This window comes from Rhizobium sp. P28RR-XV, assembly GCF_012641385.1.
GTDB lineage: Bacteria > Pseudomonadota > Alphaproteobacteria > Rhizobiales > Rhizobiaceae > Rhizobium.
Genome location: NZ_JABAIG010000004.1, coordinates 1 through 114,620 on the forward strand (window position 1 = coordinate 1; position 114,620 = coordinate 114,620).

Below are 114,620 nucleotides of genomic sequence, written 5' to 3' on the forward strand. Positions count from 1 at the left end.
GCATGTGTTAAGCCTGCCGCCAGCGTTCGTTCTGAGCCAGGATCAAACTCTCATGTTGAGAATTCAATCTCGACTAAATCACGTCATTCTGAATCGACGAGAACTCACACCCATCATCATCCGCATCACTGCGATAATAATGAGGTGTATTCTCTTGTTCAAAACGTAACCGTCGAAGTCTATTCCAAGGACCCAGATCGCTCCAGGTCCCGCAAGCTTCGCCGCCCACGTTTCTCTTTCTTCTCATCTTCAATTGTCAAATAACCGACCAGTCAAACCAGTCAAAAACCTTATTCCCGCAATCCCAGGACATAACCCAGAACCACCAATCAGCATCGCAGCCAATCAAGGAAACACTAGAGCGAAAGTCGTCGTCGCCAGCAGCGCCGCCGCCCTCGTTCAGTGATCGGGCTTATAGACCCTACCTCCGAACCAAGTCAACTATCGATTTTGAAAAAAATCAAAAAACAAATAACCGATTGATTCTTATGAGAGATTTATGAACATCCCTGTGGGCGCCGTGATTGCGCTGCAAAACGCCCGCAGATATCCCCACGGAAGCGCAAGGTCCGGTGCCGAAATCACGAAACAGGCTATGAACCGGCAGCTTTGCGCATCGGACCGGGCCGGCGCCCCTGGTATTTTATAGGGAAACAGGGTCCCGAGCGCTGCGAAAAACGGCCGCTCGATTTGACACTCCTGTCATAAATATGCACATCTTCGCCCCCAAGCCTGCGGCTCGCATAAAGGAAGCGGATCTCGATTGGCATGATGACGGACAAGATGATGCTCCGATCGCTCGGTAACGAGCCGCCAATCCTGGCCGATGGCAGGCGGGCGCCGGACCGGCGCGAAGTCTCGCTGCGATGGCTTTCCGGCACCTTCCTGACGGGCCTCACCTCAAGCATCCTGATGGGCGTCGCGCTGTTTGCCGCACTTGACGGCCGTCAGCAGCTGGCCATTCCGGCGGAAGCCTATGCGACAACGGACAGCCACGACGCTTCCGACGATCAGGTCATCCGCGGCGCCCGCCTGATTTCCACCGCGATCGCCTCGAAGCCGTCCGACCGCAACATTCTCGAAGTATCGACGGTCGTGCGCGACGGCGACAAGGAGGTAGTGCGTCGCCAACCCTTCGCCCATGTGAAGATCGCGCTCGCCACCAACCGCATCGCCAGCGAAAACTACCCGCCCTTCGATCCGCTGGCGATCTTTGCCGCCGATGAGAACATACCGCCGCCGGCCAACAAGACCGGCGCCATCTACGGATCGGACGTGGAATCCGAGGTCAGCCTGAAGACGGTGCCCTTTCCCGCCAAGGATATTCCCTTCCAGCTCGCCGGTTCCATGTCGCTTGAAGAGGTGGAGGAGAATGTCCGCTCCAACGGCTCGGTTCTGGCCGATGGCAATACCCAGCTTTCAGCACTCTATTATGTCGACCCTCGCCGTTTCGCCAATGACGATTCCGATGTCGATCTGACGGCGGGTCTTGCCGCGCGCATCGTCGAGGAAAACATGTCCGTCTCGGCGCCGGAAGCGGTCACCGCGCAGACGGAAGAATTCGCCGACGATATCATACCGGTTCGCGAAAATATGCCGATCGCCACGGCGCTGACCAATGCCGGCTACCTCAAGGCCGACGCGGACGACATCACGGCAAAGATCCAGCCGCTCTTCGGCTCGGCCAATGTTTCCACGGGCGACGTATTGCGCATCGGCATCCTTCAGAAGGGTGAGCAGGCCAAGATCATCCGCGCCAGCCTCTATCGCGGCACGAAACATCTTCTCACCATCGCCCAGAACGATCGTGGCGAATTCGTCGCCGGCAGCGCGCCGCCGATGCTGGATGCCATCGCCACCGCTTTCGACAATGATGCGCCCACGCTCACAGCCGGACGCGATCTGCCGAGCGTCTACGACGGCATCTATCGCGCGGCCCTCTCCTACGGCATGACCAAGGAGATGGTGGCGCAGGTCGTCAAGCTGCTTGCCAGCAATGTCGATTTCCAGGCACAGCTGAAGCCGACGGATTCCCTGGAAGCCTTCTTCTCGGTCACCGACGACAAGGGGCAGGCGACGGCCGATTCCGAGCTGCTCTATGTCAATGCCAAGTTCGGCGATACGGTCACGCGCTTCTATCGCTTCGAGGATCCGGCCGATCATTCGATCGACTATTTCGACGAAAACGGCAAGAGCATCCGGCAATTCCTGCTGCGCAACCCCGTTCCGACAGGTGTCTTCAAATCAGGCTTCGGCATGCGCCGCCACCCGATCCTCGGCTTCGCGCGCATGCATACCGGTGTCGATTGGGCCGCACCCCGCGGCACGCCGATCATCGCGGCCGGCAACGGCGTCGTCGAAAAGGCGAGCTGGGATTCCAGCGGCTTCGGCAATCAGACCCTTATTCGCCATGCGAATGGCTACGTCTCCTCCTACAATCACCAGAGCGCCATCGCCAAGGGTATCGTGCCGGGCGCGAAAGTGGTGCAGGGCCAGGTGATCGGCTTTATCGGCTCGACGGGTCTCGCGACCGGGCCTCACCTCCACTACGAGCTGATCGTCAACGGCACGAAGGTCGATCCGCTGCGCATTCGCCTGCCCGGCGGCAAGTCGCTGGAAGGCGATGCGCTCGCCAAATTCCAGGAAGAACGCAAGCGCATCGATACGCTGCTCAGCGACGACAAGTCGAAGCAGATCGCCAGCAAGTAACCGAGCGGCTACCCTCTCCCATTTGCGGTTGGGGCCGATAGCAAAATGGCGGCCCGAAGACCGCCATCTGCATTTTTCTTCAACCAGTGCCGCTTAAGCCGCTTCATTCACGGCCTGGCGCGGACGGAATAACAGCCGGTCCGAACCGCTGGTGACCTTGACGAGCGAACCATCCGGAATCTGACCGGACAAGATCTGTTCGGCGAGCGGATCCTGAACATATTTCTGGATCACCCGCTTCAGCGGCCTTGCGCCATAGACCGGATCGTAACCCTTGTTGGCAAGCCAGTGACGGGCGTCGTCGTCGAGCTCGAGGGTGATCTTGCGCTCCGACAATAGCTTCAACAGCCGCTCCAGCTGGATATCGACGATGGCACCCATCTCATCGCGCTTGAGGCGATGGAACAGGATGATCTCGTCGATACGGTTCAGGAATTCGGGCCGGAAATGCGACCGGACCACATCCATCACCTGTTCGCGCACCAGATCGCTGTCATCGCCTTCTTTCAACTGGGTCAGATATTCGGCACCCAGATTGGAAGTCATGATGATCATCGTGTTGCGGAAGTCGACCGTGCGGCCCTGCCCGTCCGTCAAGCGTCCATCATCCAGAACCTGGAGCAGGATGTTGAAGACATCGGGATGCGCCTTCTCGATCTCGTCGAACAGCACGACCTGATAGGGCCGCCGGCGGACGGCTTCGGTGAGCGCCCCACCTTCCTCGTAACCGACATAGCCGGGAGGAGCGCCGATCAGCCGGGCAACGGAGTGCTTCTCCATGTATTCCGACATATCCATGCGCACCATCGCCGTCTCGTCATCGAAAAGGAAGCGGGCGAGCGCCTTGGTGAGTTCGGTCTTGCCGACGCCGGTCGGGCCGAGGAAGATGAACGAGCCGATCGGGCGGTTCGGATCCTGCAAGCCGGCACGCGAACGGCGAACGGCGCGCGACACTGCCTGAACGGCATCGCCCTGTCCGACGACCCACTTGGCAAGTTCGTCTTCCATCCGAAGCAGCTTGTCCCGTTCGCCTTCGAGCATCTTGTCCACGGGAATCCCGGTCCAACGGGAGACGATATGGGCGATATTGTCGGCGGTGACGACTTCCTGCACCATGGAATCGCGACCGCCATCCTGCTCCTCGGCAGCCTGGAGATCCTTCTCCAGGTTCGGGATCACGCCATAGGCAAGCTCGCCGGCGCGCTGGAATTCACCCTTGCGCTGGGCGATCGCCAGTTCGTTACGGGCTTCGTCGAGCTTTTTCTTCAGATCGGCGGCAAGACCGAGCTTCTGCTTTTCGGCCTGCCACCGCGCGGTCAGCGCATCGGCTTCCTCTTCCAGAGAAGCAAGATCCGTTTCCAGCCGTTTCAGCCGGTCAGCCGAGGCCTGGTCGGTCTCCTTCTTCAACGCTTCGCGTTCGATCTTCAGCTGGATGATGCGGCGATCAAGCTCGTCGAGCTCTTCCGGCTTGGAATCCACCTGCATGCGCAGACGCGCCGCAGCCTCGTCCATCAGGTCGATGGCCTTGTCGGGCAGGAAGCGGTCGGTGATGTAGCGGTTCGACAAGGTCGCGGCGGCCACCAGGGCGGCATCGGCGATGCGGACCTTGTGATGCTGCTCGTATTTTTCCTTCAAGCCGCGCAGGATCGAGATCGTGTCCTCGACCGTCGGCTCTTCGACCATGACGGGCTGGAAGCGGCGGGCAAGAGCCGGATCCTTCTCGACGTGCTTGCGATATTCATCGAGCGTGGTCGCACCGACGCAATGCAGCTCGCCGCGCGCAAGCGCCGGCTTCAAGAGGTTGGACGCATCCATGGCACCATCGGCCTTGCCGGCACCGACCAGCGTGTGCATTTCGTCGATGAACAGGATGATCTCGCCGTTTTCCGACTGCACTTCGTTGAGCACGGCCTTCAGCCGCTCTTCGAACTCGCCGCGAAACTTCGCGCCTGCAATCAGCGCGCCCATGTCGAGCGCCATCAGCTTCTTGTCCTTCAGCGATTCCGGCACGTCGCCATTGACGATGCGCAGCGCCAGGCCTTCGACGATGGCCGTCTTGCCGACGCCGGGCTCGCCGATGAGCACGGGATTGTTTTTGGTGCGGCGGGACAGGACCTGGATCGTGCGGCGGATTTCGTCGTCGCGGCCGATCACCGGATCGAGCTTGCCTTCGCGCGCCTCGGAGGTGAGGTCACGGGCATATTTCTTCAAGGAATCGAAGCCTTGCTCCGCATTAGCGGAGTCGGCGGTGCGGCCCTTGCGGATATCGTTGATGACCTGATTGAGCGCGACAGGCGTGATGCCAGCCTTCTTCAAGCTTTCCGACGTCGAGGCCGTCGGCTCGATCGCCAGGGCCTGCAGCAGACGCTCGACGGTAACGAAACTGTCGCCGGCCTTCTTCGCGGCTTCCTCGGCGGCTGCAAAGACCTTGGCGAGCGGCTGCGAGAGATAGATCTGGCCATCGCCGCCGGAAACCTTCGGCAGCTTGGCAAGAACCGCATCATTGGCAAGGCGCGCGGCCTTGGCGTCGCCGCCGGCGCGCTCGATCAACGAGGCAGCCATGCCCTGATCGTCGTCCAGAAGCACCTTCAACACATGTTCGGGAGCAAACTGCTGGTTACCCTGCGCAAGCGCATAGGTCTGGGCGGATTGCAGGAAACCACGCACCCGCTCGGAGTATTTTTCAATATTCATATGAGACCTCCATGAATCGCTCTGCCCTGACCGGCGCAGACCGATGATTGAGATTGAGCCCCCTTAAGAGGCGGGCCCCGCCTTTCCGCCATTGAGATTTGCGGCAAGGCAACTGAGGAGAATATGGGAGGATATTTGAAGAGTTTAAAGGGTCGCGGAATGGAAAAACCGCCCGGAGTTGTTCCATACGCTTCTGCAATTGAAGAAGCGCCGATCGCCCCCGAAAGAGAGCTCTCCGCCCGTACAAAAGGAAATGGCGGCTTCCGCCGCCATTCCCGCTTCATTCATCTAGTTCGCTCCAGGGAGCGACTTATTCCGAGGTAGCATCCGCCATAGCCGGAGCTTCGCCCGACCCGGCTTCACCCTGGTCATCGCCCTCGGCTGCAGCACCGCGGCGCGGCTGGCGGCGCGGACGATTGCCGCCCGTACTGCGGCGGCGCGGCTGGCGCTCGGTGGCGGCCACCGCCGGAGTTTCCTCCTCGATCGCCACTTCGGCCGGGATGCCTTCGATTACCGGCTGCGGACCAGTGCCGTTGATGGCTTCCGGCTCGGGAGCCGGAGCTGCGGCAGCCGGAGCAGCCTGGTGCTGACGAGCCGGAGGCGGCGCCATCTGCGGCTGGTCATCGATCTCGTTTGCATCGATATCATCGATGTCACGGTCGGCTGCATCGCGGTCATTGTAATTGTGCTGATCGTCGCGCTGATAGCGCTCCTGCATCTGCGCCTGGGCGCTGGCAATGATCCGATTGTAGTGTTCGGCATGCTGCAGGTAGTTTTCAGCCATAACGCGGTCGCCGGAGCTCTGGGCATCGCGAGCCAAGGCCGAGTATTTCTCGGCGATATGCTGTGCGGTTCCGCGGATCTTCACATCGGGACCGGAGCTGTCGTAAGTTCTGGTCAGCGGGTTCGAGCCCTTGCGGTTGAAATTGTTGTTGTTATTTCCGCCGCCACCGTTGTTGTTGTTACCACGCCCCCGACCGCGCTTGTTCTGCTGTCCTGGCCTCATAGATCCTTCACCTGAATTCTCTTCGTTGGGATAAAATCATACACGACACCTGCCGCCGCGGTTCGGACATTCCCGAACCAGGGCCTGCGTGCCGCAAGCAAACTGCGCTTTAGCGCCGGTCTGCCGCTCGACTACGTCAGATTAAACTGATCACGCATTGGGTTATCTTCAACCTTTGACACTCTTACCAAAGAGCGGATCCCCGAGGCTGTCCAAGATAAGCGAATCGTCTCGCTTATTCCCAGCCGCCCAACGCGTGAGCGCAACCTATATTGCTTCCTCAGGAAATCCAAGCTTTTTCTTTGCGATAGCAATAGCGGTTCCACAAATCCGCTGCAAAACGTTGCGTTAATGTTGAAATTCAAACACAAGAACCCGGTCGTTCTGGCCGTAGTCACGAGCCGCTTCGACAAGGGAAAATCCTGCTCCTTCAAAAATTGAAGTCACCGTTTCACGCTGATCGTAACCGATCTCTACCCCAATCATGCCATCCGGGAGTAGAAACCGCGCCGCATCCTTTGCGATCGCCCTATATGCATCCAGCCCATCAAGGCCCCCGTCAAGGGCCGCAGGAGGATCGAAATCCTTTACTTCTGGAGCGAGAGTGGAAATGACACTGGACGCAATATAGGGCGGATTTGAGACAATCACGTGAAAACATTCGTGGATGGCGTCAAACCAGCTTCCATGCACGGTTTCAAACCGCGCCGCCAGGCCATTCTGCTCAGCGTTCCCGCGAGCGGTTTCCAGCGCCTCGCTGGAAATATCGGAACCAACACCCGTCGCTTTGGGGCATTCGTGAAGCAGAGCCAGACAGATGGCTCCCGTCCCCGTTCCGATATCCAATATATGGACATTGCCGACCTTGAATTCAAGACGCCGCACATATGGCAGCATCGTATCGACGAGAATTTCGGTATCGGGCCGCGGTTCGAGCGTTGCCGCCGAGAGCCGCAGGGAGAGGCCATAGAATTCCCGTTCCCCAAGAATTCGATGGACCGGCTCGTGGTTGAGCCGGCGGGCAATCGCCGCCCGCACCGCCGCCGCATCCTTCGCAGGTATGGCCTCGGAGCCGCGCGTCACCAGTTCAGTGGCGGCAAGATGAAGAAGGCCGCCGACAAGGATGCGCGCTTCCGTGGCGGGATCATCGAGATCGGCCTCCGCAAAGCGGGCACGCACCTCCTGCAGGAGTCCGGAAACGGTCGGCCCCTGCCCGCTGCTCATGCCTGTTCACCGAGCTGGGCGAGCTGGCTCGCCTGGTAGTCCGCCAGCAGCGCGTCGACCACCTCGTCGATCTCGCCGACCATCATCCGGTCGAGCTTGTAGAGCGTCAGGTTGATGCGATGATCGGTGACGCGTCCCTGCGGGAAATTGTAGGTGCGGATGCGTTCGGATCGGTCGCCGGAACCGACCTGGCTCTTGCGGTCGGCGGAACGCTCGCTGTCGGCGCGCTGGCGCTCCATGTCGAACAGGCGCGACCGCAGCACCTGCATCGCCTTGGCGCGGTTCTGGTGCTGCGACTTTTCCGAGCTCGTGACGACGATGCCCGAGGGAAGATGTGTGATGCGCACGGCCGAGTCGGTCGTATTGACGTGCTGCCCGCCGGCGCCCGACGAGCGCATGGTGTCGATACGGATATCCTCGGGCCGGATTTCGATATCGACTTCCTCGGCTTCCGGCAGCACGGCGACGGTCGCCGCCGAGGTATGAATGCGGCCGCTGGCTTCTGTTTCCGGCACGCGCTGGACGCGATGGACGCCGGATTCGAACTTTAGCCGCGAGAACACACCCTTGCCGCTGATCGTGGCGATGATTTCCTTGTAGCCGCCTGCTTCGCCATCGCTCGAGGAAAGAATTTCCACCTTCCAGCCATTGGTAGCAGCAAAGCGCTCATACATACGGAAGAGATCGCCGGCGAAAAGAGCTGCTTCTGAGCCGCCGGTACCGGCGCGGATTTCCAGAATGGCGCTCTTCTCGTCGGCGGCATCCTTCGGCAACAGCAGAACCTGGATTTCCTTCTCCAGCGCCTCGATCCGCTCCTTGACCTCGGGCAGCTCCGTTTCGGCAAGGTCGCGCATCTCGCGATCGACTGATTTGTCGGAGAGCATGGCCTCGAGATCGGCAACCTCGGCGATAGCGCGCTCATAATCGCGGGTCTTTGTGACGACCGGCTGCAGTTCGGAATATTCGGAAGCAAGCTTCACATAGACATCCGCGGCCGGGCCGGCGGACATGCGCGCCTCGATCTCACCGAAACGGCGTTCCAATTCGCGCATTTTTTCAACGGGGAGCTTCGCCACCCTCTACTCCAATTCTTCTTATTATCTCTGCTTTGATGTGGTGTGCATGATCCTGCCTGGAAACCGCTTCGTGTCTTTCAGGATCACGCGCTAAAGCGGAATATTGTGGCTCTCGGCGAAGCGCGCAAGGATATCCCGCATGGAACTTGTCGGCTGCCTGTCATCGAGCGCGGTCTCCATGACATCAGACAAAGCCTTGAGGTCGAGCCCAAGCAGCATCGCCTTGACCGGGCCGATCGAGGCAGGCGACATCGAAACCGAGCGGAGGCCGAGGCCGAGCAGGGCCATCGCCGAAATCGTCTTGCCGGCCAACTCGCCGCACAGCGTCACAGGCGTCTTGTTGCGCTCACCGGCGCGCACGATATCGCGCAGGATACGCAGGAACGGCCGCTCGAGCGGGTCGAAGCGGTCCGACACGCGCGCATTGCCGCGATCCACGGCCATCGCGAACTGGAACAGATCGTTGGAGCCGATCGAGACGAAATCGACTTCCGCCATCAGCTCATCCAACTGCCACAGCAGCGCCGGCACTTCCAGCATGGCGCCGAACTGCAGCTTGCGCGGCAGGCTGTGGCCGAAGCGCGAGAGGTGCTGCACTTCCTTCTGCAGGAGCTCGCGCACCGCCCTGATCTCGGAGACTTCCGTGACCATAGGCACCATCATCTTCAGCTCGTTGTCGGCCGCGGCCTTCAGCATGGCTCTGAGCTGCGTGCGCAGCAGGCCGGGGCGGTCGAGCGAGAGACGGATGGCGCGCCAGCCGAGCGCCGGGTTTTCCTCCTCATGCGCCCGGAAATAGGGAACGACCTTGTCGCCGCCGATATCAAGCGTCCGGAACGTCACGACGTGACCGCCCGCCTGCTTCATCACATTGCGATAGAAGGCTTCCTGCTCCTCCGCTTTCGGCATGGTCGAGGCGATCATGAACTGCAGCTCGGTGCGGAACAGGCCGATGCCCTCGGCGCCGGATTCGGCAAGCTGCGGCAGATCGACCAGCAGGCCGGCATTCATCAGCAGCGAAATGCGCTGCCCGTCCTTGGTGACCGGCTCGACGGAACGCAGGGCACGGAACTGCTCCTGCCGGCGGGCACGGAACCGCACCTTCTCTTCATAGGAACGCTGATGATCCGCCATCGGACGCAGATGGACATGACCGCCATCGCCATCGATGATGACCGGATCGCCGTTTTCCGCCAGCGCGACGACACCGGCCGCCTGCCCGACGACAGGAATGCCCATGGCGCGCGCGACGATGACGACATGGCTCGTCACCGCGCCCTCTTCCAGCACCAGGCCGCGAATGTTGGCGCGGGGATAATCGAGCAGTTCCGCCGCACCCATGGCGCGCGCGAAAATGATCGCGTCGTTTGGAAAGCCCTCGGCACTGGTACGGCCCGAATGGCCGATGAGCTGCCGGAGCAACCGGTTCGCCAGATCCTCGAAATCGTGCATGCGCTCGCGAAGATAGGGATCGGTCAGGCGCATCATGCGCGCCTTCGTATCGCTCTGCACCTTTTCGACCGCGGCTTCGGCGGTCAGGCCGTTGCGGACGGCTTCCTCGAGTTTGCGCACCCAGCCCTGGTCGTGTGCGAACATGCGGTAGGTTTCAAGCACCTCGCGATGCTCGCCCTCCATCGAGACGTCGCGGCGCGACAGCATGTCGTCGATCGAGATGCGCAGCGAGCCGAGCGCTTCGGCCAGGCGGCCGATTTCCTTGTCAGCATCGTCGTTCAGCAGGTTGGTGACGACGATACGCGGCTCGTGCAGGACGACATAGCCGAGGCCGATGCCTTCATTGTAGCTGTCGCCGTCGATAGTGACCGAACGCGTAAGATCGAGTTCAAGGCCGGGCTTGGTGATCTTCTTCAGCTCGCCGGTCGCGATCATCTCGGCCAGCACCATGGCCGTCGTTTCGAGCGCCTCCAGCTCTTCCTCACGATAGGTGCGGCTCGCCTTGTTCTGAACGACAAGAACGCCGAGCGATCGCCCGGTGCGCAGGATCGGCACGCCGAGGAAGGAGTGGTAGATCTCTTCGCCGGTTTCCGGCAGGTAGCGGTAGGCCGGATGCGATTGCGCGTCCGAAAGGTTCAGCGGCTGGGCGGAGGCGGCAATCGTACCGACAAGGCCCTGCCCCATCTTCAGTTGTGAAAGGTGGACGGCCTCTTTGTTCAGACCCTCGGTGGCATAGAGCTCGAGCACGCCATCCGCGCGCAGCACATAGACCGAGCAGACCTCGGCGACCATGTTGCTGGCAATCTGGCTGACGATCCGGTCAAGGCGCTCCTGCGGCTCCAGCGGCTCCGCCATCAACTCGCGTAGCCGCTTGAGCAGAACGCGTGGACCGCCGGAAAGGTCTCTCATTGCGCCACTAGCTCCCGAATCAAGATGTCATGCCTGTGTTGCCCACATCAGGGCCGGCCGAAACTCGCCTCCGTCACGGTCCGTTGTCAGCAATCCTGAATCAACTCTTATCCAGACCGTAGCAGGAATGCAAAGTCCTGACTGCGAGTTCTGCGTAAGGACCATCAATCAGGATGGAAATCTTGATTTCTGACGTCGTAATGGCCTTGATGTTGATACCTTTTTCGGCAAGTGCCCGGAAAGCGGTCGCGGCAACGCCAGCATGCGAGCGCATGCCGATGCCGATGACCGATACCTTGACCAGACCTGATTCGCTCTGGACGACGTCGTAGCCGATCTTTTCCTTGTTTTCGCCAAGGACGCGAAGCGCCTTGTCGACATCGCCGGAGGGGACGGTGAAGGTCATGTCGGTCTTGGAGCCGTCCTCGGAAATATTCTGGACGATCATGTCGACATTGATGTGGTTTTCGGCCAGCGGCCCGAAGATCGCGGCGGAAACGCCCGGCCGGTCGGCAAGACGGCGCAGCGAGATCTGAGCCTCATCCTTGGCATAGGCAATGCCGGTGACTACTTCCTGTTCCACGATTTCATCCTCGTCACAAATCAGCGTTCCGGGCGGGTTGAGCAGATCGCCCATGCCCGGAGCATCGGGATCCTCGAAAGAAGAGCGCACGAAGGTGCGGACCTTAAAGACCATGGCCAGTTCGACCGAGCGCACCTGCAGCACCTTGGCGCCGAGAGAGGCCATTTCGAGCATTTCCTCGAAGGCGATCTTCTTCAGGCGGCGGGCCTTCGGCTCGATACGCGGATCGGTCGTATAAACGCCGTCGACGTCGGTATAGATGTCGCAGCGGTCGGCCTTGACCGCAGCGGCGATCGCCACCGCCGACGTATCGGAACCACCGCGACCGAGCGTCGACAGGCGGTTGTCCGGGCCAAGACCCTGGAAGCCGGCAACGACAGCCACCTGGCCTTCCCCCATGCGGCGGATCATCTCACCGCCGTCGATTTCGAGAATGCGGGCCGCACCGTGGGCATTGTCGGTGCGGATCGGTATCTGCCAGCCCTGCCAGGAGCGGGCGTTGATGCCCATGGCCTGCAGCGCAATCGCCAAAAGGCCCGATGTCACCTGCTCGCCAGACGCCACGATCGCATCATATTCGCGCGCATCGTAGATGGAATGATCGGCGCCGGCGACCTTCGGCATGTTCTGGACCCAGCCGACCAGCTCGTTGGTCTTGCCGGACATGGCGGAAACGACGACAGCCACCTCATGGCCGGCATCGACCTCGCGTTTCACATGGCGCGCGACGTTCTTGATACGGTCCAGATCCGCGACGGAGGTTCCGCCGAATTTCATCACGATGCGTGCCATGTGCCTCTACCAGTACCCTGCGCCGGGCGGCCGAATGCGAGGAGCCCGACATGCAAAATCGCCCCTCCGGTTCGGTAGCCGGAAAAGCGTGATCTCAATGGGGCCGTCTCTTAGCGAGTTTGTCGGGCGCGTGCAATAGCGTGGCGCACCCGGCGCGACAAAAACTATACTTTAATAATCAACTTTTAAAGTCGACCAGAGCTTGTCGAGAATTCCACCTTCCTTGTCGATATTATCCTTGTTGAGGAAGGTGGCGACGAGTATGCCGCCTTCCGGCCGGCCCGTCGCGACGATCTCATATTCCATGACATCGTCATCCGTGATGGTTTCTGCCTTCACGCCCTTCAGCACGCTACCGTTCGGGAGCGTGCGTTGCGTGCCCTGCTTGCTTATCTTTGCGCCGCCGTTGAGGCTCTCCTGCACCATCTGCTGCAGCACGACATCGGTATTGCCCGACGGATCGAGGCCTTTGTACAGCTGCACGATGATGCCGGTGCCGATCGGCGTCATCAGCGCATATTGCTGCACGCCATCGCCGAGATCCGTCTTTGCTACGGTGAGCTTGCCATCGTGATCGAAGGAGAACTTGCCGCCCGTGAACGTCACCGTATCGCTGCGCTGCAGCTCCACCGGGACCTTGCGGCCATCCTTCATGGTGACTTCGAACGTATCACCGGGATTGATGCCCACCACGACACCATCGATCGTCAGGCGAAACCCCTTGCTGTCCCCGGCATTTGCGTGGCCGACAGCAAGGCAACCCATGGCGATAGCCGTCGCGAGACGGAATGGTCTCATGAGGAACTCCTCTATAAGCCAGTCGATCGGAATCGATCCCAGTTCTGAAAGTCCATTTCACAGCCCGGCGATTGATCGGCCATAAGATACCTCCATGTCAACCTCGGGACCGCAATTCGCTGCCGCCGATCGACACACCCCACAGGCGATCGACGGCCGCAGCCCTTGACATCGCGCATCGATCGTCCGACTTCACACGGGGAAATATTGTTGCTTGCGTTCGCCCGGAACATGGGCACGGCGCAGATCACGGAGTGAACCATGAGCGAAACGGCAAAGAGCACGATCGACCAGAGCGAAGTGGACCGTTTCTCCGCCATGGCGGCCGAGTGGTGGAGCCCCACCGGCAAGTTCAAGCCATTGCACAAGTTCAATCCGGTGCGCCTGGCCTACATTCGCGATCGCGCCTGCGAGAGTTTCGGCCGGGATCCGAAGAGCAGCCGGCCGCTGGAAGGTTTGCGCGTTCTCGACATCGGCTGCGGCGGCGGCCTGCTGTCCGAACCCATGGCGCGCATGGGTGCCGCGGTCATCGGCGCCGACCCCTCGGAAAAGAACATCGGCATTGCCTCGACGCATGCAAAAGCCTCGGGCGTTCCGGTCGATTATCGCGCCGTCACCGCCGAGCAGCTGGCCGAGGCCGGCGAGACCTTCGATATCGTGCTCAACATGGAAGTGGTCGAGCATGTCGCAGACGTCGAATTCTTCCTGTCGACCTGCGCGAAAATGGTCCGCCCCGGCGGCCTGATGTTCGTGGCGACCATCAACCGCACCATGAAGGCGGCTGCCCTTGCCATTTTCGCGGCGGAAAACCTGCTGCGCTGGCTGCCGCGCGGCACCCATCAATATGAGAAGCTTGTGCGTCCGGAAGAAATCGAAAAGCCGCTGGTCGCCGATGGATTGGAAATCATCGCCCGCACCGGCGTCTTCTATTCGCCGCTGCAGGACCGTTGGAACCTCTCGAAGGATATGGACGTCAACTACATGCTGCTGGCAAAGCGGGCGAACTTGCGCTGATCGCCGGCCGGCGAACCGGCTTCAAACCTTCAATGTCATGACATGCGTCAGCAGCTCGCTTTGCGTGGCGGCGTTGAGCGCAACGATGTCCTTGACGCAAAGACGGTTGATTTCACCAGGCTGACCATCGGCTCCATAGGGCTGCTTGAATGAGAAAGCCGCTGGACTCGCCCCATGATCGTGAAGATATTCCAGCCGCTCGACGCCGTCTTTCCACTCCGGAACAACCCCGGCATCCACCCACCAAAGAACAAGCGGCGGCCAGCTCTGCCTGACATTCCAATGCCGCGCGTGCTTCAAGGCGTCGGCATGCACGCCGCTGTAGGTAAATGCCATCAGCGACTCGATATCGGCCCAGAGCGATAGCGATGAGGGCGCCGTGGTAAAACCGCTGCCTTCGATGAAACGCGGAAAGGCCTGCTCGCCCCAGCAGGACGGGTCTTGTTCACCAGGATAGCCGGACCGGCCGATGAAGCCGCTCGCGCGGGTGGCGGCCTCGAAATTTGCCGCTTCACGCAGGCGAAATCCTTCGACGGCAGGGCTTTCATAGGCCGAGACATGCAGTCCGAAATTATACATGGCAAGATGTTTGTCGCCGGCCGCCGGCATCAATTGACGTCGTCGGGCAGTACGGGGATGGCGGCGATCTCGATGCCTTCCTCGACAAGAGCCTGCGCCTCGTCCGGCGTCGCCTTGCCGATGATCCCGCGCGCATCCGCCTCGCCATAGTGAATCTTGCGGGCTTCTTCCGGGAATTTTGTGCCGACGTCCTCGGCATTCGCCTTGATGGCGTCGACCGCTTCCTTCAGCTTGACCATCGCCTGCTTGCGGGCAGCATCCATGGCAAGCGTCTGCATCTCGTCTTTCTTGCGCGCCGTCGAAACCGAAGGCGCCATCAAAAGCTTGGAGATCGCAGCCGAATTGCAGACAGGACAGGTGAGGAACCCGCTTGCGAGCTGACGCTCGAAATCGGCACTTTCGGAAAACCAGCCCTCGAACTCGTGGGCTTTATCACAGCTGAGCGAATAACGGATCAAGCAGCGACGCCTCCAGCCGCCGGCGTCGCGATCTTCTCCAACGAAAATTCGCGCGCATTCTTCAGGTTCGGTATCTTGTCGCGGGCCGATTTCACCGCACTGACATCGATCTCGGCGATGACGACGGCCTCGCCGGTACCGCCGGCAGACGCCAGCACCTTGCCCCAGGGATCGATGATCATCGAATGGCCAAAGGTTTCCCGGCCGTCCTCATGCTTGCCGGCCTGGGCGGCGGCAATGACGAACATGCCGTTTTCGATAGCGCGGGCGCGCAGCAGGATTTCCCAATGCGCCTTGCCCGTCTGCCTGGTGAAGGCGGCAGGCACTGTCATCACCTCGGCGCCGGCAACGGCCTGGGCGCGGAAGAGCTGCGGAAAGCGCACGTCGTAGCAGATGGAAAAGCCGAGCTCGGCGAAGGGCAGCGATGCGATGCGCGCTTCCGATCCGGGACGGTAGACGGCACTTTCGCGCCAGCTCTCGCCATTGTCCAGATCGACATCGAACATGTGGATCTTGTCGTAACGGTTGATGAGCTTGCCGTCGGGACCGAAGAGGAAGCCGCGATTGGCGATCTTGTCGTCATCGAGCGCAATCGCCGTGGAGCCGATATGCAGGTGGATGCCAAGCTCCTTCGCCAGCTCGGACGCCGTCTTGACGATGATATCGTTCGGCTCGTCGCGCAGCACGGCTCGCATGGCCGGCCGATCCTTCTGCACCGCGCCGGTCATCTCCGGCGTCTGCACGTAGATCGCGCCCTGCGAGGCGGCTTCACGCACGAGACGCGCCATGTCGGCCGCGTTCTTCACCGGATCGACGCCGGAACACATCTGAATGGCAGCGGCCTTGAAGCTCATCGTTTTCTCCCTCGTCGGAACAGGTCAGGCAGCCAGCATCGGGTCGAGCTTGCCGGCTTGGTCAAGCGCGTGAATATCATCGCAGCCGCCGACATGCTCGCCATTGATGAAGATCTGCGGGAAGGTCGATCGGCCGTTTGCCTTGCCGATCATCTCCTGCCGCATCTCGGGCGAATAGGTGGCGTTGTGCTCGACATAGTCGACGCCCTTGGATTCGAGCAGCGATTTCGCACGGGCGCAATAGCCGCAAAACTCACGCGTATAAATAACGACGGATGCCATGATCCACTCCGGAAAAGCTTAGCTTGACTGTCATATAAGATGGCCGACGACCCTTGCAAAGGTCAAAACCGTGACATCGGCCGCGCCTGCTTTCTTCAGGGCGCGCGTCGCCGCCGCCACCGTCGCGCCGGTGGTGTAGACGTCGTCGACGAGAACGATGCGCCGCCCGAATATATCGGCGGCCCGGTGCTCGGACACGGCGAAAGCGCCACGCACATTGTCCTGCCGTGCCTTGGCCCCGAGGCCGACCTGCTGGCTCGTGCGCTTGACGCGCAGAAGTGTCGTGGCGAGCAGCGGCTTGCCCGAAAGGCGGGCAATGTGACGGGCGAGTTCGGCGGCCTAGTTATACTTGCGGGCAAACAGCCGCGCCCGGTGCAGCGGCACTGGAATGATCGCATCGCAGGCGGCAACCGATCCGTCGCTGGCGCGCAGCATCCAGCTCGCCATCAACGGCGCCAGATCGGTGCGATCGCGATATTTCAAACTGAGAATGAGATCGCGCACGATGCCGTCATGGACGGCGGCGGACCGCAGGCGATCGAAGACGGGCGGATCGGCAATCGCCTCGGCGCTGAGAATGCCGGCACCGAGATCATGGGAAAACGGGCTGCCCAGAACCTCGCAATAAGGGCGCTCGATGAAGCGAATATCCGACCAGCATGCCGGGCAGAGGCCTCGATGCGCCCCGACCGAGACGCCACAGCCCGGACAGGCAGGCGGATAGACGAGATCGGCGAGTGCCACCCAGGGCTTTTTCAGCCCGGCACCCAGCATAGAAAAGGTGATTTCGCGTCCCATCATCCCCATATGATCGAGACTAGCAATTCCAGGAAAAGTGTATAGCGGTTTTCTATCCGGAATTGCTTGAGCGCAAAGGACTGGAGAATAGTTCAGCGATTCCGTGAAGCGTCGAACTCGTCTCTAGCTTTTTCCCGCGGGCTTTGCGAAGGGAAACCGCGCGTGCCCGCCACGCCCTACCGAATTGATGATATTGCAGGAAACCGCCATGGAAATCGTGTTCGACCAATCGCTGCTTTCGGCCCGCAAACGCCGGGCGCTGAGACAAGGCGACCCGAAAGCGGCCTTCCTGCTTGATATCGCCGCCGGCGAACTGGCGGAGCGGCTTGGTGTCACGGAGCGCCATTTCGACGAGGCGGTCGAGCTGCACGGTGCGACCGGCATTGCCGCGCGCCTGGCTCTGGCGACCGGCAAGATCGGACATCTGAAAAGGATCGAAAACGAGGTGGGCTTTGCCGCCCCCGGCGAGACCCTTGTCGAAGCACCGCTGGAAGAACCGGCGCTAGAGGCGGAATCGGTCAATCTCGTGCTTTCGCCGCTCAGCCTGCACGTCACCAACGACACGCCCGGCGTCTTCATCCAGATACGCCGGGCTCTCAAGGCCGACGGCCTTTTCCTGGCGGCGATCCCCGGTTCCGGCACTCTGCAGGAACTGCGCGACGTGCTGCTCGCCACCGAGATCGAGCTTACGGGCGGCGCGAGCCCGCGCGTCATTCCCTTTGCCGATGTCCGCGATGTCGGCGGTCTCTTGCAGCGTGCCGGCTTTACCCTGCCCGTCATCGATGCCGAGACCTATACGGTGCGCTACGACAACCTGTTTGCCCTGATGCGCGACCTGCGGGCCATGGGCATGACCAATCCGCTTGTCGATCGCAGCCGCAAGCCGCTGACGCGCGCCTTCTTCCTGCGCGCGGCCGAACTTTATGCCGAACGCTATTCTGATCCGGACGGCCGGATCAGGGCGACATTCTCGATCATCTATGTCTCAGGCTGGACGCCGCACGAAAGCCAGCAGAAGCCGCTGCGGCCGGGTTCCGCCAAGGCGCGCTTGGCGGATGCGCTCAAGGTCGAAGAGCACAAGCTGAAGCAATAGCCAACGGGCCAAGGCTGCCCTGGTCGCAAATCAATGTCGCAAACCGACTCAGTTTTGTGAGGCGATCGAATTCTGCAACGTATTGGAGAGCGTGTTGAACACGCCCGAGAGGCTGCCGCCGAACGCACCGACGCCGCTGATGATCGCCGCCGACATCAGTGCGGCAATCAGACCGTATTCGATGACCGTCGCACCGGTCTTGTCGTTGAAAATACGCCGTACGGAACGCATAAGCTCGGGACTCCCAGCATTGGACAATAGATGAATCCGATGCTCGTCATGGCATCCGGCAGGCTATGCTCATGCTCTATAGCATTTCCGCTTTTCTTCGATGCGCGAAAACGCTCTATCTTTTGTGTCCTTACGCATTCCGGACGGAAAACCGCTGCGCACTTTTCCTGGAAATGCTCTACTGGCAGCCGCCGTCGGCGCCATAACCCTGGACGATGCAGACCGAACCCGGCTCCTGCTGCAGAACGCTGCGACGGATCGTATAACGCTTGCCGTTTTCTGTCTGCGGGATCGAACCCGTGGTAACATTGTCAATATCCGGCGCGCTTGCAAGCACGCGTGACTTCGATTTGTCGGAGAGCATCGGCGTAAGGATGAGCGAAAGCGCAACCGCCGCCGTTCCGAACAGCAGAGCGATATTCAACGCGCCCGTCTTGCGCGACGTGGAATAGGACTGCTCTTTTTCCTGAACAGCTTTCCAGAAATCGTCGTCCATTATGTCAAGCCTTCTTTAACGCACCCAACAACCGCTTGATTGAGAGAATTCAATGCCAGAAGGTCATAAACGATCCCTTAATATCCACATGCAAATTAAAGAGACGTAAAATTCCGGGACAGTGCCTGATTCGGCCTAGAAGGCTGATATTGCATGGCTAATTTTCGTTAACCATATTTGCGATGCGCCGTCCTCTGACGCGTCGAAGGGCTTCGGAAACAGTTAAAAAATCCTTTTCTCCGGCTGCGTCATCGAAAACCGCGCCCGGAACACAGCCCCAAGTAAAGACAGCCGGATTTACAATTATAAATTGCATCCACAATAGACACAGATCAGCGTGACCGGATGGGAGAGCGTCAGAGGCGAACAGCCTCGATGAACTCACCAAGTCGAACTTTCGATTCAAGCATATCTGAGACCGGCGGAGCTCCCTCAAAGAGCGGAACTGTTCCCAACCGGAATTGCCAAAACCCTAAAGCAGGTCCTGCAGGAAGGGGATCAGGGGCTCATCGGCCGGCGGCATCGGGTAATCGCGCAGGGCCATCGGCCGCACCCATTTGATCGCCTGCCCTTCCCGGCCATGCGGGATACCCTCGTAACGCCGGCAAATATAAAGCGGCATTAGCAGATGGAAGGTTTCATAAGTATGGCTGGCGAAGGTCAGCGGCGCGAGGCAGGCGATTTTCGTCTGGATGCCGAGCTCTTCCTCAAGCTCACGCACCAGCGTCTCCTCCGGCGTTTCACCGGCCTCGACCTTACCGCCGGGAAATTCCCAGAGACCGGCGAGCGATTTGCCTTCGGGACGTTGCGCCAGCAGAATGCGGCCATCGGTATCGATGAGCGCACAAGCGGCAACGAGAACGATCTTGCGGCCTGCTTCGCTCATGCGTCCACCGGCGGCTGCCAATAGTAATAACGATAGGCCTCGCGGAAGCCGAAACGGGCATAGAGCGTCAAGGCCGGCGCGTTGTCGGCGCTGACCTGGAGCCAGGCAGTCTTGGCGCTGCGCATCCGCGCCCAACGCAATGCAGACGTCAGGATCTCGGCTCCCAGCCCCTTGCGCCGGTGCTGTGGCGCGACGGCAACCGACATGATGCCGGCAAGGTCATTGTCCTGCACGCAGAGCGTTGTCGCCACCGGCCCGGCATCGTCATTCTCGATGACGAAAAGACCGGAGGGCGGCTTGATGCTGCTCACCACCTCCGCCAGCGCGGGCTTCAGGGCAGGATCAGCCCCATCAACCAGCAGGCTGGCATCGACATAGCGGCCGACATCGTGGCTCGGCAGATGATCGAGCATGTCAGGCAGTTCGAGATCGACGAGATCGGCGATCATCACGATCGTCTCGTCGAACCGTGTCCAACCGCGCTTACGCAGGAGATCGATGAGCTGTGGCGAGGCAAGCGGCGTTTCGCGCACAACCATCGGCCGGCCATAGGCCTCGAACTTGCGCTGCGCCTTCGCCAGGCGGATCTCGAGATCGCGGTGATCGGAGGGATCGAGCGGCACGACCGAATTCAACCGCTTCGACGGATGACCCGCCGTCAGCCGGACCTGCCAGCTGCCGTCATACTGCACCGACGACGCAGGCCAGGCCCGGAAGCCGACGGCTTCGAGCCTGCGCACCAAAGGCAGCTTGTTTATCGTGGACTGCGCATGCATCAGCGAAATATCAGCTCCGGTAGTCGCCATTGATGGCAACATATTCCTTCGTCAGGTCACAGGTCCAGACCGTTGCGCGACCATTGCCGAGACCGAGATCGACCTTCACGGGAATATCCTGCTGCTTCATGACGTTCGAGGCGGCTTCCTCGGAATAGGAAGCATCACGCTCGCCGTTGACGGCGACGCGGACATCGCCGAACCAGATAGCAAGCTTGTCGCGATCCGCCATTTCGCCGGCCTTGCCGACGGCCATGACGACACGGCCCCAATTGGCGTCCTCGCCCGCCGCCGCGGTCTTGACCAGTGGCGAGTTGGCGATCGAAAGCGCGATGCGCTTGGCGGCAGCGTCATTTTCAGCGCCGGTCACGGTGATTTCGAGCATCTTGGTTGCGCCTTCGCCGTCGCGAACGACCTGAATGGCGAGATCCTTGAGCAGCTCGTTGAGTGCCGCGCGGAAAGCGGAAAGCTTGGGATCGTCGGCGCGATCGATATGCGGCTGCCCGTCAGCCGCGGCGGCACCCGTCGCAAACAGCATCAGCGTGTCCGAGGTCGAGGTGTCGCTATCAACGGTCATGGAATTGAAGCTCGGGCCGACACCGTCGGAAAGCAGCGTCTGCAGCGCGGCGGAGGAAATGTCGGCGTCGGTGGCGACGAAGGACAGCATGGTCGCCATGTCGGGCGCAATCATGCCGGCACCCTTGGCGATGCCGTTGATGGTAACCTTGACGCCACCGATCTCCGCGGTACGGGTCGCGACCTTCGGATAGGTATCCGTGGTCATGATCGCCTTGGCGGCTTCGAACCAGAAATCGCTGACGGCATCCTTCGCCATCGTGTCGAGCACGCCGGCGAACTTGGTGGCGTCAAGCGGTTCGCCGATGACGCCGGTGGAGGCAAGATAGACTTCGTTTTCACCGCAGCCGACAGCCGCGGCTGCGGACTTGGCGGTCAGCTCCGTCGCCTGACGGCCCTTCAGGCCGGTGAAGGCATTGGCATTGCCGGAATTGACGACGACGGCGCGGGCGCTGCCATGCGCGAGGTTCTGACGGCAGAAATCGACCGGAGCCGATGGGCACTTCGAACGGGTGAAGACACCGGCGACGGCCGCCGGCTTGTCGAAGACCATCAGCAGGACGTCAGTCCGGTTCTTGTACTTGATACCGGCGGACGCCGTGGTCATGCGCACGCCGCGAAGGGCCGGCATGGCGGTGAAGGCTTTGGGAGCGAGCGGAGAGACGGAACCGGACATGAGAGCCACCTGAACGAGCATGATGCCGAAAAGTGTAGGCGGTTTTCGGATGCTCTGCTTCTTCGATTCTGGAGCGGATTCAGATTTTAGGTCGATACGACCTAGAATCATCCGGCTCCACTGAAAGGCCCGGAAAATCCGGGCCCTGATTGTTTGACTGCTGCGACTTACTGCTGCGGCTGGGCGTCGGGCGCTGCCGCACCATCGGCAGGAGCGACGGCGTCATCGGCCGGTGCTGCGTCCTGCTGCTTCTGTGCATCGTCATAGGCCTTGCTGAGCGCCGGATCGTTGATGACGACCTTGGTGTCCGTCTTGGCCTTGTTCAGAAGTTCAAGATACTTGTCGCGCATGACCAGCTGACGAACCTGGTCCTTGACCTGGTCGAACGGCGGAGGAGGAGCATTGCGCTTGTCTTCGACCTTGATGACGTGCCAGCCGAAATCGGACTTGACCGGCGTCTTCGTGTAGGTGCCGACCGGGAGGGCGAAAGCCGCCTCCTCGAATTCCTTGACCATGCGGCCATGGCCGAAATAGCCGAGATCGCCGCCGTCGGCCTTGTTCGGGTCGGTCGACTTTTCCTTGGCAAGCGCGGCGAAATCCTTGCCGGCGTCGAGTTCCTTGATGATTGCCTTGGCCTCGTCCTCGGTCTTTACGAGGATATGGCGGGCATGAACTTCTTCCTGCTTCGGCAGGGCTGCGACTTCCTTGTCGTAGCGGGCCTTGACTTCGTCATCGGTGATCTTGTCGGCGACATGGGCCTTGAAGAAGGCATTGTGCAGCTCGCGGTCGCGCAGATAGGCCATGTGGGCCTGGAAGTCCGGCGTCTGATCGAGCTTTTCGGCAGCGGCCTGCTGCGACAGCAGCTTCACGTCGATCGAAGCCGAGAGCGCGGCGACCTTCTTCTGGTCGTCCGGAAGCTGGCCGAGCTGCGGATCGAGGTTGGCGATCGCCAGATTGAGTTCGGACTGATGGATCTCGACATCGCCGACCTTGGCAACAACGGGGTCCTTGGCGTCAGCAGCGAAGGCCGGAGCCTGGAAGGTAACGATTGTTGCGAAAGCAACCGCAGCAAGCTTGTTATACTTCAACATAAAATAACCCTTCGGTGATCTCGACCGGCTCGACAGATGTGGATCCGGCGTGAAAAAGCCTTCAGCAGGAGAATGTGGCCTTTCTGTATCGGCCAAATCCCGTTGACATCAATCGACCCCCCTCTTATCTGTCACGCAACCTCGCGTCCAGAACAGTTTCCGGCCGTTTTGTGCTATACTCCCGTTTTTTTCGGGATTGGAGAAAGCAGGAAACGGCGGGATGAAATTTCAGAAAGGACCAGTCACATGGTCAGCCTAGGTGGAATTGCCCGCAAGTTGTTCGGCTCGTCCAACGACCGCAGGGTCAAATCGTTCCAGCCGCAAGTAGCCGCAATCAATGAGCTCGAGCAACAGATGCGCGCGCTGTCCGATGAAGCTCTGGCCGCCAAGACGGTTGAGTTCCGCCAGCAGCTCGCAGACGGCAAGAAGCTCGACGATCTTCTTGTGCCCGCCTTCGCCGTTGCCCGCGAAGCGTCGCGCCGCGTTCTCGGCATGCGACCTTTTGACGTGCAGCTGGTCGGCGGCATGATCCTTCATTCCAACGCCATCGCCGAAATGAAGACCGGTGAAGGCAAAACCCTCGTCGCGACATTGCCGGTCTATCTGAACGCGCTGGCTGGCAAGGGCGTGCACGTCGTCACGGTCAACGACTATCTGGCGCAGCGCGACAGCGGCACCATGGGTCGTCTCTACAGCTTCCTCGGCCTGACCACGGGTGTCATCATCCACGGCCTGTCGGACGAAGAGCGCCATAATGCCTATGCCTGCGACATCACCTACGCCACCAACAACGAGCTCGGCTTCGACTATCTGCGCGACAATATGAAGTATGAACGCGCCCAGATGGTGCAGCGCGGCCATAGCTTCGCGATCGTCGACGAAGTGGACTCGATCCTCGTCGACGAAGCGCGCACGCCGCTGATCATTTCAGGCCCGCTCGACGACCGCTCCGATCTTTACATAACGATCGACGCCTTCATCCCGCGCCTTTCGAAGGACGATTACGAGATCGATGAAAAGCAGCGCTCGGCCAACTTCTCCGAAGAGGGCACCGAGAAGCTGGAAAACATGCTGCGCGAAGCCGGCCTGTTGAAGGGCGAATCGCTCTACGACATCGAAAACGTCGCGATCGTCCACCACATCAACAACGCGCTCAAGGCGCACAAGCTGTTCCAGCGCGACAAGGACTATATCGTCCGCAACGGCGAAGTCGTCATCATCGACGAATTCACCGGCCGCATGATGCCGGGCCGCCGCTATTCCGACGGCCAGCATCAGGCCCTGGAAGCCAAGGAACACGTACAGATCCAGCCGGAAAACCAGACCCTGGCGCAGATTACCTTCCAGAACTATTTCCGCATGTACGATAAGCTTGCCGGCATGACCGGTACGGCGGCGACGGAAGCGGAAGAATTCGGAAACATCTACGGCCTCGACGTGATCGAAGTGCCGACCAACCTGCCGATTCAGCGTATCGACGAGGACGATGAGGTCTATCGTACGCATGAAGAGAAATACAAGGCAATCATCGCTGAGATTCTCGAGGCTCATAAGCGCGACCAGCCGGTGCTGGTCGGCACGACCTCCATCGAGAAATCGGAACTCCTTGCCGATCTCATGCGCAAGCAGGGCTTCAACAACTTCCAGGTTCTGAACGCCCGCTACCATGAGCAGGAAGCCTATATCGTCGCGCAGGCCGGCGTTCCCGGCGCGGTGACGATCGCCACGAATATGGCCGGCCGCGGCACCGACATTCAGCTTGGCGGCAACCTCGAAATGCGGGTGGAGCGCGACCTGCACGAAATGGAACACGGCCCGGAGCGCGACGCCGCCATTGCCCGCATCGCCGAGGAGATCAAGGAACTGAAGCAGCGATCCATCGCTGCCGGCGGTCTCTACGTCATTGCATCCGAGCGCCATGAAAGCCGCCGTATCGACAATCAGCTTCGCGGCCGTTCCGGCCGTCAGGGCGACCCCGGCCGCTCGAAATTCTACCTGTCGCTTCAGGACGATCTGATGCGCATCTTCGGCTCCGACCGCATGGACGGCATGCTGCAGAAACTGGGTCTCAAGGAAGGCGAAGCTATCGTCCATCCCTGGATCAACAAGGCAGTGGAACGGGCGCAGAAGAAGGTCGAAGCCCGCAACTTCGACATCCGTAAGAACGTTCTGAAATATGACGACGTGCTGAATGATCAGCGCAAGGTGATCTTTGACCAGCGCGTCGAGCTGATGGAATCAAACGACCTCTCCGAATTCGTCGGCGATATGCGCCATGACGTCATCGAGGACCTCGTTTCAAGACATATCCCCGAGCGCGCCTACGCGGAACGGTGGGATGCCGACGGCCTGAAGACGGCTGTCGCCAACTTCTTCGACCTCGACATGCCGATCCATGACTGGGTCAAGGAAGAGGGCATTGCCGAAGACGATATCCGCGCCCGCCTGACGGAAGCGGTCGAAAAGGCCGCGGCCGAAAAAGCCGAGCGCTTCGGCCCCGAAATCACGACCTATGTCGAGCGCTCCATCGTACTGCAGACGCTGGACAATCTCTGGCGCGAGCACATCGTCAATCTCGACCACCTGCGTTCGGTCATCGGTTTCCGCGGCTACGCCCAGCGCGATCCGCTGCAGGAATACAAGGCCGAGGCTTTCGAGCTGTTCCAGGCACTGTTGAACAATCTGCGCCAAGCCGTGACAGCCCAGCTCTCTCGCGTCGAACTCGTGCAGCAGCCGGCCGAGCTGGAAACGCCGCCGATGCAGGCCCGTCATATCGACGCGACGACCGGCGAGGACGAATTCTCGCCGTTCGCTCTCGCAAGCGAAAGCTCCGTAGCGCCGGAAAATCGCGATCCGCGCAATCCGGCGACCTGGGGCCGCGTCGGCCGCAACGAGGCATGCCCCTGCGGCTCCGGCAAGAAGTACAAGCACTGCCACGGCGCCTTCGAAAGCAGCGAAGTAGTCTGAACCTCATCGGCTGACAACAACGACAAAATGCCGCCCGTTTGGCGGCATTTTTGTTTTGCAACGATCACGGATCGCGCGCCAAGCCGATGGGCGACCTGACGACTGGAAGCGGCGAGGCAGGCCATCGTGCTCAGATGGCGGAATGCGGATCTTCATCGTAGAGATGGATCGGATAACCGGGGCCGATCACATCAAGTACCCGATCGAGCCAAGCGGTGAACGCGGGATAATCGGCAAGATCGAAGCCACAATCCGCGGCCCGATGGGCATAGGCATAGACCGCTATATCCGCGATCGAAAACTCCTCGCCGGTGAGAAATGGCGTGGTCTTCAGTCCGCGCTCCAGCGCCGCAAGCGCACGAAGGCTGCCGGCGCGTTTGGCTTCCGCCATGACGGCATTGAGCTCGAGCCGCCCCGTCAAGGTCCAGAAGCGCAGCGTGCCGATGACCGGCTCGACGTGATATTGCTCGAAGAACAGCCACTGCATGACCTTGGCGCGCTGATAGCGGTCCGCCGGAAGAAATCGCGTGCCTTCGGCGACATAGGTGAGGATCGCGTTCGATTCCGCGATCGTGCGCCCATCCTCCAGTTCGAGAACGGGAATGCCGCCTGCGGGATTGAGAGCGAGAAAGGCATTCGTACGCCCCTCGCCTTCGAAAATCGACACCAGTCGGGTCTGGTACGGGATATCAAGCAGCCCGAACAGTACCCTGGCCTTCCAGCCATTCTGCGACGGCAGATAATCGTAGAGCGTGAGCATGGGATCCTCCATTGGCACGCGATCGATTCTACATGTCGCCCGAATGTCCGCCACCCGTTTCCCGCAGCGGGAGTGCGGTATCACGACCATGAGGCCTGCCGCACCCCAAGGTTGCCTCGAATTCCCTGAGCGGACAATTCTTCGCAGCCTACGGATGATTTTTGCATGCCGAAAGAACCGTTTCTTAATCCTCCTCTGCCAAGACTGCCGCGAGGTTGGGATCATACTTAAAGTATTGCGTATCGATCATGGCGGTCTTTCAAACAGCGGAGAGAATGTTGCCGTCCGCATTGCGGACCGCGCTATCGCCGTATCTGCGCAAACTCGCTGCTCTGTTTGCCGGTCAGGACGAAAAGGCCGTTTCTCAGCGCATGGCGCTGATCGCCTTCACGATCCGCATCGCGGGTGCCGCCCTCGCCTTCCTGTCGCAGATCATCCTTGCCCGCCTGATGGGCCGGTTTGAATACGGCGTCTTCGTCTTCGTCTGGGTGCTGATGATCCTTTTCGGCAATCTTGCCTGTCTCGGCTTCCCCACCGCCATCATCCGCTTCCTGCCGCAGTACGATGCCGGCGGCAACCACGATGCCGTTCGCGGCCTGAACACCGCGGCGCGCCTGTTCGTGGTCGCCGTCTCGGGCACGCTGGCGCTGATCGGCGCATTGCTGATCTATGCCTTCCGCGGCATGATCGAACATTATTACGTCCTGCCGATCTTCCTCGGGCTCATCGCCGTGCCGATGATCGCGCTGGGCGATGTTCTCGACGGGACGGCGCGTGCCAAGCACTGGCCGATCATGGCTCTGAGCCCGACCTTCCTGATCCGTCCGACGCTGATATTGCTTTTCATGGTCGGCGCCGTCCTTGCCGGAGCGCCGCGCGATGCGGTCACGGCCATGACGGCAGCCCTGGCCGGCGCCTTTACCAGCGTCCTGCTGCAATATCTGGTCGTGACCCTCCGTCTGCGCCGCCATTATCCCGGCGGGCCGAAAGCCATGGAATTCAACGCGTGGTTCGCCGTCGCCTTTCCGATCTTTCTTGTCGAAGGCGTAGGTTACCTCCTCACCAATTCCGACGTCGTGGTGGTCGGGATCTTCCTCGATCCGGATCAGGTCGCCGTCTATTTTGCCGCCGCCAAAACCATGGCGCTGGTTCACTTCGTCTATTTCGCCGTCAAGGCCGCGATCGGCCCGCGCTTTGCCGCCATCCTGGCGGAAGGTGACCGAAGCAAGCTTGCCGCCTTCGCCGCCGATGCAACGCGTTGGACCTTCTTTCCCGCGCTTGCCGTCGGTCTTGTGGTCCTGGCCGCGGGCCAATTCCTGCTGTCACTCTTCGGCGCCGCCTTCACCGACGGTCAGATCGTCATGGCGATCCTGCTTGCCGGCATCCTCGCGAGGGCATTGGTCGGTCCAGCCGAAGTGCTCCTGACCATGGCGGACAAGCAGATGCTCTGCGTCTACCTCTACGCAGCCGCGCTCGTTGCCAATATCGGCCTGAACGTCATTCTCATCCCGCATCTCGGCATCGAAGGGGCAGCCATTGCCGGCACCGCGGCCATGGCGATCGAGGCCCTGCTTCTGCACATCGCGGTCCGCCACGCGCTCGGCATCACCCTGTTCGCCCTTATCCGGCGCCCCGCAACGCCACCGGCAACGAGGGCTCTCTGATCATGGCACGTCCTCCCTATACCCAAAGCACCGACAGCCAAGTGAATGCCCTGACGCACACGCTCGCGGCACTGCACTTCGAAACGCCGAAGGCGGAAGCCCGGGTCGAGATCGGTCGCGCCGGCCGCGAACTCTGCCTCTACCCCGGCAAGCTCGGCTATGAGCTGCAGGACGAGCTGGACTTCCTGTCCAACCGCGCCATGGAGCCGAACATCTTCTTTTCCGGCCGCTTCCTGGCACCCGCCATGCCGCGGCTGGAGGACCGGCAGGTGCGCCTGGCGCTGATGCGCGACAACAGCAGCACGCGCAGCCGCATCCGCCTGCTGATGCCTTTTACCGTGGACAAGCCGGGCTTTGCGATCGGCCCCTCCATCATCCGCGTCTGGTCGAATTCCTTCGGCCCGCTCGGCACGCCGCTGCTCGATGCCGAGGATGCCGGCGAGACGCTCGATAATCTTTTCGAAGCGTTCTCTCGGCAGGAACTGCGTCTGCCGACGACGCTCGTGCTGCCGGATGTGCGCCTGAACGGCCGCTTGGTTCAGATGGCGAAAGTCATCGCTATCGGCCGCAACCTGCCGATAGCGGTTGCCAATCCTTTCCAGCGCCCAATGCTTGAGAGCAACGACGATGCGCTCGCCTATCTCAAGCGGACGATCTCCAACGCGCATTTGCGCGAAATGCGCCGGCAATGGCGGCTATTGGAAAATCAGGGCGAGGTCAGCTACAACGTCGCGCGCCAGCCGGCAGACGTGCACGTGCGCATGGAAGAATTCCTGGCGATCGAAGCGAGCGGCTGGAAGGGCAAGAAGCGGTCGGCTCTCGTCACCGATCGCCATCATGCCGCCTTCGCCCGCGAAGCGATCTCCAATCTCGCAGCCATCGACGCGGTGCGCATCCACACCATCGACCTCGACGGCAAGGCCATCGCCTCGATGATCGTGCTGATGATGGGTGGCGAAGCCTACACGTGGAAAACCGCCTATGACGAGGCCTATGCCCGCTTTTCGCCGGGCAAGCTGCTGATGGGCGAACTGACGGAATGGCATCTCGACGACGCCAACGTCGTGCGCTCCGATTCCTGCGCCGTGTCAGACCATCCGGTCATGAGCCGCTTCTGGCACGAGCGCGAAGACATGGGCACGCTGATCGTCGGCCTGACGCCGAATGGCGACCGCGATGTCCGCCAGGTGACCGCGCAACTGCATATGTACCGCAGCACCCGCAACATGGCGAAGCTGCTGCGCGAAAAGATCCTGTCGCTTACGAAGCGCTAACTTCAGCCATCGCCCGATCGCGCAGCAGGCGGCGGATCACCTTGCCTGACGTCGTCAGTGGCAGCGCATCGACGAATTCGATCTCGCGCGGATATTCATGCATGGAAAGCCGGGTCTTCACCCATTCGCGGATTTCAGCCGCCAATGCTTCGCTCGGCTCGCGGCCGGGCACAAGAACGACGTAGGCCTTGACGATTTCCGTCCTGACCGCATCCGGCTTTCCCACCGCCGCGGCAAGCTGCACGGCCGGATGGCCGCCGAGGCAGTCCTCGATCTCGCTCGGGCCGATACGATAACCCGACGAGGTGATGACGTCATCGTCGCGCCCGACGAAGGAAATATAGCCATCCGCATCCCGCCGGCCGATATCGCCGGTCAGCAGCCAGTCATTGGCGAATTTCGCCTCCGTCGCCTTGTCGTTCTGCCAGTAGCCGAGAAACATCACCGGATCGGGCCGCCTGATCGCGATCTGCCCGCTCTCCCCGACCGGAACTTCGATGCCGTCGGCATCGACGATCGCGACACGATGGCCGGGCACGGGCTTGCCGGTCGCTCCGGCCTGGCTGACACCGAAGGCCTCGCTAGAAGAGAGCACGAAATTGCACTCCGTCTGGCCGAAGAATTCATTGACGCTGACACCAAGCGCGGAGCGCGCCCATTCGAAGGTTTCGCGGCCGAGCGCCTCGCCCGCCGAGCCGATGGTGCGCAGCTTGAGATCATACCGCGCCCGCGGATTTTCGACGGCTTTCAAAAGCCGCAGCGCCGTCGGCGGAATGAAGGCATTGCGCACATCCATTTCGGCCATGATGCGGAAGGCCATGTGCGGATCGAACTTCTGCGCCGGCGAGGAAACGACGGGAACGCCGAGCATCAGGCTCGGCAGCAACGCATTCAGAAGGCCGCCGGCCCAAGCCCAGTCCGATGGTGTCCACAGCCGATCACCGGCTTTTGGAAAGCCCTCATGGGCGAACTGCATGCCTGGGATATGCCCCGGCAACACGCGGTGGCCATGCAACGCACCCTTGGGCGGCCCGGTCGTGCCCGAGGTGAAGATCATCAAGGCCGGATCATCCGGGCCGGTTCCCGCCACCTCGAACAAAGGCGGATGCGCCGCGACCACTTCGGCAAAGCCGGCAACGCCCTCCTCGGCGCCGTCGATACTGATCACTTGCGCGAGTTCGGGCAGCCGGTCCCTGATCGGACGCAGCCGCTCGAGGCCGAACCGGTTGGTCACGATTGCCGATGCACCCGACGCCTTCAGCCGGTATTCCAGCGCCTCGGCACCGAACAGCAAAGCCAGCGGCAGGGCGATCGCACCTATCTTGTAGATTGCCACATGCGCCACGACCGTCTCGAAGCTCTGCGGCAACAGCAGCGCCACCCGATCTCCCCGCTGCACGCCAAGCGCGGCAAGCGCATTGGCGAAGGAGGCGGACCGATCGCGCAACTCACCATAGGTCATGGAAAAGTGATTGCCGTCAGGATTGAAATGCTGGAGGCAGACCCGATCGGGCTCGCGCTCGGCCAATGCATCGCAAACAGCATGTCCTATGTTGAATTTCGCCGGAATCTCCCAACGAAAGTCACAATAGAGGGCATCATAAGTATCACGCGGGGGCAATTTCATGCAGAATTCCAAAAATGGTGCGGTGCAGCTAACACCTGTCGCCCGCAGGGTTCAAGGAAACATTTGAGATTGCCGTCTTCCCTGCCAAACGATTTGCCTTATTTATTGAAGAATACTTCGAAGCTCTTCACGAACTGACCCACCGATCGGCGGCAACCTGGCCGCCGGATTAATTTGGTGACGCACGCTTTCCGCCGCCCACGGGGCGGCGGGCCTTTTTGCGCCGGATAATCGAATGGACGGAGAATATCGATGGAATACGTAAAGCTTGGCAGGACTGGTCTGGAGGTTTCACGCATCTGCCTGGGTTGCATGACCTATGGCGATCCCAACAAGGGTACGCATGCCTGGTCGTTGAAGGAGGAGGATAGTCGCCCGCTGCTGCGCCAGGCGATCGAGGCCGGCGTCAACTTCCTCGATACGGCCAATACCTATTCCAACGGCTCCTCGGAGGAGATCGTCGGCCGCGCCATCAAGGATTTCTCTCATCGAGAGGACATCGTGCTCGCCACCAAGGTCTTCAACCGCATGCGCCCCGGCCCGAATGGCGCCGGCCTGTCGCGGAAGGCGATCTTCGACGAGATCGACAACAGCCTGCGTCGCCTCGGCACCGATTATGTGGATCTCTACCAGATCCATCGCTGGGACTATACGACGCCGATCGAGGAGACGCTGGAGGCGCTGCATGATGTCGTCAAAGCCGGCAAGGCCCGCTACATCGGCGCCTCCTCCATGTATGCCTGGCAATTCGCCAAGGCGATCTACACGTCCCGCCTCAACGGCTGGACCGAGTTCGTCAGCATGCAGGACCATCTGAACCTGCTCTACCGCGAGGAGGAGCGCGAGATGCTGCCCTTCTGCGAAGACCAGAAGATCGCCGTCATCCCGTGGAGCCCGCTCGCCCGCGGCCGCCTGACCCGCGATTGGGATGAAGCGACGGCCCGCACGCAATCCGACGAATTCGGCAAGACGCTCTACACGCAGGCGCTCGAAGCCGACCGCAAGATCGTCGACGCCGTCGGCACTGTCGCCAAGGCACGCGGCATCCCGCGCGCGCAGGTGGCGACCGCCTGGATCCTACAAAAGAGCGCCGTCACCGCGCCGATCGTCGGCGCCTCCAAGCCCGGCCACATCACCGATGCCGTCGCGGCCCTGGAGGTCAAATTGACGCCGGAGGAAATCGAGGCGCTGGAGAGCCCCTACGTCCCGCACGGGGTTGCCGGGTTCAAGTGATCGAGGATTCGGGACTGGTCAGACGAGGCCAATGATGCCCCACGTGGCTGCCTGGCCCCTCACCCCAACCCTCTCCCCGCATATGCGGGGCGAGGGGTTCGACAGTGCCGCAAGCTCCTTCTCCCCTCGGGAAGGTGGCCCGCCCTTCGACAAACTCAGGGGATCGAATGAGGGGGCTTACAAATTTGAATGTGGGGATTTTCGTGCTCTTGAGCCCCCCTCATCCGCCTGTCGGCACCTTCTCCCCGAGGGGAGAAGGGGTTCGTGGCGAAGTTCACGAACCCGTCACAGTTGAGGCTTAACAGGTCGTGGTTCCTTACCCCCGAGGATAGCAATCCATGATCACAGTTCCCTTCGAAGCGCGGCGCTTTCAATCGACCGCGGCTTATTACCTGCGTTATCGCATCCCCTATCCGGACAGGCTGATTGAACGCGTTGCCGAGCGCAGCGGCCTGGAGCCCGGCGATCATGTGCTGGATCTCGGCTGCGGCCCCGGCCAGCTCGGCATCGCGTTTGCGCGGCTGCAGGGCGCGGCCGTCACCGCCATGGATCCGGAGCCGGAAATGCTCGTCGAAGTCGAGGCCGGCGCGAGGAAGGCCGGCGTCGATGTTGCCATCCGTCAGGGCTCCTCCTATGATCTCGGCGACGACATCGGTAAGCTGCACCTCTGCATCATGGGCCGCTCCTTCCACTGGATGGACAGGCGCGCAACCCTCGAAGCGCTCGATAAGCTGATCGAGCCCGGCGGCGCCGTCGTCCTCTTCCACGATAAAGGCATCTCGGCGGAACCGAATTGGCGCGGGATCCTTGAGCCGTTGATGGAAACCTATTCGCCCGAGCGCAGCGCTGAGCGGCAGATACGCAGGGGCAAGGAATGGGCGCCGCATGAAGCCATGCTGCTCGCCTCCCCCTTCCGCAATCTCGAACGCATCGGCATCGTCTCGGAATATACGAGGGATATCGAAGAGATCGTCGGCCGCATCTTCTCGATGTCGTCGAGCTCGCCACAGGCGCTCGGCGATAAGGCAGCCGATTTCGAAGCGGCCCTGCGCGCGGAACTGCTTGCGGTTGCGCCTGACGGCAAGTTCAAGGAAATCGTCGAGGCGAACGGTCTGCTTGCCTTCCGGGACTAGATCAACTTTTTTCGCCACCCGGCAGCGGCGTCAGCTCCTGCCGGGTCGCCGACAGGAATTCCTGCGACAGTTCGGAATTGTCCATCGCCCGCGCCAGGATGACGGCGCCGACCATGGCCGAGAGGCTGGCAAAAGCCCTACGGCGGCGATCCTCCGGCGTTTCGCCGGGAACGATCTCTTCCAGCACCTCGACCAGCCCCATCAGCCCTCCGGTGAAGGTGGACTGCATCTTAGGGCCATGGCGGCTGACCTCCTGCGTCAGCGCGGCGAAGACGCAGCCGGTCGCGTGCCCGACCACGTTGCGATGCGAGAGATAATGGGCAAGCAGGGCCTCCAGCGGCTGGTCGGGCGAACTTGCCGCCACTTGCTTCCAGCGTTCCAGCGAGCGCGCCACCAGCGCCTTGCTCGCCTCGCAGGCGAGCTCGTCCTTTGAATCGAAATGACCGTAGAAACCGCCATGGGTGAGCCCGGCCGCCTTCATGATCTCGGCGACGCCGATGCCGTCGAAACCCTTCTCGCGAAAGAGCTCGCCCGCCACGGCAAGGATCTTCTCGCGATTCTCGGCGAATTTCTCCCGGCTCACTCTCATCAAAAAACTCCATCAGAGCATCAATAAATCTGCATTGACAATTTATATGATGACCATCATCAATACGCAACAAATATGATAGAAATCATGTAAATGCCTTTACACAAACGTTCAAGCCAAGAGAGCGGCATGGCGCTAGAAGCGGATACGGTACCCCTGGCCGTCCGCGATCGAGCGTTTTCTCAAGCTCTCCCGATCCCGACGCCAAGACACGCAACCCTATTGGAACGCCCCTCATGGTCTCAACTGCCCTTGCTTCGACGCTCGCCCGGCGCAACATCCATTACGGATGGGTCGTCGTCGGCGCCACCTTCCTCACCATGCTGGTCACGGCTGGCGCCATGGGCGCGCCCGGCGTGCTCATCAAGCCGCTGGAGGACGAGTTCGGCTGGAGCACCTCGTCCATCTCTTCGGCGCTTGCCGTCCGCCTGCTGTTGTTCGGCCTCATGGGTCCCTTTGCCGCCGCCTTCATGAACCATTTCGGCGTGCGCAAGGTCATCGTCTTCGCGCTGGCGACCATTACCGTCGGCTTCATCGGCTCGCTGTTCATGACCGAGGTCTGGCAGCTGCTCTTGTGCTGGGGCGTCATCATCGGCTTCGGCACCGGTCTCACAGCCATGGTGCTCGCCGCAACCGTTTCGACGCGCTGGTTCACCAAGCATCGCGGCCTCGTCATCGGCATGCTGTCCGCCAGCTCGGCGACGGGACAGCTCGTCTTCCTGCCGCTGATGGCGGAACTGACGACGCGCTATGGCTGGCGCACCACGGTGCTCTTCGTCTGCGGCATGATCGTCGTCGCCGCCCTCATCGTGCTGCTCCTGATGCGCGACCGCCCCTCGGACGTCAACCTGCCGCTGGTCGGCGAAATCCACATCACGCCGCCGCCGCCGGCCACCAGGAACCTGAAGGCCGCGCTCGCCTCGCCCCTGTCGATTCTGCGCGAGGTATCCACGACCTCGACCTTCTGGATCCTGTTTGCCACCTTCTTCATCTGCGGCCTGTCGACCAACGGCCTGATCCAGACCCATTTCGTCACCCTCTGCGGCGATTTCGGCATCGTGCCGGTAGCGGCCGCCAGCGTGCTCGCCGTCATGGGCATCTTCGATTTCTTCGGCACGATCGGCTCCGGCTGGCTCTCCGACCGTTTCGACAATCGCTGGCTGCTCTTCTGGTATTACGGCCTGCGCGGCCTGTCGCTGGTCTACCTGCCCTTCAGCAACTTCACCTTCTACGGCCTGTCGATCTTCGCCGTCTTCTATGGCCTCGACTGGATCGCCACCGTGCCGCCGACCGTCAAGATCGCCGCCGACCGCTTCGGCCGCGAAAAGGCCGGCCTCGTCTTCGGATGGGTGTTCGCCGGCCATCAGCTCGGTGCGGCGACCGCCGCTTATGGCGCCGGCCTCACCCGCACGGAGCTCAACACCTACCTGCCCGCCTTCTTCGTCGCCGGCGCCTTCTGCCTGCTCGCCGCGATCCTGGCGATCACGCTGCAAAAGTCCGGCTCCGCCACCAAAGGCCCGGCGATGGCTCACTAAAGCCAGCCCGAAAAGAGCAAAAAACCCATGGCGTCCACCGACGCCATGGGCCAAACCGCAACCCTGCGGAAACACTCGCAATATCTGCCGCCCCCGGCTTGCGCGCCCCGCCGGTCACATGCTAGACAGCCGCCTCGTCAGTACCCCGTTGCCCCATTGGCGGAATTGGTAGACGCGCTCGACTCAAAATCGAGTTTCGAAAGAAGTGCTGGTTCGACTCCGGCATGGGGCACCATCAGACAGGCAAATTACTGTCTTTTTTGCAATATTAGCTCCATATAAGTTTAAGGACCCATCTTTGTTTTCGATGGCGGCCGATTTTTACCAATCTTTTAAGCAAATGCGTCGCGCTCTTATGCCTACGCACCCTAGATTGCGTTATTCGAAGTCCATGCCGAGCCACCCTTTGTACTCATCGAAAGTGAGCGGCTCATAGGCTGGCATAAAGCCGTGCGGACGCAAAAAAGCTCTTTCCCTTCACCCTGTGATGAAGGCAAATTCGGTTTGAAATGCTGCTCGAAGACGTCGTTGTAGATGATCGCACGTAGACTGGCATCCTTCCGGAACCGCCGGTTTCTAAACCAGTCCCGCACGCCGCTATAACCAGTCTGGGCGCTCGGCAGAATCATAATGAATTTGGGGCAAGATAGACAAACAATACGAAATTACATCACATTAAAAGCTCTAAACTCCAAACACTCAGCAATTGCTATAGGCGCTTGCGTTGCAAGAAAAACGCTCTCTCAGCAATTTTCAGCGCCGATGCGCAAGTGCCAAAATGTTGGTTGACTTAAGACGCACCACAATCAACTCTACCGCGAGAGAGTTTGAGGGTCATTAACATGTTTAAAATTGTTGCCGCGGTAGGCCTCTGCCTGCTCGCTGCGGGCTGCGCACGTTCCAGTGCGATGCGAGTTTCGCAAAACAAGGAATCATAAGCACGAGCGCCGCGCCGGTTTGCGGAGATGAGGGCGCAATGAAGGTCGCCGAAAAACAAGCGGCGATCGAAACAATCAAGGCAGGCTATGATCGCTATATAATAGTCGGTCAGCAGGGGCAGGACACGACACATCTGGTTCAGATGCCGGGATCTTACTCCACGACCGGCACTGCGACTTTCTCAGGCAACACCGGTTTTTACCAAGCCAACACCGTCTATCAGCCTGGACCTATGTTCGTCGCTGGCCGTCATAATCAGAAGCTGTCGGTATATATGTTTAAGAACGGTGAGCCTGGGGGTCAAAATGCGCTTTCTGCGAAAGAAACACTTGGAACTAAATGGGCTGACATCGTTAGAGACGGCGTGATGACCTGTACCAGCTAGAGCCTTGGCACCTGATCAGCGGGCGAAGTCCCAGCTTCGAAAGCCCTACACCATCACGAAAAATTTTGCCTTTCCGCCACTTCCGTCACTCCCCGACCATTTACAGCCATAATCCTGCCCCCTAAAGGTTTGCAACGCAGCAAAAAGGGGCCTTCATGCTTCGTAGACTTTACGACTGGACCATGTCGCTTGCCGGCCGCAAATCGGCGGAAATCTGGTTGGCCGTTATCGCCTTCGTCGAGAGCTCCATCTTTCTGGTTCCGGCGGACGTGCTTTTCCTGCCGATGTCGCTTGCCAAGCCCGAGCGCGCCTGGCGCTATGCGCTGACGGCAACGGTTGCCTCTGTGCTTGGCGGCATCGCCGGCTGGATGCTCGGCTATTACGCCTTCGAGACCCTCGCCAAGCCGATCCTCGAATTCTACGGCAAGCTCGACGCCTTCAACCAGATGAGCGCCGGCATCACCTATGAATGGGTGCTCCTGCTGCTGGTCACGTCGGGCCTGGCGCATCTGCCGCCGATCAAGGTGGTGACGATCCTCTCCGGCGTCGCCCATATCGATCTCGGCCTGTTCATCGTCTCGGCCATCGTCGCGCGCGGCGCGCGCTTCTTCTTCCTGGCCTTCCTGCTGCGCCGCTATGGCGAATCCATCCGTCATTTCATCGAGAAGCGCCTCGGCCAGATCACCATGATCGCAGCCGCCATTCTCATCGCCCTCTATGGCATCTTCCATTTTGCCCTGGCGAGCTGACCAAGGAGCCCTCAACGCATGTCCATGACTTCGCCTTCCCCCCGCGCCGGCCTCGGCTATGGCCTATTGCTGACGATCGGCATGATCGTCGTCATCGGCTCGGCGCTCGGCTCCCAATATATCGGCGGCTATATCCCCTGCGCGCTCTGCCTGGAGCAGCGCCAGCCCTATTATTACGGCATCCCGGTTGCCATTATCGCCGTCTTGACGGCGGTCGCCGGCCTGCCCTCCTGGATCACGCGCGGGCTGCTGATCATCGCCGGCCTGATGATGGTGGTCGGCGGCGGTATCGGCGTCTATCACGCCGGCGTCGAATGGCACTTCTGGGAAGGCCCGACCACCTGCTCCACCTCGGCTGCCAGCGTCACGCAGAATGCTGGCGACCTGCTCGGCCAGCTGAACACCATCAAGGGCCCATCCTGCACGGAAGCGGCACTGCGCGTCCTCGGCCTGTCGATGGCCGGCTGGAACGTGATCGCCAGCGTGATCCTGGCGGCAATTGCTTTTGTGGGTGCCAAGAAGGCGGGTTGATTGAACTGAGGCCCGTCAGGCTAGCGAGCGGCAAAGCGAAGCTCGCTCGACTAGAAACACAATCTTACGGCTGCAGTTCCGAATCCCAGTAGAGATAGTCGAGCCAGCTGTCGTGCAGGTAGTTCGGCGGGAACAGCCGGCCGTTGTTGTGCAGGTCCTGCACGGTCGGCTGATAGGGCTTCTGCGCCGGGAACATGGCGGCCTGCTTCGGCAGCTTGCTGCCCTTGCGCAGGTTGCACGGCGAGCAGGCGGCCACCACGTTTTCCCAGGTCGTCTCGCCGCCATGGGCGCGCGGGATGACGTGGTCGAAGGTCAGGTCGTCATGGGAGCCGCAATACTGGCATTCGAACCGGTCTCGCAGGAAGACGTTGAAGCGGGTGAAGGCGGGATTGCGGGACGGCTGCACATAGGTCTTCAGGCATACGACACTCGGCAGCCGCATCGAGAAGCTCGGTGACGACACGCACTGATCATACTCAGCGATGATGTTCACACGGTCAAGGAAAACCGCCTTGATCGCGTCCTGCCAGGACCAGAGCGACAAGGGATAGTAACTCAGCGGTCTGTAGTCGGCGTTCAGCACGAGCGCCGGCAAGGACTGCGGGGAAACTGCAATCGTCAAGGAACCCTCCTGATCGATTCGGCATCTGCACCTGTATATTAGGCCGGTTGTTACAGGATTGTGAAGTCCAATAAATTCAGTGCAAAGAGGCGAATTCGGGAGATGGCCGATTAAACTATAGGCAGCGCATCCCGCCGCGTTTTCACGGCATAATACGCCCAGAAAAGCCGGGCCGCGACTGAGCGCCAGGGCGCCCAAACCGCCGCTTCCCGGGCAACGGCCTTGGCCAAGGGCCTGACTTCATGGCCGAAAGCCATGCCGACGGCCGCCTGCAGCGCCACGTCGCCGGCCGGAAACACATCTGCGTGACCGCCGCAGAACATCAGGTAAACTTCAGCCGTCCAGGGGCCGATTCCCTTGATCGAAGTCAGCTCGGACAACGCCATTTCAGGTGATTCGGCACTGAGCGCATGCAGATCGAGGCTGCCGCCGGCAACGGCCTCAGCCACGCGCGCCAGCGTCTCGTGCTTGATTCGCGACAGACCGAAGCTTCGCCATGTCTCCGGCTCCAGGCCGGCATAGCCCTTAGCGGTCACCTGCCCCATCCCGGCGATCATCTTCCCCCAGATCGCATCGGCGCTGGCGCGCGAGACGACCTGTGAAACGATGATATGGGCAAGCCCCTCGAAGCCCGGCTCGCGCAGCCGCAAGGGCAAGGTGCCGGCCTCTGCGGCAACGGGCCGCAGGCGCGGATCGTGCTCCAATAGCGCAGCCAGCCCCCGTTCGATGTCGCGCTCGTTGCGAATGATCTGCATGGCGTCTCGTAGTCCCCGGTTCAAATTCGTGGCAGAAGAAAGCATGATCGAGATTCCCCGTCAAAAGCCAAGATTCCGTTTCGCCCCGAGCCCCAACGGCCCCCTGCATCTCGGCCATGCGCTGTCGGCCATTCTCAATCACGACATGGCGGCGGAAGCCGGCGGCGATTTCCTGCTGCGCATCGAAGACATAGATCAGACCCGCTGCACACCCGATTTCGAAGCCGCCATTTATGCTGATCTTTCCTGGCTCGGCCTGCGCTGGCAGGAGCCCGTGCGCCGGCAGTCCGAACATTTTCCTGCCTATCAGGAGGCCTTGCAGACGCTTATCGAGCGCGGCCTCGTCTATCCCGCCTTCCTGACGCGCGGCGAGGTCAAGGCCCGGGTCGCCGCCTTCGAAACAGAGGGCAGTTCCCGGCCGCGTGATCCGGACGGCACGCCGCTCTATCCGCCCGACGATCGCGAGCGCGGCGATACCGAGCGGCAGCGCCTGCTGGCATCGGGCAGGAAGCACGCCTGGCGTCTCGACATGGAAAAGGCGCTGGCCGCAGCGGGCGGACCGCTTCACTGGCAGGAAAGCGGTGACGGTGAGACAGGCACCATTCCGGCCGACCCCGCCGTCTGGGGCGATGTCGTGCTGTCGCGCTCCGATGCGCCCTCGAGCTACCATCTTTCCGTTGTCGTCGACGACGCCGTGCAGGGCATCACCCATGTCGTGCGCGGGCTCGATCTCTTCCACGCCACCTCGATCCATCGCCTGCTGCAGAGACTGCTTGCCTTGCCGGAACCGCTCTATCACCATCACCGTCTCCTTCTCGGCAACGATGGCAAAAAGCTTTCCAAGAGCATGGGCGATACCGGCATTGCCGAATGGCGCCAGCGGGGTCTCTCACCGGTGGAGCTTCGCCGCCGCATCGGCCGCTGATTTGGCTCCTGGTTCGGCCTTTGGTTCGGCCCCTGATTCGGAACGTATCTTTTCCGACGGCAGCTCGACGGCAGCGCGGCTCGCCACCTTGCCGAACAGCAGCCGCCGCACGCGGAACTTCATCAGCGCCGCATTGATCTCCGCCCCCATGATGAAGATCACCGCCAGCATGTAGAGGAAGATCAGCACGATCATCACCGAGGCCAGACCGGCATAGGTGGCGGTGTAATTGGCGAAGGTCGAGAGATAATAGGCAAAAAGCAACGCGCCGATCGACCAGAAGACCAAGGTCAGCAGCACGCCGGGAATGACGTCGAAGATCCGCCTGTGGCCGGCCGCCAGCCAAAGATGCAGGATCATCAGGCCGGCGAGCAGCAGGAAGATCGTCCCGTAGATCCGCCAGCTGAAGACGATCTCGAGAATATCGGCGAGCCGCGGCAGCCATTGCCGGGTGTAATTCAGCGCCAGCGGCACGGCGACGAGCAGGATGCTGAGGATCGCGAAGATCAATACCGCTATCAGCACATAGCCGAGACTGGCGAGGCGATTGAAATACCAGGGCCGGGTTTCGAGGACGCGATAGGCGCGGTTAAGGGATATGCGCAGCGCCTCGACACCGTTCGAGGCGAAATAGGCGGCGGCAAGCACGGAGATCGTCAAAAGGCCGCCGCGCGGAATGGTCAGCACCTGCACCACTTGATCGGCGAGCGGCTTGGCGATCGCCTCCGGCCAGGTGTCGAAGATCAGATGCACCGCAGTCGACGAAAACTGGCTGGCGCCTAGAAAGCTTGCCAGCGCCGTGCCGAAGATCAGGAAAGGAAAAACCGCCAGCAGCGTTGAAAGCGCCACATGGCTTGCCATGGCAAACCCGTCATCCTCGACGAAATGGAACACTGCGTCGTAGATCACCTTGTAAATCGTGCGCAGGGCTGTCGGCATTCCATCTCCGCTTGACGTCGGCATTTCACCCGACCGACACCGCCGGTTGTCGATTGTATCGGGTCCCTGAATATGGGAAACGAGTTCCGGTTTGTACAGGAATCATCTTTCCATGGCGGAACAACGCATCATCCTGCTGACTGGTTGCTCCTCCGGGATCGGCGCGCATTGCGCCCGGGCGTTACGCGATGATGGATGGCGCGTTTTCGCGACCGTGCGCAACGAAGCCGATCTCGCGCCGCTTGCAGCCGACGGCATCGAAGCACTTCTTCTCGATTATAGCAGCCCCGAGACGATTTCCGCTGCGGTTGTGACGGTTAGGGAGCGCACGGGCGACCGCATCGATGCTCTTTTCAACAATGGTGCCTATGGACAGCCGGGCGCCGTCGAGGACCTCACGACCGATGTGCTGCGCGAACAGTTCGAGACGAATTTCTTCGGCTGGCATGAACTGACACGCCAAATCCTGCCGCTGATGCGCAGCCAAGGCCATGGCCGCATCGTCAATTGCTCGTCCATCCTCGGGCTGGTCCCCTATCGCTTCCGCGGCGCCTACACAGCCTCGAAATTCGCGCTCGAAGGGCTGACGATCACGCTCAGGATGGAACTGCAGGGCAGCGGCATCCATGTGAGCCTCATCGAGCCAGGCCCGATCGCGACGCGCTTCACCGCCAATGCGCTCGCCAAGATCCGCGAACATATCGACCTTGAGGGGTCCGCCCATGCGGTGGAATACCGCAGGCAACTCAGGCGGCTGGACGGCTCTGGCCCGATCAACAAGCATAAATTGGGCCCCGAAGCGGTCTATGATGTGCTAAAATTGGCTTTGAATGTGAGGGATCCGCGCCCACATTATCTGGTAACGACGCCCGCCAAGCAGGGCGTCCTCTTGAAAAGGCTATTGCCGGCTAACCTTTTCTATCGTCTGATGCGCCGGCTGGACTAGAGCAATCCCAGGAAAAGTGCGCAGCAGTTTTCCATTCGGGAATTGCGTTGGGAATCGATGAGACTGAGAGGCTCAGAGATTCCCGGAAAGTCTGAACCGCTCTGAAGACAAGGATGGAGGAGCCATGTCGACCGTTACCTATATCGCCGCCATCATTGTCATGGGGCTTGTCGCGATCGTTCTCGTTCGCGGCCTGTGGAACATGATGAAAGGCGACAATCCGAACCTTTCGAACCGGCTGATGCAATTGCGTGTTCTGCTGCAGGCAGTCGCGGTCATTCTGATCATGCTGACCCTCTGGCTGACCGGCGGCGGCCGCCCGGCCTGACGACAGGAACACGATGGTCAAGCTCAACAAGATCTACACCAAGACCGGCGATGACGGCACCACGGGCCTCGTCGCCGGCCCGAGGCGGCTGAAGCACGACCTGCGCGTCGAAAGCTACGGCACCGTCGACGAAACCAATTCCGCCATCGGCGTCGCCCGGCTGCATACTATTGAGCTGCCCGATCTCGACGCCATGCTGATGCGCATCCAGAATGATCTCTTCGATCTCGGCGCCGATCTTTCCACGCCTGAAACCGACGAACCGCCCGCCTATGAGCCCCTGCGCATTATCGACCATCAGGTCGAACGCCTCGAGCGCGATATCGACCTGCTCAATGCCGATCTCGAGCCGTTGAGATCCTTCGTTCTGCCGGCCGGCAGCCCCACCTCCGCCCATCTGCACCTCGCCCGCACGATTGCCAGGCGTGCCGAGCGCCTCATGGTGGCGCTGTCGCGTGAGCAAGGCGAACGCGTCAGCCCGACGGCGCTGAAATATGTCAATCGCCTTTCCGACTTTCTCTTCGTCGCCGCGCGGCATGCCAATGATCGCGGCCGCGCCGATGTGCTCTGGGTTCCCGGCAAGAACCGATAGCGGCGCCAACCAATCACCGGAGGTCCATATTGACGTTGACGTAAACGTTATTTATGCCTCTAAAGCAATTCGTCGCTCGGCGGCCCGGAAGCGTTGTAATTGGGGGAAAAACGCGTATCCATGTCGCCATTCGACAAATGGAATGGCGCTGAACAGCGCATGTTCTCGGGCGGTCATGTTGAAGGAAGGATTCCATGAAGATTCTCGTTCCCGTTAAGCGGGTCGTTGACTACAACGTCAAGATTCGCGTGAAGCCGGATGGTTCCGGCGTTGAGCTATCGAACGTGAAGATGTCGATGAACCCGTTCGACGAGATCTCGGTCGAAGAGGCGCTACGGCTGAAGGAAGCCGGCAAGGCCGAGGAAGTCGTGGTCGTATCGATCGGACCTGCCAAGGCCGAGGAGACGCTGCGCACCGCGCTTGCCATGGGCGCGGATCGCGCCATCCTGGTCGAGACAGACGATCAAGTCGAGCCGCTGGCGGTGGCGAAGATCCTGAAGGGTGTCGCGGAAGCCGAACAGCCGGGCCTGATCATCGTCGGCAAGCAGGCGATCGATGACGATTCGAACCAGACCGGCCAGATGCTGGCGGCCTTGCTCGGCACGGCCCAGGCAACCTTTGCCTCGAAGATCGAGATGAGCGACGGCAAGGCACAGGTCACCCGCGAAGTCGATGGCGGCCTGCAGACGATCGAGGTCAAGCTCCCGGCTGTGGTTACCACCGACCTGCGCTTGAACGAGCCGCGCTATGCCTCACTGCCGAACATCATGAAGGCCAAGAAGAAGCCGCTCGACAAGAAGAGCCCGGCCGATTTCGGCGTGTCGACCGAGCCGCGGCTGAAGGTCCTGAAGACCGAAGAGCCTGGCGGCCGCAAGGCGGGCGTCAAGGTCAAGTCGGTTGCCGAGCTGATCGAAAAGCTGAAAACCGAAGCCGGCGTGCTCTGAGGATAGGAAAGGGAGAACTTCATCATGGCCATTCTTCTTCTGGCTGATCACGACAATGCCCACCTCTCCGACCAGACCGCCAAGGCGCTGACGGCTGCCACCAAGATTGGCGGCGACGTCCATGTGCTCGTCGCGGGTACGGGTGCAAAAGCTGCCGCTGAGCAGGCTGCCAAGCTTGCCGGCGTCTCCAAGGTGCTGGTGGCCGAGGACGCAAGCCTTGCCAACAATCTCGCCGAACCGCTTTCGGCGCTGATCGTATCGCTGGCCGGTTCTTACGACACCATCATCGGTGCCGCCACTTCTGTCGGCAAGAACGTGCTGCCGCGCGTTGCAGCCCTGCTCGATGTCGCCCAGGTCTCTGAGATCATCGAAGTCGTCTCGGCCGACACCTTCAAGCGGCCGATCTATGCCGGCAATGCCATCCAGACGGTGCAATCGACCGATGCGAAGAAGGTGATCACCGTGCGCACGGCCTCGTTCGCTTCCGCCTCCGAAGGCGGTTCGGCTGCGATAGAGACGGTCTCGGCTGCCGCCGATCCGGCGCTGTCCTCCTTCGTCGGTGATGCGCTGTCTTCTTCGGATCGTCCGGAGCTGACCTCTGCCAAGATCATCATCTCCGGTGGCCGTGCACTCGGCTCGGCGGAGAAGTTCAAGGAAGTGATCCTTCCCGTCGCCGACAAGCTCGGTGCCGCCGTCGGCGCATCGCGTGCCGCCGTCGATGCCGGCTATGCGCCGAACGACTGGCAAGTGGGGCAGACCGGCAAGGTGGTGGCGCCGCAGCTCTATATCGCCTGCGGCATTTCAGGCGCCATCCAGCATCTGGCCGGCATGAAGGACAGTAAGGTCATCGTCGCGATCAATAAGGACGAGGAAGCCCCGATCTTCCAGATCGCAGATTACGGCCTCGTCGCTGACCTCTTCGAAGCGCTGCCGGAACTCGAAAAGGCGCTGTGATCGCGCCGATTGATTTTCTCGCAGTTGCGAGAGACTGGAAAATCGTCTCTTATAGGTCTATCAATCTTTGCCGGGCTAGAAATCGCCCGGCAAATTTGTGGTTAAGAGCATAGCGCACCGCCAAGAGCGCGCCGCCGGGGAGTTGGCAATGAGTTCGCTGAAGACGATCGGTATTATCGGCGCGGGCCAGATGGGCTGCGGCATCGCCCATGTATCCGCCATGGCCGGCTACAAGGTCCATATCTACGATTTGGCGCAGGATCGCATCGAAAGCGGGCTTGCCACCATCAACGGCAACCTCGCGCGCCAGGTCTCCTCCGGCAAGACGACCGACGAGGAACGCAAGGCAGCTCTTGCGCGCATCACTGGCTCTTCCGATCTGAACGATCTTGCTCAGGTCGATCTCGCCATCGAAGCCGCCACGGAAGACGAAAGCGTCAAGCGCAAGATCTATGCGCAGGTGTGTCCCGTCCTGAAGCCGGAGGCGCTGCTGGCCACCAACACGTCGTCGCTGTCGATCACCCGCCTCGCTTCCGCCACCGACCGTCCCGAACGCTTCATGGGCATTCACTTCATGAACCCGGTTCCGGTGATGAAGCTGGTGGAGCTGGTGCGCGGCATCGCCACCGACGAATCGACCTTCTCCACCGCCAAGGATTACGTCACCTCGCTGGAAAAGACGATCACCGTCGCCGAGGACTTCCCCGCCTTCATCGTCAACCGCATCCTGCTGCCGATGATCAACGAGGCGATTTACACGCTCTATGAAGGCGTGGGCACCGTCGATGCCATCGACACCGCCATGCGGCTCGGCGCCAACCATCCGATGGGACCGCTGCAGCTTGCCGATTTCATCGGCCTCGATACCTGCCTGTCAATCATGCAGGTGCTGCATGACGGGCTCGCCGATTCCAAGTATCGTCCCTGCCCGCTCTTGGTAAAATACGTCGAAGCCGGCTGGCTCGGCCGCAAATCCGGTCGCGGCTTCTACGATTATCGCGGCGAAGTGCCGGTCCCGACCCGGTAAGCCTCTCGGCAGCCTCGGGGCCGACCCTCCTGGCTCGAGGCTCCGGCCTTCGGGCTCCGCGCCTCACCATGGGGCGGAACGAAATTGCCCGGCGACCACTGAACAGATGTGGCGAAAATGGCGGAAGTTGCAGCGAACGCAATAGATTAGTCCTCACCCTGAGGTGGGTGCGCAAGCGACCCTCGAAGGGCGAGGGCGGGTGATAGAACACCCAAACCACTCAAATCCCGGCAGCCGCCTTCACCAGCTTCTTCGCATCATCACTATCCCAGGCGGCCGGCCCGTTCATGGCTGACAGCAGGCAGCCCTTGTCGTCGATCAGAAGCGTCACCGGCAGGCCGAAGGCGAGACCCTGCTTCTTCAGTACATTGAACACGCCCATGGTGTTGTCCCGGTAGTAGCCGAGCTTGTCGATGGCATATTCGGCGCGGAAAGCCTTCGTTTTTTCCTCGTCGCCCGTGTCGATGTTGATGGCAACCACCTCGAACTTGTCGTTGCCGACGCTCTTTTCGAGCGCGTTCAGCGCCGGCATTTCCTCTCGGCACGGGACGCACCACGTTGCCCAGACGTTCAGCAGCACCGTCTTGCCCGAGAAATTGCCGATCGACAGCGGCTGGCCCTCGGCGCCCTTGAAGGAGACATCCTTCAGCGAGATCGGCGCCGGCGGCACGCTCATGGCGGCGACCTGGCCCTTGGTGAAGGGTGTCAATGCTGCAGCGCGATCCCTTGCCGACCCGCATTGATCGGCCGAGGCCGTTTCACCAACGCCATTGCCATACCCCGCCTCCTTCACGTATACCGCTGCCGCGCCGGCAATAACCCCAGCGACGGCGGCGAGCAGAACGAGTTTCATGGACGGCAGACCGAACGGCTTCTTTGCTGTCATTACATTCTCCAGGTGGGCATCTCATGACTGACGGCACGGACACCAAATCCTCCAACCAGATGTGGGGCGGGCGTTTCGCTTCCGGCCCCGCGGCGATCATGGAGGAGATAAATGCCTCGATCGATTTCGACAAGAAGCTGTTTGCACAGGATATCCGCGGCTCAATCGCGCATGCCGGCATGCTCGCCCATCAAGGCATCATTTCAGCCGAGGATAAAGACAAGATCGTTCACGGCCTGAACACGATCCTGTCAGAGATCGAGAGCGGCAATTTCGAGTTCTCCCGCCGCCTCGAAGACATCCACATGAACGTCGAGGCGCGGCTTGCGACCCTGATCGGCCCGGCTGCCGGACGTCTTCATACGGCCCGCTCGCGCAACGACCAGGTCGCGCTCGATTTTCGCCTCTGGGTCAAGGAAGAGCTGCAGAAATGCGAGCAGGCGCTGACCGAGCTGATCTCTGCCTTCCTCGACCGGGCCGAGGAACATGCCGACAGCGTCATGCCCGGCTTCACGCATCTGCAGACGGCGCAGCCCGTCACCTTCGGCCACCATTGCATGGCCTATGTCGAGATGTTCGGCCGCGACCGCTCGCGCGTGCGCCATGCCATCGAGCACATGGACGAATCGCCGATCGGCGCCGCAGCCCTTGCCGGCACCGGCTTCCCGATCGACCGCCACATGACGGCCAAGGCGCTCGGCTTCCGCGAGCCGACGCGCAATTCGATCGACACCGTCTCCGACCGCGATTTCGCCCTTGAATTCCTGTCGATCGCCGCCATCGCCGGCATGCATCTGTCGCGGCTGGCCGAAGAGATCGTCATCTGGTCGACGCCGCAATTCGGCTTCGTGCGCCTGTCCGACGCCTTCTCCACCGGCTCCTCCATCATGCCGCAGAAGAAGAACCCGGATGCGGCCGAGCTCGTTCGCGCCAAGACCGGCCGCATCAACGGCTCGCTGGTGGCGCTGCTGACGATCATGAAGGGCCTGCCGCTCGCCTATTCCAAGGACATGCAGGAAGACAAGGAACAGGTGTTCGACGCCGCCGAAAGCCTGGAACTGGCGATTGCCGCCATGACCGGCATGATGCGCGATATGACGATCAACACCGCCCGCATGAAGGCCGCCGCCGGCTCCGGTTATTCCACCGCCACCGACCTTGCCGACTGGCTGGTGCGCGAGGCGGGCCTGCCGTTCCGCGACGCCCATCACGTGACGGGACGCGCCGTGGCGCTTGCCGAAAGCAAATCATGCGAGCTGGCGGAATTGTCGCTGCAGGATCTGCAGGCGATTCACCCTGATATCACCGACAAGATCTTCGATGTTCTGACGGTCGAAGCCTCCGTTGCCAGTCGCAAGAGCTTCGGCGGCACGGCACCTTCGGAGGTGCGCAAGCAGATCGCCTTCTGGCGCGCCCGCAACTGAAAAGACTGACGAAAACGGGACTTACACAATCGGGGTGCACAAGCGCAGGAAACTTCGCTAAGAAGAGTGACTTTCGCGCTTGAGCCGGATGATTTTCGGTCGTTTCGACCGAAAATCATCCGGCTTTAAAACCAAAGAAATAGAGCATGATGTTGTCCGAAAACCGCTCACACTTTTCGGCATCATGCGCTAGTCGCCCAAGAGGATTTCGATGCAGATCAACATGCCGCACATCATCCGCCTGACCGTCGTGCTTTCGGTCGTCGGCCTTGCCGTCGTCGGATGTGGCCGCAAAGGCCCTCTCGATCCTCCGAGTGCTCATGCGACCAAAGGCGGTGACGTCTCCAAGCCGACAAAGGAGCCAGGCGCCGAAGACAAGAAGTTCCTCCTCGATCCGCTTCTCTGATTAGGCAGCGACCGTGAACCATTTTCAGTATCGCGACGGCATCCTCTACGCCGAGGATGTTCCGGTTCCCGAGATCGCCAAGGCGGTCGGCACGCCCTTCTACGTCTATTCGACGGCCACCCTGGAGCGCCATTATCGCGTCTTCGCGGAAGCCTTCGGCGATGTCGATGCCATGGTGTGCTATGCCGTGAAGGCCAATTCCAACCAGGCGGTGCTGAAGACGCTCGGCCGGCTGGGCGCCGGCGTCGACGTCGTCTCCGTCGGCGAGCTGCGCCGCGCGCTCGCCGCGGGAATTCCGGCAAGCCGCATCATGTTCTCCGGCGTCGGCAAGACGGCGCAGGAAATGGACGTCGCGCTCGAAGCCGGCATCTACTGCTTCAACGTCGAATCCGAGCCGGAACTGGAAGTGCTGAACCAGCGCGCCGTCCGCACTGGCAAGGTGGCGCCCGTTTCCTTCCGCATCAATCCGGATGTCGATGCCCGCACGCATGCGAAGATTTCGACCGGCAAGAAGGAAAACAAGTTCGGCATTTCCTGGGAGCGCGCCCGCACTGTCTATGACCGCGCCGCCAGCCTGCCTGGTATCAATGCTACCGGCATCGACATGCATATCGGCAGCCAGATCACCGAGCTGCAGCCCTTCGACGACGCCTTCAAGCTGCTGCGCGATCTCGTGGAAACGTTGCGCGGCGACGGCCACGCCATTCACCATGTCGATATCGGCGGCGGCCTCGGCATTCCCTACCGCGACGACAACAATCCTCCGCCCCTGCCCGATGCCTATGCCCAGATCGTCAAGAACCAGCTGCGCGGCCTCAACTGCAGGATCGTCACCGAACCCGGTCGCCTGATCGTCGGCAATGCCGGCATACTGGTGACGGAAGTCATCTACGTGAAGGATGGCGGCAGCAAGAGCTTCGTCATTGTCGACGGCGCGATGAACGACCTGATCCGCCCGACGCTCTACGAGGCCTATCACGAGATCCGGCCGGTTGCGATCGCCGCCGCCGATACCGCGCGCATCAAGGCCGATGTCGTCGGCCCGGTCTGCGAAACGGGCGATTATCTGGCGCTCGACCGCGACATGGCGCAGCCCAAGCCCGGCGATCTCCTCGCCATCGGTTCCGCCGGCGCCTACGGCGCCGTGCAGGCCGGCACCTACAACAGCCGGCTTCTGGTTCCGGAAGTGCTGGTCAAGGGCAATGAATTCCATGTCGTCCGCCCGCGTGGAACCTATGAGGAGCTGATCGGCCTGGATTCGATCCCCGCTTGGCTCGAGGGATAATCGGTTTCGATTCATGAATTTCGGGCAGGATAACCCAAATATCCGTCCTGCCCGATCGATCACGTTTCAGCGAAGTTCGATGAAAAAACAGCCTTTCGAGCCCATTGCCCTCGTCTTCGCCACAAAGAATGTTATCTTTGATTGATTGGCGTCTGCCGGGCGCCGCGCGGGCGTGTGGGACGCCACGCCATCGCCAAAGGGCTACTAGAGCCGGATGATTTTAGGTCTGTTGGACCCAAAATCTGAATCTGCTCTAGGATCAAAGAAGTAGAGCATGATGTCGCCCGAAAACCGATCACACTTTTCGGCATCATGCTCTAGCCATCAACGTCAGATCGGGAGAAGACCGGACCGATGACCAGTCCCAGCAACCCTAAGAAGGGCGCTTTCGCCACCCGCCCGGCGCTGGCGCGCATGGTCGCGGTCAAGCGTCTCTTTGCTCGGATCGTGCTGGTTTCGGAGCAACTGCTGCCGCGGCTCCTGCTGCCGGCATCCACTCTTGCCCTGTTCCTGTCCGCCGCCTGGTTCGGCATTTTCCGCATTGCGCCGGATATTCTCCGCTTCCTGATGCTTGCCGTCTTTGCCGTCGGCTTCGCCGTATCTCTTTATCCGCTGAGGCGCCTGCGCTGGCCGAATACCACCGAAGCCGACCGCCTGCTGGAAGAACGCAACGGCCTCGCCCACCAGCCCGTCACGGTGCAGGAGGATGAGCCGGCGCTCGACACCCCCTTTGCGCGTGCGCTCTGGCGCGAGCACCAGACCCGCATGGCGGAACGCATCGCCGCATTGGATGCCGGTCTGCCCCGGCCGGATATCGCCCGTTACGACCGCTTTGCATTGCGCGCCATCCCGGCATTGCTGCTGGTGACGGCCTTCAGCTTTTCCATGTCCAACAGCGGCGGCTCGCTGGGCGACGCCTTCACGGCGTCTCCTTCCACATCGAGCAATCCGGATGTTCGCGTCGATGCCTGGGTTACCCCGCCCTATTATACGGGCGAAGCGCCTGTTTATCTGACCGGCAATGTCGCCAATACCGGCAATAGCTTGAACGTGCCGCAATTTTCCGAGCTCACGGTGCGTGTGACGGGCGCGTCGGCGGATGAAAAGGTGCTGTTCCGGTCAGCCGGCAGCGACAAGGGCGCCGAAATTCCCGAACAGTCCGCCGATGCCGACAAGCAAGGCCCGGCGGGTGCCAAACTGCCAGCAATCCCAGCGGCGCAACCGGCAGCCAGCGGCAATACCAATACGCCCGCCGCGGCCAATACCCCCACTGCGGATGGAATGATTGCCCGCACCCATGTCCTCAAGCTTGAAAAAGACGGCGAGCTGACGGTTAACGGCAAGTCCTGGTCGTTCAACGTCGTGGTCGACAAGCCACCGGAAATCACGTTCGACGGCATCCCGCACGCAACGGCCAACGGCGCATTGGAGCTCGGCTTCAGGGTCAAGGACGACTACGGCGTCGAGGAAGCCCACGCGGAGATCGTGCCGGTCGAATCCGATCCCGCGGCAACTCCACTTTACGGCCCGCCGGAATACAAGCTGGAGCTTCCGCGTCGCGACCGCCGCAACGGCAAGGCTCTGGCAAGCCATGATCTGACGCAGGATCCGCTCGCCGGCAAGCGCGTCCGCATCACTTTGGTTGCCAAGGACGGTGGGGGCCAGACCGGCCGCAGCCCACCCTACGAGATGGTGCTGCCGTCACGCAATTTCAGCCAGCCGCTTGCCGCGGCCGTGGCGGAAGAGCGCCAGGTCTTCGCGCTCGATACCCGCAAGATGCCGGAGGCGATCGAGCTCAACAAATCGCTGACTATCCGGCCTGAAGAAGCGATTCCCGATCTCGGCAATTATCTTGCGATCAAATCCGCTTTGACGCGCATGAAGCTCGCAAGCGGCGAAGCGTCCTTGAAGGATACGGCCGACTATCTCTGGCAGATCGCGCTCGGCATGGAGGACGCGCAGCTGACCGATGCGGAGAAGGCCCTGCGCGACGCCCAGCAGAAGCTTTCCGATGCCCTGCAGCGCAATGCCTCCGACGCAGAGATCAAGAAGCTGACCGACGAGCTTCGCAAGGCGATGGACGCCTATATGAAGGAGCTTGCCGAGCGCATGCGCAACATGCCGGCGCAGCCCAACCAACGCTCCGCCAATATCCTGCGCCAGCAGGACCTGCAGCGGATGATGGATCAGATCGAGAATCTGGCCCGCTCCGGCAATCGCCAGGCCGCGCAGCAGATGCTCTCGGAGCTGCAGCAGCTGATGAACAGCCTCCAGGCCGGACGGCCGCAGCGCGGGCAACAGCAACAGCAAGGCGAAGCCAACGACAAGATGCGCGAGCAGATGGACAAGCTCGGCCGCATCATGCGCGACCAGCAGAAGCTGATGGATCAGACCTTCAAGTTCGATCAGGCCATGCGCGACCGCATGCAACGCGGCGATCCCAACGAGGATGGCGACGGCTTCATGGACCAGCCGCTGCCCGGCCTCAACGATCGGATGCGCCCGGATATGGGTCAGCGCAGCCAGGACCAGCAGGATCAGCAGCAAGGCCAGAATCAGCAGGGCCAAAATCAGCAAGGCCAAAATCAGCAAGGTCAGAAGGGCAACGACCCAACCGAAGGCATGACGGCCGATCAGCTGCGCGACGCGTTGAAAGAACTGCGCAAGCAGCAGGACGATCTCGGCAAGCAGCTCGGCGAGCTGCAGAAAGACCTGGGCTCGCTGGGCATGAAGCCGAACCAGAATTACGGCAAGGCGCAGCAGGAGATGAAGGGCGCGTCAGGCCGGCTTTCTGAAGGCAATGGCGAAGGCGCCGTGCAGGGCCAGGGGCGCGCGCTCGACGCCTTGCGCAAGGGCACGCGCGAGATGATGAACCAGCTGATGGCGCAGATGCAGCAACAGGGGCAAGGCCAGGGTCAAGGGCAGATGCCCGGACAAATGGGCCAGGGCAATCAGAATGGCCGCGATCCGCTTGGCAGATCGCGCGATACCGGCGGCTTCATGGATAGCGCAAATGAAAACATGGTGCCGAAGATCATCGATGCCCAGCGCGCCCGCGAAATTCTCGATGCCATTCGCGAGCGGCTGAGCAACAATCCGTCCTTGAGCGAAGAGCGGCGCTATCTGGAGCGGCTGCTGAACCTCGGGCAGTAGGGCCATTTCGGGTCCATCCGCAATGGCCAGGAGAAAGTCAGCACAAACCCTTTGCGCTGGCCAGCGGTGATCTTCAGGCAGCCAGTGCGCGCGCAACCGCCTTACGAATATCCGGCAACGCAAAGGGCTTGGCGACCACGTCGACGATCTTTTCCATGAGGTCGTCGGCACGCTCGCGCTGCTCGGCATAGCCGGTCATCAGCAGGATCTTCATGCCCGGGCAGGTCGAATGCGCCTGATGCGCAAGCTCGATGCCGTCCATCACGGGCATGCGGATATCCGACAGCAGGAGGTCATAGCCGCCCTGCTTCAGTTTCTCCAAACCTTCCGCGCCGTCAGCCGCCTCCTCGGTCTCGTGACCGTCCAAGCGCAACGCGCGGGCGACGAAGGTGCGAAGCGAGTCTTCGTCTTCCGTGATCAGAATTTTTGCCATGGTCCGTGCTCCTGGTCCGTCATGTTCCGCGACCGAAATCACCAGAATTCCGTTTGCGATAGGTAAACGACGGATAGGCGATCGGGCTCCGTGGTTAATGAGTCGTCATCGCCGGAGCAGAATGGGACAGGCGGACGCGCCGCCTGCATTAACTTGGAATCAGGCCTCGGCGTCGCCTGTGACGACGCCCACAAAGGGCAGTTCGCGAAAAGCGTAGGCGACATCCATGCCGTAGCCGACGACGAAATAATCGGGGCATTCGAAGCCGACATAATCGGCTTCCAGCTCTTCCTGCCGCTTGACGGTCTTGTCGAGCAAGACCGCCAGAGTGACGTTGCGGGCACCGCGCTCGTAGAGCAGCTCCTTGGCAAAACGCAGCGTACGGCCCGATTCCAGAATATCGTCGATCAGCAGGACGTCGCGGTCCTTAACATCGCTGTCGATATCCTTGACGATGCGCACACCTTGGGAAACCGTGCCGGCGCCGTAGCTCGAAAGGGTGATGAATTCCACTTCCGGTGCCAGTCCCGTGTCGTGCAGTGCGCGCAGCAGGTCCGCCGCGAAGATGAACGAACCTTTGAGGATGGCGATAACGAGGAGATCTTTCGTCGGCCCGCTGGCAATTTCCTTCGCCATGGCATGATTGCGCTCGGCAATCTGCTCAGCAGTGAAAAGCGGCTCGATATTCTTCCCGCGTACGACAGGCATTGCTTGGCATGCTCCATGGCTGCGCGGCCCTCGGCCGCCGATCAAGCCTTAGCCCGTAGCACAATCAGCAGGCCCGACACACCCCCTAAGGCATGAAGGAAAGCCGAACATCCGGCGTTTTTCCACCGGGATGCTGCAATCGCGTCGAAAATCCGTGGCTTTCATGCGGTCCGAGACGATCGATCGGCGTATCCACGACGATGCTCCTGACCAGCTGATCGCCGGCGAAAAGATCGGCACGCACCTGCGGTACCGAAAGCGTGGCGCCGCTGGCATTTTCGATGATGCCGTTCAATTTCAGCACCTGCAGCCCGTTCTCGTCACGCGGCGTCAATGTCACATGCGAGAATTGAAGCGGTTCGGCCACTCCCTCGGCGGCCGCACCGGACAGACCCGAAAAACCGCCTGAAAGGCCGAAGATCAATATGGCGAGAGAGACGATGAGCGCCATGAAACTGCGACGCGACGCTTGCTGCAGGACCTCTTCCGCGCCACGCAGGACGGATAGGATGCGCGAGAGAGCATTCTTGCGGGTCGCTGGCTGTGGCCGCGTTTGCGAACGGCCGCCATAGCGCATGTTGACGCCCGATGCGGCTTTCCCGCGCGCGCCGGAGACGGTCACGAATTCGGCATCGACGATATCGGGCTTCGGCATGAAGCGATGCGCCTGGCCGGATCCCGATCCGCGTTCGGGCGGAATGAGGTCATAAACCATCCCCGCCTGCTGTTGACGGTAGCGAAAAGCGCCCATGATGACCTCCCTTTGCGGTGATCCACATGGTTTCGACGCCCATTACCAATCTGGGCATTGAAACGAATCCGGCCCAGTCGTAAATTTTAATGGTTAATGCTTCGCAAAGATCGCCATGAATAGGGCGCCTTTCCAGAAAAGTTTACCGGCTGTTAACGCCGTTGGTTAACAAGTCGCCTGATTGAACCCTGCGGAAGACTGGACTGCCCGTTGATTCACTTTGAGAACGTCGGTTTGCGCTACGGCATGGGTCCGGAAATCCTCCGCGACCTGAGCTTCGACATACCGAAGAAATCGTTCCAGTTCCTGACCGGCCCCTCCGGCGCCGGCAAGACGACCCTGCTGCGGCTGCTCTTCATGTCGCTGCAGCCGACGCGTGGCCTGATCCGCATGTTCGACCGGGAGATTTCCTCGATCCCGCGCAGTGAATTGCCGCTGCTGCGCCGTCGTGTCGGTATCGTCTTTCAGGATTTCCGGCTGCTGGAACATCTCACAACCTATGAAAACGTCGCCCTGCCCCTGCGCGTGCGCGGCAAGGATGAAAGCTCCTATCGCACCGACGTATTGGAACTGCTGAAATGGGTCGGCTTGGGCGAGCGCATCAATGTGCTGCCGCCGGTTCTGTCGGGCGGTGAGAAACAGCGCGCAGCGATCGCGCGCGCCCTCATCGACCGCCCGGAAATCCTGCTCGCCGACGAACCCACGGGCAATGTCGACCCGCCGATGGCGCGCCGCCTGCTCAACCTGTTTCTGGAGCTTAACCGCCTCGGCACCGCCGTCGTCATTGCCACGCACGATCTCGCCCTGATGGATCAGATCGAGGCCAGGCGCATGATCCTATCGGGGGGGCATCTCGATATCTATGACTGAGCCCGCTCCCCGTAGAAAAGCGCAAGGCACCAGCGCTCCGCAGACGCGGCAAGCGCCCGGCACACCGCCTGTGGAACGCAAGCGTCCGGAGATGCGCGTGCGCCCGACCGGACCGATCGTGCCGTCCTCCAATATTCAGGGCAACGCGCTGATCGTTGTCATCGCCATTATGGCCTTTCTTGCCTGCCTGACGCTCGGCGCCGTCAGCATGGTGCGCTCGACGGCGGCAAGCTGGGAGAGCCAGATTTCCCGCGAGATCACCATCCAGATCAAGCCGGACGACAATCTCGACATGGAAAAGACGCTAGCAAACGCCCGCGATATCGCGCTGAGCTTCGTCGGCACGAAGTCTGGCCAGATCGTCGACGAGGCGGCAACGGCGCGCCTACTCGAGCCGTGGCTCGGCGCCGGTCTCGATATCAAGGAACTGCCCGTTCCACGCCTCGTCATCATCACCATCGACGAGACGCATCCTCCTGATTTCGAGGCGATGCGCAGCCTGCTCAAGGCACAGATCCCGCAGGCGACTCTGGATGACCATCGCACCTGGGTCGACCGGCTGGTGTCCATGGCGCATACGACCGTCCTCATCGGCACTGGCGTTCTGCTGCTGGTCTTCACCGCCATGGTGCTGACGGTGGTCTTCGCCACGCGCGGCGCGCTGTCAGGCAATCGCCACATCGTCGAAGTGCTGCATTTCGTCGGCGCCGAAAGCACCTTCGTCGCCAACGAATTCCAGAAGCATTTCCTGAAGATCAGCCTGAAAGGGTCTGCGGCCGGCAGCGCGCTCGCCGCCCTGTTCTTTGCCACCGCCGGCCTCCTGCAGAGCCATACCATAGCCACGCCGCAGACCGATCAGGCGACCGCGCTTTTCGGGACGTTCTCCGTCGGTGCGCTTGGCTACATCGGCATTCTCGCCACCATGATCATCATCGCATTGCTGACGACGCTGACCGCACGTTTCACCGTCATGCGCACGATCTACGAAATCGATTTGATCCGTTCCGACCCCGGAAGGACGGATAGTGTCCAGAATTGACGCTTTGGCGGTGTTTTTTTACCATTCGCCAGCCCGTTCCTTGCCGCAATTGGCGTATAGTACCGAATCATGAGCATGGATCTGACGACTCGCAAGACCGTGAGTTCGCAGCCGTTGCAGGAGCAATCCCGCAGCGGTAGGCCTGTGCGACGCAGCTTGGTTCGCCGTCTCCTACGCTGGGGCGGCTTTGCTTTCATTTTCCTCGTCGCCATCGTTTTCGGCGGGTTCCTGCATTTCGCCGATTCGATCACCACCCTGAGGCCGCCGCCGGATCCGAAGGCCGATGCCATCGTCGTGCTGACCGGCGGCTATCAACGGATCGATCAGGCCGTGGAATTGCTGCGCACCGGCGCGGGCAACCGGCTGCTGATATCGGGCGCGCATCCGACCACGACGCCGTCGCAGATCCGCAAGCTGACGCAAAGCTCCGTCAACCTGTTCAACTGCTGCGTCGATATCGGCTATGATGCCCTCGATACCATCGGCAATGCGCGCGAAGCGGCAAAATGGATTCATGCCAGGGGTTATAAAAGCGTTCTTGTGGTGACGAACAACTACCACATGCCGCGCAGCCTCGCGGAGCTGAAATATGTCGATCCGTCGACCGATTTCATCGCCTATCCGGTGGTCAACTCCGATCTCAAGACCAAGAACTGGTTCACGGATCCGAATGCGCTGCGCACGATGATCGCCGAATATGCCAAGGTGCTGCTCGCCGGAGCCCGCAACATCACGGGCCTCGGACGCCCGGTCGGCTTGCGGTCACGCCAACCGCTCGATGACGACGACTAAGGTCTGGATCAGTCAGACCCGCCTGAAAGATCGCAACACGCTTTAAGGCGCGAAACTAAGCACCGACTTTTTATTGACGCCGTAATCGTGTAGGCAGACCTTCGAATGCCGGTGCCAAGCCGGTGCGCTGGGAAAGCCTCGATGATTATCTTGCGTTCGGTCCTGTTCAATACCGTCTTCTATGCCAATCTGATCATTCGCATGATCGTGCTGACGCCGTTCTATTTCCTGATGCCGCGCAAGGCGGCCTACGCAATTCCCAAGGCATGGGCGCAATCGAGCACATGGCTGATGGAAAAGATCGTCGGCACCACCTTCGAGATCGAGGGCCTGGAGAACATTCCGAAGGGCAGCTATATCTTTGCGCCCAAGCACCAGTCCTTCTGGGATACCTTTGCGCTGCTGCCCTATCTCGACGATCCGGTCTATATCCTGAAGCGCGAGCTGATGTGGATTCCGCTCTTCGGCTGGTATGCGAAGAAGCAGCGCATGATCCCGGTGGATCGCAGCGCGCGCGGCAAGGTGATGTTCGACGTCTTGAAGCGCACCCGTGAAGAGCTCGCCACCGGCCGCCAGCTCATCATCTATCCCGAGGGAACCCGCCGGGCGCCGGGCGCCGAGCCCGTCTACAAATACGGCATCGCCCGCATGTATCGCGACCTTGGAATACCCGTCGTCGCCGTTGCCATGCATCCCGGCCTGTTCTGGCCGCGCCGGACCTTCCGCAAATATCCGGGCCACTTCAAGGTGCGCATCCTGCCGCCGATCGAGCCCGGATTGGATCCGGATGCCTTTTTCGCGCGTTTGATGGAAGAAACTGAAAAGGCGAGCGACGAACTGCTGGTCGAAACGATCGCCGAAAACCCGCATCTCCCCATTCCGCCAACCGCGGCCCAGCGCCTGGCGGAACTCGGCAAGGCAAAGCAGGTGACCGCAGCGGTTTGAGCTACCGCGATGGCTCGCGAGGGAAGACATGGCTAGGAAGCTTTTCGCATCCGCTCCACTTCCGCAACGACATGTTCAAGCCAGTGATCGCGGATGCCCATGTCGCGCAGATGCGTCAGCGTATTGAAGACATAGGCATCGTTCGGCCCGGAGCGCCCGCTGGCGGCTTCCACCACATGGGCCGCCTCGACCGCATCCAATGCGCCGGCATATTGCCTGTGCGCGCGGTCGACGACATAGGTGACGGCGATGACGCGCCGTCCGTCGGCGAGCCGGATCGGCAGCGTCTTTTCGAGATAGACGTTGGTGACGAGTTCGCGCTCGCGCAGATAGGCCAGCACCTCGTCCCAATCAGAGGTCGGGACACGGAAGGCCATGCCGCGGCAGGAACCGCCGCGATCGAGGCCGAGGACCAGGCCGGGGCTCGCCTCTGTGCCGCGATGGACCCAGGAACGGACGCAGAGCGAGCGACGATAACCGAAAATAAGGGCCTCGGCCCGCGCGTCATAACCAAAGCCCGGATTCCACATGAGGGATCCGTAGCCAAACACCCAAAATTCGTCCATATCCAACGCCAAATCACTGTGAAGCTTCAGTCCAACCATTGGAGAACAACATGGCAGCGTCAAGCCAGAGCGTAACGACCGGTCGAGGCAAGCGTCTGTGGCTTATCCTGCTGGGGCTGGTGGTGGTGCTGGCCGGCCTCTACACCGGCGGCTGGTACTATGCGACCGGTTTCGTCAGGGCCAATGTCCTGAAGGCGCTCGGCCAACAGAACAGCGCCGGCGTTGCCGGCAAATGCGAAAACATGGCCTTCAACGGCTTCCCCTTCTCCATCGGTCTGACCTGCGACACGGTGACGGTCGACAATCAGACGCGGGGCGTTTCGGCCAATTTCCATGCGCTCAGCGCATCGGGACCGGTCTTCCAGCCCAACCATGTCAGCTGGAGCCTGAAATCTCCCGCCGAATTGCGCACGACCGCCGGCCTGACCGTTTCGGCGGAATGGACCGACCTGCAATCGAACCTCGTCGCCAAAGGCCGCGGCGTCGGGCAAACCCAGACCGTCATCGAAGGGTTGAAGGCCGGTATCGTCTCCTCCTTCACCGGGCAGAGCGTGAATGTCACCGCCGCCCATACCGAGATGCATGCCAGCCAGAACGGCGGCGATCTGGATTTCGCCATCGGCGTCGAAAACGCCAATGCCGTCATCAAGGACTTTCCGCAGACCCTGCCGACCGCATCGACGAGCGCCAACGTGACGCTATCAGGTAAGGCCGGCCTGCTCGACGGCAGCGACCGGGAGGGGCTTCGCGGCACTGCGGGCGTGCTGCATCAGGCGGTCATCGATATTGGCGACGGCCGCATCATGACGCTTTCAGGCCCCTTCAATTTCGACGACGAAGGCTTCCTGTCCGGCCAGTTCAAGCTGGAGATCAATCAGATCGGCCCGTGGGGCGATAGCCTGACCGCGGCGCTCCCCGCTGCCAAGAACATCATCAAGACGGCGACGAAGATGCTGAAGGCGCTTGCCAACGGTGCCGACAAGGTCTCCGTTGATCTCACCGCCGATCGCGGCCGCCTCTCGCTCAGCGGCTTCATTCCGCTCGGCAAGATTCCGCCGATCTGAGGCGCTATCCCTTACCTGCGCCGGAGATATCCTTCACAAAGAATATCTCCGGGCTCGGCTGGACGATGCGAAGGTCGATGCTGCCCACTGCCTTGAAGCCGTTGCGGCGATGCCACGCCTGCGGTTCAGCTTCCGCCCATTCGCTTGAGGTCATCAAATGCTGGGCGCCCTCTTCGATCATGGCGCTTTCCCAGGCATGGAACAGAGCCGTTCCAACGCCCTCGCGTCGGTATGACGGCAGCACGCGGATCATATCCATATAGGGTATCTTGCCCCAGAAACGGCTGAAGCGCAGGAAGCCGACAAGCTCGCCATTCTGCACGGCGACAAAATATTCGCCAAACTCAATGCAACGCTTGATCCAAGCCTCGCTCGCGTCATCATGCTCAAAGAGCCAGGGCAAATCTTCGGAGCGCCCGCGTCTGACGATCATGAACGCCCCTCCCTTGCGTCTGGATGCCTATTCCTTCGCATCCAGCGCATGACGGCCGAAATCCGGCACGTCGACATCCTGGCCGGCTTCGACGATCGAACGGCGAATGGCGCGCGTACGGGTGAAAAGTTCGAAGATCTTGTCGCCGTCCCCCCACCGGATGGCGCGCTGCAGCGATGCCAGATCCTCCGAGAAGCGCGACAGCATTTCCAGGATGGCATCACGATTGTGCAGGCAGACGTCGCGCCACATGGTCGGATCGGACGCGGCAAGGCGCGTGAAGTCGCGAAAGCCGGAAGCCGAATATTTGATGACTTCCGATTCGGTCACCGTCTCCAGATCGTCGGCGGTTCCGACGATGTTGTAGGCAATCAGATGCGGCAGGTGCGAGACGATCGCCAGCACCTTGTCATGATGCTCCGGATCCATCTCGTCGACGCGTGAGCCCAGCGTTTCCCAAAAGGTGCGAAGTGTCCTGATCGCGGCTTCGTCAGTACCGGGAACCGGCGTGAAGATGCACCAGCGTCCCTTGAACAGCCCCGGGAAACCCGCATCCGGCCCGGATTTCTCCGTACCTGCCAACGGATGGCCCGGAATGAAATGCACGTTGGAGGGCATATGCGGCTGCATCTGCGCGATGACCGAAGCCTTGGTCGAGCCGACATCGGTGACGATGGCGCCCGGCTTCAGATGCGCAGCGATTTCCTTGGCAACGCTCTCCGAGGCTCCGACAGGCACGGAGACGATGACGAGATCCGCCTTCTTGGCCGCCTCGGCCGAGGACGGCGTATAGCGATCACCAAGCTTCAGTTCCTGGGCGCGCTTCAGTGTCTCGGCGCTGCGCGTTGAAATCACCACTTCCTTGGCAAGGCCCAGCCGCTTGATGTCATAGGCGATGGAAGAACCGATCAGGCCGATGCCGATCAGCGCGATGCGGTCGAACTGGATCGTGCTCATACCTTGCGTCCCATAAATTCGGTCAGAGTATCGATAACGCCGAGATTGGCCTCTTCGGTACCGATGCTCATGCGCAGAGAATTCGGAAAGCCATAGGCGCGCACGGCCCGGACGATGTAACCGCGGCTCGTGAGGAAATCATCGGCCTCCACAGCGCGCTTGCCGTCGCTGTCGGGGAAATGGATCAGAACGAAATTCGCAACCGACGGAGTCACCTTGAGGCCGAGGGCCTCGAGTGCCGCCGTCATCTTTTCGAGCCACAGCGTGTTATGCGCGACGGCCTTCTCGGTGAAAGCCTGGTCACGGATGGCGGCCGCACCCGCGGCGATGGCGGCGGCACTGATGTTGAACGGCATGCGCACCCGGTTGAGAGCATCCACGATATCGACAGGCCCGTACATCCAGCCGATACGAAGCGCGGCCAGGCCATAGATCTTCGAGAAGGTACGGGTCATGACGACATTCTGGTTGGCCGAAACGAGCTCGAGACCCGCCTCATAGTCGTTGCGGCGGACATATTCGGCATAGGCGGCGTCGAGCACGAGGATGACATGCTTCGGCAGGCTCGCCTGCAGGCGGCGGATCTCGCTGACAGGGACGTAGGTGCCGGTCGGGTTGCCCGGATTGGCGACGAAGACCATCTTGGTCTTCTGCGTGACGGCCGCAAGGATAGCGTCGACATCGACGGTGCAATCCTTCTCCTTGACCGTCACCGGCGTCGCGCCGGCGGCCATGATCTGGATCTTGTAGACCAGGAAACCGTGCTCTGTGATAACGCCTTCATCGCCTGCCCCGAGATAGGTGTGGCAGAGCAGGCTGAGCAATTCGTCGGAGCCGTTGCCGCAGAGAATATTGGCCACATTCAGCCCGTGGACGTCGGCGATCGCCTGGCGCAGCTCCTTGGCCTGCCCGTCGGGATAGCGCTCCAGATGCCCGGCAGCACCGCGGAAGGCTTCGATGGCCTTCGGGCTGGCGCCAAGCGGCGTCTCGTTGGAGGAGAGCTTGAACACGCGCGCAACGCCCGGCGCATGCTCCTTGCCCGGCACATAGGCAGCGATATCGAGAGTGCCGGGACGCGGGACGGGCTTGCTCATTTCCATGCTCATGGGATCGACCTTGGGAAAGACCGGAAAATTCCGGTTTATGACACCCCGTCGCATTAATGCGGATTGACAAATTTGTCGAGTGTGACGCTACGGCGAAAGCGTCACGGACCGTCGCGCGTCGTCGGTATGCCGCGTGGCGCAAGCACCGGCACGAAGACACGGCGCGAAGCGCGAACGGCAACCGGCAGTCCCTGATAGAGTCGCTTCTGCGCCTCGACGATGATGACGCCGGAGAAAGCGGGCCAAAGGGCACGGCCGACCCGCTCGAAAGCGCGGCGCAACCGCAGCACCGCGCGAAGCTTGGAGGGCGGGAAGAACAGCGCCTCGGCCGTCGCACCCGGTGTGAAATTGGTTTCGCGCAGCAGCGACGTGAGCTGGCCGCGCGAATAGGGCCGGCCGGAGCCGAACGGCGTGTGCTCCATTCGTGCCCAGACGCCACGGCGGTTCGGCACGGCAATCACAAGCCGCCCGCCCGGCGCCAGTACCCGCCAAAGCTCCTTCAAGGTTTCGCGCGGGCTTTCGGCGAATTCCAGCGAATGCACCATCAATACGCGGTCGATCGAACTATCGGGCAATGGAAGTTCTTCGTCGAAGATCAGCGCCGTCGATGATGCCGATCCCATCGGCCAGTTCACCGCGCCCTGCCCCGCCGGCATGAAGGCAAAGGTGCGCTCGGTATCGGCGCGGAAACGATCGAGGTAGGGGACGGCATAGCCGAGACCGACAAGCCGTTCCTCCGGCATACGCGACCAGATGGAGGAAAGCGCCATGGCAATCGACTGCTCCGCCAAGCGACCGAGCTCGGAATGATAAAACTGGCGGAGATCAACGATATCGGTATGCATCGAAACAAATGTTATCAGCCGAACGTTGGACTTCAAGGCCGATCGGCTTACATTCTTTACTAACGGAAAAGACGAGGACGATTTTGATCATGAAACCATTGGAATTAGAGATATTTATCTGCCGTTCCGACAATTACGGTGTCTTGGTCCACGATCCCGAAACCGGATTGACGGCATCGATCGACGCTCCGGAGGCGAATGCGATCCTGAAGGCGGCCGAGCGGCGCGGCTGGACGATCAGCCATATTCTGACGACCCATCATCACACCGATCACGTCGAGGGCAATCTGGCGCTGAAGGAGCAGTTCGGCTGCGAGATCATCGGTCCGATCAACGAGGCCGTCGCCATTCCCGGCCTCGATCGCGCCGTCGCCGACGGCGATACGTTCGAGTTCGCCGGCCACACGGTCAATGTCATCGAAACCCCCGGCCACACCGCCGGCCATGTCTGCTATCACTTTGCCGACGACAAGCTGCTCTTTGCCGCCGACACGCTGTTTGCGCTGGGTTGCGGCCGCCTGTTCGAACGGCCGGCAATGGATATGTGGGCCTCCCTGCAGAAGCTTGCGGTTCTGCCGGACGAAACAGCCGTCTATTTCGGCCATGAATATACGCTCTCCAATGCCCGCTTCGCGCTGACCATCGACCCCACCAACGAGCGGCTGAAGAGACGTGTAACCGATATCGAGGCGTTGAGGGCGGAAGGCAAGTTCACCATTCCGACGACGCTGGCATTGGAGAAGGAAACGAACCCGTTCCTGCGTGCCGCCGATCCCGCGATCCGCCGCCACCTTTTGATGGAAAGCCGCAGCAACGACGAGGTCTTTGCCGAAATCCGCAAGCGCAAGGACAATTTCTGATGCAGGCAAAAGAGATCATCGAAACGCTTTCCATGCAGCGGCATCCGGAAGGCGGCTGGTACGTGCAGACTTTTCGCGACGAGAACGGCGGCGCGCGCGGCCACTCCACCGCGATCTACTATCTGCTTGAGGCCGGCGAACGCTCGCATTGGCATCGGGTGCATGATGCGGCCGAGGTCTGGCACTACTATGCCGGCGCACCGCTCGCCCTGCATCGCTCGGCCGACGGCAAGACCAGCGAAAGGCTCCTTCTCGGCATCGACCTGGCAAAGGGCGAGCGCCCGCAGGCGATCATTCCGGCCAACTGGTGGCAATCGGCCGAAAGCCTCGGGCAATTCACGCTTGTCGGCTGCACGGTCGCACCCGGCTTCGAATTTTCAAGTTTCGAGATGGCCCCTCCCGACTGGAAACCCGCCTCGAGTTGAACCTCCTTTACGTTTCATTGACATCACGCGGGAGACGGCGCGGAGCGGCAGCCTTGAAAAAGCGTCGCGCTGTGTCAGCTTTACACCGGGAGAGAGAATATTGATTCAACTGGAGGAGGTTTTTTCGTGCGTTTATTGTTTCCTTTGCTCGTCGCGGCAGGCTGCATCATGAGCGTCCCCGCCCTTGCCCTCGATGCGCCGGCTTCGCCGCCGGCCGGCCAGCCCCTGAAAAACTTCGTGACCTCGGTCGAAAAGGACGGCTCGATCACCTTCCGCCTTTATGCACCCTCCGCAAAGGCCGTCTCCGTCGTCCTCGGCTCACATGATCCGATTGCCATGCAACGCGGCGACGATGGTACTTTTAGCGTTAAGTCCGAGGTGCTGAAGCCCGATCTCTATGAGTATTATTTCAACGTCGACGGTTTCCGCAGCATCGATACCGGCACCAATGCGCCGAAGCCGCAGCGGCAGGTCAATACCAGCCTGATCCTGGTGCCCGGCAGCATTCTCGATATCCGCAAAGTGCCGCATGGCGACCTGCGGCTGGTGACCCTGCATTCCAAGGCGCTGGATTCGGAACGGCAGATGTATGTCTACACGCCGCCCGGCTATACCGATTCCTCCAAGCCGCTGCCCGTGCTCTACCTCTATCACGGCTTCGGCGATACGGTAGGTTCCTGGGTTCTTCAGGGCCGCGCACCGCAGATCCTCGACAATCTGCTTGCCGAGAAGAAGATCGAGCCGATGATCGTCGTCATCCCCGATACGGAAACCGACGTGTCGAATGCAATCGCCGAGAACTTCCCCGCCGCCGATCGCCGCGCGAATTTCTATCCGGCGAATGCCGAGGCGGCCGACCGCGAACTGACCGAAGACCTCATTCCGTACATGAAAAAGCATTACCGGGTGCGGAACGACACCGAAGGCCGGGCCGTTGCCGGCCTGTCACAGGGCGGATATCAGGCTCTCGTATCAGGCCTTTCTCATCTTGACACCTTCGGCTGGGTCGCGACCTTCAGCGGCGTCAGCACGACCACCGTTCCGAACAAGGCGGTCGATGCGGTGCTGAACGAGCCGGAGAAGATCAACAAGGCCTTGCACAACTTCACCGTAACGGTCGGCAGCAAGGACCAGGTGGTCGGCAAGGATGTCGCCGGCCTCAAGGCGACGCTCGAAGAGAAGAAGATCAAGCACGAGTATCACGAATATCCAGACCTCCAGCACGAAATGGATGTCTGGCGGCCCTCGCTCGTGGCCTTTCTGGAAAAGGTCTTCAGGAAATAACCTCCAGATTTGAGCGGTTCAGCGATTCCGTGAAAAGCTGAACCGCTCTAAATCGCAACCAGCGAATCTGAACGATCGCGACACGCCTTAGACACCACCTCGGGGATTGGAAACATGGCACTCAAGCGGATGGACAACGTCGGAATCGTCGTCGAAGACCTCGAAGGGACGATCGATTTCTTTCGCGAACTTGGCCTCGAGCTCGAAGGGCGGGCCACGATCGAAGGAGAATGGGCCGGGCGTATCACTGGACTGGGCGATCAGCGTGTCGAGATTGCCATGATGCGCACGCCGGACGGCCACGGCCGGCTCGAGCTCTCCCGCTTCCTCACGCCGCCTGTCGTCGCCGATCACCGCAATGCCCCGGTCAACGCTCTGGGCTATCTCCGCGTCATGTTCGCGGTTGACGACGTTGACGAAACGCTTGAAAGGCTCCGCACGCGTGGCGCGCAGCTCGTGGGCGAAGTGGTCCAATATAAAGATGCATATCGGCTCTGCTACATCCGCGGGCCTGAAGGGCTTCTCATCGGACTCGCCCAAGAACTCGGCTGAGCGCGATACGACGAGAACGCGGAAGGAACCGGCAGCGATTGCGACGGAGCTATTCTGCCGCTTCCGCCTGCGCGCCTTCAGCACGATCTTGGCGCAGGATCATACGATGCGCGGCCAGCACGGCACCGCCGGTCACGAGCAGGCAGGCAAGCGCAATGCCCCAACTCGGTTCTGCAAAGCCGAAAAGCGTCAGGATCAACGTCGACAGCAACGGTGCGGCATAACTCGCCGCGCCAAGGATCTGGATATCGCCGTTCTTGATGCCGTAGTCCCAGGCATAGAAGGCCGCGCCGACGGGAAAGAGGCCCAATCCGAGGATCGCAATCCACTGCGCCGAGCTCTCCGGCCAGATGGTCTCCTCCAGGCCAAGGTGGCAGAAAAGGGAAAGAATCGCCGTCACCAAGCAGAATAGAGTAACGACGTCGGTGGAAACGGCTTCGAAGCGGCGCGTGATCAGCGAATAGCCGGACCAGGTGAAGGCACAGAGCAAAGCCGCGCCATAGCCGACCGCGTAGGCGCCTTCGAAACGAAAACCGTTGCGGCCGACGATCAGAACCGTACCCGCCAGCCCCATCAGCGCACCGACCATATGATACCAGCGAAGCCGCTCGCTGGGCAGCAGCGCCGAGCCGACAACGATCAGCAGCGGCCAAAGGTAGGCAATCAGTCCCGCCTCCACCGCCGGCGCATGGCGCAATGCCGTGAAATAGAGGAAATGATAGCCGAACAGGCCGGCAATGCCTGTGATCCAGACCTTAGCAGGCTGGCGCAGAAGCTGCAGGCGTTCCGGCTTCAGCAAGAGCACGACGATGCCGGGGATGCTGCCGATGGCAAAGCAGATGGCGAGCAGCTGAAAGGGCTGCATCTTGCCCGAAGCCACCGTCAAAAGTGCCAGAAACGACCACATCACGATGGCCGAGAAGCCCGTCAATGTCGCACGAAATTTCATCGCTGCCCCCAGCTCATCGTCGCGGACGTCCCCAATCCGCCAAAGCAATTCTAGGAAAAACGTTCGGCGGTTTTCCGTCCGGAATTGCGTAGAAATTAGTAGCTAGACCGACCAGACGCTTCCGTAAAGCGTTTGGTCGTCCTAGCTGCCGTATTTTACGGCTGTAATCGTCACCGTTCCGTATTGTGTGGGTATGCGGACATAGACCGGAGCGTAGACATTCATGGTATCGGCCTTGGCAAACCAGATCTCCATATCGTCGCTCTTGGCGAGATAGAGGTAGTCCTTGCGTGTGCTCTTGTAGCCGCCCTTCGGCGTGAAGCGCACGCCGCAGACAACCGTCTTGCCCTTGAAGCCCTCCGTCGAGAAGGGATGAGATCCTTTCGGCGACAGCTTCAGATCCATCCGCATCTCGCCGTCGAAGACGGCCAGCGTCTGATTGCATAGGTTGAGGCTGGGCGTGATCGGAAAGATCATGCCTGAAATCGGATCGAGCACGGATTTCAAGTCGCCTTCCGTGATGGGAACCCAGGTGTCCGGCCGTTTCGGTTCGGGCGTGATCGTGTTCGACATCACGTTGCCGCCGGCATAGGCGACATCGTAGGTGCGCTCCCTCTTCCCGCTCTTGTAGAAGAGCGTGTAGTGCGTTGCCTGCAACTTCGTATCGTTGACGACGCCGGTCACATCCGTCCTGGCATCGATGGAGGTGACAAGATCGGCAAGGCCCGCGGAGGTGATATCGCCGCGGATGGTGAACTGCTTGCCGGTGACTTCCGTTTTGAAATCCGCCCTGGCGATCGGCAGGCCGGCCAAAGAAACGCGATAGCGCGTTTCATGCCGCAGCACGTCGGCCGATGCCATCGACGGCATCGACGCAACGATCGCTGAAATGAGAAGCCACTTCCGAATTTGAACCATGATCAAGGCCTTCAACGAGGATCAGGCAAGTTATATAGTTGCTTTGCTCGCCTGCTGCGAGCGCCAGACAACAGCAGCTTTTTGACGGAATTGCGGGAAAAGACAAGGTTTGGCTTGACGCGGCCGGCCTGTCTGACTATAGAACCGCAACTTTCCAATTATGGCCTGTTGGATTGCGCGCGGGGCTTTGCCCGGGATGTCTATCCGATGGCCGAGAAAAACAAAAGTAGGTGTACCATGTCCCGCATGTGCGAATTGACCGGCAAGGCCGTCCTCGTGGGCAACAATGTCAGCCACGCCAACAACAAGACCAAGCGTCGGTTCCTGCCGAACCTCTGCCAGGTCACGCTGATCTCCGACGTTCTCGGCCAGCGCTACCGCCTGCGCGTTTCCGCTGCAGCGCTCCGCTCGGTCGAGCATCGCGGTGGTCTGGACGCTTTCCTTATCAAGGCAAGCGAAAACGAACTCAGCATGCGCGCTCGCCTGCTGCGTCGCCAGATCGTCAAGAAGTCCGCTGAAGCTGCAGTCGCTGCCTAAGCAGCACGAGCACTTCACGATTTCATACCGGTTAAGAGGCTTGAACGGATCATCTCCGGACAAGCCTTTTTCCATGTCCGGTTTCTTTCAACTGGTGGTATCTCCCAGGATAAAAAAATGCTGACGGCACGCTATACCATTATCTACGTTCTGCTGATGACGCTGGTCGTCGTCGCCTCCAACATCCTTGTGCAGTATCCGCTGCAGGCCACATTCGCCGGCATCAATCTCGCGGACATCCTCACCTGGGGTGCCTTCACCTATCCGGTCGCCTTCCTCATCACCGATCTGACCAACCGCCAGTTCGGCCCGAAGGCCGCGCGGAAGGTGGTGCTTGCCGGCTTCGTCGTTGGTGTCGCCCTGTCGTTCTATACCGCGCAGCCGCGCATCGCGATCGCTTCCGGTTCGGCCTATCTCGCCGGCCAGCTGCTCGATATCTCGGTCTTCAACCGCCTTCGCCGCTTGGCCTGGTGGCGCGCGCCGCTGTTCGGCTCGCTCATCGGCTCACTGCTCGATACGCTGATCTTCTTCTCCTTCGCCTTCGCGCCCTTCTTCGTTTTCTTCGGACCGAACGATCCCTTCGCGATCGAATGGGCTCCGGTCCTCGGCGCATTTTCCTCGTCGGCGCCGCGCTGGATCTCCTGGGCCATCGGCGATTTCTCGGTCAAGACCACGGTCGGCCTCGTCATGCTGCTGCCCTACGGCGCGCTGATGAATGTGCTGAAGCCGATGTCGCAGGCGCCCACCGCCTGACAGCGATGATTCGAAGCGTGCCGCATCGGCGCGCGACATGCTTCAGTTCTGGCTGAGAAGGTTTTCGTCGTGCAGGCGAAATTCCAGCATCAGGCTGCGCTGCAGGATCGAATGATTATCATCCGAAACCAGGATCAGGTGGAGGGAACCGTCGGCGGCACGGAAGACGTCTATGCCCTCCATATTGTCGATCTGATCTCTGGTCCCGGCCTCGAAGATCACCTTGCCGTCCACGACGGCACCCGGCTTGATATCCGCACCCGCAATGCGGCGGATGCGCACGCCAAGGCCGTGTATCAGCCCGAAGCGCCGCTCCAGCAGCAATAGATCGCCGTCGGGCAAAAAGACACCGTCGCTGACGCCGAAGCCGCCATAATGCCGAACGGTAAAGCGGCCCTGGAGCGGCCCATCCAGAACGGCGGCCAGTATATTGCCCTGATCGTCCAGACTGTCTTCGGCGACGATGACGGCACCACCCGCAAGCGGGCTTGACCGTGGCGCGATCATCAGCGCCTCGAGGCTGCGATTGGCGCGCAGCCGCCGCCTTGGAATAAGGATGGGAATGGTGCCGTCCGGCGGGGAAGTCTCGAAACCGGGATCGGGATAGGTATCGACGCGATGATACTGTTCGTAGCTGACGAGGACATGATCGCCGCGCAACGCCAATCCTTCGGCATCCATCTCGCCCTTACCGGCATCGGTGCCGCCGTCGCGGTCCATGATCGGCGAGATCCGCGCATCGCTGATACCCTTCAACCGGCCCGCCTCGTCACGCTCGATGGCGCCGGTGAGCCAGTGGCCGGTATCGAGCACCGAGACGAAATGCCGTTGGTCGGCGCGAAAGCGAATGGCCGAGATGGCGCCGAGAAGCGAATTGCCCGAGCTGAGCTCAAGGCCGCCGAGAAACTCCAGAGCGCCGAAGCGCAATTGATCGGAGCCGGACCTGAAAGTGGAAATTGCCCTTGCCTGAATGGCAGCAGGGCCAGCCTCGTCGGGATCATTTGCGGAACCGCAGCCTGCAAGCAGGCCGGCAAGCACGGCTATCACGCACGCGCATCTTCCAGCAGCCGGCCAGCTCCAGGAACCGGCGGCACCGGTTGGAAAGGACACCGGCCTCAAGGCCGATGCCACCGGACGCCGCAGCGGGCTCAGCTGGCGCGGCGCATGCGCGAGCGCGGCATGCTCGTCTGATCTTCGAACAGCGAGGCAAGCTGCTCCGTCATCGCTCCAGCCAACTCGTCGGCATCGACGATGGTGACGGCGCGACGATAGTAGCGTGTCACATCGTGGCCGATGCCGATCGCCAGCAATTCCACGGGCGAACGCGTCTCGATCTGATCGATCACGGCGCGCAGATGCCGCTCCAGATAGTTGCCCGGATTGACCGACAGCGTGGAGTCATCGACCGGAGCACCGTCCGAGATCATCATCAGGATACGGCGCTGCTCGCGGCGTCCAAGCAGGCGGTTATGCGCCCAGATCAGCGCCTCGCCATCGATATTCTCCTTGAGCAAGCCTTCGCGCATCATCAGCCCGAGATTGCTGCGTGCCCGTCTATAAGGCTCGTCCGCGGACTTATAGATGATGTGGCGCAGGTCGTTCAGCCGGCCCGGCGTCTGCGGCTTGCCGCCGGCAAGCCACTTCTCGCGCGCCTGTCCGCCCTTCCAGGCCTTGGTGGTGAAGCCGAGGATCTCGACCTTGACGCCGCAGCGCTCCAGCGTGCGTGCCAGAATGTCGGCGCAGGAGGCGGCAACCGTGATCGGACGGCCGCGCATCGAGCCGGAATTGTCGATCAGCAGGGTCACGACCGTATCGCGGAACTGCGTATCGCGTTCCATCTTGAAGGACAGCGCCTGCGTCGGGTCTATGATCAGGCGCGGCAGGCGTGCCGGATCGAGATAGCCCTCCTCCAGATCAAAGTCCCAGGAGCGATTCTGCTGCGCCATCAGGCGACGCTGCAAGCGGTTGGCCAGCCGTCCCACAGCACCCTGCAGATGCGCGAGCTGCTTGTCGAGGAAAGCGCGCAGGCGCTCGAGCTCGGCCACGTCGCACAGCTCCTGTGCCGTCGTGGTTTCGTCGAACTCTTCCGTATAGACGTGATAATCGACCTTCTCGTTGAAGTCGGCGAAGGGCGTATTCGGACGGCGGGTCTCACCCGGCGTTTCCGAATCTTCCTCGCCTTCCTCGCTCATATCGTCGTCGGAAATCTCGCCGCCGTCCTCGGTCGCGCCGTCGTCCATCTGCTCGTCGGAGGCTTCGCTGTCCTCCGCCGGCGCGGCGTCGGCACCTTCGTCTTCCTTGACGTCGTCGTTATCCTGGTCCTCGCCGTTCGGCTTGTCCTCTTCGCTCTGCTGGTCGTCGCTATCGGGCTCCGATTGCTCGTCGCCATATTCCTCGGCCATCTCCATGGCCGTCAGCATGTTGCGCACGATGCGGGCGAAACTCTGCTGATCGTTGATGGACGAGAGTAGGCTATCGAGATCGCCGCCGGTCTTTTCTTCGATGAAGGGACGCCAGAGATCGAGCACCTTGCCGGCGCTTTCCGGTGGTTTCTGGCCGGTCAGCTTCTCGCGCACGATCATCGCCATGGCTTCGCCGACCGGCGCATCCTCGCGCCGTTCGATGCCGGAGAAATTCGCCTTGGCGTATTTCTCCGTATTCATCGAATTGATGTTGGCGGCAACGCCGCTCATGCGCAGCGAGCCGATCGATTCGACGCGCGCCTGCTCGACAGCATCGAAGATGCTGCGGGCGTCGGCACCTTGTGGCGCCATGACGGCATGGACGCGGGCATCGTGGCAGGCGAGCCGCAAAGCCATCGAATCGCCGAGGCCCCGCGTCACCGCAAGCTCATGCGCTGTCGGCCGTTTCGAAAGCTCCGGCAAGCGGATGCGCTCGCCCGTCATGCCCGGGCGTTCATTGGCAAAGGCCACCTCGACCTCGGCATCGCCGGCGATCGAGCGGACGCAGCCGGTGATCGCCCGGCGCAACGGCTCCATGTCCACCGGGGCACCCGGCTTCGCTTTGGAATTATCTCCGCGACCTGACATGATGTATCGGCTTTTCCCTAAAGCAATTCCAGGAAAAATGCATAACAGTTTTCTATCCGGAATTGCGTCAAAACAAAAAGATAGAACGTTTTCGCGATTCGAAGAAAAGCGGAAATGTTCTAGGCTTCGAGCACGATGTTGGCCGCACTTTCCTTCAGCTCGACACCGAAGGCCCGCTGATAGTGCTCGGCGACCAGCGGCCGCTCCAGCTCGTCGCACTTGTTGAGGAAGGTGACGCGGAAGGCAAAGGCGACATCGCCGAAGATCTCCGCATTCTCAGCCCAGGTGATGACGGTACGCGGGCTCATGACGGTCGACAGGTCGCCGTTCATGAAGGCCGCGCGCGTCAGGTCGGCGACGCGCACCATTTTGGAGACGGTATCGCGGCCCTTGTCGGTGCGGAAGGACTTCACCTTCGCCAGCACGATATCGACTTCGTTGTTATGCGGCAGATAGTTCAGCGTCGTCACGATCGACCAGCGGTCCATCTGTGCCTGGTTGATCTGCTGCGTGCCGTGATAGAGGCCGGTCGTGTCGCCGAGGCCGATGGTGTTGGCGGTCGCAAACAGGCGGAACGCCGGATGAGGACGGATGACGCGGCTCTGGTCGAGGAGCGTCAGGCGGCCCGAGGATTCCAGGACGCGCTGGATGACGAACATCACGTCCGGACGGCCGGCATCATATTCGTCGAAGACGAGCGCGACATTGTGCTGATAGGCCCAGGGCAGGATGCCGTCCTTGAATTCGGTAACCTGCAGGCCGTCCTTGACGACGATCGCATCCTTGCCGACGAGATCGATACGGCTGACATGGCTGTCGAGGTTGATACGCACGCAAGGCCAGTTGAGGCGCGCGGCGACCTGCTCGATATGCGAGGACTTGCCGGTGCCGTGATAGCCTGAGATCATCACGCGGCGGTTATGAGCGAAGCCCGCGAGAATGGCGAGCGTGGTCTCGCGGTCGAAGAGGTAGTCCGTATCCAGGTCGGGCACGTAGGCGCCGCCCTTGCTGTAGGCCGGGACGCGGATGTCGGAATCAATGCCGAAAACCTCACGGACCGAAACGGTGGTGTCGGGGATCTCGGAAATATCAAGGTCAATCTTGCTCATCATGTCTCCAGGGCGGGTGGCTCTCACCCAGCCATATCAATCTCAGCCGTTTTGTCCGAAACGCCGCAGCTTTGTTGCCCGCATCCGTTCGGTCGGAACAGCGGCGATACTTCTCCGGGACTAAAGCAAAATCTCGGCGCGATGAAATGATCGCTTGCGAGCATCCTTGAACAGAGTCCCGGACAAGAAACGCCGCGTCCGGAAAGTTGACCGAGGTGCAGCCAGCCAAATGCGCACCCTGCCGCGGTTGCCTGCGGCTTCAGCCGATTTGGACCATACCTGATTGAAGGCGGAGAGCAAGGACAGGAATTAACAAAAACCGTTCTGCTTCAATAATTGATAGGCCTGAATGACCGCGCGAAAGCGCTCTTCGGAACCGCGATCACCGCCATTGGCATCGGGGTGGTGCATTTTCACCAATTCCTTGTAGCGGCGCTTGATCTCCGGCGCCGTGGCGGTGGCGCCAAGCCCCATCGTATCGAACGCCTTCGCCTCCAGCGTTTTCAGCTTGCGCTGCTGTGGGAAGCGCGGGCCGGTGCCGCGGCCATCATTGTCCTTGACGAACCCAAAGGGATCGCGAACCCGTGTATAGGCGCCGGAGCGGATTTCCGACTGCAAGGGACTGTTCTTCGCCGCCTTGTTGACGCCGACGGTCCAGGTCGGACGATGGCCGGTGATGGCTTCCTTCTGGTAGCGCGCAATCTCCCCGTCCGAGAGGCCGGAGAAATAATTGTAGCCCTTGTTGTATTCCTTGACGTGCTCGAAGCAGAACAAAAAGAACTGCCCTTCCGCATTGCGCCCGACCGGGGCGCGATGCGTGCCGTGCTTGTCGCAGCCGTCCCACTGGCATGTCGGCGGGCCTTGCTCAGGCTCCTGCGCGCGCTTGCGGCGGGTGCGGATGCGATCGAAATATTTTGAATCAAGTCTCATGGCGCCCTAATTATGGGGCCTCGGTTACCCCACAACAAGAATTGACAAACAGGAATGTTATAGGCTTTGTGGGGGCTTTTTCGCGAGCGAGGTCGAGGCGGGAATATGGAAACGACACTGCAATCCCGCATTGAGCGGAAGCTCAGCGACGCTTTCGCGCCCGAGCGCCTCGCCGTCATCAATGAAAGCCACCTGCATGCCGGCCATCAGCCCGACATGACGGGAACCGGCGAGACGCATATAAGAATTCGCATCGTTTCCGCCAAGTTCGCCGGCATGCCGCGCCTTGCCCGCCACAGAGCGATCAACGAATTGCTGAAGCCGGAACTGGATGCCGGCCTGCACGCATTGGCCGTGGAGCCGGCCGCACCCGGCGAAGCGGTGCGCTGGTAGCCTCAGAAGGTCGCTTCAGTTCGGCTTCACCTCTTCCGCCTCGGCGGGGCGGATGCGCAGCTTGGTGATGCGGTTCTTTTCACGCTTCATGACGATGAAGCGCTTGCCGTAGAAGGTGAAGGCCTGACGCTCTTCCGGGATGGTCATCGATTCGTGGATGACGAGGCCGGCGATCGTCGTCGCCTCCTCGTCAGGCAAATGCCAGTCGAGCGCCCGATTGAGATCGCGAATCGGCACGACGCCGTCGACGACGATCGAGCCGTCGGCCTCCTGACGGACGCCCTGGATGTCAAGGTCGTGCTCATCGGCGATATCGCCGACGATCTCCTCCAGAATGTCTTCCAGGGTGACGATGCCCTGCACCTCGCCATACTCGTCGACGACGACGGCGAAATGCTGCTTGCGGCGCAAAAAGGCATTGAGCTGATCTTCGAGATTGGTGCTGTCGGGCACGAACCAGGGCTTCTGCGCGATCTTGACGATGTCGAGATTCTCCGGCTCGACATTTCGTTCCGCCAGCGCCCGCAGCAGATCCTTGGCATGCACGACGCCGATGATGTTGTCGATCGTGCCGCGCCAGAGCGGCATGCGCGTATAGGGACTGTCGAGAATGGCGCGCACCACCACCTCGGGCGGATCATCGGCATTGATGGCGCGCATCGCCGTACGGTGCACCATGATATCGGACAGCTCCAGCTCGCCGAGATCGAGCACGCCGCCCAGACGGTCGCGGTCGGCCTTGACCACCGACCCCTCTCGATGCAGCAGGTCCACGGCGCCGCGCAGCTCCTCATGCGCCGACAGCATCGACACTTCCTTGGAAAGGTTGATGCCGAAAATGCCGAGAATCCAGCGGACGATGGCATTGACGAAGCTCGATACCGGACCGACGACAGCGACAAACAGCCGCACCGGCGCAGCCACATTGAGCGCAAAGCGATCCGGCGTCGAAATCGCCCAGCTTTTCGGCAGCACTTCGGCGAAGATGACGAGGATCACAGTCATCGCGGCCGTCGCCAGCGCTACGCCGGAATTGCCGAACAGGCCGAGGAACACGCTGGTCGCCAATGACGACGACAGGATGTTCGCGAGATTGTTGCCGATCAGCAAGGTGCCGATCAGGCGGTCACGGCGCTCGATGAGGCGGCGCACGATGCCGGCGCGCTCGTCGCCATTGGCCTCCAATGTGTGGATTCGACTCCTGGAGACCGCAGTCAGTGCCGTTTCCGAACCGGAAAAGAATGCCGACAGCAGCACGAGCACGACGATCGAGGCGATCTCGGGCCAATATTCGAACAATGCAGCCAGCGTGCCTTCGACCGTCATCAGGGATGTTTTTCCTTCAGGAAGCTCAAGACCTCCGAGAACGGCACATCGTCCGCAACGAAGGCCTGGCCGATGCCGTGGGTGAGGATGAAGGTAAGCTTGCCGCTCTTGACCTTCTTGTCCTGCGCGATCGCATCCATCAGCGTCTCAGTCGGCGGCAGTTCGCCGGGGATATCACCCATCCGGGTCGGCAGGCCGACGGCCTTCAGATGCGCCTCGACGCGCTTTGCGTCATCGGGACTTGCCAGATTGAGGCGCGCGGAAAACTCATGCGCCAGCACCATGCCGATCGCGACGCCTTCGCCATGCACCAGCCGGCGGCTGTCGTAGGCGGTGGCCGCTTCGAGCGCGTGTCCGAAGGTGTGGCCGAGATTGAGCAGGGCGCGAGGCCCATTTTCGCGCTCGTCGGCGACCACGACATCGGATTTCGCCTGGCAGCTCGCGGCAATCGCTTCGATGCGGGCGGCACCGCCGGCAAAGACTTGCCTCCAGTTAGCCTCGAGCCAGGCGAAGAAATCCGGCTTGTCGATCAGGCCGTATTTGGCGACCTCGGCGTAACCGGCGCGGAACTCGCGCTCACTCAGCGTATTCAGCACATCGGTATCGGCAAGCACGAGATCCGGCTGATGGAAGACGCCGACAAGATTCTTGCCATGATGGGTGTTGAGGCCGGTCTTGCCGCCGACCGACGAATCCACCTGCGACAGCAGCGATGTCGGAATCTGGACAAACCGAACGCCGCGGCGCACGATGCCGGCGGCAAAGCCGGCGAGATCGCCGATGACGCCGCCGCCGAGCGCGATCACCGCATCGTTGCGCTCCACGCGCGCGGTCAGCACCGCGTCGCAAACGGTCATGAGATGCTCGAAGCTCTTGGTCTTTTCGCCGGCCGGCAAGACGAGACTGGAGGCCTGGATGCCCGCGGCCTCGAGGCTGGCGATCAACGCATCGAGGTAATGGGGCGCGACGTTTTCATCCGTGATCACGGCGGCCTTGCGGCCTTTGAGCCGCGTGGCGATCTCATGCCCCGCACGGCCGATCAGGCCGGGACCGATCAGGATGTCATAGGCGCGCTCGCCGAGAGGCACGCGCACGAGACGCTCTGCGGAAGCCGCTGTGATCGCATTCATGGCATTTTGCTTTCTGCTGTCTTTCCCTCGGCAATGGCGGCAAGGACCTCCTTGACCATGATTTCCTTGCTCACATCGCGGGACAGAACCGTGAGATCGGCTTCCGCATAGATCGGGTAGCGCGCATTCATCAGGTTCTCGAGGGTCTGTTTCGGATTCTCGGTCTTGAGCAACGGCCGTGTGTCGCGCTTGTTGACGCGGTCCCATAATACGTCGAGATCGGCCTTCAGCCAGACGGAAAGGCTGCCGCGCTTGATATGCAGGCGCGTGCTCTCATTGATGAAGGCGCCGCCACCCGTCGAAACGACACGCGGTCCGCCCTTGAGGAGCCGCTTGATGACGCGCGTTTCCAGCGCTCGGAACTCCAGCTCGCCATAGGCGGCAAACAGTTCGGTGATCGTCATGCGCGAGACGCGCTCGATCTCGACATCGGTATCGACGAAGGGGATGCCGAGCTGCTGCGCCAAAAGCCTGCCGACCGAGGACTTGCCCGCACCCATCAATCCCACGAGGACAAGATTACGCTGACCCAGCGCTGCGCGCGCCCTGTCTTTGAGGCTTTCGGCAAGGGTCAGGACTTGTTCACTCATCGGCCCATTCACAATTTCTTTGGAAACGGTATCGTCAAATGCGCCGGTAGCGTCAAGACGCCGCTATCGTAAACATGTCTGCAATATCCTTCAGCTAACGCTTGGCGGACATAATTATTGCTCATCGCCGGGCCAATGAAGGCGAGAAGGAGAGTTTTCGAATGCCAACCCTGTTTCGCTTCCTTGTCATCTGCGCGGTCATCGCCGGATCGATATATGGAGCGATGTGGGCACTCGTGCTCTTTGTCGATCCGCAGCCGCGCGATGTGACGATCCGCATTCCGCCGGAGCGCCTCAACCCGCCGACGACGGGCTCGCTGAAGCCATGAGTGCACCGGCCATGAACTCAAAAACCGGCGCGCGCGATCTGGGGCGGGTGCACTTGGAAGCCTTCCTGGAGATGATGAGCGCCGAGCGCGGCGCGGCGCTCAACACGCTGCAGTCCTATCAGCGCGACCTTGACGATCTCCATTCCTTTCTGTCCGGGCGGGGTGTCCGCCTGACGGAAGCCGGCGCCGATGATCTCGGTGCCTATCTTTCCAGCCTGTCGAGCCAGGGCTTCAAACCCTCGTCCCAGGCGCGCCGCCTCTCCGCCATGCGGCAGTTCTATAAGTTCCTTTATGCCGAAGGACTGCGCACGGACGACCCGACGGGAATTCTCGATGCGCCCAAGAAAGGCCGCGCCCTTCCGAAGACCATGGGCGTCGACGAGGTGACACGGCTTCTGACCCAGGCCGAGCAGGAAGCAGCCGTCGAAGGACCAGACCGGCTACTGCGCCTGCGCATGCTGGTACTTCTGGAAATGCTCTACGCGACCGGGATGCGCGTCAGTGAGCTCGTCTCTCTGCCGGCAAAGGTGCTGGATCAGGAGGGGCGCTTCCTGATGATCCGCGGCAAGGGAAACAAGGAACGGCTGGTGCCGCTGTCGCAATCCGCCATTTCGGCCTTGAAGACCTATGGACGGCTGCAGGCGGAGATTGCGGCAAATGCCAAGCAGCCCGCGCCGGAGAGCCCTTGGCTCTTTCCAGCGGCCTCCCGACAAGGCTATCTGCCGCGCCAGGTTTTCGCGCGCGATCTCAAGGATCTTGCCATTCGGGCAGGCCTGACACCCTCGATGATTTCGCCGCATGTGATGCGCCATGCCTTCGCGAGCCATCTTCTGGCCAATGGCGCGGACCTGCGCGTGGTGCAGGAACTTCTCGGCCACTCGGATATTTCAACCACGCAAATCTACACACATGTGCTGGAAGAACGTCTTCATCAGCTTGTGCAAACGCATCACCCCCTTGCCAAACAGGCAAAAAAACAGGATTAGGACCGGCATACAGGCTAAAGCCGCCGTCTCTCGTCACGGGCAAAAGGATCGGAAACGCACCTCATGCACAATTATCTGGACTTCGAAAAACCCATCTCGGATCTCGAAGGCAAGATTCACGAGCTCAAGAAACTGGCGAGCGAAGACGAAAGCATCGACACATCGGACGAAGTCGGGCGGCTTGAAATCCGTGTCCGCGAGGCAATGGCCGATATCTATTCCAAGCTCAATGCCTGGCAGAAGACGCAGGTCGCCCGCCATCCGCAGCGCCCGCATTTCGTCGATTACGCCAGCACCCTCTTCACGGAATTCACGCCGCTGGCCGGCGACCGCAAATTCTCCGAGGATGCCGCCATTCAGGCCGGCTTCGCCCGCTTCCGCGGACAGCCGGTTGCCCTTATCGGCCAGGAAAAAGGCAACGACACCAAGAGCCGCCTGAAGCACAATTTCGGCAGCGCCCGGCCGGAAGGCTATCGCAAGGCGATCCGCGTCCTGGAAATGGCCGACCGCTTCCAGCTTCCGGTCATCACGCTCGTCGATACGGCCGGCGCCTATCCCGGCGTCGGTGCGGAAGAGCGCGGCCAGGCAGAGGCGATCGCACGCTCCACCGAGATGTGTCTCGGCGTGAAAGTGCCGATCGTCTCCATCGTCATCGGCGAAGGCGGTTCCGGCGGCGCGATCGCGATTGCCGTCGGCAACCGCGTCTACATGCTCGAACATTCGATCTACAGCGTGATTTCGCCCGAAGGCGCGGCATCGATCCTGTGGCGCGATTCAACGCGCGCAAAGGAAGCCGCGACCAACATGAAGATCACGGCCGAAGACCTGAAGGGCCTCGGCATCGTCGACGGCATCATCCCCGAGCCGCTCGGTGGCGCACACCGCGATCCCACTACGGTGATAGCCTCGGCCGGCGATACGATTGCGAACGCGCTCGGCGAGCTTTCCAGCCGTTCGGGCGAACAGCTGCGCAACGACCGGCGCCAGAAATTCCTTTCCATGGGCCGCAATCTCTAACCGTTTTCGGAAAAAGTGATCGCTAAAAACGCGAATGAGGCCAAACCTTGGCCACATTTCCGTTATCGAAGCTGTTATGGCAAAGAAAAGCTTGCCGACGCGCTGCGGGCAGGTCATAGGCTGGTAAGGAATTTTCAAGTATAAGCCGTCTATGATTCCGTTTCATGCTTCGAGGGGAGTGGCGAAACAGATCAAGCTGCCGCTCTTCGCATTTATGGGCTAAGTCAGAATGCGCATCCGTCACCTTGCCTATGTATCCCTGATGGCGCTGGCGCTCGCCGGCTGCAACGACGCGCTGGACACGGCGTCGGTCGACCTTTCCACGGTGAAGAACAAGGTCGAACAGCCGCTGCCCAGCCATATCCTTGCGGACATGGCGAAAAAGAACATGGACCGCAACTCGCCGATCATGATCCGCATCTTCAAGGAAGAGGGTGCGATGGAGATCCTGAAGGCGAACCAGAACAATCGCTTCGAAGTCATCGCGGATTACAAGATCTGCGCCTGGTCCGGGCGGCTGGGTCCGAAGGTGAAGGAAGGCGACCGGCAGGCGCCGGAAGGCTTCTACATGCTGACGCCGGCCAACCTGAACCCGAATTCGAAATACTACCTCGCCATCAACACCGGTTTCCCGAACCGCTACGACGCCGCCAATGGCCGTACCGGCGCCAATCTGATGATCCATGGCGCCTGCTCTTCGTCCGGCTGCTATTCGATGACCGACCAGCAGGTGCTGGAAATCTACGCCTTCGCGCGCGACGCCTTCAAGGGCGGCCAGAAGGCAATCCAGCTCGAAGCCTTCCCTTTCCGCATGACGGCGGAGAACATGTGGAAGCATCGTCTGAGCCCCAATATCGACTTCTGGAAGATGCTGAAGGTCGGCTACGACAATTTCGAAGTCACCAAGCGGCCGCCTGAGGTCGAGGTCTGCGAGAAGAAATACGTCTTCAATCAGCAGGCCAGCGAACCGTTCAATGCCGGTGGCAAATGCCCGGTCATGACCACGCCGCCAGCCCTGCAGGTGGCGCTTGCGGCCTACGACAAGCAATACAAGGCCGATTATGCCGTCGCCACGAAGAAGTATGACGGCATGGCCTGGTACGATCCGACCGAAGCCGAGCGCAAGGCCGTCGTCGCCAAGCAGCGCAAGGGTCACGATCTTGCTTATGCGCCGACTGGCACCGCGCTTGCCGCCGGCAAGATGATGAAGGTTGCCGATCTCGAATCGATGGCATCCAACCAATCGGCACAGCAGATCGCGCGCGGCGGCACGGTGGCGAGCCCGACGGCCAATCCGTCGACTGCAAGCATCCGCGTGGCGACAGCAGCTCCCGAGACGGCCGCGCAGCAGCCCAGCGGCCCCATGGTAGCAGCCAATGTTCCGGCTAATGTACCGATTCCGATGGCGAACCCGATGAACCCGGCCGTCAATCCGCTCGCCTATGCGCCGCCTCCGCCCGTCGAGACCGCGCAGACCGAGGCCAAGAAGCCGCCTTTCTGGAAGTTCTGGGCCAAGAGTGAATAGCTCGGATAACGGGATCTATGATCTGCGCGGGCTGAAATGCCCCTACCCGGCGATCAAGACGGAAAAGCGCCTGCGCGGCATGGAAAGCGGCGCGACGTTGACCGTCGAGACGACCGACCCGCTTGCCGCCATCGATATCCCGCATCTCTGCAATGAGAAAGGCCACACGCTCCTCACGAGCGAGAAGACGGAAAGCGGCCATCGCTTCGTGATCCGGAGAGGCTGACGGTCGGGCCATCCTCGTGGTTCGAGGGTCGCTTCGCTCCCGCCTCACCATGAGGATGGAGCGAATTCGCCCGATGCAATCGTCAGGAACTGGTGGCGATGTACAGAGATCTTTCTCTGAAGCGGGCCGTAAAAGTGGACGGCTAACTTATAGCTCCTCCCTTTCTCCCCAGCGGGAAGAAGGTAGAAACCTTAGAACCGCATCCCCGGCACCGCGAGCGGATTGTCCTGTAGCGCCGCCCTGTCCGGCGTATCGACGCGCGGCTTGCTAAGGAAGGCATCGAACAGGCCCTTCACGAAATCCTCCGGCAAGTCCTTGGTGATGATCACCATGCGCGTGCGCCGGTCTTCGGGATCGGGCCAGGCCGGCAGTCGCACCGGCGGATGGAAGATGTTCTGCACGCCATGCAGTACGACGGGACGCTCCGGCCGGTCCGACACGGCAACGATCGCCTTCATGCGCAGCAGCTTTTCGCCATGCGCCGAACGAAGGAGATCGATGAACATCTCGAGTGCCGTCGGATCGATCGGCTGCGTCTCGACGATCGAGAACGACCGGATAGACCCGTCATGACGGGTGACGTCATGGGCGTGCTGATGCCGGTGGCCATGGTGATGCCCATGATGGTGATGGTGGTGTCCATGATCGCCATGACGGTGGTCATGATCATGGTCATAATGATCATGGTCATAATGATCGTGGTCATCATGGTGATGATGATCGTCGTCCGCCTCTAGCTCGTCCCGCAGCCAGCGGCCGACATCGGCGATCTTCGAAGCCGGATCGTAAAGGCCGTTGACGAGAATGGCGGCGCGCCCTGCCTCGTCGCTATCGGCATTCAGGATCTGCGCCCGGGGATTGAGCGCCCTCAGCCGGCTCTCCAGCTGGCCTTCGGGCACCGCGCCGGCAATTCCGGTCTTGGAAACGATCAGACGGTCTGCAACCGCTACCTGTTTGCGCGCTTCTTCATGATTGTCGAGCGTCTGCAGGCCGTTGACCGCGTCGACGACGGTGATGACGCCATCCAGGTCGAAATTGGTGGCGATGATCGGATTGCCCACGATCGACTGCATGACGGGAGCCGGATCGGCAAGACCGGTCGTTTCGATGACGACGCGCTTCAGCGGCCGGATGCGGCCGGTCTGCATGGCGTCCATCAGGTTCGCCAGCGTATCCACCAGTTCACCGCGCACCGTGCAGCACAGGCAGCCATCGGAAAGTTCGATGATGGAATCGCCGGAGCTTTCCACCAGCAGATGATCGATGCCGACATCGCCGAACTCGTTGATGATGACGGCGGCATCACGCATGGCCTCGTCCTTGAGGATGCGGTTGAGCAGGGTCGATTTACCCGCTCCGAGAAAGCCGGTCAGGATGGCAACCGGTACTCTTTGCTGCGAAACGCTCATGGGGGATATCCGATATCAGAAAGTGGGACGCGGCATCGGGATCGGCACACCGGACGCACCGCCGGAAATGGCGATTTTATTGTCCCTGGTCGCCTTGTCGCCTCTGGCCGTCACATCGTCCTTGTCGCCCTTGGCGGCCGTCGCGACATCCTGGCCGCCGATCAGGCCGGCATAGACGAAATTCGGCTCGTGATCCATTTCATGGATATAGGGCGACTGCACCTTGGTGCGGCCGAACGGATCGCGGGTCTCGCTGCGCGCCTGTGCGCCCTTGGTGCTGCAGATGTCGGCGGTGACATCGGCGACCTCCTCCGCGAGCGGCGCGTCGGGTCTGAGCGTCGCCAGCGTGTCGCGGGTAGACAGCTGGTTCTGGAAACCTTTTTCCAGGAAATTGGCGGAATCGTCGGCGCGCGCCGCCAGGCTGTCGGTTCCAAGAACGACCGAGATCAGCGTGCGGCCGTTGCGGGTGGCCGATGCGATCTGGTTGAAGCCGGCGGCGCAGATGAAGCCTGTCTTCATGCCGTCGGCGCCTTCAAAGCGGCCGATGAGCATATTGATGTTCGGCACCTGCTTGACGCCGTTGGTGAAGCCCTCCAGCGAGAAATAGCCGGCATATTGCGGAAACTCGCGGCGCAGCGCGACGCTTAAGATGGCGAGATCGCGCGCCGTCGTATATTGCCCCTTGCCGGGAAGGCCGTTCGGATTGATGAAATGCGAGTCGCGCATGCCGAGGCGGGCGGCTTCTGCATTCATCCGCGCCACGAAGCCCTGCTGCGAGCCGCCGACGGTCTCGGCGACCGCCATGGCGAGATCGTTGGCTGATTTGACCAGCATCATCTTCATGGCATTGTCGAGCGTCATCTTCTGGCCCGGCTTGAAATACATCTTCGCCGGCGGCTGTGCCGCTGCAAGCTTCGACATGACGACCGGCGTATCGAGCCTGACCTGACCGGATTGGATGGCCCGGAAGGTCACATAGGTCGTCATCAGCTTGGTGAGCGAAGCGGGATACCAGCGGCGAAACGCCTCCTGCTGGTCGAGAACGCGTCCGGTGCCGACATCGACGAGAATATGCGGATTGGCTGCGGCCGTCTGCGCGGTCGACAGGAAAAGCATGGATGCTGCTGCGGCCATTGGAGCGAGCCGCAGGGCGGCATACAAACGATTCTGCTTCGTCGGCACGATCTATCCTTCAGAAGTCCGGAATTTTCTCGAAAGCTTCGTCTATTTAACCTATATGGCTAGGAGAAGGCAAAGGCGATTGACGACTTTATTTCCCGTCAGCACATCGCAAAGGCCCCGATGCGCGGGCCAAAGCCGTGCGACGGATCCGTGAGTTGAACCAGAATCGATATTGAGCAGCAGGAAAATCAGCATGCCGATCTTGAACAGGGCCGCAGAACTCCAGGGCGAAGTGACCGAGTGGCGCCGCCATATCCATGCACATCCGGAACTCCTCTATGCCGTTGAGAACACGGCCGCCTTCGTGGCCGAGAAACTGCGCTCCTTCGGCGTCGACGAGGTGGTGACCGGCATTGGCCGCACCGGCGTCGTCGGCCTGATCCGCGGCAAGGGCGCAGGGCGCACTGTCGGCCTGCGCGCCGATATGGACGCCCTGCCGCTGACCGAGATCACCGGCAAGCCCTATGCTTCCGAAACGCCCGGCAAGATGCATGCCTGCGGCCATGACGGCCACACGGCCATGCTGCTGGGTGCTGCGAAATACCTCGCCGAGAACCGGAATTTCAACGGCAATGTCGCCGTCATCTTCCAGCCGGCAGAAGAAGGCGGCGCCGGCGGCGACGCCATGGTCAAGGACGGCATGATGGAGCGCTTCGAAATCGCCGAAGTCTATGGCATGCACAATATGCCCGGCCTGCCCGTTGGCCATTTCGCCATCCGCAAGGGCGCGATCATGGCGGCGACCGATGAATTCACCGTCTCGATCAAGGGTGTCGGCGGCCATGCCGCCATGCCGCACAAGACGATCGACCCGATCGCCATCGGCGCGCAGATCGTTTCCAATTTGCAGCTCATCGCCTCGCGCAGCGCCGATCCGCTGAAATCGGTCGTCGTCTCCGTCACCAAGTTCAATGCCGGCAATGCGCATAACGTCATCCCGAACGATGCGAGCCTTGACGGCACGGTGCGCACGCTCGATCCAGAGATGCGCGACCTGGCCGAACAGCGCTTCAAGCAGATCGTGACGGGCATTGCCGCCACCCACGGCGCCGAAGCCGAGATCGAGTTCCATCGCAACTATCCGGTCACCTTCAACCACGCCGACGAGACCGATCATGCGATTGCCATCGCCGAGGAAATCGCCGGCGCGGGCAATGTGATCCCGGATATCGATCCGATGATGGGCGGAGAGGATTTCTCCTACATGCTGCTCGCCCGCCCCGGCGCCTTCATCTTCGTCGGCAACGGCGACAGCGCCGGCCTGCACAACCCGGCCTACGACTTCAACGATGAAGCCATCGCCCACGGCATTTCCTATTGGGTGCGCCTCGCCGAACAGCGCCTCAGCGCCTGAGACGCCGCCACCATTTTCCGTGCGCCTCACCCGGGCGCACGGCCCCGCAAAAGCGAATTGTCCCTGGGACGTAAAAGGGCTTGGCTTCGGGCCTTTGCTTTTGTATGGATCATGCCGAGTGGTCTCGTAGCTCAGCAGGATAGAGCACCAGATTCCTAATCTGGGGGTCACGCGTTCGAATCGCGTCGAGATCACCATTTTCCATCCTCACTGATGACCGCGTGATCGAGATTGGAAGAACATCAGACTTCAACGCGTGCAGACGATCTAACCCTTGTTGAGCCAAGTCTGCTCAATCTACAGGGTTTTGAACAAGCGCTCATGCGCGGTTGGTCGCCAGATCCCCGGCGCCAGCATGACAAGTCGTTTATCGAGACTGAACTGACAGCACTCAGGAAAGACAGATCGGCTTTCCTCGCCCGTACTAGATCGAATGAAATCGTTGCCACAGCGGTATCGAATCGGGAACCTCAGTGCCTTATCGCCCGCCCATTCTGGATCTGGGATGGGGGCTTTTGTGGCTACATTACATTGCGCTATTTGGCCGGAACGACCCAACTGCCCCTACATGTCCCAGGTCATGTGGGCTATTCAGTCGTCCCTTGGAAACAAGGTCGAGGGTACGCAACGCAAGCGCTGCGGCTTCTATTGCCGGTTGCAAAGGCGGTTGGCTTTACCAATATCAGCATCGTCTGCAACGAAGATAACCTCGCCTCGAAGCGCGTTATCGAGAAAGCGGGAGGCGTGCTTGACCGGACAAGCATCCATGCGTCGGATTCTCCAACCGTATCGAAACTATTTTTCGATCTGCCGACCTACTTATAATTGAACGGGTCCGGATGGTTCCCGAAGCTGCCGGTCAGCGCCGTATAGAAGATAGTCCTGCCATCGATCGATTCGCTGGCGGGACGATGTTCAGCCAGGTCAGCCTTTCCGCTGTGGTCTCAGCCCCTCATCCGACCCTTCGGACCACCTTCTCCCTAAGGGGAGAAGGAGCTGCGCTGATATGCGATCGCTTTGCCGTGAGGCCATCGGGCGCGGGATGAACGAAAGCTGAAAACCCGCAGATCACCCCACCGCGATCCTGTTCCTGACCAGCCGGACGCCGGGAATGGATTCCGCGACCGCCGTTGCGCGCCGCACCTCCTGCTGTGTTGCGACCGAGCCGTCCAGGCGGATTTCCTGCCCCGCCGCGGTCACCGTGACATCGGAAGCATCGATTCCGCCGGCAACGGCGAGCGCATTGGCAACCGTGGATTCCAGGGCCGAGCGCCTGGCTTGTTCGTTTTCCAAATAGAGCTCCATGCCATGAAACGTTGCTGCCTTGAAAACCATTCGTCACTCTCCGCATTCGAGTGGTCGGAAAACGCAGCACTTTGCAATTGGTTCAACGGAACCTGAAAAAATATTACTAAATCGGTGATTTCGCCTTTTGCGTGCACCAACAGCAGAACCGTTGCATCGCTGCAGACTTGCCGCTCCAGGCAATCCCCTGTAGAGCCTTGGGGGAACAGCAGCAAATGCGGATACCTGAATGAACACCGGCAGCAAGACGCGTCGCCGCCTGACGATATTGGGTTCGACCGGCTCCATCGGCCAGAATACGCTTGACGTCATTGCCCAGCTGGGCGGGCGCGACGCCTTCGACATCGCCGCCATTACCGGGCATGACAATATCGGCCTATTGGCCGAGCAGGCCAAGGCCTGCGGCGCCGCTTTCGCGGTGACCGCCAATGAAGAGCGTTATCAGGATCTGAAGGATGCCCTGGCCGGATCGGGCATCGCCGTCGGCGCGGGCAGGAGTGCCCTGATGGAAGCCGCCTCCATGCCTTCGGATTGGGTGATGGCGGCGATCGTCGGCACGGCCGGCCTTGCCCCGACGCTGGCGGCCGCGCGGCGCGGCGCTGATATCGCGCTCGCCAACAAGGAATGCCTCGTCTCCGCCGGCGACCTTTTCGTGCGCGCCGTAACCGAAGGCGGCGGCCGGCTGATCCCGGTCGACAGCGAGCACAGCGCCATTTTCCAGGCGCTGGAAGAAGACCAGCAGCATGCGGTGGAGCGCATCATCATCACCGCGTCCGGCGGCCCCTTCCGCACCTGGACGCGCGAGCAGATGGCCAATGTCACGCCGGCGATCGCCCGCGCCCATCCCAATTGGTCGATGGGCTTCAAGATCTCCATCGGCAGCGCCTCGATGTTCAACAAGGCGCTTGAGATGATCGAGGCCAAGCACTTGTTCAACGTGCGCCCCGATCAGATCGAGGTCGTGGTCCATCCGCAATCCGTCATTCACTCGATGGTCGGCTATACGGACGGGTCGGTGCTGGCGCAGCTCGGCTGTCCCGATATGCGGACCGCCATCGGTTACGCGCTGACTTACCCCGCCCGCACCAAGCTCAGCGTCGAGCGGCTGGATTTCGCCAAGCTCGCGCGGCTGGATTTCGAGGCGCCGGACGAGGTTCGCTTCCCGGCATTGCGCCTTGCCCGCACGGCGCTGGAGCGCGGCGGCCTGCAGGGTGCGATCATGAATGCGGCCGAAGAGATCGCCTTCCACGCCTTCGTGGATGGCCGCATCGGCTTCCTGGAAATGGCCGATATCGCCGAAGCCGTCATGGACGAGATGATCGCGACCGGCAGCGCCGAAACCATGGATGCCGTCTTTGCGGCCGACGCCGAGGCGCGCAGCCGCGCAGCCGTGCTCGTCGCCCAGCGGGAAAAGGCTGCGTAAGTAAACTCCTACGATAAATCGAAGCTTTCCGCATTCGCTACGCAACTGCATATCCGGCGGTTGCCATTCCCGACAATGATGCTAGAGAGAAATTCCGGCTTCACTTTCAAGGGAATCACGATGCCGGACTTCTCCACGATCATTCTGTTCGCCGCCGCCGCGCTGGTGCTCACCGCTACGCCCGGTCCCGACATGCTTCTCATTGCCTCACGCAGTGTCAGCCAGGGCCGCACCGCCGGCTTGCTCACCTATGCCGGCATTGCGCTCGGCACCTATTGCCACGCCATGGCAGCAGCCCTCGGACTGTCACGACTCTTCCTCACCGTGCCTGTCGCTTATGAGACCGTGCGTTGGGCAGGCTGCGCCTATCTGCTCTATCTGGCCGTCAAGACGCTCCGCTCACAGGGTTCTGCGTTCACACCGTCAGCCGGACTCAAGCGTCTTTCGGGTAAGCGCATCTTCGTCGAGGGCCTGGCGACCAATATTCTTAATCCGAAGATGGCACTGTTCGTGCTTGCGCTCTTCCCGCAATTCGTCGATCCCAACGGCTCGATGATCCTGCAGATGGCACTGCTCGCCACCATTCTCAACGGAATCGGCTTTCTCGTGAACGGCTCCGTCATCCTTCTCGGCAGCCATATCCGCGGCCGGCTTTCGGCGATCAGGCACTTTCCGAAGCTGCCGCAATATCTGCTGGCGACGGTATTTGCCGGCCTCGCCTGCCGCCTGGCTTTGGGAAGCCGCGGCTAACGCCCGCACAAATAATCATTGCGGAAAACGGCATCACACCGATATTCCGCAATGAAGCACATTTCAGGCCGAAGCCGTCTTTTACGCGACGGCCCTTGCCAGCGCACAGCGCGACCACAGCGCATGCAGCGCACCGACCAGCTGCTCGATATCGCCATCCGAATGCAGTGGCGTCGGCGTGATGCGCAGGCGCTCGGTCTTCTTCGGCACGGTGGGATAGTTGATCGGCTGGACATAGACGCCGGCGTCGAGCAGCAGATCCGAAATCCACTTGCACTTGGCAGCATCGCCGACCATGACCGGCACGACATGGCTCGGGTTCGGCATATGCGGAATACCGGCCGCATCGAGCTGGGCACGCAGCTTGCGCACGCGATCCTGATGGCGCATGCGTTCGAACTGGCTGACCTTCAGATGCTGGATAGAAGCGACAGCGCCCGCGGCCAGAGCCGGGGGCAGCGAGGTGGTGAAGATGAAGCCTGACGCAAACGACCGGATGAAATCACAGAGCGCGGTCGAAGCGGCGATATAGCCGCCCATGACGCCGAAGGCCTTGCCGAGCGTGCCTTCGATGACGGTCAGACGATCCATCAATCCTTCGCGCTCGGCAATGCCGCCGCCGCGCGGGCCGTACATGCCGACGGCATGCACTTCGTCGAGATAGGTCATCGCGCCATACTTGTCCGCGAGATCACAGATCTCCTTGATGGGGGCGATGTCACCATCCATGGAATAGACGGATTCAAACGCGATCAGCTTCGGCGCCTTGGGATCGGCCGCCTTCAGCTTGGCTTCAAGATCGTGCAGGTCGTTATGCTTCCAGATGACCTTGTCGCACTTCGCATAGCGAATGCCTTCGATCATCGATGCATGGTTGAGCGCATCCGAGAAGATGATGAGGCCGGGGATGCGCGCGCCGAGCGTGCCGAGCGTCGCCCAGTTGGAGATATAGCCCGACGTGAAGATCAGCGCCGATTCCTTACCATGCAGATCGGCGAGTTCCTGTTCGAGCAGGACGTGATAGTGGTTGGTGCCAGAAATATTCCGGGTGCCTCCCGCACCCGCGCCACAGTGATCGATGGCCTCTTTCATCGCCTCGATCACTTTCGGATGCTGGCCCATGCCGAGATAGTCGTTGGAGCACCAGACAGTCACTTCCTGAGGGCCATTGGCCGTATGCCGGATTGCGCGCGGGAAATTGCCGCGGCGGCGTTCCAGATCTGCGAAGATCCGGTAGCGGCCTTCCTTGTGAAGACCTTCCAGCTCGCCCTTAAAAAATGCTTCGAAATCCATCATCTGCTCCAGTACCGTGCGACCGTTTTCGAGAATGCCGGTTCGCACGTCAACCCCTCCGCATTGCTTTCGCGCCCGCTGCGGCAAATGGCCCTTAATTTTGAACAATTCCAGACAAGAATAGCCAATCACATCAATTTGACAATCGAAACCATGCTGGAAACACTCTCTCTGGAGCGGAGGGTAAACTCCGCCGCTCCGGGCTCGTTCATGGTGAATCTAGGCGGCAGCCACGGCGCGCTTGGCCATGACCTTAACCAGGTTGGCGCGATATTCCGCCGTTGCATGCAGGTCGGAAAGCAACGATGACGGATCGATCGTCAGCCCCGCAACCGCTTCCGGCAGCCAATTCGCCGCAAGCGCCTGCTCCATATCACCCTGGCGGAAGACGCCGTCCGCACCGGCACCGGTGACGGCGACGCGCACGCCGCCTGCCCCCTTGGCGACGAAGACGCCCGTCATCGCATAGCGCGAGGCCGGATTGGGGAACTTGGCATAACCTGCCCTTTCCGGCGCGTCGAAAGCGATCGACGTGATCAGCTCGGCACCTTCCAGCGCTGTCTCGAACAGGCCCTGGAAGAAGTCGTCGGCCGCGATCTGGCGCCGATCGGTGACGATGGTGGCATTCAGCGCCAGTATCGCCGAGGGATAATCCGCCGCCGGGTCGTTATTGGCGACGGACCCGCCGATCGTACCCATGTGCCGGACATGCGGATCGCCGATCATGCCGGCAAGCTCGCAGAGCGCCGGACAGACCGCGCGGATCGCCGCCGAGGAGGCAACCTCCGCATGGGTGGTCGCCGCCCCGATCGTGACCCTGCGGCCATCGACGCGAATCCCCTTGATGGAGGGGATATGCCTGAGATCGACGAGATCGCTCGGCGATGCCAGGCGCTGTTTCATGGTGGCGATCAGCGTCATGCCGCCGGAGACGTATTTACCCTCGTCCGCGTTCGACAGCAGCTTGACGGCTTCGTCGACCGAAGAGGCACGATGGTAATTCGTTGCATACATTGTCCTATCCTCCTCTCGTCTCAGGCCGTGGCCCGCGCCGCTTCCCACACCTTGAGCGGGGTGGCCGGCATGGTCAGCGTATTATTGCCGATCGCATCGGTGATGGCGTTCATCAGTGCCGGCGGCGAGCCGATGGCGCCCGCCTCGCCGCATCCCTTCACACCCAGCGGATTGTTCGGGCAAGGCGTGTTCTGGTGCGAAAGCTGGAACGATGGCAGATCGTCGGCGCGCGGCATGGTGTAATCCATGAAGCTCGCCGTCAGCAGCTGGCCGCTCTCGTCATAATACACGCCCTCCAGCAGCGCCTGGCCGATCCCTTGCGCGATGCCGCCATGCACCTGCCCCTCGACGATCATCGGGTTGATGATGTTGCCGAAGTCGTCGGCGGCGACGAACTGCACGATCTCAGTCTTACCCGTTTCCGGATCAACCTCGACCTCGCAGATGTAGCAGCCGGCCGGGAAGGTGAAGTTCGCCGGATCGTAGAAGGCGGTTTCCTTCAGGCCCGGCTCCATGCCGGCGGGCAGATTGTGCGCGGTGTAGGATGCCAGCGCCACCTGGAACCAGGGCAGCGATTTGTCGGTGCCCGCCACCTTCACTTCACCGTTCTCGATGACGATATCGCTTTCGTCGGCCTCCATCAGGTGCGCGGCGATCTTCTTCGCCTTCGCCTCCACCTTGTCGAGCGCCTTGACCACGGCGGACATGCCGACGGCGCCCGAGCGGGAGCCATAGGTGCCCATGCCCATCTGCACCTTGTCGGTATCGCCATGGACGATGGAAACGCTGTCGATCGGCACCCCGAGCCGGTCGGCGACGAGCTGCGCGAAGGTGGTCTCATGTCCCTGCCCGTGGCTGTGCGAGCCCGTGAGCACTTCGATGGTCCCGACTGCGTTCACCCGCACCTCGGCGGATTCCCACAGGCCGACGCCGGCGCCGAGCGCGCCGACGGCCTGCGACGGTGCAAGACCGCAAGCCTCGATATAGCAGCTCATGCCGATGCCGCGCTTCATGCCGCGGGCAGCCGCCTCCGCCTTACGCGAAGGAAAACCAGCCCAATCCGCCTGCTGCATGGCGGCATTGAGCGAGGCTTCGTAATCGCCCGCGTCGTAATTCATGATGACAGGCGTCTGGTGGGGGAAGGTGCGGACAAAATTGATCCGCCGCAATTCCGCCGGCGAGACGCCGAGTTCGCGTGCTGCCGTCTCGACGGTACGCTCCAGAAGATAGGTCGCCTCCGGACGCCCCGCCCCGCGATAGGCATCGACCGGCACGGTGTTGGTATAGACCGTGCGGACGTTGGCGTGGATCGCCGGGATCGCATACTGGCCCGACAGCAGCGTCGCATAAAGGTAAGTCGGTACGCACGAGGAAAACAGCGACATATAGGCGCCGAGATTGGCGATCGTGTCGACCTTCAGCGCCGTGATGCGGTTCTCCGCATCGAAGGCCATCTTGACCTTGGAAACGTGGTCACGGCCATGCGCATCCGTCAGGAAGGCTTCGGTGCGGTCAGCCGTCCACTTGACCGGCACGCCGGTTTTCTTCGATGCCCAAAGACAGACGATTTCTTCCGGGTAGATGTAGATTTTCGAGCCGAAGCCGCCGCCGACATCAGGCGCGATGACACGCAGCTTGTTTTCCGGGGCGACATTGTAGAAGGCGCTCATGACCAGCCGCGCCACATGCGGGTTCTGGCTCGTCGTATAGCAGGTATAGTGATCTTCGGCGGCATCATAGATGCCGAGCGTGGCGCGCGGCTCCATGGCATTCGGCGAAAGCCGGTTGTTATGGAGCTCGATCTCGGTGACATGCGCGGCTTCGGCGATCGCCTTGTCGGTTGCGGCCGCATCGCCGAGCTCCCAGTCGAAAATCTGATTGTCGGGTGCTTCGGGATGGATCTGCGGCGCGCCCGCTTTCAATGCATCCACCGCCTCGACGACGGCAGGCAGCTCTTCATAGTCGACCTCTACGGCTTCCGCCGCATCGCGGGCTTCGCCGAGACTGTCGGCCACGACGATGGCGACGGCATCGCCGACATAGCGGACAGTATCGACCGCCAGAGGCCGCCAGGCGCCCATCTTCATCGGGGATCCGTCCTTTGAATGGATCATCCAGCCGCAGATCAGGTTGCCGATGCCATCATCAAGCAATTGCTTGCCGTCGAGCACGCCGATGACGCCCGGCATGGAAAGTGCCGCCGACGCATCGATACTTGTGATCTTTGCATGCGCATGCGGGCTGCGGACGAAATAGGCATATTTCATGCCCGGCGTCACCATGTCGTCGGTGTAGCGCCCCTTGCCCGTCAGAAATCGCTTATCTTCCTTGCGCGCAACACGCGCACCAATGCCTTCCACGCCCATCACATCCTCCCATCGGGGTTGCGGGCCTGGCACCACGCCAAGACGACGATCATTGGCGTCTCGCCAGACAGTCTCGGTGAAACTCTATTCAGCCGCCTGTTTGGCGGCATTCATCTCGGCATTGGCTGAAAGCACCGCCTTGACGATGTTGTGATAGCCGGTGCACCGACAGATATTGCCTTCGAGCTCGCTGCGAACAATCTTTTCGTCCAGCTTGCCGCCATGACGGTTGATCATGTCGACCGATGCCATCACCATGCCCGGCGTGCAGAAGCCGCATTGCAGGCCGTGATGCTCCTTGAAGGCGGCCTGGACCGGATGCAGCTCGCCATTGGCGGCCAGACCCTCGATGGTAGTGATCTTGGAGCCGGAAGCCTGAACGGCCAGGATCGAACAGCTCTTCACCGACTTACCATCCATGTGGATGACACAGGCACCGCACTGGCTGGTATCGCAGCCGACATGGGTTCCGGTCAGGCCGAGTTTTTCCCTAATGAAATGGACAAGCAGCGTGCGATCCTCGCACTCGCCGCTGACCGAACGGCCGTTCACCGTCAAAGTCACCTTTGCCATATTTTCCTCCTCGCCTCTCCTCCAGAGGCAAGGAGCATCATTTGACTTTTTTGCAGTCCAATCAACCTCTACTTTAGAACGGTCGCGGATTTTCTGCTTCGCGCCCGTCGTTTTACTCTCCGAATGCGAAGCTGCCTTTGTTCGGCAACAAAAAAACTATTGCCAGCCAATGGACAATCATATTTTGCACGATATTTTTCATCATTGCAGGACTGAAAGACAGCCCATCGTGGTGGAGCTGAAGAATGGGACGACGTTGGCCGGGTTCGGCTTAACTAACGTTGGAGAGAGTAAATGAAAAAAGTTCTTATGCTCGCATTGGTCGGCTTGTCTATCGCAAGCTGCACGCCGACTGAACAGGGCGCAGGCATCGGTGCAGCATCCGGCGCCATTATCGGCGGCGCAGTCACCGGCAACGTCCGCGGCGCCGCGGTCGGCGCAGCCATCGGCGGCGTTTCCGGCGCCGTCATCGGCAGCGTCCGGGAGCAGCCCGGCCAGTGCTACTACCGCGACCGCTACGGTCGTCGCTACATCGACGATTGCCCGCGCGGCGGCTACGGCGGCTACTGATCGATCCCAGCACGAAGCTTTCGAAAGTCCCGGACGCAAGTCCGGGACTTTTTGATTCCGGCCGATAAATGGCTGTGGCGCCGGCACCAAACCCGCCTGCCGCATGGCCTGGACAACCCGTGGACGCTGTTTTTCAGGTTGCTCGAATATGTCGGAACTGTGCCGAAAACGTCGGCATTTCAGCCATTAAGGGGCATTTTTCCACGTTTTTGACTCCAAAAAGGTACACCTGAACGACTTTTGCCTCTATGGTGGCCGCGCGTTAACTCCCGGGAAACGTCAAACTGAGTAAGTTCTCATGTAACCGTAAAGCGGCGTATGCATAAAAGAACTGAACCGAGAAAGAGTATTGCGTATCGGCGGGCAGGAACCGTGGCAGCGGTTGCGGCAGTGCTTGCGCTCGGTCCGATGTATGCCGGAAACGCCTTTGCGTTTAAACTCTTCGGCATAAAGCTCTGGGGCGAGGATGAAACGGCGGACCAGGTTTCCGATCCCGTTCGCTACACGGTCGATTTCAAGGCCGACAATCTCGACAAGGATCTGAAGGAATCGTTGAACGACAGCTCGATGCTGATTGCCGACGAGAAAAAGCCCGTATCCGGCGATCTCGGCGTTGTCGTCAAGGCGCGCGACGATCGTGACAGGCTGATTGCTAGCCTCTATGAAAAGGCGCACTACGGCGGCGTGGTCACCATTACCATCAATGGCACCCCGCTCGACGCATTGCCGCCGACGCCGACCTTCAGCCGCGCCAAGCCAGTTGCCGTCACTATCAGCGTTGATCCCGGTCCTGTCTTCAAACTCGGCAGAATCAACCTCCAGGGCGACGCCGCCAGGCTGGACCCGGCGAATTATGGGCTCGTGCGTGGCGGCGATGCCGGTTCCCTGACGATCCTGAAGGCCGGCGACAAGATGGTCGCCGATTTCAAGAACGAGGGACATCCGCTTGCCAGGCTCGACAAGCGCGATGTCATCGCCGACCATGCGAGCGACACGGTCGACGTCTCGCTGAAAGTCGAAAGCGGCCCCATCGCTCCCTTCGGCAATGTCGGTGTCACCGGCCAGAAATCGGTCGATCCGGATTTCATCAAGCGCTATGCCCGCATTAATGAAGGCAAGCCTTACTCTCCCGACGAATTGAAGAAAGCGTCGGACCGCTTGAGAAAACTCGGCGTCTTTTCCAGCGTCACCATCCGCGAGGCCGACAAGCTGGCGCCTGATGGCAGCATCCCGACGACCATTGAAGTCTCGGAAGGCAAGCAGCGCTTCTTCGGCGTCGGCGCGCAATATTCCACCATCGACGGCTTCGGCCTGCAGGGCTATTGGGGACACCGTAATCTGACCGGCCGCGCGGATTCGCTGCGCATCGAGGGCTCCATCTCCCGCATCGGCGAGACGACCGATGTCGGCCAGTTCGATTACACGGCCGGCATCACCTATGTCAGGCCCGCGACTTTCTATCCTTCGGCAACCTTCACGGCCGGCCTCAAGATGCAGAGCCTGCATCCGGACGCCTACGACGCCAATACCGCGACGGCAAGCAGCAGTCTTGCTTACGAAATCAACGATCAGGATACCGTCTCCGCTGGCGGCGAGATATCCTATGAACAGGATACCACCGACGCCTTCGGCAAGCACAACTATCTGACGGTCGCGATCCCGCTCGAATATGTCAGAGACACGCGCGACAACAAGCTGGACCCGACCGAGGGCTACCGCGCTTCGATCGGCGCCAAGCCGAGCTATGAGGCGATGGGCGGCACGATCTTCAGCTCGCTCGAGGGCTCGATCACCGGCTACAAGGGCATCGGCGCCAACAATAACGTCGTCTTTGCCGGCAAGCTTGCCGCCGGCTCGCTGCTGGGCGCAAACAATATCGAGGATATTCCAGCCACCCGGCGCTTCTATGCCGGCGGCGGCGGCTCGGTGCGTGGCTACGGCTATCAGGAGATCTCGCCCTACAATTCCAACGGCGACGAAACCGGCGGACGCTCCTATGTGACCGCCTCCTTCGAAGCCCGCGTGAAGATCACCGATACGATCGGCATCGTCCCCTTCGTCGACATGGGTAGCGTTACCGACACCACCTTCCCGGACTTGTCCGATCTGCGCATTGGCGCAGGCGTCGGCCTGCGCTACGCTACGCCCTTCGGTCCGATCAGGCTCGATGTCGCCGTTCCATTGAAGAAATATGACGACGGCACATCTTATGGCATCTATGCCGGCATTGGTCAGGCCTTCTGACAAGCCGTATAGTTGTCGCAGGCGTTTCAGCACACGGTTAGAAAATTGGGGTTACTGTCGCTTTCATGAGCATATTGATTCGAATCCTCGGGAGATTGGTGCGCTGGATCGCCTATGCGGTCGTGGCAATCCTTTTGCTCGTGATCGTGGCTGTGCTCGTTGTCGGCCTTGTCCCCTCCGCAACCACCTATGCCGTCGACCAGGTGGCGAAGATCGCCTCGACGCCGGATCGCACCATCGCCATCGCCGCGCCCTCCGGACTGCTGAACGGCAATCTGAGGGTCGGTTCGATCACCATATCCGACACCAAAGGCCCCTATGCCAAGGTGCAGAACCTTGCCATCGACTGGTCTCCGCTATCTTTGCTAACCGGCACCTTCCATGCCGATCGCATCGCAGCCGATATCGTCGATTTTGAACGGCTGCCGATTTCGACGGCCGCGCCCACGCCGGAAACGCAGGCGACGCAGGGCAGCGGCGGTTTTTCACTACCCATCGCTATCGATATCGGCACCATCGCCCTGCCCGATCTTCGCATTGGACAGGCGGTCGCCGGACAGGATTTTATTCTGGCCGCCGACGGCAGCGTCAAGGCAAACAGCAGCAGCATGGGTCTCATGCTGAATGCCAGCCGCCACGATGTGCCCGATGCCAAGCTTTCCGCCGATATCGCCTTCGCGCCGGCCGAAAACCAGCTGAAGCTGAAGACGCAGATTTCCGAGCCGCGCGACGGAATGTTGGCTGGCCTCCTGCACCTGCCAGGCGGCCCGGCGATTAATATCGACCTTTCCGGCGACGGTCCTCTCTCCAATTGGGCCGGGAAGCTGCAGGCAGCGCTCGACGGCAAGCCGACGGTCGCCATCAGCGGCCATCACAGCCTCTCGGCCGACGGCCTGCACCACATCGACGTCAAGGGCGGTGGCGACGTCGACTCGCTGCTCCCACCGACCATGCGGCCGCTCTTTGCCGGCCAGACGACTATCGATGTCTCCGCAACCTTCGACGGCAAGGGCAAGATCGACATCCAGACCGGCAATCTTGCCACCGGCAGTGCGGTGCTTGCCGCATCCGGCACGCTGGATCCCAACGGCAACAACAGCCTCAATGCCAATCTGCTCGGCACCTCCGGCCCCGTCGACTTCCGCTGGCCGATGGAGGACGGCGAGGTCCGGGCCCTGATTTCCCGCGTCGATATCGCGCTGACGGGCGCTGCCCAATTGGTGAAGATCGATGCGAAAGCCGCACTCGACAGCGCCAGCACGCCGCAGGGGCAAATCGGGCAAATCAATCTGAGCGCCAGAAGCGACGCCTTCAATCTGGCCGCCATGTCCGGCCCATTGCAGCTCCGCTTGGTCGTCGGCCAGACGGCCTTTCTCAATGCCGATCTCAATCGTCTGATCCGGGCGCCGATCGCGCTGACCGCGCCCTTGCAGCTCTCGCCCGACACGATCGGCTTCAACAATACGACGCTGGAAAGCGCCAGCATCGGCGGCACGGTCAACGGCAAATATACGCTGTCTTCGAAGGCGCTGACGGGCAATTTCAAGCTTTTCGCTTTGCCTGGCGTGCTGCCGGACGGCGTCTCGGACAAGTTCGAAGGCACGCTTTCTCTGGAAGGGCAGGTCGCCGGCACGGTGCCGACCAAGATGTCGCTCTCCAACCTTGCGGTGAAATCCAGCGTCGCCGAGATCACCGGCAATGTCGCGCTCAACGACCAGTCGCTAACCTCCGATCTATCGGGCAAGCTACTCGACCTTTCCAAGCTGATACCAAACGCCGAAGGACAGGCCGATATCGGCCTCAAGGCCAAGGGACCGCTGACCGCGCTCGGCATCGACGCGACCGCCAAGGCCGTCAACGTCAAGCTGGCGGGACGGCTGCTGGATACGCTCGACATCGGCGTAACGGGAACCGCGGATCCAAAGGCCCCGCAGGCGAAAGTGCAAGCGAGCGGAGCGATTGACGGCAAGCCGATCCGTATCACCGCCGACGCCGTTTCAAAGGATGGCCGCACCAGCATCCCGTCCCTATCGGCCGAGATCGGCACGAACAAGCTGCAAGGCAAGCTGGACCTGTCGCCGAGCTTCGAACCGTCAGGCGCGTTGACATTCGATCTGCCGGATCTGAGCCTCCTTGCGGCCCTCGCCGGGCAGAAGGCCGAGGGCGACCTCAAGGGCTCGCTCGATATCGCCAGCGCCAATGGCAAGACCAGCCTGAAGGTCAATGCCAGTGGCAATGGTATCCGCCGAGACGATCTCGTCATCGGCACGCCGGCCGTCGCGCTCACCGTCGACGACCTCAAGGCCTTCTCCGCCAATGGCAGCATCCGTGCGGATACCATCGCCTCCGGCGCCAACCGCATCACCGGTCTCGGCCTGACCTTCACCCAGCAGGGCAGCCGCACAGACTTCGATCTGAAGTCCACATATGACAACGCGCCGCTAACGACGCGTGGCGGCGTCGAGACATCGGGTGGCCAGACAACGGTGAGCATCGACGCATTTGCGGGTGCTCCGCGGACGATACCGGTCAAGCTGGCATCGCCGACCAAGATCGTCATCAAGGATGGGACAGCGTCGCTGAATGGCCTGACCCTTCAGACGGGCGGCGGCTCGGTGACCGTCGATGGCACCGCCGGTCAGACATTGAACATCAATGCCAAGATCGCCAACCTGCCGGCAAGCCTCGCCAATGTCTTTGCGCCGACGCTCGCGGCCGAAGGCGTCATTTCCGGCACGGTAACGGTCACCGGCAAGGCAACCGCGCCCACCGTCGTGTTCCAGACAAACTGGTCGGGCGCGGCGACGAGCCAGACGAAATCCGCCGGTCTCGCCGCGCTCGGCATCAAGGCGGACGGCAAATTCGCCGACAATGTCGTGACTATCAACACCAACCTGACCGGCCAGAGCGGCCTTGTGCTTAACGGCGGCGGCACTGTCGCCGTCGCCGGCAACAAAGGCATGGCGCTGAAGTTTTCCGGCAATGTGCCTTTCGATGCCCTTGCCCGCCAGCTCGCCGCCCAAGGCCTGGTCATGACAGGTATGGCGAAGATCGACATGCAGATCGGCGGCACGACGGCGGCACCTGCCGTTACCGGCACGATTGCCACCGACGGCGCCAAGCTGGTCGACGTCCGCCGGAACCTGACCCTCAGCGGGCTCACCGTCACCGTGACCCTCGATGGCAAGCAGGCCGTCATTTCGCGGCTCGCCGGCAACCTGACGAGCGGCGGCAGCATTTCGGGCAGCGGCACGGTCGGCATTGCCCCGAATAGCGGCTTCCCGGCCGATATCCAGATGAAGTTCAACAACGCGACCTATGTCGACGGTACGCTGGTGGCCGCGACCATCAACGGCACTCTCGGCGTCAAGGGGCCGCTGATGACCGCGCCGATGCTGACGGGCAATCTCAGGATCAACAAGGCGTCGATCACGGTGCCGGAGAAGCTGCCTGCGTCGCTTTCCGAGATCAACATCAAGCACAAGAATGCCCCCGCTGCGGTCAACGCCCAGTTCAAGGATCAGAAGCCAGAGGGACCGCGCAGCAAATCGACCACCCTCGGCATTGATCTGCAACTCGACGCACCCTCGCAGATCTTCGTGCGCGGCCGCGGCATCGACGCCGAACTCGGCGGCAGCATCACGGTGCGCGGCACGGCAGCGGAACCTGTCGTATCCGGCGGCTTCACCATGCGGCGCGGACGCCTTACCATCCTCAGCCGCCGGCTGGATTTCACGGATTCGAGCAAGATCACCTTCGGCGGTGACCTGACCCCCGCACTTAATATGGAGGCGACATCGACGGTGAGCTCAACCACCATCACCGTCGATGTTACCGGTCTCGCCACCGATCCCCAGATCGGCTTTTCCTCCTCGCCGGCACTGCCGCAGGATGAAGTACTGGCGCAGTTGATCTTCGGCCAGTCCATGTCGAAACTATCGGCCATGCAGATCGCCCAGCTCGCCGATGCCGCAAGCCAGCTCGCCGGCGGACGCTCCACATCGTTGTTCGAGGGGTTGCGCAGCCATCTCGGCGTGGACGATCTGGATATTTCGACCGATGCAAACGGCCAGGCACAGGTCGGCGCCGGCAAGTATATCAACAAGCGCACCTATATCGAGCTGCAGCAGGGCGCCTCCAACAACACCAAAGCCATCATCAATTTCAATGTCGGACGCGGTGTGAAGCTGCGCGGCGCGGCGGGATCCGACGGCGCCGGAGAAGCCGGCGTCGTCTACGAGCGTGAGTATTGAGGGATACCCCCTCGCCCCAACGGGGAGAGGGTGGCGCGATAGCGCCGGGTGAGGGGGCGTTACCGGGAGATTGCCGTTCGCTTGCCGCTCAAGTCGCTCACCGCTTCGCTTTCAGCCCCTCATCCGTCCCTATCGGGCCATCTTCTCCCCAAGGGGAGAAGGTAAGTTGCTTTAGAACCCCATCTTGCTGGTCTTCAGCAGGATATTGGATTCGGTCGTATTGATGCCGTTGATCAGCCTGATCCGGCGCAGCGTCTCGTGGTGCCGTTTTCCACCAATCGCTCGATGCGAGCGGCGACAGTGGCGCGCGATGCGCCGGTCGCTGCCGCCAGCGAGGAACCGGAGATGCGTGCGTTGCTGCGAAGCGCACTCAAAGGTCACGGTCGAGGTCATCCATATGGTTTGTCATTTTGGTCAATCGAACTGATCAATCTGTCGAAAGCTAATCGATTTTCGACAATTTTCCATCTTTTTGCTGTCATGCAGACCATCGATAATGCGCCTCGACATCATCCGGGGCGGTTCGGCTCTTCACGGACTGCTCGAACCGCGCTACCTCGTTGTTTTCACGCAATTCCGGGGAACGCCGCTGCGCATTTTCCGGGAATTGCTTTAACCCTCGGAGCAATGCCGATGAATACGCAATCCACTCCCGTTACCCTGATCGGCGTTCCCCTGGAAGAAGGCTCCGGCCGCCGCGGCGCCGGCATGGGCCCGACCGCGCTCCGCATCGCCGGCATCGAAACCACGCTGATCGAGCTTGGCCATCGCGTCACCGACAGCGGCGACCTGCGTCCCGTTCCGGCAGCGGACCTTCCGGAGCATCCACAGGCCCACAATCTGAAGATTGTCGGCGCTTTCACGCGCGCACTCGAGGCTAGGGTATACGATGTCGCCTCCTCCGGCGGCTTTCCCCTGATCCTTGGCGGCGATCATAGCCTGTCCATGGGCAGCGTCTCCGGCATGGCGCGCTACGCGGCAGAGGTCGGCCGGCCGCTTTTCGTGCTTTGGCTGGACGCGCATTCCGATTTCAATTCGCCGACCACTTCGCCCTCAGGCAATATTCACGGCATGCCCGTCGCCTACTATTGCGGTGAGGCCGAGATCGACGGTGTTCTGCCGGCCGGACGGCCGCTGGTCGACCCGACGAAGGTCTTCCAGGTGGGCATCCGCTCCGTCGATCCGCGCGAGCGCGAGGAGATCCGCGAGCATGGCGTCAACGTCTTCGATATGCGTTCGCTCGACGAACAGGGCGTAGCAGCCATCATGCGCAGGGTGCTCGATACCGTAAGCGCCGCAAACGGCCTGCTGCATGTGAGCTTCGATGTCGATTTCCTCGATCCGGATATCGCGCCGGGCGTGGGCACGACGGTGCCGGGCGGCGCCACCTATCGCGAGGCGCATTTGATCATGGAGATGCTCTCCGACAGCAACCTCGTCTCGTCGCTCGATCTCGTCGAGCTCAACCCCTTCCTCGACGATCGCGGCAAGAGCGCCCGCGTGCTGGTGGAGATGGCAGCAAGCCTCTTCGGCCGTCGCATCTTCGATCGTCCGACACGGGCTGCCTGAGGAGACTACCCAGCGGCAGGGAACCGAATGGCGCGTTGCCGGGAGGCCTGCCATTCCTACCGTGGGGCCATCCTCGTCCTTCGACAGGCTCAGGATGAGGATGGAGCGAGCAGCATCTTTGCTTTGACTTGCGGTTCCTTGGCAGTGAAGCGAAAAGATCAGCCCTCACGGTGAGGTGGCGCGCAAGCGCCCTCGAACCGCGAGGGCGGGTAGCCGGAAACCGTCCAGTCGAAACCGCTTGTATAGATTTAGGTTTGAGCAATGTTCTTGCTCTATCGTGCCATGAACACGCCGCATTTGGCGTCACGCTTCAATGGGAAGAACGTTCATGGCCACGATCAATTCCACCAGCTTCAGCGGCGAGACTCTGGAGATCATTGCCTTCCGGCTGCATGAGCAGGAATTCTGCGTCAAGACCACTACTATCCGCGAAATCCGCGGCTGGGCGCCGTCGACGCCGATTCCGCATGCGCCGGCCGATGTCATCGGCGTCATGAACCTGCGCGGCTCGGTCATCCCGATCATCGACCTCGCCTACAAGCTCGGCATGCAGAGCACGGTTGCCAACGAGCGCAGCGCCATCGTCGTCGCCGAAGTGCACAACATGGTCATCGGCATGCTGGTCGACCGCGTTTCCGACATCCTGACGATCGCCTCCAGCCAGGTTCAGCCGGTTCCGGAAGTCACGGCCTCGTTCGATCGCGTCTATTGCGAAGGTATCATCGCAACAGAGAACGGAATGATCTGCTTCCTGAACCTCGCCAAGATGTTCAAGGAAAGCGAAACGGACGAACTCGCCGCATAACTTCGCGCCGCATAGTTTCGCGGAAGAGTCTTTTTTGAGAACCGCCACCTTCCGGTGGCGGCTTTTTGTCTCGCAATTCGGCTTCGTCGTTTTTCAGAATGATTGCTTAGGGCGTGATGCCGAAAAGTGTAGGCGGTTTTCGGACGACATCACGCTCTACTTCTTTGATTCTAGAGCGGATTCAGATTTTAGGTCGAACAGACCTAATATCATCCGGCTCTAGCCGAATAGTGCGTAGGTGCTCCTGATCGTCACCCATACGCCCCAGAGCAGCGGAATGCCGACGATCGCCCAGGCGATCAGCGCCTTGCCGTCGAAGCCGCCCGTGCCGATGCCAAAGGAGCCGGTGGGGCCGGCGTTGGCGGCAGCCGTCTTTGCCTGCAGCGCGGCGACCTCCTCGTCCGACATGAACCATTTGGCCGAAAGCGGCTTGACCAGCAGATTGGCAATCAGCCCCAGCGCCAGCATGCCGGCAAGGATATACATGGTGAAGGTGTAGAGCTGTGCGCCTTCCACGCCCGCTGCCTTCTGTGCCTCGCGGATGTAGTTGACCACGACAGGCCCGATGATGCCGGCCGTCGCCCAGGCCGTCAGCAGCCGGCCATGGATTGCGCCCACGAACTGCGTGCCGAAAATATCGGCGAGATAGGCGGGAACCGTGGCAAAGCCGCCGCCATACATCGACAGGATGATGCAGAGCGCGCCCACGAACAGAACCTTGCTGTGAATGCCGGCCGCCCAGGGAGCCAGGACATAGAGCGCGATACCGATGACGAAGAAGCAATAATAGGTATTCTTGCGGCCGATTTTGTCGGATAGCGATGCCCAGAAGAAGCGGCCACCGATATTGAAGAGCGACAGCAGACCGGCAAAGCCGGCGGCGATGGCAGCGACGGTGGCGATCTGATCCTTGCTGAGATCGGCGAATTTCACATCCGGTAGGCCGATCAGGGCTCCGCCGAAGATCTCCTGCAGCATGGGCGAGGCCATGCCGATGACGCCGATACCGGCCGAAACGTTAAGGCACAGCACCGCCCAGATGAGCCAGAACTGCTTGGTTTTGTGGGCGTGGCGAAGATGCACATGCTTCGTCGTGATCATCGAGCTCTTGGCGGCGGGTGTCATCCAACCTTCCGGACGCCAGCCGGCTGGCGGCAGGCGATAGCCGAAAGCGCCGCCCATCATGAACACGAAGTAGATCGCCGCCATGACGATGAAGGTCTGCCAGACGCCGGCCGAACCATCGGTGCGGAAGTGGTTCATCAGCAGGCTCGCGAGCGGCGCACCGATCATCGCACCGCCGCCGAAGCCCATGATCGCCATGCCGGTCGCCATGCCGCGCCGATCGGGAAACCATTTGATCAGCGTCGAAACGGGCGAGATGTAGCCGAGGCCGAGCCCGATGCCGCCGATGACACCGGCGCCGATCCACATCAGCCACAGCTGGTGGAAGATGACGCCGATTGCCGCGATCACGATACCGCCGCACCAGCAGCAGGCGGCAACCACGCCGGCCTTGCGCGGCCCGGCCCGTTCCAGCCAGCCGCCCCAGATGGCGGCGGAGGAACCAAGCAGCACGAAGAACAGCGTATAGATCCAGCCGAGATCGCTTACGCGCCAGTCGCAGCTTGTCGTGAACAGAGCAGTCAGGAGATTAAGGCTGGCACATTCCGCGGGAGCCGGCGTCGGTGTGCCGATCGCCTTGGAGAGCGGCAGCCAGAAAACGCTGAAGCCATAGGCCATGCCGATGCAGAGATGGATAGCCAACGCGGCCGGCGGCACGAGCCATCGGTTGAAGCCCGGCTTGGCGATGATGCGCTCGCGGTCGAGCAGACCCGCCGCTACCGTTCCTTCAGAAATATTCGTATCAGCAGCCGTCATGAACAACTCCTCCTTGCTTCAAAGACAGCACCTCTTCCCTCAACAGGAATCGCATTCGAAGATGGAGCCTCCGCTCTCCATCCTAATGCGCTATCAATGCTAGTATTAAGCCGACTTAACTTCCTCGGCTGGCGCGGGCCTGTGGATCAGCGAGGCCGCCTCCAGGACCAAAGGGCTCAGCCCGCTGTCTCCGTGATCGATGATCGCGAAAAGCTGGCGGCGCATGCGCGGCTCCCAGAATTTGTTGATATGGGTGGCAACCCCCTGCACCGCTTCGTTTGCCGGCTGGGTCTTGAAAAAGGTGGCGATCTGGTTCGCCATATAGATGAGCTTGGTTTCGGTCTTGCCGTGCGGCGTGTCGTCAGGCGACATCGGCGATGCTCCCCGTAATAATGCGATGCGGATGGGTGAAAATCTCGAAATCGTCGCCGCGCACCAGCGCCACCAGCGTCATGCCGGCTTCGTCGGCCGTGCGGATGGCAAGCGCCGTCGGCGCGGAGATGGCAACCAGTACGGAACTGCCCAGGATCGCCGCCTTCTGTACCATCTCGACGGACAGCCGGCTCGTCACGGCCACGACACCCTCGGCACCCCTTCGGCCGGAGCGAACAACCGCGCCGCAGAGCTTGTCCAGCGCATTATGGCGTCCGACATCCTCGCGCACGGCAAGCAACCCTTCCGAGGGAACATAGAAACCCGCGCCGTGCACGGCATGAGTCTCGCGATGCAGTGGCTGAGCGTCGTTGAGCAGCGCGACCGCGCGAACGACATCCTTCTGCGTCAGCTTCAAAGCGACCTTCGAAACGTCGGGCACCTTGCGCACGGCCTGCTCGATCGATTCGATGCCGCAGAGGCCACAGCCGACGGGGCCTGCCATATGGCGGCGACGCAGCCGCAAGGCGTCCGCAGCATCGTCGACGAGAGTGATCTGCACGTCGATCCCCTGCTCGTCCTCGATCGGATCAACGGTCGCGATCTGAGCGATATCGGTAATAATGCCCTCGGTCAGGCTGAACCCGACGGCGAAGTCCTCGATATCGGCAGGCGTTCCCATCATGACCGCATGCGAGGTACCGCCATAGGAAAAGGCGATCGGCACTTCCTCGGGGACGATGCGCGTGCCCGAACGTACCATGCCGTTGCGGCGGGCAGTTTCGGGGACGGTGGTGATGGGTTTGAAGGAGATCATTATATGGTCTCCCCTTCTCCCCATCGGGGAGAAGGTGGCGCGAAGCGTCGGATGAGGGGGGCGAGGGGCGAAAGCTCCGAGCGTCCTGAGCGCGAACGAAGGACTATTCTTCCCGCGTGGAAAGACCCCCTCATCCGCCCTGCGGGCACCTTCTCCCCGAGGGGAGAAGGAGAAAGCACGCTCCGGCTCACTCCGCAGCCTCCATCTTCCCGACGATACGGCGCGACTGCCGGGCCTGTTCGTCATACTCGACCTGCCACTGAGACGGACCGTTCGACGGCGAGACCTGCACGGCCGTCACCTTGTATTCCGGGCAATTCGTCGCCCAGTCGGAATAGTCCGTGGTGATGACGTTAGCCTGCGTGTCCGGATGATGGAAGGTGGTGTAGACGACACCGGGAGCAACGCGGTCGGTGATCAATGCCCGAAGCGTCGTATCGCCGGAGCGGCTGCTGAGCCGGATCCAGTCGCCCTCGCGGATGCCACGCTGCTCTGCGTCGTGCGGATGGATTTCCAGCCGATCCTCGGCATGCCAGACGACATTCTCCGTTCGCCGGGTCTGCGCTCCGACATTGTACTGGCTGAGGATACGCCCCGTGGTCAGCAGCAGCGGGAAGCGCGGGCCGGTGCGTTCGTCGGTCGCGACATATTCCGTGCGGATGAACTTGCCCTTGCCGCGCACGAAGCCGTCGACATGCATGATCGGCGAACCGAGCGGCGTCTTCTCGTTGCAGGGCCACTGCACCGAGCCCATCTTCTCCAGATAGTCATAGGAAACCAGGGCGAAGCTCGGCGTCGTCGCGGCAATCTCGTCCATAATCTCGGATGGATGCGTGTAGTTCCAGTCAAGGCCCATGGCCTGCGCCATCTTCTGCGTCACTTCCCAGTCGGCATAGCCATTGCGCGGGCTCATGACCTTGCGCACGCGGTTGATGCGGCGCTCGGCATTGGTGAAGGTGCCGTCCTTTTCGAGGAAGGTCGAGCCGGGCAGGAAGACATGCGCGTAGTTGGCCGTTTCGTTCAGGAAGAGATCGTGGACGACGACACATTCCATCGCGGCAAGGCCGGCGGCGACATGCTTGGTATCCGGGTCGGATTGGAGAATATCCTCGCCCTGGATGTAGAGCCCTTTGAAGGTGCCGTCGACGGCGGCGTCGAGCATGTTGGGGATGCGCAGACCTGGCTCTTTGTCGAGCTTCACGCCCCAGAGCTTTTCGAAGATATCGCGGGTGGCATCATCAGCGACATGGCGATAGCCCGGCAGCTCGTGTGGGAACGAGCCCATGTCGCAAGAGCCCTGCACATTGTTCTGTCCACGCAACGGGTTCACGCCGACGCCCGGACGGCCGATATTGCCTGTCGCCATGGCAAGATTGGCGATCGCCATGACCGTGGTCGAGCCCTGGCTGTGCTCGGTCACGCCGAGACCGTAATAGATCGCGCCATTGCCGCCCTTGGCATAGAGGCGGGCCGCACCGCGCACGAGATCGGCGGGAACGCCGGTGTATTTTTCCGTTTCCTCGGGGCTGTGCTGCGGCTCGGCGACGAAGGCTGCCCAATCCTCGAATTCGGACCAATCGCAGCGTTCGCGAATGAACTTCTCGTCGAACAGGCCTTCAGTGACGATCACATGTGCCAGCGCCGTCAGTATGGCGACGTTTGTGCCCGGCTTCAGCGGCAGATGGTAGCTCGCCTCGACATGCGGCGTGCGCACCAGATCGATGCGGCGCGGATCGATGACGATCAGCTTGGCACCCTGGCGCAGCCGCTTCTTCAGCCGTGAAGCGAAGACCGGATGGCCGTCCGTCGGGTTGGCGCCGATGACGATAACGACATCGGTATGCTCGACGCTATCGAAATTCTGCGTGCCAGCCGAGGTGCCGAAGGCCTGGCCGAGACCATAGCCGGTCGGCGAATGGCAAACACGGGCGCAGGTATCGACATTGTTGTTGCCGAAGCCGGCGCGCACCAGCTTTTGCACCAGGAAGGTCTCTTCATTGGTGCAGCGCGACGAGGTGATGCCGCCGATGGAATCACGGCCATATTGATATTGCAGCCGCTTGAACTCGGTGGCGATATGGGCAAAGGCCTCATCCCAGGTCACTTCGCGCCAGGGGTCGGTCACCTTCTCGCGGACCATCGGGTTGAGGATGCGGTCCTTGTGGGTCGAATAGCCATAGGCGAAGCGGCCCTTGACGCAGGAGTGGCCGCGATTGGCCTGGCCGTCCTTCCAGGGCACCATGCGCACCAACTCTTCGCCGCGCATCTCTGCCTTGAAGGAGCAGCCGACACCGCAATAGGCGCAGGTGGTGACGACGGAGTGCTCCGGCTGGCCGATCGAGATCACCGACTTTTCGGTCAGCGTCGCGGTCGGGCAAGCCTGCACGCAGGCGCCGCAGGAAACGCACTCGCTATCGATGAAATTCTCGTGCATGCCGGGCGAGACGCGCGAGCCGAAGCCCCGGCCCTCGATCGTCAGCGCGAACGTGCCCTGCACTTCCTCGCAGGCGCGCACGCAGCGGGAGCAGACGATGCACTTCGAAGGATCATAGGTGAAATAAGGATTGGACTCGTCTTTCGGCGCCCATTTCAGATTGATGTCGCCGCTGTTGCGCGCCTTGACGTGGTTGTCGCCCTCGTAGCCGTAGCGCACGTCGCGCAGGCCGACGGCGCCGGCCATGTCCTGCAACTCGCAATCGCCATTGGCGGCGCAGGTCAGACAGTCGAGCGGATGGTCGGAGATATAGAGCTCCATCACGCCACGGCGGATGTCCTTCAGCCGGCCGGTCTGCGTGTGGACGACGATGCCGGAAGCAACGGGCGTCGTGCACGAGGCCGGCGTGCCGTTGCGGCCTTCGATCTCGACGAGACAGAGGCGGCACGAGCCGAAGGCATCGACCATGTCGGTGGCGCAGAGCTTGGGCACCTGAATGCCTGCTTCCATCGAGGCGCGCATGATCGACGTGCCCTCGGGGACGCTGATCTGGCGCCCGTCAATGGTCAGCGTCACCATGGTTTCGGACTGGGAGGCCGGCGTGCCGTAGTCGATTTCTGGAACGAGGGACATGGATCTTACTCCGCCGCTTCAATCAAGGGAGCCGGAGAAAAGTCCTCCGGGAAATGGGTCATCGCGCTCATCACGGGATAGGGCGTGAAGCCGCCGAGCGCGCAGAGCGAGCCGAACTTCATCGTGTTGCAGAGATCGGCAAGCAGCACCCTGTTCTTCTCGGGCTCGATCCCTTGCGCGATCTTGTCGGCCGTCTCGACGCCACGCGTCGAGCCGATGCGGCAGGGCGTGCACTTGCCGCAGCTTTCGACCGCGCAGAATTCCATGGCAAAACGCGCCTGCTTCAGCATGTCGGCGGCATCGTCGAAGATAACAATGCCGGCATGACCGATGAGACCGTCCTTGGCCGCGAAGGATTCATAGTCGAACGGCGTGTCGAACAGGGCGCGCGGGAAATAGGCGCCGAGGGGACCGCCGACCTGCACGGCCTTGACCGGACGTCCGGTCGCCGTACCGCCGCCGATCCGGTCGACGATATCGCCGAGCGAAAGACCGAAGGCCGTCTCATAGAGACCACCATATTTGACATTGCCGGCAATCTGCAGCGGGATCGTGCCGCGCGAACGGCCCATGCCGAAATCGCGGTAGAAAGCCGCGCCCTTGTCCATGATGATAGGGACGGAGGCGAGCGAAATCACGTTGTTGATGACGGTGGGACAGTTGAACAGGCCCTTATGCGCCGGCAGCGGCGGCTTGGCGCGCACGATGCCGCGCTTGCCTTCAAGGCTGTTCAGCAGCGCCGTCTCTTCGCCACACACATAGGCGCCGGCGCCGGTGCGGATTTCCATGTCGAAAGCCTTGCCGGATCCGAGCACCGAAGCGCCGAGAATGCCGGCGTTGCGCGCGATGTCGACCGCTTCGGTCATCGCGGCGATCGCATGCGGATATTCCGAGCGCGTATAGACGAAGCCCTTGGTCGCGCCGGTCGCAAGGCCTGCGATCGCCATACCCTCGATCAGCACGAAGGGATCGCCTTCCATGATCATCCGGTCGGCGAATGTACCGCTATCGCCCTCGTCGGCATTGCAGACGATATATTTGCGGTCGCCCGGCGCGTCGAGCACCGTCTTCCACTTGATGCCAGTGGGGAAGCCTGCACCGCCACGGCCGCGCAGGCCGGAATCGGTGACTTCCTTGACGATATCGCCTGATACCATGCCGATGGCGCGGCGCAGCCCATTCAGGCCGCCATGAGCCTCATAATCCTCGAGCGAAAGCGGATCGGTGACGCCGCAGCGGGCAAAGGTCAGGCGGGTCTGTTCCTTGAGGAATGGGAGGCTTTCGACCTCCCCAAGACAGAGCGGATGCTCGCCGCCTTCGGCAAGCCCGGCGTCGAACAGTGCCGATACGTCCTTGGCCTTCACCGGCCCGTAACCGATGCGCTTGCCGTCGATCTCGACTTCGACCAGAGGCTCGAGCCAGAACATGCCGCGCGAGCCGTTGCGCACGATGCGCGCATCCAAGCCGCGTTTGGCAATTTCCTGCGCGACCGATTTCGCAACCTTCTCCGCGCCAAGCGAAAGGGCGGCTGCATCGCGGGGGATGTAAATAGTCAGGGTCATTGGCGCGCCTCCTTCACGAGGTCGTCGGCGCTTTCGTCGTCAAGCCGGCCATGTAGCTCACCATCGAGCATCGCCGCCGGCGCGCAGGCACAGAGCCCAAGACAGTAGACGGGTTCCAGCGTGACGCTGCCATCGAGTGTCGTTTGATGGAAATCGATGCCCAACAGCCGCTTGATGCGCTCTGCCAATGCATCGCCGCCCATCGACTGACAGGCTTCGGCGCGACAGAGCTTCAGGACGTGGCGGCCGGCGGGATGATCGCGATAGTCATGATAGAAGGTCATGACGCCATGCACTTCGGCGCGCGAGAGGTTCAACGCCTTGGCGATCAGCGGCAGCGCATCCTGCGGCACATAGCCGAATTCCTCTTGAATCCCGTGCAGGATCGGCAAAAGCGGCCCCTCCATCGATTTCATGCTGTCGATGATGGTGCCGGCCCGGGTTGCGATATCGCCCGCGGCCTGATTCAAATTCATTAGCAGCCTCCCGCGCATAGCTCCGAAAATCGAAGGCGAATCTTCGGAAAAGGCTTATGCGGCATCTCCTCCTGGCGTGCGATCAACACGCCACAACGATAAGCTCGCAGGGAGACGGCAAAGGATCAATAAGGCAGTCCCGTCGTTCGATAGGAATCTTCTATCGATTCTTATTCTCTTCCGCGAGCAATCTCGCCTCGTGCAACAAGGCGGAGACGAGCGGCGTAAAGGGTTCGCGGTGTGTAGCGACCAGGCCGACAAGATGCTCGGCGTCAGGTTCCGTGATCGGAATCTTGTGAATATCGGCCGGAAAACCGAAGGAATCGGCAATATTCTTTGGCATGATGCTCGCCCAACGCCCGGTCTGAACATGGGAAAACAGCACGATCATCGAATTGGATTCCAGCGTCGGCCTCGCCGTTGCGCCCGCTTCGGCAAGGTGCCGATTGATAATGCGGCGATTCTGCATATCGGCGGTCAATAGACAAAGCCGAAGATTGCCGACTTCCTTCCAGGTGACGGTCTTGCGCTCGGAAAACGGACTGCCCGCCGCCGTGATCAGGTGATAGCGCTCGGCATAGAGCGGCACGCTGGTGACACGGCCGAGCGGCTCGTTTTCCAGGTAGGTGATGCCGGCATCGATTTCGAGATTTTCGAGCAGGCTCAGAACCTGCAGCGAATTGCGCGATAAAATGGAGAAGGTGACGTCCGGATGCCTCTCCTGGAAGGGCGTGGTGATTTTCTGCACCATCGCAAGAGCTGTCGGAATGGCGGCCATGCGGATGTGACCGGCAAGACCCTTGCGTGCCGCTCGCATTTCCTCGCGCATGGTGCGGCTGTCGCCGACGATGCGGCGCGCCCATTCCAAGACGCGCTGCCCCTCGGGCGTCAGTCCCTGGAAACGGGAGCCGCGGCTGACGAGCATCACGCCCAGCTGGTCTTCCAGCTGCCTGATCGCGGCCGACAATGTCGGCTGCGTCACGCCGCATTCCTCGGCCGCGCGGCCGAAATGCTTCTGATTCGCCAGCGCGATGAAGAATTCCAGCTTGTCGATCATCCCGCTCTCCCGAAGCGAAAGAGTTAGACCGGCAGCCAGGCGAACGCAACACGCAAGATCGCGTCAAACCTCAACGTTCGCCTTGACAGAATGCCTGCTGCAGCGAATCGACCACGTCACAGATTTCCGAACGGGCAACGGCATAGTGAATGAGGCGCCCTTCGCGGCGCGTGTCGACGAGCTTGTCCAGTCGAAGGCGCGCCAGATGCTGCGAAACGACGGCCTGTGGCAGATCGAGAAGAGCCTCGAGTTCCATCA

General features: G+C 61.2%; 105 protein-coding genes, 2 tRNA genes and 2 pseudogenes (1 of these 109 running past the window's edge). 51 read left to right on the plus strand and 58 right to left on the minus strand.

Features of this window, described 5'->3' with window-relative positions; genetic code table 11:
* The first annotated feature begins 768 nt into the window (after nt 1–768).
* Nucleotides 769–2,709: a M23 family metallopeptidase gene (locus HGP12_RS09395; RefSeq protein WP_168840061.1), complete on the plus strand. Its 1,941-nt coding sequence runs from the start codon at nt 769–771 to the stop codon at nt 2,707–2,709.
* Nucleotides 2,710–2,802: 93 nt separating this feature from the next.
* Here the strand turns inward: HGP12_RS09395 and clpB are convergent, their stop codons facing one another.
* The 7 genes from clpB to HGP12_RS09430 form a co-directional block, all read right to left on the minus strand.
* A complete protein-coding gene (gene clpB / locus HGP12_RS09400) occupies nt 2,803–5,403 on the minus strand; it encodes an ATP-dependent chaperone ClpB (protein WP_168840060.1) in 2,601 nt (866 codons plus the stop codon).
* Between the two features lie 310 nt (nt 5,404–5,713).
* Complete coding sequence (locus HGP12_RS09405) at nt 5,714–6,409, minus strand: DUF4167 domain-containing protein (RefSeq protein WP_168840059.1); 696 nt, start codon at nt 6,407–6,409, stop codon at nt 5,714–5,716.
* A gap of 348 nt (nt 6,410–6,757) precedes the next feature.
* A complete protein-coding gene (gene prmC, locus HGP12_RS09410; protein WP_168840058.1) occupies nt 6,758–7,633 on the minus strand; it encodes a peptide chain release factor N(5)-glutamine methyltransferase in 876 nt (291 codons plus the stop codon).
* The gene (prfA, locus tag HGP12_RS09415) at nt 7,630–8,709 is read right to left on the minus strand and encodes a peptide chain release factor 1 (protein WP_168840057.1); all 1,080 of its coding nucleotides are present in this window, start codon (nt 8,707–8,709) and stop codon (nt 7,630–7,632) included. The genes prmC and prfA overlap by 4 nt, the downstream gene beginning before the upstream one ends.
* A 90-nt stretch (nt 8,710–8,799) precedes the next feature.
* The gene (gene ptsP, locus HGP12_RS09420; RefSeq protein ID WP_168840056.1) at nt 8,800–11,067 is read right to left on the minus strand and encodes a phosphoenolpyruvate--protein phosphotransferase; all 2,268 of its coding nucleotides are present in this window, start codon (nt 11,065–11,067) and stop codon (nt 8,800–8,802) included.
* Nucleotides 11,068–11,167: 100 nt separating this feature from the next.
* A complete protein-coding gene (locus HGP12_RS09425) occupies nt 11,168–12,442 on the minus strand; it encodes an aspartate kinase (RefSeq protein ID WP_168840055.1) in 1,275 nt (424 codons plus the stop codon).
* A gap of 171 nt (nt 12,443–12,613) precedes the next feature.
* On the minus strand, nt 12,614–13,240 hold the full coding sequence (locus HGP12_RS09430) for a hypothetical protein (RefSeq protein ID WP_168840054.1): 627 nt from the start codon (nt 13,238–13,240) through the stop codon (nt 12,614–12,616).
* A 261-nt stretch (nt 13,241–13,501) separates the two neighbouring features.
* Here HGP12_RS09430 and ubiG point away from each other — a divergent pair, with 261 nt between their 5' ends.
* Entirely contained in the window at nt 13,502–14,254 is a 753-nt protein-coding gene (gene ubiG / locus HGP12_RS09435; RefSeq protein ID WP_168840053.1) for a bifunctional 2-polyprenyl-6-hydroxyphenol methylase/3-demethylubiquinol 3-O-methyltransferase UbiG, read from the plus strand.
* Between the two features lie 21 nt (nt 14,255–14,275).
* Here ubiG and HGP12_RS09440 read toward each other — a convergent pair whose 3' ends face one another.
* The 5 genes and pseudogenes from HGP12_RS09440 to HGP12_RS09460 form a co-directional block, all read right to left on the minus strand.
* On the minus strand, nt 14,276–14,863 hold the full coding sequence (locus HGP12_RS09440; RefSeq protein ID WP_168840052.1) for a DUF3291 domain-containing protein: 588 nt from the start codon (nt 14,861–14,863) through the stop codon (nt 14,276–14,278).
* Entirely contained in the window at nt 14,863–15,291 is a 429-nt protein-coding gene (locus HGP12_RS09445) for a DUF1178 family protein (RefSeq protein ID WP_168840051.1), read from the minus strand. The genes HGP12_RS09440 and HGP12_RS09445 overlap by 1 nt, the downstream gene beginning before the upstream one ends.
* Entirely contained in the window at nt 15,288–16,145 is an 858-nt protein-coding gene (locus HGP12_RS09450; protein ID WP_168840050.1) for a carbon-nitrogen hydrolase family protein, read from the minus strand. The genes HGP12_RS09445 and HGP12_RS09450 overlap by 4 nt, the downstream gene beginning before the upstream one ends.
* Before the next feature lie 24 nt (nt 16,146–16,169).
* Complete coding sequence (gene grxC / locus HGP12_RS09455; RefSeq protein WP_168840049.1) at nt 16,170–16,427, minus strand: glutaredoxin 3; 258 nt, start codon at nt 16,425–16,427, stop codon at nt 16,170–16,172.
* A 30-nt stretch (nt 16,428–16,457) separates the two neighbouring features.
* Nucleotides 16,458–17,234: pseudogene (locus HGP12_RS09460) on the minus strand (ComF family protein).
* Nucleotides 17,235–17,433: 199 nt separating this feature from the next.
* Here HGP12_RS09460 and HGP12_RS09465 point away from each other — a divergent pair.
* The gene (locus HGP12_RS09465) at nt 17,434–18,318 is read left to right on the plus strand and encodes a methyltransferase domain-containing protein (protein WP_168840048.1); all 885 of its coding nucleotides are present in this window, start codon (nt 17,434–17,436) and stop codon (nt 18,316–18,318) included.
* 48 nt (nt 18,319–18,366) lie between these two features.
* On the opposite strand, the gene HGP12_RS09470 is transcribed toward HGP12_RS09465, so the two are convergent.
* From HGP12_RS09470 to HGP12_RS09495, 6 genes are all read right to left on the minus strand, one after another.
* Nucleotides 18,367–18,549, minus strand: coding sequence for a Flp family type IVb pilin (locus tag HGP12_RS09470; RefSeq protein ID WP_168840047.1), 183 nt, complete (start codon nt 18,547–18,549; stop codon nt 18,367–18,369).
* Nucleotides 18,550–18,727: 178 nt separating this feature from the next.
* On the minus strand, nt 18,728–19,045 hold the full coding sequence (locus HGP12_RS09475) for a hypothetical protein (protein ID WP_168840046.1): 318 nt from the start codon (nt 19,043–19,045) through the stop codon (nt 18,728–18,730).
* 472 nt (nt 19,046–19,517) lie between these two features.
* Nucleotides 19,518–19,931, minus strand: coding sequence for an 8-oxo-dGTP diphosphatase MutT (mutT, locus tag HGP12_RS09480; protein WP_168840045.1), 414 nt, complete (start codon nt 19,929–19,931; stop codon nt 19,518–19,520).
* The gene (locus tag HGP12_RS09485) at nt 19,928–20,737 is read right to left on the minus strand and encodes an N-acetyltransferase (protein ID WP_168840044.1); all 810 of its coding nucleotides are present in this window, start codon (nt 20,735–20,737) and stop codon (nt 19,928–19,930) included. Before HGP12_RS09485 ends, mutT begins: the two co-directional genes overlap by 4 nt.
* Nucleotides 20,718–21,959 (minus strand): bifunctional glutamate N-acetyltransferase/amino-acid acetyltransferase ArgJ, encoded by a 1,242-nt coding sequence (argJ, locus tag HGP12_RS09490; RefSeq protein WP_168840043.1) that lies wholly within the window; start codon nt 21,957–21,959, stop codon nt 20,718–20,720. The genes HGP12_RS09485 and argJ overlap by 20 nt, the downstream gene beginning before the upstream one ends.
* 167 nt (nt 21,960–22,126) lie before the next feature.
* On the minus strand, nt 22,127–23,050 hold the full coding sequence (locus tag HGP12_RS09495; protein WP_168840042.1) for a peptidylprolyl isomerase: 924 nt from the start codon (nt 23,048–23,050) through the stop codon (nt 22,127–22,129).
* Between the two features lie 246 nt (nt 23,051–23,296).
* Between HGP12_RS09495 and secA the strand changes: the two genes are divergently transcribed.
* Complete coding sequence (secA, locus tag HGP12_RS09500; RefSeq protein ID WP_168840041.1) at nt 23,297–26,017, plus strand: preprotein translocase subunit SecA; 2,721 nt, start codon at nt 23,297–23,299, stop codon at nt 26,015–26,017.
* Between the two features lie 130 nt (nt 26,018–26,147).
* Here the strand turns inward: secA and HGP12_RS09505 are convergent, their stop codons facing one another.
* A complete protein-coding gene (locus tag HGP12_RS09505) occupies nt 26,148–26,777 on the minus strand; it encodes a glutathione S-transferase family protein (RefSeq protein WP_168840040.1) in 630 nt (209 codons plus the stop codon).
* Nucleotides 26,778–27,025: 248 nt separating this feature from the next.
* Here HGP12_RS09505 and HGP12_RS09510 point away from each other — a divergent pair, with 248 nt between their 5' ends.
* Entirely contained in the window at nt 27,026–28,441 is a 1,416-nt protein-coding gene (locus tag HGP12_RS09510) for a polysaccharide biosynthesis C-terminal domain-containing protein (protein WP_168840039.1), read from the plus strand.
* Between the two features lie 2 nt (nt 28,442–28,443).
* Nucleotides 28,444–29,715, plus strand: coding sequence for a GNAT family N-acetyltransferase (locus tag HGP12_RS09515; protein WP_168840038.1), 1,272 nt, complete (start codon nt 28,444–28,446; stop codon nt 29,713–29,715).
* On the opposite strand, the gene HGP12_RS09520 is transcribed toward HGP12_RS09515, so the two are convergent.
* Nucleotides 29,702–31,342, minus strand: coding sequence for an AMP-binding protein (locus HGP12_RS09520; protein ID WP_168840037.1), 1,641 nt, complete (start codon nt 31,340–31,342; stop codon nt 29,702–29,704). The genes HGP12_RS09515 and HGP12_RS09520 overlap by 14 nt on opposite strands.
* A 252-nt stretch (nt 31,343–31,594) precedes the next feature.
* Between HGP12_RS09520 and HGP12_RS09525 the strand changes: the two genes are divergently transcribed.
* Nucleotides 31,595–32,575 carry an aldo/keto reductase gene (locus HGP12_RS09525; RefSeq protein ID WP_168840036.1) on the plus strand — a complete coding sequence of 327 codons (981 nt, stop codon included), beginning with the start codon at nt 31,595–31,597 and terminating at the stop codon, nt 32,573–32,575.
* A gap of 338 nt (nt 32,576–32,913) precedes the next feature.
* Complete coding sequence (locus HGP12_RS09530; RefSeq protein ID WP_168840035.1) at nt 32,914–33,708, plus strand: class I SAM-dependent methyltransferase; 795 nt, start codon at nt 32,914–32,916, stop codon at nt 33,706–33,708.
* 1 nt (nt 33,709) lies between these two features.
* On the opposite strand, the gene HGP12_RS09535 is transcribed toward HGP12_RS09530, so the two are convergent.
* The gene (locus HGP12_RS09535; protein ID WP_168840034.1) at nt 33,710–34,297 is read right to left on the minus strand and encodes a TetR/AcrR family transcriptional regulator; all 588 of its coding nucleotides are present in this window, start codon (nt 34,295–34,297) and stop codon (nt 33,710–33,712) included.
* A 236-nt stretch (nt 34,298–34,533) separates the two neighbouring features.
* On the opposite strand from HGP12_RS09535, the gene HGP12_RS09540 reads away from it, so the two are divergent.
* From HGP12_RS09540 to HGP12_RS09560, 5 genes are all read left to right on the plus strand, one after another.
* Nucleotides 34,534–35,832: an MFS transporter gene (locus HGP12_RS09540; RefSeq protein WP_168840033.1), complete on the plus strand. Its 1,299-nt coding sequence runs from the start codon at nt 34,534–34,536 to the stop codon at nt 35,830–35,832.
* 150 nt (nt 35,833–35,982) lie between these two features.
* Nucleotides 35,983–36,067 (plus strand) — tRNA-Leu (locus HGP12_RS09545).
* A gap of 741 nt (nt 36,068–36,808) precedes the next feature.
* Nucleotides 36,809–37,156, plus strand: coding sequence for a hypothetical protein (locus tag HGP12_RS09550; protein ID WP_246703310.1), 348 nt, complete (start codon nt 36,809–36,811; stop codon nt 37,154–37,156).
* Nucleotides 37,157–37,311: 155 nt separating this feature from the next.
* Nucleotides 37,312–37,905 carry a YqaA family protein gene (locus HGP12_RS09555; RefSeq protein ID WP_168840032.1) on the plus strand — a complete coding sequence of 198 codons (594 nt, stop codon included), beginning with the start codon at nt 37,312–37,314 and terminating at the stop codon, nt 37,903–37,905.
* A gap of 18 nt (nt 37,906–37,923) precedes the next feature.
* Nucleotides 37,924–38,436: a disulfide bond formation protein B gene (locus tag HGP12_RS09560; RefSeq protein ID WP_168840031.1), complete on the plus strand. Its 513-nt coding sequence runs from the start codon at nt 37,924–37,926 to the stop codon at nt 38,434–38,436.
* Nucleotides 38,437–38,500: 64 nt separating this feature from the next.
* Here the strand turns inward: HGP12_RS09560 and HGP12_RS09565 are convergent, their stop codons facing one another.
* The gene (locus HGP12_RS09565; RefSeq protein ID WP_168840030.1) at nt 38,501–39,058 is read right to left on the minus strand and encodes an HNH endonuclease; all 558 of its coding nucleotides are present in this window, start codon (nt 39,056–39,058) and stop codon (nt 38,501–38,503) included.
* Nucleotides 39,059–39,168: 110 nt separating this feature from the next.
* On the minus strand, nt 39,169–39,813 hold the full coding sequence (locus tag HGP12_RS09570; protein WP_168840029.1) for a DNA-3-methyladenine glycosylase family protein: 645 nt from the start codon (nt 39,811–39,813) through the stop codon (nt 39,169–39,171).
* Nucleotides 39,814–39,856: 43 nt separating this feature from the next.
* On the opposite strand from HGP12_RS09570, the gene gluQRS reads away from it, so the two are divergent.
* The gene (gene gluQRS / locus HGP12_RS09575; RefSeq protein ID WP_168840028.1) at nt 39,857–40,738 is read left to right on the plus strand and encodes a tRNA glutamyl-Q(34) synthetase GluQRS; all 882 of its coding nucleotides are present in this window, start codon (nt 39,857–39,859) and stop codon (nt 40,736–40,738) included.
* On the opposite strand, the gene HGP12_RS09580 is transcribed toward gluQRS, so the two are convergent.
* Nucleotides 40,703–41,677, minus strand: a complete 975-nt coding sequence (locus HGP12_RS09580) for a YihY/virulence factor BrkB family protein (protein WP_168840027.1) — start codon at nt 41,675–41,677, stop codon at nt 40,703–40,705. The two genes, gluQRS and HGP12_RS09580, sit on opposite strands and share 36 nt — an antisense overlap.
* 112 nt (nt 41,678–41,789) lie before the next feature.
* On the opposite strand from HGP12_RS09580, the gene HGP12_RS09585 reads away from it, so the two are divergent.
* From HGP12_RS09585 to HGP12_RS09610, 6 genes are all read left to right on the plus strand, one after another.
* Entirely contained in the window at nt 41,790–42,623 is an 834-nt protein-coding gene (locus HGP12_RS09585) for an SDR family oxidoreductase (protein WP_168840026.1), read from the plus strand.
* Nucleotides 42,624–42,747: 124 nt separating this feature from the next.
* Nucleotides 42,748–42,951, plus strand: coding sequence for a twin transmembrane helix small protein (locus HGP12_RS09590; protein WP_168840025.1), 204 nt, complete (start codon nt 42,748–42,750; stop codon nt 42,949–42,951).
* A gap of 13 nt (nt 42,952–42,964) precedes the next feature.
* Complete coding sequence (locus HGP12_RS09595) at nt 42,965–43,543, plus strand: cob(I)yrinic acid a,c-diamide adenosyltransferase (RefSeq protein ID WP_168840024.1); 579 nt, start codon at nt 42,965–42,967, stop codon at nt 43,541–43,543.
* Between the two features lie 194 nt (nt 43,544–43,737).
* Nucleotides 43,738–44,487 (plus strand): electron transfer flavoprotein subunit beta/FixA family protein, encoded by a 750-nt coding sequence (locus HGP12_RS09600; protein ID WP_168840023.1) that lies wholly within the window; start codon nt 43,738–43,740, stop codon nt 44,485–44,487.
* A gap of 24 nt (nt 44,488–44,511) precedes the next feature.
* Nucleotides 44,512–45,441, plus strand: coding sequence for an electron transfer flavoprotein subunit alpha/FixB family protein (locus tag HGP12_RS09605; protein ID WP_168840022.1), 930 nt, complete (start codon nt 44,512–44,514; stop codon nt 45,439–45,441).
* A gap of 148 nt (nt 45,442–45,589) precedes the next feature.
* The gene (locus HGP12_RS09610) at nt 45,590–46,468 is read left to right on the plus strand and encodes a 3-hydroxybutyryl-CoA dehydrogenase (protein WP_168840021.1); all 879 of its coding nucleotides are present in this window, start codon (nt 45,590–45,592) and stop codon (nt 46,466–46,468) included.
* Between the two features lie 220 nt (nt 46,469–46,688).
* Here HGP12_RS09610 and tlpA read toward each other — a convergent pair whose 3' ends face one another.
* A complete protein-coding gene (gene tlpA, locus HGP12_RS09615; protein WP_168840020.1) occupies nt 46,689–47,354 on the minus strand; it encodes a thiol:disulfide interchange protein TlpA in 666 nt (221 codons plus the stop codon).
* Nucleotides 47,355–47,377: 23 nt separating this feature from the next.
* Here tlpA and argH point away from each other — a divergent pair, with 23 nt between their 5' ends.
* From argH to HGP12_RS09635, 4 genes are all read left to right on the plus strand, one after another.
* Nucleotides 47,378–48,778: an argininosuccinate lyase gene (gene argH, locus HGP12_RS09620; RefSeq protein ID WP_168840019.1), complete on the plus strand. Its 1,401-nt coding sequence runs from the start codon at nt 47,378–47,380 to the stop codon at nt 48,776–48,778.
* A gap of 211 nt (nt 48,779–48,989) precedes the next feature.
* Nucleotides 48,990–49,184, plus strand: a complete 195-nt coding sequence (gene lptM / locus HGP12_RS09625; protein WP_149635830.1) for an LPS translocon maturation chaperone LptM — start codon at nt 48,990–48,992, stop codon at nt 49,182–49,184.
* 13 nt (nt 49,185–49,197) lie between these two features.
* On the plus strand, nt 49,198–50,469 hold the full coding sequence (gene lysA, locus HGP12_RS09630) for a diaminopimelate decarboxylase (RefSeq protein WP_168840018.1): 1,272 nt from the start codon (nt 49,198–49,200) through the stop codon (nt 50,467–50,469).
* Nucleotides 50,470–50,823: 354 nt separating this feature from the next.
* Nucleotides 50,824–53,622, plus strand: a complete 2,799-nt coding sequence (locus tag HGP12_RS09635; protein WP_168878705.1) for a TIGR02302 family protein — start codon at nt 50,824–50,826, stop codon at nt 53,620–53,622.
* Nucleotides 53,623–53,695: 73 nt separating this feature from the next.
* On the opposite strand, the gene HGP12_RS09640 is transcribed toward HGP12_RS09635, so the two are convergent.
* From HGP12_RS09640 to HGP12_RS09650, 3 genes are all read right to left on the minus strand, one after another.
* Nucleotides 53,696–54,055, minus strand: coding sequence for a response regulator (locus HGP12_RS09640; RefSeq protein WP_069612925.1), 360 nt, complete (start codon nt 54,053–54,055; stop codon nt 53,696–53,698).
* Nucleotides 54,056–54,214: 159 nt separating this feature from the next.
* Nucleotides 54,215–54,763 carry a hypoxanthine phosphoribosyltransferase gene (gene hpt / locus HGP12_RS09645; protein ID WP_168840016.1) on the minus strand — a complete coding sequence of 183 codons (549 nt, stop codon included), beginning with the start codon at nt 54,761–54,763 and terminating at the stop codon, nt 54,215–54,217.
* An 85-nt stretch (nt 54,764–54,848) separates the two neighbouring features.
* Complete coding sequence (locus tag HGP12_RS09650) at nt 54,849–55,514, minus strand: hypothetical protein (RefSeq protein WP_168840015.1); 666 nt, start codon at nt 55,512–55,514, stop codon at nt 54,849–54,851.
* Nucleotides 55,515–55,724: 210 nt separating this feature from the next.
* Here HGP12_RS09650 and ftsE point away from each other — a divergent pair, with 210 nt between their 5' ends.
* The 4 genes from ftsE to HGP12_RS09670 all read left to right on the plus strand — a co-directional run bounded on the left by ftsE (nt 55,725) and on the right by HGP12_RS09670 (nt 59,160).
* Complete coding sequence (gene ftsE, locus HGP12_RS09655) at nt 55,725–56,384, plus strand: cell division ATP-binding protein FtsE (RefSeq protein WP_168840014.1); 660 nt, start codon at nt 55,725–55,727, stop codon at nt 56,382–56,384.
* A 91-nt stretch (nt 56,385–56,475) separates the two neighbouring features.
* Complete coding sequence (locus tag HGP12_RS09660; protein WP_168840088.1) at nt 56,476–57,423, plus strand: cell division protein FtsX; 948 nt, start codon at nt 56,476–56,478, stop codon at nt 57,421–57,423.
* A 75-nt stretch (nt 57,424–57,498) separates the two neighbouring features.
* Nucleotides 57,499–58,215 carry a YdcF family protein gene (locus tag HGP12_RS09665; RefSeq protein WP_168840013.1) on the plus strand — a complete coding sequence of 239 codons (717 nt, stop codon included), beginning with the start codon at nt 57,499–57,501 and terminating at the stop codon, nt 58,213–58,215.
* A 141-nt stretch (nt 58,216–58,356) separates the two neighbouring features.
* Entirely contained in the window at nt 58,357–59,160 is an 804-nt protein-coding gene (locus HGP12_RS09670; protein ID WP_168840012.1) for a 1-acyl-sn-glycerol-3-phosphate acyltransferase, read from the plus strand.
* Between the two features lie 32 nt (nt 59,161–59,192).
* Here HGP12_RS09670 and HGP12_RS09675 read toward each other — a convergent pair whose 3' ends face one another.
* On the minus strand, nt 59,193–59,765 hold the full coding sequence (locus HGP12_RS09675) for a gamma-glutamylcyclotransferase (protein ID WP_168840011.1): 573 nt from the start codon (nt 59,763–59,765) through the stop codon (nt 59,193–59,195).
* Nucleotides 59,766–59,776: 11 nt separating this feature from the next.
* Between HGP12_RS09675 and HGP12_RS09680 the strand changes: the two genes are divergently transcribed.
* Nucleotides 59,777–60,790 carry a DUF2125 domain-containing protein gene (locus tag HGP12_RS09680; protein WP_168840010.1) on the plus strand — a complete coding sequence of 338 codons (1,014 nt, stop codon included), beginning with the start codon at nt 59,777–59,779 and terminating at the stop codon, nt 60,788–60,790.
* A 4-nt stretch (nt 60,791–60,794) separates the two neighbouring features.
* On the opposite strand, the gene HGP12_RS09685 is transcribed toward HGP12_RS09680, so the two are convergent.
* From HGP12_RS09685 to HGP12_RS09700, 4 genes are all read right to left on the minus strand, one after another.
* Nucleotides 60,795–61,223, minus strand: coding sequence for a GNAT family N-acetyltransferase (locus HGP12_RS09685; protein ID WP_168840009.1), 429 nt, complete (start codon nt 61,221–61,223; stop codon nt 60,795–60,797).
* Between the two features lie 27 nt (nt 61,224–61,250).
* The gene (locus HGP12_RS09690) at nt 61,251–62,180 is read right to left on the minus strand and encodes a prephenate/arogenate dehydrogenase family protein (RefSeq protein ID WP_168840008.1); all 930 of its coding nucleotides are present in this window, start codon (nt 62,178–62,180) and stop codon (nt 61,251–61,253) included.
* Nucleotides 62,177–63,286: a histidinol-phosphate transaminase gene (gene hisC, locus HGP12_RS09695; protein ID WP_168840007.1), complete on the minus strand. Its 1,110-nt coding sequence runs from the start codon at nt 63,284–63,286 to the stop codon at nt 62,177–62,179. Before hisC ends, HGP12_RS09690 begins: the two co-directional genes overlap by 4 nt.
* Before the next feature lie 101 nt (nt 63,287–63,387).
* Nucleotides 63,388–64,167, minus strand: coding sequence for a class I SAM-dependent methyltransferase (locus tag HGP12_RS09700; RefSeq protein ID WP_168840006.1), 780 nt, complete (start codon nt 64,165–64,167; stop codon nt 63,388–63,390).
* A 53-nt stretch (nt 64,168–64,220) separates the two neighbouring features.
* Between HGP12_RS09700 and gloB the strand changes: the two genes are divergently transcribed.
* From gloB to HGP12_RS09720, 4 genes are all read left to right on the plus strand, one after another.
* A complete protein-coding gene (gene gloB, locus HGP12_RS09705) occupies nt 64,221–64,991 on the plus strand; it encodes a hydroxyacylglutathione hydrolase (RefSeq protein ID WP_168840005.1) in 771 nt (256 codons plus the stop codon).
* On the plus strand, nt 64,991–65,416 hold the full coding sequence (locus tag HGP12_RS09710) for a cupin domain-containing protein (RefSeq protein ID WP_168840004.1): 426 nt from the start codon (nt 64,991–64,993) through the stop codon (nt 65,414–65,416). Before gloB ends, HGP12_RS09710 begins: the two co-directional genes overlap by 1 nt.
* A gap of 126 nt (nt 65,417–65,542) precedes the next feature.
* Nucleotides 65,543–66,700 (plus strand): esterase, encoded by a 1,158-nt coding sequence (locus tag HGP12_RS09715; protein WP_168840003.1) that lies wholly within the window; start codon nt 65,543–65,545, stop codon nt 66,698–66,700.
* A gap of 114 nt (nt 66,701–66,814) precedes the next feature.
* Nucleotides 66,815–67,252 carry a VOC family protein gene (locus HGP12_RS09720; protein ID WP_168840002.1) on the plus strand — a complete coding sequence of 146 codons (438 nt, stop codon included), beginning with the start codon at nt 66,815–66,817 and terminating at the stop codon, nt 67,250–67,252.
* Nucleotides 67,253–67,301: 49 nt separating this feature from the next.
* On the opposite strand, the gene HGP12_RS09725 is transcribed toward HGP12_RS09720, so the two are convergent.
* Both HGP12_RS09725 and HGP12_RS09730 read right to left on the minus strand, forming a co-directional pair.
* Complete coding sequence (locus HGP12_RS09725) at nt 67,302–68,201, minus strand: DMT family transporter (protein WP_168840001.1); 900 nt, start codon at nt 68,199–68,201, stop codon at nt 67,302–67,304.
* A 141-nt stretch (nt 68,202–68,342) separates the two neighbouring features.
* Nucleotides 68,343–69,119: a DUF3108 domain-containing protein gene (locus HGP12_RS09730; protein WP_168840000.1), complete on the minus strand. Its 777-nt coding sequence runs from the start codon at nt 69,117–69,119 to the stop codon at nt 68,343–68,345.
* Between the two features lie 237 nt (nt 69,120–69,356).
* Here HGP12_RS09730 and rpmB point away from each other — a divergent pair, with 237 nt between their 5' ends.
* Nucleotides 69,357–69,656 (plus strand): 50S ribosomal protein L28, encoded by a 300-nt coding sequence (gene rpmB / locus HGP12_RS09735; protein WP_004107717.1) that lies wholly within the window; start codon nt 69,357–69,359, stop codon nt 69,654–69,656.
* A 117-nt stretch (nt 69,657–69,773) separates the two neighbouring features.
* Nucleotides 69,774–70,409, plus strand: coding sequence for a VUT family protein (locus tag HGP12_RS09740; RefSeq protein ID WP_168839999.1), 636 nt, complete (start codon nt 69,774–69,776; stop codon nt 70,407–70,409).
* 42 nt (nt 70,410–70,451) lie between these two features.
* On the opposite strand, the gene HGP12_RS09745 is transcribed toward HGP12_RS09740, so the two are convergent.
* From HGP12_RS09745 to HGP12_RS09760, 4 genes are all read right to left on the minus strand, one after another.
* Nucleotides 70,452–71,453, minus strand: coding sequence for an esterase-like activity of phytase family protein (locus tag HGP12_RS09745; protein WP_312862870.1), 1,002 nt, complete (start codon nt 71,451–71,453; stop codon nt 70,452–70,454).
* A gap of 104 nt (nt 71,454–71,557) precedes the next feature.
* The gene (gene cobT, locus HGP12_RS09750; protein ID WP_168839997.1) at nt 71,558–73,459 is read right to left on the minus strand and encodes a cobaltochelatase subunit CobT; all 1,902 of its coding nucleotides are present in this window, start codon (nt 73,457–73,459) and stop codon (nt 71,558–71,560) included.
* Between the two features lie 119 nt (nt 73,460–73,578).
* The gene (gene cobS, locus HGP12_RS09755) at nt 73,579–74,568 is read right to left on the minus strand and encodes a cobaltochelatase subunit CobS (protein WP_168839996.1); all 990 of its coding nucleotides are present in this window, start codon (nt 74,566–74,568) and stop codon (nt 73,579–73,581) included.
* Between the two features lie 309 nt (nt 74,569–74,877).
* A complete protein-coding gene (locus tag HGP12_RS09760; protein ID WP_168839995.1) occupies nt 74,878–75,498 on the minus strand; it encodes a J domain-containing protein in 621 nt (206 codons plus the stop codon).
* A gap of 105 nt (nt 75,499–75,603) precedes the next feature.
* Here HGP12_RS09760 and HGP12_RS09765 point away from each other — a divergent pair, with 105 nt between their 5' ends.
* Nucleotides 75,604–75,891, plus strand: coding sequence for a BolA family transcriptional regulator (locus HGP12_RS09765; protein ID WP_168839994.1), 288 nt, complete (start codon nt 75,604–75,606; stop codon nt 75,889–75,891).
* Nucleotides 75,892–75,906: 15 nt separating this feature from the next.
* Here HGP12_RS09765 and HGP12_RS09770 read toward each other — a convergent pair whose 3' ends face one another.
* From HGP12_RS09770 to HGP12_RS09780, 3 genes are read right to left on the minus strand one after another with little or no spacing between them, the layout of a single operon-like run.
* Entirely contained in the window at nt 75,907–77,217 is a 1,311-nt protein-coding gene (locus HGP12_RS09770; protein WP_168839993.1) for an HlyC/CorC family transporter, read from the minus strand.
* Nucleotides 77,217–78,347, minus strand: coding sequence for a 3-dehydroquinate synthase (aroB, locus tag HGP12_RS09775; protein WP_168839992.1), 1,131 nt, complete (start codon nt 78,345–78,347; stop codon nt 77,217–77,219). Before aroB ends, HGP12_RS09770 begins: the two co-directional genes overlap by 1 nt.
* Nucleotides 78,344–78,937, minus strand: a complete 594-nt coding sequence (locus HGP12_RS09780; protein WP_168839991.1) for a shikimate kinase — start codon at nt 78,935–78,937, stop codon at nt 78,344–78,346. The genes aroB and HGP12_RS09780 overlap by 4 nt, the downstream gene beginning before the upstream one ends.
* A gap of 161 nt (nt 78,938–79,098) precedes the next feature.
* Between HGP12_RS09780 and HGP12_RS09785 the strand changes: the two genes are divergently transcribed.
* From HGP12_RS09785 to HGP12_RS09805, 5 genes are all read left to right on the plus strand, one after another.
* Complete coding sequence (locus HGP12_RS09785) at nt 79,099–79,266, plus strand: hypothetical protein (RefSeq protein WP_162943920.1); 168 nt, start codon at nt 79,099–79,101, stop codon at nt 79,264–79,266.
* A gap of 11 nt (nt 79,267–79,277) precedes the next feature.
* Complete coding sequence (gene xerD / locus HGP12_RS09790) at nt 79,278–80,252, plus strand: site-specific tyrosine recombinase XerD (RefSeq protein WP_168839990.1); 975 nt, start codon at nt 79,278–79,280, stop codon at nt 80,250–80,252.
* 63 nt (nt 80,253–80,315) lie between these two features.
* Entirely contained in the window at nt 80,316–81,269 is a 954-nt protein-coding gene (locus tag HGP12_RS09795) for an acetyl-CoA carboxylase carboxyltransferase subunit alpha (protein ID WP_168839989.1), read from the plus strand.
* 229 nt (nt 81,270–81,498) lie between these two features.
* Complete coding sequence (locus tag HGP12_RS09800) at nt 81,499–82,794, plus strand: L,D-transpeptidase family protein (protein ID WP_168839988.1); 1,296 nt, start codon at nt 81,499–81,501, stop codon at nt 82,792–82,794.
* Nucleotides 82,787–83,020: a sulfurtransferase TusA family protein gene (locus HGP12_RS09805; protein ID WP_168839987.1), complete on the plus strand. Its 234-nt coding sequence runs from the start codon at nt 82,787–82,789 to the stop codon at nt 83,018–83,020. The genes HGP12_RS09800 and HGP12_RS09805 overlap by 8 nt, the downstream gene beginning before the upstream one ends.
* A 191-nt stretch (nt 83,021–83,211) precedes the next feature.
* Here the strand turns inward: HGP12_RS09805 and HGP12_RS09810 are convergent, their stop codons facing one another.
* Together HGP12_RS09810 and HGP12_RS09815 are read right to left on the minus strand one after the other, a co-directional pair.
* Nucleotides 83,212–84,429 (minus strand): GTP-binding protein, encoded by a 1,218-nt coding sequence (locus HGP12_RS09810; RefSeq protein ID WP_168839986.1) that lies wholly within the window; start codon nt 84,427–84,429, stop codon nt 83,212–83,214.
* 15 nt (nt 84,430–84,444) lie between these two features.
* Nucleotides 84,445–85,611 carry a D-alanyl-D-alanine carboxypeptidase family protein gene (locus HGP12_RS09815; RefSeq protein WP_168839985.1) on the minus strand — a complete coding sequence of 389 codons (1,167 nt, stop codon included), beginning with the start codon at nt 85,609–85,611 and terminating at the stop codon, nt 84,445–84,447.
* A gap of 193 nt (nt 85,612–85,804) precedes the next feature.
* On the opposite strand from HGP12_RS09815, the gene HGP12_RS09820 reads away from it, so the two are divergent.
* The 3 genes from HGP12_RS09820 (at nt 85,805) to HGP12_RS09830 (ending at nt 87,790) form a co-directional block, all read left to right on the plus strand.
* Nucleotides 85,805–86,965, plus strand: a complete 1,161-nt coding sequence (locus tag HGP12_RS09820) for a M20 aminoacylase family protein (protein WP_168839984.1) — start codon at nt 85,805–85,807, stop codon at nt 86,963–86,965.
* A gap of 120 nt (nt 86,966–87,085) precedes the next feature.
* Nucleotides 87,086–87,162: transfer RNA gene (locus tag HGP12_RS09825), tRNA-Arg, on the plus strand.
* Between the two features lie 34 nt (nt 87,163–87,196).
* Nucleotides 87,197–87,790, plus strand: coding sequence for a GNAT family N-acetyltransferase (locus tag HGP12_RS09830; RefSeq protein ID WP_246703311.1), 594 nt, complete (start codon nt 87,197–87,199; stop codon nt 87,788–87,790).
* A gap of 243 nt (nt 87,791–88,033) precedes the next feature.
* Here HGP12_RS09830 and HGP12_RS09835 read toward each other — a convergent pair whose 3' ends face one another.
* Nucleotides 88,034–88,300, minus strand: a complete 267-nt coding sequence (locus tag HGP12_RS09835; RefSeq protein ID WP_168839983.1) for a BON domain-containing protein — start codon at nt 88,298–88,300, stop codon at nt 88,034–88,036.
* A gap of 199 nt (nt 88,301–88,499) precedes the next feature.
* Here HGP12_RS09835 and dxr point away from each other — a divergent pair, with 199 nt between their 5' ends.
* Both dxr and HGP12_RS09845 read left to right on the plus strand, forming a co-directional pair.
* Nucleotides 88,500–89,693 carry a 1-deoxy-D-xylulose-5-phosphate reductoisomerase gene (gene dxr, locus HGP12_RS09840; protein ID WP_168839982.1) on the plus strand — a complete coding sequence of 398 codons (1,194 nt, stop codon included), beginning with the start codon at nt 88,500–88,502 and terminating at the stop codon, nt 89,691–89,693.
* A 120-nt stretch (nt 89,694–89,813) separates the two neighbouring features.
* Nucleotides 89,814–90,443 (plus strand): LysE family translocator, encoded by a 630-nt coding sequence (locus tag HGP12_RS09845; protein ID WP_168839981.1) that lies wholly within the window; start codon nt 89,814–89,816, stop codon nt 90,441–90,443.
* Nucleotides 90,444–90,524: 81 nt separating this feature from the next.
* Here HGP12_RS09845 and hemA read toward each other — a convergent pair whose 3' ends face one another.
* From hemA to HGP12_RS09865, 4 genes are all read right to left on the minus strand, one after another.
* A complete protein-coding gene (gene hemA, locus HGP12_RS09850) occupies nt 90,525–91,736 on the minus strand; it encodes a 5-aminolevulinate synthase (protein ID WP_168840086.1) in 1,212 nt (403 codons plus the stop codon).
* Between the two features lie 219 nt (nt 91,737–91,955).
* Nucleotides 91,956–92,750 carry a xanthine dehydrogenase family protein subunit M gene (locus HGP12_RS09855; RefSeq protein ID WP_168839980.1) on the minus strand — a complete coding sequence of 265 codons (795 nt, stop codon included), beginning with the start codon at nt 92,748–92,750 and terminating at the stop codon, nt 91,956–91,958.
* 20 nt (nt 92,751–92,770) lie between these two features.
* Nucleotides 92,771–95,116: a xanthine dehydrogenase family protein molybdopterin-binding subunit gene (locus HGP12_RS09860; protein WP_168839979.1), complete on the minus strand. Its 2,346-nt coding sequence runs from the start codon at nt 95,114–95,116 to the stop codon at nt 92,771–92,773.
* An 84-nt stretch (nt 95,117–95,200) separates the two neighbouring features.
* Nucleotides 95,201–95,689, minus strand: coding sequence for a (2Fe-2S)-binding protein (locus HGP12_RS09865; protein ID WP_149635869.1), 489 nt, complete (start codon nt 95,687–95,689; stop codon nt 95,201–95,203).
* A 294-nt stretch (nt 95,690–95,983) separates the two neighbouring features.
* Here HGP12_RS09865 and HGP12_RS09870 point away from each other — a divergent pair, with 294 nt between their 5' ends.
* From HGP12_RS09870 to HGP12_RS09880, 3 genes are all read left to right on the plus strand, one after another.
* A complete protein-coding gene (locus tag HGP12_RS09870; protein ID WP_168839978.1) occupies nt 95,984–96,259 on the plus strand; it encodes a YMGG-like glycine zipper-containing protein in 276 nt (91 codons plus the stop codon).
* A gap of 318 nt (nt 96,260–96,577) precedes the next feature.
* Nucleotides 96,578–98,503, plus strand: coding sequence for an autotransporter assembly complex family protein (locus HGP12_RS09875; RefSeq protein ID WP_168878707.1), 1,926 nt, complete (start codon nt 96,578–96,580; stop codon nt 98,501–98,503).
* A 65-nt stretch (nt 98,504–98,568) separates the two neighbouring features.
* The gene (locus HGP12_RS09880) at nt 98,569–102,756 is read left to right on the plus strand and encodes a translocation/assembly module TamB domain-containing protein (RefSeq protein ID WP_168878708.1); all 4,188 of its coding nucleotides are present in this window, start codon (nt 98,569–98,571) and stop codon (nt 102,754–102,756) included.
* A gap of 171 nt (nt 102,757–102,927) precedes the next feature.
* On the opposite strand, the pseudogene HGP12_RS34760 reads toward HGP12_RS09880, so the two are convergent.
* Nucleotides 102,928–103,153 (minus strand): annotated as a pseudogene (locus tag HGP12_RS34760) (Lrp/AsnC family transcriptional regulator).
* A 236-nt stretch (nt 103,154–103,389) separates the two neighbouring features.
* Here HGP12_RS34760 and rocF point away from each other — a divergent pair.
* Nucleotides 103,390–104,325 carry an arginase gene (rocF, locus tag HGP12_RS09890; RefSeq protein WP_168839975.1) on the plus strand — a complete coding sequence of 312 codons (936 nt, stop codon included), beginning with the start codon at nt 103,390–103,392 and terminating at the stop codon, nt 104,323–104,325.
* 328 nt (nt 104,326–104,653) lie between these two features.
* Nucleotides 104,654–105,130: a chemotaxis protein CheW gene (locus HGP12_RS09895; RefSeq protein ID WP_168839974.1), complete on the plus strand. Its 477-nt coding sequence runs from the start codon at nt 104,654–104,656 to the stop codon at nt 105,128–105,130.
* A 219-nt stretch (nt 105,131–105,349) separates the two neighbouring features.
* On the opposite strand, the gene HGP12_RS09900 is transcribed toward HGP12_RS09895, so the two are convergent.
* From HGP12_RS09900 to HGP12_RS09935, 8 genes are all read right to left on the minus strand, one after another.
* Nucleotides 105,350–107,011: an OFA family MFS transporter gene (locus HGP12_RS09900; RefSeq protein ID WP_168839973.1), complete on the minus strand. Its 1,662-nt coding sequence runs from the start codon at nt 107,009–107,011 to the stop codon at nt 105,350–105,352.
* Between the two features lie 105 nt (nt 107,012–107,116).
* The gene (locus tag HGP12_RS09905; RefSeq protein WP_168839972.1) at nt 107,117–107,383 is read right to left on the minus strand and encodes a formate dehydrogenase subunit delta; all 267 of its coding nucleotides are present in this window, start codon (nt 107,381–107,383) and stop codon (nt 107,117–107,119) included.
* Nucleotides 107,373–108,200 carry a formate dehydrogenase accessory sulfurtransferase FdhD gene (fdhD, locus tag HGP12_RS09910; RefSeq protein ID WP_168878709.1) on the minus strand — a complete coding sequence of 276 codons (828 nt, stop codon included), beginning with the start codon at nt 108,198–108,200 and terminating at the stop codon, nt 107,373–107,375. The genes HGP12_RS09905 and fdhD overlap by 11 nt, the downstream gene beginning before the upstream one ends.
* 187 nt (nt 108,201–108,387) lie before the next feature.
* Nucleotides 108,388–111,267 carry a formate dehydrogenase subunit alpha gene (fdhF, locus tag HGP12_RS09915; RefSeq protein ID WP_168839970.1) on the minus strand — a complete coding sequence of 960 codons (2,880 nt, stop codon included), beginning with the start codon at nt 111,265–111,267 and terminating at the stop codon, nt 108,388–108,390.
* A 5-nt stretch (nt 111,268–111,272) separates the two neighbouring features.
* Nucleotides 111,273–112,829 carry an NADH-quinone oxidoreductase subunit NuoF gene (locus HGP12_RS09920; protein ID WP_168878710.1) on the minus strand — a complete coding sequence of 519 codons (1,557 nt, stop codon included), beginning with the start codon at nt 112,827–112,829 and terminating at the stop codon, nt 111,273–111,275.
* Complete coding sequence (locus tag HGP12_RS09925) at nt 112,826–113,305, minus strand: formate dehydrogenase subunit gamma (protein WP_168839968.1); 480 nt, start codon at nt 113,303–113,305, stop codon at nt 112,826–112,828. Before HGP12_RS09925 ends, HGP12_RS09920 begins: the two co-directional genes overlap by 4 nt.
* A 160-nt stretch (nt 113,306–113,465) precedes the next feature.
* Nucleotides 113,466–114,362 carry a LysR family transcriptional regulator gene (locus tag HGP12_RS09930; RefSeq protein WP_168839967.1) on the minus strand — a complete coding sequence of 299 codons (897 nt, stop codon included), beginning with the start codon at nt 114,360–114,362 and terminating at the stop codon, nt 113,466–113,468.
* Nucleotides 114,363–114,432: 70 nt separating this feature from the next.
* Nucleotides 114,433–114,620, minus strand: the 3' portion of a protein-coding gene (locus HGP12_RS09935; protein ID WP_168839966.1) for a helix-turn-helix transcriptional regulator. The gene runs 151 nt beyond the window's last position; only the last 188 of its 339 coding nucleotides appear in the window; its start codon lies beyond the right edge, outside the window — the gene reads right to left on this strand; its stop codon occupies nt 114,433–114,435.

Coding starts and splice junctions, on each gene's coding strand:
- HGP12_RS09660 (WP_168840088.1), top strand. CDS start 56,476: ATGCGCGTGCGCCCGACCGGACCGATCGTGCCGTCCTCCAATATTCAG.
- HGP12_RS09525 (WP_168840036.1), top strand. CDS start 31,595: ATGGAATACGTAAAGCTTGGCAGGACTGGTCTGGAGGTTTCACGCATC.
- HGP12_RS09440 (WP_168840052.1), bottom strand. CDS start 14,863: ATGCCGGCGGCCGGCGACAAACATCTTGCCATGTATAATTTCGGACTG.
- gloB (WP_168840005.1), top strand. CDS start 64,221: ATGAAACCATTGGAATTAGAGATATTTATCTGCCGTTCCGACAATTAC.
- HGP12_RS09595 (WP_168840024.1), top strand. CDS start 42,965: ATGGTCAAGCTCAACAAGATCTACACCAAGACCGGCGATGACGGCACC.
- HGP12_RS09860 (WP_168839979.1), bottom strand. CDS start 95,116: ATGGGCGTGGAAGGCATTGGTGCGCGTGTTGCGCGCAAGGAAGATAAG.
- HGP12_RS09680 (WP_168840010.1), top strand. CDS start 59,777: ATGGCAGCGTCAAGCCAGAGCGTAACGACCGGTCGAGGCAAGCGTCTG.
- gluQRS (WP_168840028.1), top strand. CDS start 39,857: ATGATCGAGATTCCCCGTCAAAAGCCAAGATTCCGTTTCGCCCCGAGC.
- HGP12_RS09785 (WP_162943920.1), top strand. CDS start 79,099: ATGCCAACCCTGTTTCGCTTCCTTGTCATCTGCGCGGTCATCGCCGGA.
- HGP12_RS09740 (WP_168839999.1), top strand. CDS start 69,774: ATGCTGACGGCACGCTATACCATTATCTACGTTCTGCTGATGACGCTG.
- HGP12_RS09475 (WP_168840046.1), bottom strand. CDS start 19,045: ATGGACGACGATTTCTGGAAAGCTGTTCAGGAAAAAGAGCAGTCCTAT.
- HGP12_RS09610 (WP_168840021.1), top strand. CDS start 45,590: ATGAGTTCGCTGAAGACGATCGGTATTATCGGCGCGGGCCAGATGGGC.
- HGP12_RS09405 (WP_168840059.1), bottom strand. CDS start 6,409: ATGAGGCCAGGACAGCAGAACAAGCGCGGTCGGGGGCGTGGTAACAAC.
- mutT (WP_168840045.1), bottom strand. CDS start 19,931: ATGAGCGAAGCAGGCCGCAAGATCGTTCTCGTTGCCGCTTGTGCGCTC.
- HGP12_RS09690 (WP_168840008.1), bottom strand. CDS start 62,180: ATGAGCACGATCCAGTTCGACCGCATCGCGCTGATCGGCATCGGCCTG.
- HGP12_RS09430 (WP_168840054.1), bottom strand. CDS start 13,240: ATGAGACCATTCCGTCTCGCGACGGCTATCGCCATGGGTTGCCTTGCT.
- HGP12_RS09670 (WP_168840012.1), top strand. CDS start 58,357: ATGATTATCTTGCGTTCGGTCCTGTTCAATACCGTCTTCTATGCCAAT.
- HGP12_RS09905 (WP_168839972.1), bottom strand. CDS start 107,383: ATGTCGCCTGACGACACGCCGCACGGCAAGACCGAAACCAAGCTCATC.
- HGP12_RS09675 (WP_168840011.1), bottom strand. CDS start 59,765: ATGGTTGGACTGAAGCTTCACAGTGATTTGGCGTTGGATATGGACGAA.
- clpB (WP_168840060.1), bottom strand. CDS start 5,403: ATGAATATTGAAAAATACTCCGAGCGGGTGCGTGGTTTCCTGCAATCC.
- cobS (WP_168839996.1), bottom strand. CDS start 74,568: ATGAGCAAGATTGACCTTGATATTTCCGAGATCCCCGACACCACCGTT.
- hpt (WP_168840016.1), bottom strand. CDS start 54,763: ATGCCTGTCGTACGCGGGAAGAATATCGAGCCGCTTTTCACTGCTGAG.
- HGP12_RS09770 (WP_168839993.1), bottom strand. CDS start 77,217: ATGACGGTCGAAGGCACGCTGGCTGCATTGTTCGAATATTGGCCCGAG.
- grxC (WP_168840049.1), bottom strand. CDS start 16,427: ATGGCATCCGTCGTTATTTATACGCGTGAGTTTTGCGGCTATTGCGCC.
- HGP12_RS09505 (WP_168840040.1), bottom strand. CDS start 26,777: ATGCTCACGCTCTACGATTATCTGCCGTCGCAGAATGGCTGGAAGGCC.
- HGP12_RS09810 (WP_168839986.1), bottom strand. CDS start 84,429: ATGAGCGTTTCGCAGCAAAGAGTACCGGTTGCCATCCTGACCGGCTTT.
- HGP12_RS09880 (WP_168878708.1), top strand. CDS start 98,569: ATGAGCATATTGATTCGAATCCTCGGGAGATTGGTGCGCTGGATCGCC.
- aroB (WP_168839992.1), bottom strand. CDS start 78,347: ATGAATGCGATCACAGCGGCTTCCGCAGAGCGTCTCGTGCGCGTGCCT.
- HGP12_RS09870 (WP_168839978.1), top strand. CDS start 95,984: ATGAAAAAAGTTCTTATGCTCGCATTGGTCGGCTTGTCTATCGCAAGC.
- dxr (WP_168839982.1), top strand. CDS start 88,500: ATGAACACCGGCAGCAAGACGCGTCGCCGCCTGACGATATTGGGTTCG.
- HGP12_RS09875 (WP_168878707.1), top strand. CDS start 96,578: ATGCATAAAAGAACTGAACCGAGAAAGAGTATTGCGTATCGGCGGGCA.
- HGP12_RS09495 (WP_168840042.1), bottom strand. CDS start 23,050: ATGTTGAAGTATAACAAGCTTGCTGCGGTTGCTTTCGCAACAATCGTT.
- HGP12_RS09920 (WP_168878710.1), bottom strand. CDS start 112,829: ATGACCCTGACTATTTACATCCCCCGCGATGCAGCCGCCCTTTCGCTT.
- HGP12_RS09550 (WP_246703310.1), top strand. CDS start 36,809: ATGAAGGTCGCCGAAAAACAAGCGGCGATCGAAACAATCAAGGCAGGC.
- HGP12_RS09640 (WP_069612925.1), bottom strand. CDS start 54,055: ATGGCAAAAATTCTGATCACGGAAGACGAAGACTCGCTTCGCACCTTC.
- HGP12_RS09425 (WP_168840055.1), bottom strand. CDS start 12,442: ATGGCACGCATCGTGATGAAATTCGGCGGAACCTCCGTCGCGGATCTG.
- HGP12_RS09635 (WP_168878705.1), top strand. CDS start 50,824: ATGACCAGTCCCAGCAACCCTAAGAAGGGCGCTTTCGCCACCCGCCCG.
- HGP12_RS09800 (WP_168839988.1), top strand. CDS start 81,499: ATGCGCATCCGTCACCTTGCCTATGTATCCCTGATGGCGCTGGCGCTC.
- HGP12_RS09725 (WP_168840001.1), bottom strand. CDS start 68,201: ATGAAATTTCGTGCGACATTGACGGGCTTCTCGGCCATCGTGATGTGG.
- HGP12_RS09845 (WP_168839981.1), top strand. CDS start 89,814: ATGCCGGACTTCTCCACGATCATTCTGTTCGCCGCCGCCGCGCTGGTG.
- argJ (WP_168840043.1), bottom strand. CDS start 21,959: ATGTCCGGTTCCGTCTCTCCGCTCGCTCCCAAAGCCTTCACCGCCATG.
- ubiG (WP_168840053.1), top strand. CDS start 13,502: ATGAGCGAAACGGCAAAGAGCACGATCGACCAGAGCGAAGTGGACCGT.
- argH (WP_168840019.1), top strand. CDS start 47,378: ATGACTGACGGCACGGACACCAAATCCTCCAACCAGATGTGGGGCGGG.
- HGP12_RS09530 (WP_168840035.1), top strand. CDS start 32,914: ATGATCACAGTTCCCTTCGAAGCGCGGCGCTTTCAATCGACCGCGGCT.
- tlpA (WP_168840020.1), bottom strand. CDS start 47,354: ATGACAGCAAAGAAGCCGTTCGGTCTGCCGTCCATGAAACTCGTTCTG.
- hisC (WP_168840007.1), bottom strand. CDS start 63,286: ATGAGCATGGAAATGAGCAAGCCCGTCCCGCGTCCCGGCACTCTCGAT.
- HGP12_RS09925 (WP_168839968.1), bottom strand. CDS start 113,305: ATGAATTTGAATCAGGCCGCGGGCGATATCGCAACCCGGGCCGGCACC.
- HGP12_RS09395 (WP_168840061.1), top strand. CDS start 769: ATGATGACGGACAAGATGATGCTCCGATCGCTCGGTAACGAGCCGCCA.
- HGP12_RS09465 (WP_168840048.1), top strand. CDS start 17,434: ATGGAAATCGTGTTCGACCAATCGCTGCTTTCGGCCCGCAAACGCCGG.
- HGP12_RS09590 (WP_168840025.1), top strand. CDS start 42,748: ATGTCGACCGTTACCTATATCGCCGCCATCATTGTCATGGGGCTTGTC.
- lptM (WP_149635830.1), top strand. CDS start 48,990: ATGCAGATCAACATGCCGCACATCATCCGCCTGACCGTCGTGCTTTCG.
- HGP12_RS09760 (WP_168839995.1), bottom strand. CDS start 75,498: ATGAGACTTGATTCAAAATATTTCGATCGCATCCGCACCCGCCGCAAG.
- HGP12_RS09570 (WP_168840029.1), bottom strand. CDS start 39,813: ATGCAGATCATTCGCAACGAGCGCGACATCGAACGGGGGCTGGCTGCG.
- HGP12_RS09650 (WP_168840015.1), bottom strand. CDS start 55,514: ATGGGCGCTTTTCGCTACCGTCAACAGCAGGCGGGGATGGTTTATGAC.
- HGP12_RS09720 (WP_168840002.1), top strand. CDS start 66,815: ATGGCACTCAAGCGGATGGACAACGTCGGAATCGTCGTCGAAGACCTC.
- cobT (WP_168839997.1), bottom strand. CDS start 73,459: ATGTCAGGTCGCGGAGATAATTCCAAAGCGAAGCCGGGTGCCCCGGTG.
- prmC (WP_168840058.1), bottom strand. CDS start 7,633: ATGAGCAGCGGGCAGGGGCCGACCGTTTCCGGACTCCTGCAGGAGGTG.
- HGP12_RS09930 (WP_168839967.1), bottom strand. CDS start 114,362: ATGATCGACAAGCTGGAATTCTTCATCGCGCTGGCGAATCAGAAGCAT.
- HGP12_RS09585 (WP_168840026.1), top strand. CDS start 41,790: ATGGCGGAACAACGCATCATCCTGCTGACTGGTTGCTCCTCCGGGATC.
- HGP12_RS09450 (WP_168840050.1), bottom strand. CDS start 16,145: ATGAGCTTCAAGGCCGCTGCCATTCAGATGTGTTCCGGCGTCGATCCG.
- HGP12_RS09665 (WP_168840013.1), top strand. CDS start 57,499: ATGGATCTGACGACTCGCAAGACCGTGAGTTCGCAGCCGTTGCAGGAG.
- xerD (WP_168839990.1), top strand. CDS start 79,278: ATGAACTCAAAAACCGGCGCGCGCGATCTGGGGCGGGTGCACTTGGAA.
- HGP12_RS09900 (WP_168839973.1), bottom strand. CDS start 107,011: ATGACGGCTGCTGATACGAATATTTCTGAAGGAACGGTAGCGGCGGGT.
- HGP12_RS09580 (WP_168840027.1), bottom strand. CDS start 41,677: ATGCCGACAGCCCTGCGCACGATTTACAAGGTGATCTACGACGCAGTG.
- HGP12_RS09560 (WP_168840031.1), top strand. CDS start 37,924: ATGTCCATGACTTCGCCTTCCCCCCGCGCCGGCCTCGGCTATGGCCTA.
- HGP12_RS09510 (WP_168840039.1), top strand. CDS start 27,026: ATGGCGGTCTTTCAAACAGCGGAGAGAATGTTGCCGTCCGCATTGCGG.
- HGP12_RS09540 (WP_168840033.1), top strand. CDS start 34,534: ATGGTCTCAACTGCCCTTGCTTCGACGCTCGCCCGGCGCAACATCCAT.
- HGP12_RS09835 (WP_168839983.1), bottom strand. CDS start 88,300: ATGGTTTTCAAGGCAGCAACGTTTCATGGCATGGAGCTCTATTTGGAA.
- HGP12_RS09765 (WP_168839994.1), top strand. CDS start 75,604: ATGGAAACGACACTGCAATCCCGCATTGAGCGGAAGCTCAGCGACGCT.
- fdhD (WP_168878709.1), bottom strand. CDS start 108,200: ATGATCTCCTTCAAACCCATCACCACCGTCCCCGAAACTGCCCGCCGC.
- rpmB (WP_004107717.1), top strand. CDS start 69,357: ATGTCCCGCATGTGCGAATTGACCGGCAAGGCCGTCCTCGTGGGCAAC.
- HGP12_RS09600 (WP_168840023.1), top strand. CDS start 43,738: ATGAAGATTCTCGTTCCCGTTAAGCGGGTCGTTGACTACAACGTCAAG.
- HGP12_RS09515 (WP_168840038.1), top strand. CDS start 28,444: ATGGCACGTCCTCCCTATACCCAAAGCACCGACAGCCAAGTGAATGCC.
- HGP12_RS09535 (WP_168840034.1), bottom strand. CDS start 34,297: ATGAGAGTGAGCCGGGAGAAATTCGCCGAGAATCGCGAGAAGATCCTT.
- hemA (WP_168840086.1), bottom strand. CDS start 91,736: ATGGATTTCGAAGCATTTTTTAAGGGCGAGCTGGAAGGTCTTCACAAG.
- HGP12_RS09855 (WP_168839980.1), bottom strand. CDS start 92,750: ATGTATGCAACGAATTACCATCGTGCCTCTTCGGTCGACGAAGCCGTC.
- HGP12_RS09520 (WP_168840037.1), bottom strand. CDS start 31,342: ATGAAATTGCCCCCGCGTGATACTTATGATGCCCTCTATTGTGACTTT.
- HGP12_RS09820 (WP_168839984.1), top strand. CDS start 85,805: ATGCCGATCTTGAACAGGGCCGCAGAACTCCAGGGCGAAGTGACCGAG.
- HGP12_RS09710 (WP_168840004.1), top strand. CDS start 64,991: ATGCAGGCAAAAGAGATCATCGAAACGCTTTCCATGCAGCGGCATCCG.
- HGP12_RS09605 (WP_168840022.1), top strand. CDS start 44,512: ATGGCCATTCTTCTTCTGGCTGATCACGACAATGCCCACCTCTCCGAC.
- HGP12_RS09865 (WP_149635869.1), bottom strand. CDS start 95,689: ATGGCAAAGGTGACTTTGACGGTGAACGGCCGTTCGGTCAGCGGCGAG.
- rocF (WP_168839975.1), top strand. CDS start 103,390: ATGAATACGCAATCCACTCCCGTTACCCTGATCGGCGTTCCCCTGGAA.
- HGP12_RS09555 (WP_168840032.1), top strand. CDS start 37,312: ATGCTTCGTAGACTTTACGACTGGACCATGTCGCTTGCCGGCCGCAAA.
- fdhF (WP_168839970.1), bottom strand. CDS start 111,267: ATGTCCCTCGTTCCAGAAATCGACTACGGCACGCCGGCCTCCCAGTCC.
- HGP12_RS09685 (WP_168840009.1), bottom strand. CDS start 61,223: ATGATCGTCAGACGCGGGCGCTCCGAAGATTTGCCCTGGCTCTTTGAG.
- HGP12_RS09470 (WP_168840047.1), bottom strand. CDS start 18,549: ATGCGTTCCGTACGGCGTATTTTCAACGACAAGACCGGTGCGACGGTC.
- HGP12_RS09780 (WP_168839991.1), bottom strand. CDS start 78,937: ATGAGTGAACAAGTCCTGACCCTTGCCGAAAGCCTCAAAGACAGGGCG.
- HGP12_RS09895 (WP_168839974.1), top strand. CDS start 104,654: ATGGCCACGATCAATTCCACCAGCTTCAGCGGCGAGACTCTGGAGATC.
- HGP12_RS09795 (WP_168839989.1), top strand. CDS start 80,316: ATGCACAATTATCTGGACTTCGAAAAACCCATCTCGGATCTCGAAGGC.
- HGP12_RS09730 (WP_168840000.1), bottom strand. CDS start 69,119: ATGGTTCAAATTCGGAAGTGGCTTCTCATTTCAGCGATCGTTGCGTCG.
- ptsP (WP_168840056.1), bottom strand. CDS start 11,067: ATGAGAGACCTTTCCGGCGGTCCACGCGTTCTGCTCAAGCGGCTACGC.
- secA (WP_168840041.1), top strand. CDS start 23,297: ATGGTCAGCCTAGGTGGAATTGCCCGCAAGTTGTTCGGCTCGTCCAAC.
- HGP12_RS09485 (WP_168840044.1), bottom strand. CDS start 20,737: ATGGCGACTACCGGAGCTGATATTTCGCTGATGCATGCGCAGTCCACG.